Annotated in this window: 121 protein-coding genes and 7 tRNA genes (1 of these 128 running past the window's edge); 67 read left to right on the top strand and 61 right to left on the bottom strand. The window is 54.0% G+C overall.

Going from position 1 to position 113,485, the window contains the following annotated elements:
* The 3 genes in view from HFN16_RS11715 to HFN16_RS11705 are tightly spaced (at most 41 nt apart) and all read left to right on the top strand, a layout consistent with a single transcriptional unit that may run on beyond the window.
* Positions 1-1,354 carry the 3' portion of an efflux RND transporter periplasmic adaptor subunit gene (locus tag HFN16_RS11715; protein ID WP_168890922.1) on the top strand. Its footprint begins 782 nt before the window's first position, so the window shows 1,354 of its 2,136 coding nt (coding positions 783-2,136); its start codon lies off the left edge, out of view; it ends in the stop codon at positions 1,352-1,354.
* Between the two features lie 12 nt (positions 1,355-1,366).
* Positions 1,367-5,284 (top strand): efflux RND transporter permease subunit, encoded by a 3,918-nt coding sequence (locus HFN16_RS11710; RefSeq protein WP_168890921.1) that lies wholly within the window; start codon positions 1,367-1,369, stop codon positions 5,282-5,284.
* A 41-nt stretch (positions 5,285-5,325) separates the two neighbouring features.
* Entirely contained in the window at positions 5,326-5,775 is a 450-nt protein-coding gene (locus HFN16_RS11705; RefSeq protein ID WP_168892348.1) for a hypothetical protein, read from the top strand.
* Positions 5,776-6,708: 933 nt separating this feature from the next.
* Here HFN16_RS11705 and HFN16_RS11700 read toward each other — a convergent pair.
* From HFN16_RS11700 to HFN16_RS11680, 5 genes are all read right to left on the bottom strand, one after another.
* On the bottom strand, positions 6,709-7,434 hold the full coding sequence (locus HFN16_RS11700) for a polymorphic toxin type 44 domain-containing protein (protein WP_168890920.1): 726 nt from the start codon (positions 7,432-7,434) through the stop codon (positions 6,709-6,711).
* A 493-nt stretch (positions 7,435-7,927) separates the two neighbouring features.
* Entirely contained in the window at positions 7,928-8,317 is a 390-nt protein-coding gene (locus HFN16_RS11695; RefSeq protein WP_168890919.1) for a hypothetical protein, read from the bottom strand.
* Positions 8,310-8,903 carry a hypothetical protein gene (locus HFN16_RS11690; protein ID WP_168890918.1) on the bottom strand — a complete coding sequence of 198 codons (594 nt, stop codon included), beginning with the start codon at positions 8,901-8,903 and terminating at the stop codon, positions 8,310-8,312. The genes HFN16_RS11695 and HFN16_RS11690 overlap by 8 nt, the downstream gene beginning before the upstream one ends.
* A gap of 299 nt (positions 8,904-9,202) precedes the next feature.
* A tRNA-Ala gene (locus HFN16_RS11685) sits at positions 9,203-9,278 on the bottom strand.
* Between the two features lie 128 nt (positions 9,279-9,406).
* Positions 9,407-10,477, bottom strand: a complete 1,071-nt coding sequence (locus tag HFN16_RS11680) for a tetratricopeptide repeat protein (RefSeq protein WP_247648321.1) — start codon at positions 10,475-10,477, stop codon at positions 9,407-9,409.
* A 216-nt stretch (positions 10,478-10,693) separates the two neighbouring features.
* Between HFN16_RS11680 and HFN16_RS11675 the strand changes: the two genes are divergently transcribed.
* The 12 genes from HFN16_RS11675 (at position 10,694) to HFN16_RS11620 (ending at position 21,268) form a co-directional block, all read left to right on the top strand.
* Positions 10,694-11,692: an ABC transporter permease gene (locus tag HFN16_RS11675; protein ID WP_168890917.1), complete on the top strand. Its 999-nt coding sequence runs from the start codon at positions 10,694-10,696 to the stop codon at positions 11,690-11,692.
* The gene (locus HFN16_RS11670) at positions 11,689-12,531 is read left to right on the top strand and encodes an ABC transporter permease (RefSeq protein WP_168890916.1); all 843 of its coding nucleotides are present in this window, start codon (positions 11,689-11,691) and stop codon (positions 12,529-12,531) included. The genes HFN16_RS11675 and HFN16_RS11670 overlap by 4 nt, the downstream gene beginning before the upstream one ends.
* On the top strand, positions 12,528-13,022 hold the full coding sequence (locus HFN16_RS11665) for a GNAT family N-acetyltransferase (RefSeq protein ID WP_168890915.1): 495 nt from the start codon (positions 12,528-12,530) through the stop codon (positions 13,020-13,022). Before HFN16_RS11670 ends, HFN16_RS11665 begins: the two co-directional genes overlap by 4 nt.
* A 3-nt stretch (positions 13,023-13,025) precedes the next feature.
* Entirely contained in the window at positions 13,026-14,228 is a 1,203-nt protein-coding gene (locus tag HFN16_RS11660) for an alginate lyase family protein (protein WP_168890914.1), read from the top strand.
* Positions 14,229-14,239: 11 nt separating this feature from the next.
* Positions 14,240-15,856 carry an AAA family ATPase gene (locus HFN16_RS11655; RefSeq protein WP_168890913.1) on the top strand — a complete coding sequence of 539 codons (1,617 nt, stop codon included), beginning with the start codon at positions 14,240-14,242 and terminating at the stop codon, positions 15,854-15,856.
* A gap of 128 nt (positions 15,857-15,984) precedes the next feature.
* The gene (locus tag HFN16_RS11650; RefSeq protein WP_168890912.1) at positions 15,985-16,578 is read left to right on the top strand and encodes a MarC family protein; all 594 of its coding nucleotides are present in this window, start codon (positions 15,985-15,987) and stop codon (positions 16,576-16,578) included.
* Positions 16,579-16,615: 37 nt separating this feature from the next.
* Positions 16,616-17,371 (top strand): transporter substrate-binding domain-containing protein, encoded by a 756-nt coding sequence (locus HFN16_RS11645; RefSeq protein WP_168890911.1) that lies wholly within the window; start codon positions 16,616-16,618, stop codon positions 17,369-17,371.
* Positions 17,372-17,573: 202 nt separating this feature from the next.
* Positions 17,574-18,287: a transporter substrate-binding domain-containing protein gene (locus HFN16_RS11640; protein ID WP_168890910.1), complete on the top strand. Its 714-nt coding sequence runs from the start codon at positions 17,574-17,576 to the stop codon at positions 18,285-18,287.
* 78 nt (positions 18,288-18,365) lie between these two features.
* Positions 18,366-19,142, top strand: a complete 777-nt coding sequence (locus tag HFN16_RS11635; RefSeq protein ID WP_168890909.1) for a transporter substrate-binding domain-containing protein — start codon at positions 18,366-18,368, stop codon at positions 19,140-19,142.
* A 47-nt stretch (positions 19,143-19,189) separates the two neighbouring features.
* Positions 19,190-19,951 (top strand): acyl-ACP thioesterase domain-containing protein, encoded by a 762-nt coding sequence (locus tag HFN16_RS11630; RefSeq protein ID WP_168890908.1) that lies wholly within the window; start codon positions 19,190-19,192, stop codon positions 19,949-19,951.
* 2 nt (positions 19,952-19,953) lie between these two features.
* Positions 19,954-20,379, top strand: coding sequence for a GNAT family N-acetyltransferase (locus tag HFN16_RS11625; protein ID WP_168890907.1), 426 nt, complete (start codon positions 19,954-19,956; stop codon positions 20,377-20,379).
* A gap of 40 nt (positions 20,380-20,419) precedes the next feature.
* Positions 20,420-21,268 carry a transporter substrate-binding domain-containing protein gene (locus HFN16_RS11620; protein ID WP_168890906.1) on the top strand — a complete coding sequence of 283 codons (849 nt, stop codon included), beginning with the start codon at positions 20,420-20,422 and terminating at the stop codon, positions 21,266-21,268.
* On the opposite strand, the gene HFN16_RS11615 is transcribed toward HFN16_RS11620, so the two are convergent.
* The 6 genes from HFN16_RS11615 to HFN16_RS11590 form a co-directional block, all read right to left on the bottom strand.
* Positions 21,265-22,302 (bottom strand): HD domain-containing phosphohydrolase, encoded by a 1,038-nt coding sequence (locus HFN16_RS11615; protein ID WP_168892346.1) that lies wholly within the window; start codon positions 22,300-22,302, stop codon positions 21,265-21,267. The genes HFN16_RS11620 and HFN16_RS11615 overlap by 4 nt on opposite strands.
* A 115-nt stretch (positions 22,303-22,417) precedes the next feature.
* Positions 22,418-23,296 carry a helix-turn-helix domain-containing protein gene (locus HFN16_RS11610; RefSeq protein ID WP_168890905.1) on the bottom strand — a complete coding sequence of 293 codons (879 nt, stop codon included), beginning with the start codon at positions 23,294-23,296 and terminating at the stop codon, positions 22,418-22,420.
* Between the two features lie 22 nt (positions 23,297-23,318).
* Positions 23,319-24,299 carry a tetratricopeptide repeat protein gene (locus HFN16_RS11605; protein ID WP_247648320.1) on the bottom strand — a complete coding sequence of 327 codons (981 nt, stop codon included), beginning with the start codon at positions 24,297-24,299 and terminating at the stop codon, positions 23,319-23,321.
* Between the two features lie 86 nt (positions 24,300-24,385).
* Positions 24,386-25,141, bottom strand: a complete 756-nt coding sequence (locus HFN16_RS11600) for a hypothetical protein (RefSeq protein ID WP_168890904.1) — start codon at positions 25,139-25,141, stop codon at positions 24,386-24,388.
* A complete protein-coding gene (locus HFN16_RS11595; protein ID WP_168890903.1) occupies positions 25,125-25,697 on the bottom strand; it encodes a glycogen-binding domain-containing protein in 573 nt (190 codons plus the stop codon). Before HFN16_RS11595 ends, HFN16_RS11600 begins: the two co-directional genes overlap by 17 nt.
* Complete coding sequence (locus tag HFN16_RS11590; RefSeq protein WP_168890902.1) at positions 25,687-26,247, bottom strand: sigma-70 family RNA polymerase sigma factor; 561 nt, start codon at positions 26,245-26,247, stop codon at positions 25,687-25,689. The genes HFN16_RS11595 and HFN16_RS11590 overlap by 11 nt, the downstream gene beginning before the upstream one ends.
* A gap of 137 nt (positions 26,248-26,384) precedes the next feature.
* Between HFN16_RS11590 and HFN16_RS11585 the strand changes: the two genes are divergently transcribed.
* From HFN16_RS11585 to HFN16_RS11565, 5 genes are read left to right on the top strand one after another with little or no spacing between them, the layout of a single operon-like run.
* Positions 26,385-26,906: a nitroreductase gene (locus HFN16_RS11585; protein WP_168890901.1), complete on the top strand. Its 522-nt coding sequence runs from the start codon at positions 26,385-26,387 to the stop codon at positions 26,904-26,906.
* On the top strand, positions 26,906-27,526 hold the full coding sequence (locus HFN16_RS11580) for an MBL fold metallo-hydrolase (RefSeq protein ID WP_168890900.1): 621 nt from the start codon (positions 26,906-26,908) through the stop codon (positions 27,524-27,526). Before HFN16_RS11585 ends, HFN16_RS11580 begins: the two co-directional genes overlap by 1 nt.
* Positions 27,527-27,572: 46 nt before the next feature.
* The gene (locus HFN16_RS11575; protein WP_168890899.1) at positions 27,573-27,767 is read left to right on the top strand and encodes a hypothetical protein; all 195 of its coding nucleotides are present in this window, start codon (positions 27,573-27,575) and stop codon (positions 27,765-27,767) included.
* 2 nt (positions 27,768-27,769) lie between these two features.
* The gene (locus tag HFN16_RS11570) at positions 27,770-28,372 is read left to right on the top strand and encodes a flavodoxin family protein (protein WP_168890898.1); all 603 of its coding nucleotides are present in this window, start codon (positions 27,770-27,772) and stop codon (positions 28,370-28,372) included.
* A 3-nt stretch (positions 28,373-28,375) separates the two neighbouring features.
* The gene (locus tag HFN16_RS11565) at positions 28,376-29,098 is read left to right on the top strand and encodes a ComF family protein (RefSeq protein WP_168890897.1); all 723 of its coding nucleotides are present in this window, start codon (positions 28,376-28,378) and stop codon (positions 29,096-29,098) included.
* Here the strand turns inward: HFN16_RS11565 and HFN16_RS11560 are convergent, their stop codons facing one another.
* A complete protein-coding gene (locus tag HFN16_RS11560) occupies positions 29,099-29,368 on the bottom strand; it encodes a hypothetical protein (RefSeq protein WP_168890896.1) in 270 nt (89 codons plus the stop codon).
* 284 nt (positions 29,369-29,652) lie between these two features.
* Here HFN16_RS11560 and rplU point away from each other — a divergent pair, with 284 nt between their 5' ends.
* The 3 genes from rplU to obgE all read left to right on the top strand — a co-directional run bounded on the left by rplU (position 29,653) and on the right by obgE (position 31,441).
* On the top strand, positions 29,653-29,964 hold the full coding sequence (rplU, locus tag HFN16_RS11555; RefSeq protein ID WP_168890895.1) for a 50S ribosomal protein L21: 312 nt from the start codon (positions 29,653-29,655) through the stop codon (positions 29,962-29,964).
* Between the two features lie 20 nt (positions 29,965-29,984).
* Positions 29,985-30,254 (top strand): 50S ribosomal protein L27, encoded by a 270-nt coding sequence (rpmA, locus tag HFN16_RS11550; protein WP_168890894.1) that lies wholly within the window; start codon positions 29,985-29,987, stop codon positions 30,252-30,254.
* 107 nt (positions 30,255-30,361) lie between these two features.
* Complete coding sequence (gene obgE / locus HFN16_RS11545) at positions 30,362-31,441, top strand: GTPase ObgE (protein WP_168890893.1); 1,080 nt, start codon at positions 30,362-30,364, stop codon at positions 31,439-31,441.
* Here the strand turns inward: obgE and HFN16_RS11540 are convergent.
* The gene (locus tag HFN16_RS11540; protein ID WP_168890892.1) at positions 31,366-33,219 is read right to left on the bottom strand and encodes a hypothetical protein; all 1,854 of its coding nucleotides are present in this window, start codon (positions 33,217-33,219) and stop codon (positions 31,366-31,368) included. The genes obgE and HFN16_RS11540 overlap by 76 nt on opposite strands.
* Before the next feature lie 182 nt (positions 33,220-33,401).
* Between HFN16_RS11540 and proB the strand changes: the two genes are divergently transcribed.
* The 4 genes from proB to HFN16_RS11520 all read left to right on the top strand — a co-directional run bounded on the left by proB (position 33,402) and on the right by HFN16_RS11520 (position 37,048).
* Positions 33,402-34,562, top strand: a complete 1,161-nt coding sequence (proB, locus tag HFN16_RS11535; RefSeq protein WP_168890891.1) for a glutamate 5-kinase — start codon at positions 33,402-33,404, stop codon at positions 34,560-34,562.
* 12 nt (positions 34,563-34,574) lie between these two features.
* A complete protein-coding gene (locus HFN16_RS11530; protein WP_168890890.1) occupies positions 34,575-35,744 on the top strand; it encodes an MFS transporter in 1,170 nt (389 codons plus the stop codon).
* A 68-nt stretch (positions 35,745-35,812) separates the two neighbouring features.
* The gene (locus HFN16_RS11525) at positions 35,813-35,956 is read left to right on the top strand and encodes a hypothetical protein (RefSeq protein WP_168890889.1); all 144 of its coding nucleotides are present in this window, start codon (positions 35,813-35,815) and stop codon (positions 35,954-35,956) included.
* Positions 35,957-36,268: 312 nt separating this feature from the next.
* Positions 36,269-37,048 (top strand): hypothetical protein, encoded by a 780-nt coding sequence (locus HFN16_RS11520; RefSeq protein WP_247648319.1) that lies wholly within the window; start codon positions 36,269-36,271, stop codon positions 37,046-37,048.
* Here HFN16_RS11520 and HFN16_RS11515 read toward each other — a convergent pair.
* Positions 37,023-37,367 carry a helix-turn-helix transcriptional regulator gene (locus HFN16_RS11515; RefSeq protein WP_168890888.1) on the bottom strand — a complete coding sequence of 115 codons (345 nt, stop codon included), beginning with the start codon at positions 37,365-37,367 and terminating at the stop codon, positions 37,023-37,025. The genes HFN16_RS11520 and HFN16_RS11515 overlap by 26 nt on opposite strands.
* 93 nt (positions 37,368-37,460) lie before the next feature.
* Here HFN16_RS11515 and HFN16_RS11510 point away from each other — a divergent pair, with 93 nt between their 5' ends.
* Positions 37,461-37,670: a hypothetical protein gene (locus HFN16_RS11510; RefSeq protein WP_168890887.1), complete on the top strand. Its 210-nt coding sequence runs from the start codon at positions 37,461-37,463 to the stop codon at positions 37,668-37,670.
* 196 nt (positions 37,671-37,866) lie between these two features.
* A complete protein-coding gene (locus HFN16_RS11505; protein WP_168890886.1) occupies positions 37,867-38,715 on the top strand; it encodes a uridine kinase in 849 nt (282 codons plus the stop codon).
* Between the two features lie 82 nt (positions 38,716-38,797).
* Here the strand turns inward: HFN16_RS11505 and HFN16_RS11500 are convergent, their stop codons facing one another.
* On the bottom strand, positions 38,798-39,991 hold the full coding sequence (locus tag HFN16_RS11500) for a putative sulfate/molybdate transporter (protein WP_168890885.1): 1,194 nt from the start codon (positions 39,989-39,991) through the stop codon (positions 38,798-38,800).
* Between the two features lie 150 nt (positions 39,992-40,141).
* Between HFN16_RS11500 and argB the strand changes: the two genes are divergently transcribed.
* The 3 genes from argB (at position 40,142) to glp (ending at position 42,944) form a co-directional block, all read left to right on the top strand.
* On the top strand, positions 40,142-41,062 hold the full coding sequence (gene argB / locus HFN16_RS11495; RefSeq protein ID WP_168890884.1) for an acetylglutamate kinase: 921 nt from the start codon (positions 40,142-40,144) through the stop codon (positions 41,060-41,062).
* A 1-nt stretch (position 41,063) separates the two neighbouring features.
* Entirely contained in the window at positions 41,064-41,483 is a 420-nt protein-coding gene (locus HFN16_RS11490; RefSeq protein WP_168890883.1) for a bacteriohemerythrin, read from the top strand.
* Positions 41,484-41,702: 219 nt separating this feature from the next.
* The gene (glp, locus tag HFN16_RS11485; protein ID WP_168890882.1) at positions 41,703-42,944 is read left to right on the top strand and encodes a gephyrin-like molybdotransferase Glp; all 1,242 of its coding nucleotides are present in this window, start codon (positions 41,703-41,705) and stop codon (positions 42,942-42,944) included.
* Positions 42,945-42,968: 24 nt separating this feature from the next.
* On the opposite strand, the gene HFN16_RS11480 is transcribed toward glp, so the two are convergent.
* Positions 42,969-43,916, bottom strand: a complete 948-nt coding sequence (locus HFN16_RS11480) for a discoidin domain-containing protein (RefSeq protein WP_168890881.1) — start codon at positions 43,914-43,916, stop codon at positions 42,969-42,971.
* A 133-nt stretch (positions 43,917-44,049) separates the two neighbouring features.
* Here HFN16_RS11480 and HFN16_RS11475 point away from each other — a divergent pair, with 133 nt between their 5' ends.
* The gene (locus HFN16_RS11475; RefSeq protein ID WP_168890880.1) at positions 44,050-44,457 is read left to right on the top strand and encodes a bacteriohemerythrin; all 408 of its coding nucleotides are present in this window, start codon (positions 44,050-44,052) and stop codon (positions 44,455-44,457) included.
* Positions 44,458-44,465: 8 nt separating this feature from the next.
* Here HFN16_RS11475 and HFN16_RS11470 read toward each other — a convergent pair whose 3' ends face one another.
* The 3 genes from HFN16_RS11470 to HFN16_RS11460 form a co-directional block, all read right to left on the bottom strand.
* Complete coding sequence (locus tag HFN16_RS11470) at positions 44,466-45,494, bottom strand: hypothetical protein (protein WP_168890879.1); 1,029 nt, start codon at positions 45,492-45,494, stop codon at positions 44,466-44,468.
* Between the two features lie 279 nt (positions 45,495-45,773).
* A complete protein-coding gene (gene ahcY / locus HFN16_RS11465; protein WP_168890878.1) occupies positions 45,774-47,204 on the bottom strand; it encodes an adenosylhomocysteinase in 1,431 nt (476 codons plus the stop codon).
* Between the two features lie 27 nt (positions 47,205-47,231).
* The gene (locus tag HFN16_RS11460; protein ID WP_168890877.1) at positions 47,232-48,146 is read right to left on the bottom strand and encodes a metalloregulator ArsR/SmtB family transcription factor; all 915 of its coding nucleotides are present in this window, start codon (positions 48,144-48,146) and stop codon (positions 47,232-47,234) included.
* Between the two features lie 157 nt (positions 48,147-48,303).
* On the opposite strand from HFN16_RS11460, the gene HFN16_RS11455 reads away from it, so the two are divergent.
* From HFN16_RS11455 to HFN16_RS11415, 9 genes are all read left to right on the top strand, one after another.
* A complete protein-coding gene (locus tag HFN16_RS11455) occupies positions 48,304-49,224 on the top strand; it encodes a PEGA domain-containing protein (protein WP_168890876.1) in 921 nt (306 codons plus the stop codon).
* Between the two features lie 285 nt (positions 49,225-49,509).
* Positions 49,510-50,397 carry a universal stress protein gene (locus HFN16_RS11450; protein ID WP_168890875.1) on the top strand — a complete coding sequence of 296 codons (888 nt, stop codon included), beginning with the start codon at positions 49,510-49,512 and terminating at the stop codon, positions 50,395-50,397.
* Between the two features lie 97 nt (positions 50,398-50,494).
* Positions 50,495-50,908, top strand: a complete 414-nt coding sequence (locus HFN16_RS11445) for a PEGA domain-containing protein (RefSeq protein ID WP_168890874.1) — start codon at positions 50,495-50,497, stop codon at positions 50,906-50,908.
* 4 nt (positions 50,909-50,912) lie between these two features.
* Positions 50,913-51,404: a DUF721 domain-containing protein gene (locus HFN16_RS11440; protein WP_168890873.1), complete on the top strand. Its 492-nt coding sequence runs from the start codon at positions 50,913-50,915 to the stop codon at positions 51,402-51,404.
* Positions 51,405-51,439: 35 nt separating this feature from the next.
* Positions 51,440-51,790 (top strand): hypothetical protein, encoded by a 351-nt coding sequence (locus tag HFN16_RS11435; protein WP_168890872.1) that lies wholly within the window; start codon positions 51,440-51,442, stop codon positions 51,788-51,790.
* Positions 51,791-51,859: 69 nt separating this feature from the next.
* Positions 51,860-51,934: transfer RNA gene (locus HFN16_RS11430), tRNA-Gln, on the top strand.
* Positions 51,935-51,946: 12 nt separating this feature from the next.
* A tRNA-Glu gene (locus tag HFN16_RS11425) sits at positions 51,947-52,024 on the top strand.
* Between the two features lie 142 nt (positions 52,025-52,166).
* Positions 52,167-52,241 (top strand) — tRNA-Gln (locus HFN16_RS11420).
* Between the two features lie 12 nt (positions 52,242-52,253).
* Positions 52,254-52,331 (top strand) — tRNA-Glu (locus HFN16_RS11415).
* 189 nt (positions 52,332-52,520) lie between these two features.
* Here HFN16_RS11415 and satP read toward each other — a convergent pair.
* A complete protein-coding gene (satP, locus tag HFN16_RS11410; RefSeq protein WP_168890871.1) occupies positions 52,521-53,078 on the bottom strand; it encodes an acetate uptake transporter in 558 nt (185 codons plus the stop codon).
* A gap of 457 nt (positions 53,079-53,535) precedes the next feature.
* Here satP and HFN16_RS11405 point away from each other — a divergent pair.
* Positions 53,536-53,613, top strand: a tRNA-Glu gene (locus tag HFN16_RS11405).
* A gap of 182 nt (positions 53,614-53,795) precedes the next feature.
* A complete protein-coding gene (locus HFN16_RS18905; protein WP_247648318.1) occupies positions 53,796-55,769 on the top strand; it encodes a methyl-accepting chemotaxis protein in 1,974 nt (657 codons plus the stop codon).
* Positions 55,770-55,826: 57 nt separating this feature from the next.
* Here the strand turns inward: HFN16_RS18905 and HFN16_RS11395 are convergent, their stop codons facing one another.
* The 3 genes from HFN16_RS11395 to HFN16_RS11385 form a co-directional block, all read right to left on the bottom strand.
* On the bottom strand, positions 55,827-56,126 hold the full coding sequence (locus HFN16_RS11395; RefSeq protein WP_168890870.1) for a putative quinol monooxygenase: 300 nt from the start codon (positions 56,124-56,126) through the stop codon (positions 55,827-55,829).
* Positions 56,127-56,130: 4 nt separating this feature from the next.
* Positions 56,131-56,817 (bottom strand): hypothetical protein, encoded by a 687-nt coding sequence (locus HFN16_RS11390; protein WP_168890869.1) that lies wholly within the window; start codon positions 56,815-56,817, stop codon positions 56,131-56,133.
* A 260-nt stretch (positions 56,818-57,077) separates the two neighbouring features.
* Positions 57,078-57,365, bottom strand: coding sequence for a hypothetical protein (locus HFN16_RS11385; protein ID WP_168890868.1), 288 nt, complete (start codon positions 57,363-57,365; stop codon positions 57,078-57,080).
* A gap of 359 nt (positions 57,366-57,724) precedes the next feature.
* On the opposite strand from HFN16_RS11385, the gene HFN16_RS11380 reads away from it, so the two are divergent.
* A tRNA-Sec gene (locus HFN16_RS11380) sits at positions 57,725-57,818 on the top strand.
* Positions 57,819-58,137: 319 nt separating this feature from the next.
* Here HFN16_RS11380 and HFN16_RS11375 read toward each other — a convergent pair.
* The 3 genes from HFN16_RS11375 to HFN16_RS11365 all read right to left on the bottom strand — a co-directional run bounded on the left by HFN16_RS11375 (position 58,138) and on the right by HFN16_RS11365 (position 60,094).
* Positions 58,138-59,274 (bottom strand): hypothetical protein, encoded by a 1,137-nt coding sequence (locus HFN16_RS11375; protein WP_168890867.1) that lies wholly within the window; start codon positions 59,272-59,274, stop codon positions 58,138-58,140.
* Between the two features lie 125 nt (positions 59,275-59,399).
* Positions 59,400-59,573 carry a toxin-activating lysine-acyltransferase gene (locus HFN16_RS11370; protein ID WP_168890866.1) on the bottom strand — a complete coding sequence of 58 codons (174 nt, stop codon included), beginning with the start codon at positions 59,571-59,573 and terminating at the stop codon, positions 59,400-59,402.
* A 155-nt stretch (positions 59,574-59,728) separates the two neighbouring features.
* The gene (locus tag HFN16_RS11365; protein ID WP_168890865.1) at positions 59,729-60,094 is read right to left on the bottom strand and encodes a CGGC domain-containing protein; all 366 of its coding nucleotides are present in this window, start codon (positions 60,092-60,094) and stop codon (positions 59,729-59,731) included.
* Positions 60,095-60,494: 400 nt separating this feature from the next.
* On the opposite strand from HFN16_RS11365, the gene HFN16_RS11360 reads away from it, so the two are divergent.
* Positions 60,495-60,716 carry a Nif11-like leader peptide family natural product precursor gene (locus HFN16_RS11360; protein ID WP_168890864.1) on the top strand — a complete coding sequence of 74 codons (222 nt, stop codon included), beginning with the start codon at positions 60,495-60,497 and terminating at the stop codon, positions 60,714-60,716.
* A gap of 266 nt (positions 60,717-60,982) precedes the next feature.
* On the opposite strand, the gene HFN16_RS11355 is transcribed toward HFN16_RS11360, so the two are convergent.
* Positions 60,983-63,313: a cache domain-containing protein gene (locus tag HFN16_RS11355; RefSeq protein WP_168890863.1), complete on the bottom strand. Its 2,331-nt coding sequence runs from the start codon at positions 63,311-63,313 to the stop codon at positions 60,983-60,985.
* 265 nt (positions 63,314-63,578) lie between these two features.
* Between HFN16_RS11355 and HFN16_RS11350 the strand changes: the two genes are divergently transcribed.
* Positions 63,579-64,013, top strand: coding sequence for an HMA2 domain-containing protein (locus HFN16_RS11350; protein ID WP_168890862.1), 435 nt, complete (start codon positions 63,579-63,581; stop codon positions 64,011-64,013).
* 119 nt (positions 64,014-64,132) lie between these two features.
* Here HFN16_RS11350 and HFN16_RS11345 read toward each other — a convergent pair whose 3' ends face one another.
* The 19 genes from HFN16_RS11345 to HFN16_RS11255 form a co-directional block, all read right to left on the bottom strand.
* Entirely contained in the window at positions 64,133-64,579 is a 447-nt protein-coding gene (locus tag HFN16_RS11345) for a hypothetical protein (RefSeq protein WP_168890861.1), read from the bottom strand.
* Between the two features lie 211 nt (positions 64,580-64,790).
* A complete protein-coding gene (locus HFN16_RS11340; RefSeq protein ID WP_168890860.1) occupies positions 64,791-66,929 on the bottom strand; it encodes a heavy metal translocating P-type ATPase in 2,139 nt (712 codons plus the stop codon).
* An 87-nt stretch (positions 66,930-67,016) separates the two neighbouring features.
* The gene (locus HFN16_RS11335; protein ID WP_168890859.1) at positions 67,017-67,520 is read right to left on the bottom strand and encodes a hypothetical protein; all 504 of its coding nucleotides are present in this window, start codon (positions 67,518-67,520) and stop codon (positions 67,017-67,019) included.
* 10 nt (positions 67,521-67,530) lie between these two features.
* Positions 67,531-67,722 (bottom strand): hypothetical protein, encoded by a 192-nt coding sequence (locus HFN16_RS11330; protein ID WP_168890858.1) that lies wholly within the window; start codon positions 67,720-67,722, stop codon positions 67,531-67,533.
* Between the two features lie 82 nt (positions 67,723-67,804).
* Entirely contained in the window at positions 67,805-68,065 is a 261-nt protein-coding gene (locus HFN16_RS11325; protein ID WP_168890857.1) for a hypothetical protein, read from the bottom strand.
* Positions 68,066-68,246: 181 nt separating this feature from the next.
* Entirely contained in the window at positions 68,247-68,555 is a 309-nt protein-coding gene (locus tag HFN16_RS11320; protein WP_168890856.1) for an HMA2 domain-containing protein, read from the bottom strand.
* A 151-nt stretch (positions 68,556-68,706) separates the two neighbouring features.
* On the bottom strand, positions 68,707-69,147 hold the full coding sequence (locus HFN16_RS11315; protein ID WP_168890855.1) for a flavodoxin: 441 nt from the start codon (positions 69,145-69,147) through the stop codon (positions 68,707-68,709).
* A gap of 260 nt (positions 69,148-69,407) precedes the next feature.
* Positions 69,408-69,596 carry a FeoB-associated Cys-rich membrane protein gene (locus HFN16_RS11310; protein WP_168890854.1) on the bottom strand — a complete coding sequence of 63 codons (189 nt, stop codon included), beginning with the start codon at positions 69,594-69,596 and terminating at the stop codon, positions 69,408-69,410.
* Positions 69,597-69,610: 14 nt separating this feature from the next.
* Complete coding sequence (locus HFN16_RS11305; RefSeq protein WP_168890853.1) at positions 69,611-70,513, bottom strand: zinc ABC transporter substrate-binding protein; 903 nt, start codon at positions 70,511-70,513, stop codon at positions 69,611-69,613.
* On the bottom strand, positions 70,510-71,415 hold the full coding sequence (locus HFN16_RS11300) for a metal ABC transporter permease (RefSeq protein ID WP_168890852.1): 906 nt from the start codon (positions 71,413-71,415) through the stop codon (positions 70,510-70,512). Before HFN16_RS11300 ends, HFN16_RS11305 begins: the two co-directional genes overlap by 4 nt.
* A gap of 3 nt (positions 71,416-71,418) precedes the next feature.
* The gene (locus tag HFN16_RS11295; protein ID WP_210772190.1) at positions 71,419-72,150 is read right to left on the bottom strand and encodes a metal ABC transporter ATP-binding protein; all 732 of its coding nucleotides are present in this window, start codon (positions 72,148-72,150) and stop codon (positions 71,419-71,421) included.
* A 1-nt stretch (position 72,151) separates the two neighbouring features.
* Positions 72,152-73,063 (bottom strand): zinc ABC transporter substrate-binding protein, encoded by a 912-nt coding sequence (locus HFN16_RS11290; protein WP_168890851.1) that lies wholly within the window; start codon positions 73,061-73,063, stop codon positions 72,152-72,154.
* Positions 73,060-73,719, bottom strand: coding sequence for a DUF6162 family protein (locus HFN16_RS11285; protein WP_168890850.1), 660 nt, complete (start codon positions 73,717-73,719; stop codon positions 73,060-73,062). Before HFN16_RS11285 ends, HFN16_RS11290 begins: the two co-directional genes overlap by 4 nt.
* A gap of 2 nt (positions 73,720-73,721) precedes the next feature.
* Positions 73,722-74,402, bottom strand: a complete 681-nt coding sequence (locus HFN16_RS11280) for an HD-GYP domain-containing protein (RefSeq protein ID WP_168890849.1) — start codon at positions 74,400-74,402, stop codon at positions 73,722-73,724.
* A gap of 106 nt (positions 74,403-74,508) precedes the next feature.
* Positions 74,509-75,333, bottom strand: a complete 825-nt coding sequence (locus HFN16_RS11275) for a DUF4198 domain-containing protein (protein ID WP_168890848.1) — start codon at positions 75,331-75,333, stop codon at positions 74,509-74,511.
* Positions 75,334-75,425: 92 nt separating this feature from the next.
* Positions 75,426-75,743 (bottom strand): hypothetical protein, encoded by a 318-nt coding sequence (locus tag HFN16_RS11270; protein WP_168890847.1) that lies wholly within the window; start codon positions 75,741-75,743, stop codon positions 75,426-75,428.
* A gap of 13 nt (positions 75,744-75,756) precedes the next feature.
* Positions 75,757-78,261, bottom strand: coding sequence for a ferrous iron transport protein B (gene feoB / locus HFN16_RS11265; RefSeq protein WP_168890846.1), 2,505 nt, complete (start codon positions 78,259-78,261; stop codon positions 75,757-75,759).
* On the bottom strand, positions 78,261-78,482 hold the full coding sequence (locus HFN16_RS11260) for a FeoA family protein (protein WP_168890845.1): 222 nt from the start codon (positions 78,480-78,482) through the stop codon (positions 78,261-78,263). Before HFN16_RS11260 ends, feoB begins: the two co-directional genes overlap by 1 nt.
* Positions 78,483-78,519: 37 nt before the next feature.
* On the bottom strand, positions 78,520-78,744 hold the full coding sequence (locus HFN16_RS11255) for a FeoA family protein (RefSeq protein WP_168890844.1): 225 nt from the start codon (positions 78,742-78,744) through the stop codon (positions 78,520-78,522).
* Between the two features lie 211 nt (positions 78,745-78,955).
* Here HFN16_RS11255 and HFN16_RS11250 point away from each other — a divergent pair, with 211 nt between their 5' ends.
* Together HFN16_RS11250 and HFN16_RS11245 are read left to right on the top strand one after the other, a co-directional pair.
* Positions 78,956-79,417, top strand: coding sequence for a Fur family transcriptional regulator (locus HFN16_RS11250; RefSeq protein ID WP_168890843.1), 462 nt, complete (start codon positions 78,956-78,958; stop codon positions 79,415-79,417).
* Positions 79,418-79,431: 14 nt separating this feature from the next.
* Positions 79,432-79,593: a hypothetical protein gene (locus HFN16_RS11245; RefSeq protein WP_168890842.1), complete on the top strand. Its 162-nt coding sequence runs from the start codon at positions 79,432-79,434 to the stop codon at positions 79,591-79,593.
* 68 nt (positions 79,594-79,661) lie between these two features.
* Here the strand turns inward: HFN16_RS11245 and HFN16_RS11240 are convergent, their stop codons facing one another.
* The 10 genes from HFN16_RS11240 to HFN16_RS11195 all read right to left on the bottom strand — a co-directional run bounded on the left by HFN16_RS11240 (position 79,662) and on the right by HFN16_RS11195 (position 87,607).
* Positions 79,662-80,093, bottom strand: coding sequence for a transcriptional repressor (locus tag HFN16_RS11240; protein ID WP_168890841.1), 432 nt, complete (start codon positions 80,091-80,093; stop codon positions 79,662-79,664).
* A gap of 38 nt (positions 80,094-80,131) precedes the next feature.
* On the bottom strand, positions 80,132-80,593 hold the full coding sequence (locus HFN16_RS11235; protein WP_168890840.1) for a hypothetical protein: 462 nt from the start codon (positions 80,591-80,593) through the stop codon (positions 80,132-80,134).
* Positions 80,594-80,603: 10 nt separating this feature from the next.
* On the bottom strand, positions 80,604-81,911 hold the full coding sequence (locus HFN16_RS11230; RefSeq protein ID WP_168890839.1) for a VWA-like domain-containing protein: 1,308 nt from the start codon (positions 81,909-81,911) through the stop codon (positions 80,604-80,606).
* 6 nt (positions 81,912-81,917) lie between these two features.
* Positions 81,918-82,898: a MoxR family ATPase gene (locus HFN16_RS11225; RefSeq protein ID WP_168890838.1), complete on the bottom strand. Its 981-nt coding sequence runs from the start codon at positions 82,896-82,898 to the stop codon at positions 81,918-81,920.
* A 10-nt stretch (positions 82,899-82,908) separates the two neighbouring features.
* Entirely contained in the window at positions 82,909-83,295 is a 387-nt protein-coding gene (locus HFN16_RS11220) for a DUF1987 domain-containing protein (RefSeq protein WP_168890837.1), read from the bottom strand.
* 8 nt (positions 83,296-83,303) lie between these two features.
* Complete coding sequence (locus tag HFN16_RS11215; protein ID WP_247648317.1) at positions 83,304-83,852, bottom strand: SiaB family protein kinase; 549 nt, start codon at positions 83,850-83,852, stop codon at positions 83,304-83,306.
* Between the two features lie 18 nt (positions 83,853-83,870).
* Positions 83,871-85,046: a SpoIIE family protein phosphatase gene (locus HFN16_RS11210; RefSeq protein WP_168890835.1), complete on the bottom strand. Its 1,176-nt coding sequence runs from the start codon at positions 85,044-85,046 to the stop codon at positions 83,871-83,873.
* Positions 85,043-86,197: a sensor domain-containing diguanylate cyclase gene (locus HFN16_RS11205; RefSeq protein ID WP_168890834.1), complete on the bottom strand. Its 1,155-nt coding sequence runs from the start codon at positions 86,195-86,197 to the stop codon at positions 85,043-85,045. Before HFN16_RS11205 ends, HFN16_RS11210 begins: the two co-directional genes overlap by 4 nt.
* 223 nt (positions 86,198-86,420) lie before the next feature.
* Positions 86,421-86,702, bottom strand: a complete 282-nt coding sequence (locus tag HFN16_RS11200; RefSeq protein ID WP_168890833.1) for a DUF2325 domain-containing protein — start codon at positions 86,700-86,702, stop codon at positions 86,421-86,423.
* A gap of 311 nt (positions 86,703-87,013) precedes the next feature.
* Positions 87,014-87,607: a hypothetical protein gene (locus HFN16_RS11195; protein WP_168890832.1), complete on the bottom strand. Its 594-nt coding sequence runs from the start codon at positions 87,605-87,607 to the stop codon at positions 87,014-87,016.
* 387 nt (positions 87,608-87,994) lie between these two features.
* Here HFN16_RS11195 and HFN16_RS11190 point away from each other — a divergent pair, with 387 nt between their 5' ends.
* Together HFN16_RS11190 and HFN16_RS11185 are read left to right on the top strand one after the other, a co-directional pair.
* Positions 87,995-88,597, top strand: coding sequence for a nucleoside deaminase (locus HFN16_RS11190; protein ID WP_168890831.1), 603 nt, complete (start codon positions 87,995-87,997; stop codon positions 88,595-88,597).
* Between the two features lie 34 nt (positions 88,598-88,631).
* Entirely contained in the window at positions 88,632-89,528 is an 897-nt protein-coding gene (locus HFN16_RS11185; RefSeq protein ID WP_168890830.1) for a DMT family transporter, read from the top strand.
* Here the strand turns inward: HFN16_RS11185 and HFN16_RS11180 are convergent.
* Positions 89,525-89,713 (bottom strand): hypothetical protein, encoded by a 189-nt coding sequence (locus HFN16_RS11180; protein WP_168890829.1) that lies wholly within the window; start codon positions 89,711-89,713, stop codon positions 89,525-89,527. The genes HFN16_RS11185 and HFN16_RS11180 overlap by 4 nt on opposite strands.
* Positions 89,714-89,915: 202 nt before the next feature.
* Here HFN16_RS11180 and HFN16_RS11175 point away from each other — a divergent pair, with 202 nt between their 5' ends.
* From HFN16_RS11175 to HFN16_RS11130, 10 genes are all read left to right on the top strand, one after another.
* Entirely contained in the window at positions 89,916-91,370 is a 1,455-nt protein-coding gene (locus tag HFN16_RS11175; RefSeq protein WP_210772189.1) for an MFS transporter, read from the top strand.
* Between the two features lie 74 nt (positions 91,371-91,444).
* Positions 91,445-93,205 (top strand): diguanylate cyclase, encoded by a 1,761-nt coding sequence (locus HFN16_RS11170; protein ID WP_168890828.1) that lies wholly within the window; start codon positions 91,445-91,447, stop codon positions 93,203-93,205.
* Between the two features lie 91 nt (positions 93,206-93,296).
* Positions 93,297-94,985, top strand: coding sequence for an FAD-dependent oxidoreductase (locus HFN16_RS11165; protein WP_168890827.1), 1,689 nt, complete (start codon positions 93,297-93,299; stop codon positions 94,983-94,985).
* A gap of 131 nt (positions 94,986-95,116) precedes the next feature.
* On the top strand, positions 95,117-97,144 hold the full coding sequence (locus tag HFN16_RS11160; protein WP_168890826.1) for an FG-GAP-like repeat-containing protein: 2,028 nt from the start codon (positions 95,117-95,119) through the stop codon (positions 97,142-97,144).
* A 124-nt stretch (positions 97,145-97,268) separates the two neighbouring features.
* Positions 97,269-99,188, top strand: coding sequence for an FG-GAP-like repeat-containing protein (locus HFN16_RS11155; protein WP_168890825.1), 1,920 nt, complete (start codon positions 97,269-97,271; stop codon positions 99,186-99,188).
* Positions 99,189-99,367: 179 nt separating this feature from the next.
* Entirely contained in the window at positions 99,368-99,961 is a 594-nt protein-coding gene (locus HFN16_RS11150) for a TetR/AcrR family transcriptional regulator (RefSeq protein ID WP_168890824.1), read from the top strand.
* A gap of 48 nt (positions 99,962-100,009) precedes the next feature.
* Entirely contained in the window at positions 100,010-101,011 is a 1,002-nt protein-coding gene (locus HFN16_RS11145) for a TRAP transporter substrate-binding protein (RefSeq protein WP_168890823.1), read from the top strand.
* Positions 101,012-101,115: 104 nt separating this feature from the next.
* Positions 101,116-102,114 (top strand): TRAP transporter substrate-binding protein, encoded by a 999-nt coding sequence (locus tag HFN16_RS11140; protein WP_168890822.1) that lies wholly within the window; start codon positions 101,116-101,118, stop codon positions 102,112-102,114.
* Positions 102,115-102,316: 202 nt separating this feature from the next.
* Complete coding sequence (locus HFN16_RS11135; protein ID WP_247648316.1) at positions 102,317-102,766, top strand: TRAP transporter small permease; 450 nt, start codon at positions 102,317-102,319, stop codon at positions 102,764-102,766.
* A 1-nt stretch (position 102,767) separates the two neighbouring features.
* Complete coding sequence (locus tag HFN16_RS11130) at positions 102,768-104,081, top strand: TRAP transporter large permease (protein WP_168890820.1); 1,314 nt, start codon at positions 102,768-102,770, stop codon at positions 104,079-104,081.
* 80 nt (positions 104,082-104,161) lie between these two features.
* Here HFN16_RS11130 and HFN16_RS11125 read toward each other — a convergent pair whose 3' ends face one another.
* Both HFN16_RS11125 and HFN16_RS11120 read right to left on the bottom strand, forming a co-directional pair.
* Positions 104,162-104,782 carry a LysE family translocator gene (locus HFN16_RS11125; RefSeq protein WP_168890819.1) on the bottom strand — a complete coding sequence of 207 codons (621 nt, stop codon included), beginning with the start codon at positions 104,780-104,782 and terminating at the stop codon, positions 104,162-104,164.
* Positions 104,783-104,803: 21 nt separating this feature from the next.
* Positions 104,804-105,583: an A24 family peptidase gene (locus HFN16_RS11120; protein WP_168890818.1), complete on the bottom strand. Its 780-nt coding sequence runs from the start codon at positions 105,581-105,583 to the stop codon at positions 104,804-104,806.
* A gap of 136 nt (positions 105,584-105,719) precedes the next feature.
* On the opposite strand from HFN16_RS11120, the gene HFN16_RS11115 reads away from it, so the two are divergent.
* Together HFN16_RS11115 and HFN16_RS11110 are read left to right on the top strand one after the other, a co-directional pair.
* Complete coding sequence (locus tag HFN16_RS11115) at positions 105,720-107,009, top strand: phenylacetate--CoA ligase (RefSeq protein ID WP_168890817.1); 1,290 nt, start codon at positions 105,720-105,722, stop codon at positions 107,007-107,009.
* Between the two features lie 235 nt (positions 107,010-107,244).
* The gene (locus HFN16_RS11110; protein ID WP_168890816.1) at positions 107,245-108,786 is read left to right on the top strand and encodes a sialidase family protein; all 1,542 of its coding nucleotides are present in this window, start codon (positions 107,245-107,247) and stop codon (positions 108,784-108,786) included.
* A 3-nt stretch (positions 108,787-108,789) separates the two neighbouring features.
* Here the strand turns inward: HFN16_RS11110 and HFN16_RS11105 are convergent, their stop codons facing one another.
* Positions 108,790-109,635 carry a hypothetical protein gene (locus tag HFN16_RS11105; protein ID WP_247648315.1) on the bottom strand — a complete coding sequence of 282 codons (846 nt, stop codon included), beginning with the start codon at positions 109,633-109,635 and terminating at the stop codon, positions 108,790-108,792.
* A gap of 89 nt (positions 109,636-109,724) precedes the next feature.
* The gene (locus HFN16_RS11100; protein WP_168890815.1) at positions 109,725-110,168 is read right to left on the bottom strand and encodes a hypothetical protein; all 444 of its coding nucleotides are present in this window, start codon (positions 110,166-110,168) and stop codon (positions 109,725-109,727) included.
* A gap of 140 nt (positions 110,169-110,308) precedes the next feature.
* Here HFN16_RS11100 and HFN16_RS11095 point away from each other — a divergent pair, with 140 nt between their 5' ends.
* The 4 genes from HFN16_RS11095 (at position 110,309) to HFN16_RS11080 (ending at position 113,409) form a co-directional block, all read left to right on the top strand.
* Entirely contained in the window at positions 110,309-110,608 is a 300-nt protein-coding gene (locus HFN16_RS11095; RefSeq protein WP_168890814.1) for a hypothetical protein, read from the top strand.
* 231 nt (positions 110,609-110,839) lie between these two features.
* Entirely contained in the window at positions 110,840-111,103 is a 264-nt protein-coding gene (locus HFN16_RS11090; protein ID WP_168890813.1) for an RNA-binding protein, read from the top strand.
* A 94-nt stretch (positions 111,104-111,197) separates the two neighbouring features.
* Positions 111,198-111,416, top strand: a complete 219-nt coding sequence (gene infA, locus HFN16_RS11085; RefSeq protein WP_013513878.1) for a translation initiation factor IF-1 — start codon at positions 111,198-111,200, stop codon at positions 111,414-111,416.
* A 325-nt stretch (positions 111,417-111,741) separates the two neighbouring features.
* A complete protein-coding gene (locus HFN16_RS11080; RefSeq protein ID WP_168890812.1) occupies positions 111,742-113,409 on the top strand; it encodes a DEAD/DEAH box helicase in 1,668 nt (555 codons plus the stop codon).
* The last annotated feature ends 76 nt before the right edge of the window (positions 113,410-113,485 follow it).

Here is a 113,485-nt window from a genome sequence, read left to right as displayed (position 1 = left end):
TGTAAAAACTGGCGCTTCCATTTATTCCATCGCCGACCTCTCATCACTTTGGGTTGTTCTTGAAGCGTATGAATCCGACCTTCCATGGATTGGACTCGGACAGCAGGTCGAATTCCAAACCGAGGCCTACCCGGGCAAAGTTTTCAAAGGAAAGGTCGTCTACATTGACCCACTCGTAAACGAGAAGACCAGAACTGTGCGCGTACGTCTTGAGGTGTCCAACAGAGACGGCAGCCTCAAGCCGGGCATGCTGGTTCGTGCCACGCAGCAAAAGGGCGGCGAAAAAGATAACGACTCGGATTCTCCTCTGGTTATTCCTGCATCAGCCCCGCTGATCACAGGCAAGCGTGCAGTGGTCTATGTCGCCAACCCCGACAAGGACGGCGCATTTGAAGGCCGAGAGGTCGTTCTGGGGCCCAAAGCCGGCAACTACTACATCATCAAAAGCGGGCTTAAGGAAGACGAGTTGGTCGTTACCAAGGGTAACTTCAAGATCGACAGCGCGATCCAGATTGTTGCCAAACCGAGCATGATGAATCCCTCCAGCACTTCTGCTGCTGTAGAGGAGGAACTGCCTGCCCTGTTCGCCTCCAAGCTGAGACTGCTCGCCCAGTCATTTGCCACCCTCTCGGAAGTGGTCAAAACCAATGATCTCAAACAGACACACCTCGCATTTGGAGCGTTCAATAAAGAACTCCGCCTGATTGATGGCGAAGGCCTTGAAGGCAAGCCTGCTCTTCGTTGGAAGGAGTATTCTATGCTTCTCGGCAACGACGCGATACTTGGAGCAGAAGCCCCCGACACCAAACGACTCAATGACATTTTCAAGGAAATGCAGGGCCATTACGCAGATCTGGTAGCTACATTCAAGCTGGATACTGAAACGGCTCATTACAACGCTCCAGAAATATTCAAAAAGCAGCTTGGGTTCGTTTTCGCCGAGTATGAACGACTCGCTGATGCCCTGGCGGCAGACAATGCCGAAGCAGCACGCAAAGCAGCAGCCAAAGTATCTGGGGCACTCCAGTTGGTGAGCAGTGCTGACCTTGATGGCCCCTCTCACAACGTCTGGTCACAGAGTCTCTCAAAAATGAACGACGGCCTGACTGCAATCCGTGAAGCTCAGGACATCGTCGGCGTCCGTACCGGTTTTGAACCGCTCTCGGTCGGCTTGTCAGAGGCAATCCTCAAGTTGGGCGTAGCGACTGAAGGGCCGCTCTATGAAATATTCTGCCCCATGGCCTTCGAATACGATGGCGCGACCTGGCTCCAGCGTAGTGAAGAAGTAAAAAACCCCTACTTCGGTGCGGCCATGATCTCCTGTGGTGAAACCAACCAGCAGCTCAAGAAATAACTGGGTGTCACCATGAAAAACGAGACATGTATAGAAGCCAAGACCTTCACTGACAAAGTCATCCGCTTCTGCCTCGAGCAGAAGCTGGTGGTATTCCTGCTCGTGGCAATGACCTTGTGCTGGGGTCTCGTTGTTGCTCCGTTCGACTGGAAAATCGACGGCCTTCCCCGAGACCCTGTTCCCGTGGACGCCATCCCCGACATCGGTGAGAACCAACAGATTGTTTTCACCCAATGGATGGGACGTTCTCCTCAGGACATGGAAGATCAGGTCACCTATCCGCTTACTGTCTCCCTGCTCGGCATCCCCGGCGTCAAGACAGTCCGTAGCTACTCCATGTTCGGGTTCTCCACCATCTACGTCATCTTCAATGAAGATGTAGAGTTCTACTGGTCCCGATCACGGTTGCTGGAGAAACTGAACAGCCTCCCGCCAGGCACTCTTCCCCAAGGGGTTCAACCCACCTTAGGTCCGGATGCCACAGCGCTTGGACAGGTGTTCTGGTACACCCTTGAAGGGAGAGATGAAGACGGTAATCCGACAGGTGGCTGGGACCTCGACGAGCTTCGTTCCATACAGGACTGGTACGTCCGATACGCTTTGCTCGGCGCGGACGGTGTCAGTGAAACAGCCTCGGTTGGCGGCTTTGTAAAAGAATACCAGATCGACGTGGACCCGGATGCCTTGCGCACAGCCGGAGTTAAACTTGAAGACGTTTTCTCAGCGGTCAAACAATCCAATCTCGATGTCGGCGCCCGGACCATCGAAATCAACAGCGTGGAATACCTTATCCGTGGCATTGGGTTCGTAAAGGAGCTTGGCGACATCGAAGAAGCCGTTGTCAAAGTATCCAACAACGTCCCCATTCGGGTCAAGGACGTGGCCAAGGTCACACTTGGCCCCGCTCTGAGACGAGGTGTTCTCGACAAAGGCGGCGCTGAAGCCGTAGGCGGCGTTGTTGTTGTCAGATATGGCGAAAACCCGCTGCAGGTCATCAAGAACGTCAAAGAAAAGATCGCAGACATATCTCCCGGCTTACCTTCCAAGACATTGGCCGACGGTACGGTCTCGAAAGTAACCATTGTCCCGTTCTACGATCGTTCAGGGCTCATCAACGAAACCTTGGGGACACTCAATACGGCGTTGACGGAAGAGATTCTCATCACGATCATCGTTGTCCTGATAGCAGTGATGCACCTTCGAAGTTCCCTTCTGATCTCATCCCTCCTGCCCATGGCGGTCATGATGGTGTTCATCGGAATGAAGCTCTTCAATGTGGACGCCAATATCGTCGCTTTGTCAGGCATCGCCATCGCAATCGGCACCATGGTCGATATGGGCATCATCATATGCGAAAACATCCTCAAAAAGTTTGAACACGCATCCCTCGACGAATGCCGAATGAAGGTCATCTTCAAAGGCGCATCGGAAGTCGGCAGTGCGATCATGACAGCTGTTGCGACGACCATTGTCAGCTTCCTGCCGGTCTTTGCCATGGAGGGGCCGGAAGGCAAACTCTTCAAGCCACTTGCCTACACCAAGAGTTTCGCGCTCATCGCATCAATCATTGTCGCACTGACGGTTCTCCCCGCAATCGCGCACATCATATACAAGCGCAAGGATCCCAACGCGCCCAAGAGACTCCCGAACCACTTCATCGATTTCATATACATTGCTGCGGGTCTGGCTGTATGTGTTTTCGTTAAATGGTGGGTCGGCATTTTCCTGATTGTTCTTGGCCTGCACCGCATCTTCGGACACCTCATGCCGCCACAGATAGAGGGACTGTTCGGTCACCTTGAGAACTGGGGTGTCATTGCACTGATGACCATTTTCCTTGCCACGCACTGGCTCCCGCTTGGCCCCGAGAAAGGCGATTTGCGAAACATCATCTTCGTCACGGTTCTCATTGGCGGCCTCATGGCATTCTTCCAGTTCTTTCAGCGCCAGTATCCTGCCATGCTCTGCTGGGTTCTCGACCACAAGGCGACGTTTCTCAGCCTGCCTGCAGTCCTTATCCTTTTCGGTGGACTCATCTGGTTTGGTGGTGGCTCCATGACATCATGGCTGCCCGACTCTATCAGGGCCTCCCGCCCTATCGGCGCCTTGATTCACGCCTTCCCCGGTTTGGGCAAGGAATTCATGCCGCCACTGGATGAAGGGTCGTTCCTCTATATGCCAACAACCATGCCCCACGCGTCCATCGGCGAAGTACAGGATGTCTTGTCCAAGCAGGACATGGCCATGCTCAACATTCCCGAAGTGGACAGCGCCGTTGGCAAGCTTGGCCGTGCCGAAACACCGCTTGATCCTGCGCCAGTCTCCATGATTGAGACCGTCATCAATTACAAACCCGAATACCTCATTGATGCAAAGGGGAAACGCTTACGGTTCAAATATGATGAAAACCAGAAGGACTATTTCCGTTCGGCAGAGGGCAACCCACTGCCTGCCAACGACGGGCTCCCATACATCGTTCAGGGCTTTTATGAACGCGATGACAACGGCAAGCTGATTGAAGACTCTGAGGGCAAACCTTTCCGCCAATGGAGAACGCGTCTTGATCCGCAGTTGAATCCGGGCCGAACCGAATGGGCTGGCATCCGTTCCCCAGATGACATCTGGGACGAAATAGCCCTTGCTGCCGAGGTTCCGGGGACCACCTCGGCCCCCAAGCTGCAACCCATTGCAGCCCGTATCGTCATGCTGCAATCCGGCATGCGCGCCCCCATGGGCATCAAAGTCAAAGGACCAGACCTCGCGACCATTGAGCGGTTCGGTCTGCAACTTGAGCAACTCCTCAAGGAAGTCCCCTCCATTCAACCTGCAGCAGTTGTGGCAGACCGCATCGTCGGCAAACCGTATCTTGAAATCGTAATCGACCGGGAAGCCATCGCCCGATATGGCATCAAACTGCAAAAAGTACAGGATGTCATCGAGGTGGCCGTCGGCGGAAAGATGCTGTCGACAAGCATTGAAGGACGAGAACGTTACCCGATGCGGGTCAGATACATGCGTGAGTTGCGCGACAGCATTGAAGCGCTGGAAGACATCCTCGTAGCGGCCCCATCCGGAGAGCAGATCCCGCTGAAACAACTCGCCGACCTTCGCTATGTCCGAGGACCGCAGGTCATCAAGAGTGAGGACACCTTCCTCATCGGCTACGTTCTGTTCGACAAGAAAGCCGGATTTGCAGAGGTGGATGTGGTTGAACACGCCCGCGCATTCATCGACAGCAGAATCGCTTCCGGGGAACTCACTGTGCCCAGCGGAGTCTCCTACGAGTTTGCCGGCAACTACGAAAATCAGGTGCGTGCCCAGAAGAAGCTCGCGATCATTCTGCCGTTGGCGCTCATGGTTATTGTTGTGATTCTCTACCTGCAGTTCAAATCCATGGCTACGACCCTGATGGTCTTTTCAGGAATCATCGTTGCATGGTCTGGCGGCTTCCTGATGATCTGGCTCTATGGACAGGAGTGGTTCCTGAACTTCAGTGTCTTCGGCACTCACATGCGCGACCTGTTCCAGATGCACCAGATCAACCTGAGTGTGGCGATATGGGTCGGTTTCCTTGCCCTGTTCGGCATTGCCTCCGACGACGGCGTCATCATGGCCACCTATCTCGATGAGAGCCGCGATACCCGTGACATGAGCAGCGTGCCAGCCATTCGTCATGCGATTCTCGAAGGCGCCAAACGGCGTATACGCCCGGCTCTCATGACGTCGGCAACCACCATCCTCGCGCTCATCCCGGTACTGACATCAACGGGACGAGGCGCAGACATCATGGTTCCCATGGCTATCCCCTCTTTTGGCGGCATGACCATAGCGATCCTGACCGTATTTGTTGTTCCAACCCTGTACTGCTTCGTTGAAGAATTGAAATTCAAAAAAGCAGCAAAACTCAATTCAGAAAAGCAAACGGCTTAATAAAACAACCCAGTAAACCAATCTCAAAAAGGAGTATTATGATGAAAAAACTTACAAGCATTACCATGGCATTTGCATTGACCCTGCTCGTCTCCAGCTTCGCTTTCGCAATGCAAGGCATGGATCATGGCAACATGAAAGCCGGTGACATGAGTGTCCATGAAAGCATGAAAGTCATGGAAGACAACCTCGCCCTGATGAAAGCGGACGTGGAAACCATGAAAGACCCTGCAAAACGCAAAGCTGCAATGGGAGCCATGAACAAGCACATGAACGACATGCACCACGGCATGGCTGGCGTTGAAGCCCATGCAAAGAAAAACCATGACAAGCACATGGAAGCTTCAATGAAGCAGCTGAACAAGGAAATGATGATCACCATGAAGGGTATGGGCGTCACCAAAAAGGACGCAGACAAAGGCATCCCCATGATGATGGATGGCATTCACAAGATGGAAAACACTATCCAGAAAATGAAAAGCATGAAGTAAGGCTTGTCTCTGATAAGTTATAAAGCAGGGCACTCAATGTGCCCTGCTTTTTTTATTCTATTTACTCTGTGAGACACAGATTCATCACAAAGACTAAGACAAAAGAAAAAGGACCTCAGATATTAATCTGAAGTCCTTAACTTTCTAGTGGTGGAGCTGGAGGGAATTGAACCCATGACATCTTGAATGCCATTCAAGGCGCAGAGCTTGTATCTCTTGAAATCATTAGTTGTTTTTCATGAGTGGATAACAGGTCTTGGCGAAAAGCGGCGATTTTGTGCTGCGGGAGGTTATCCACCAACCTCCTCGCTCTCGGAACAGATTAGCAATGTTCTCTCAAATTATTGGACGGATAAGTATCTGGTTTATGACTTTGCTATGATATTCCTCTTCTCTGGCGGGATATAAACCACACTGTTGTTCCGGTGAAGACCAGTTGCACCAAGCTAAGGTCTCTTGGACCTGAATATCCCGTAGGAGCAATAAAAACGGCTATCAGATTACACGCTGCAATTACTGATAGGACGATTGGTGGCAATATATCTTTGCCACTTGTCTGCTTCTTGTTGCTACGTATGGTTCCATATGTGAACCAGGAAGCAAAAATGACCACGGCGAGTTCTACTATATTCAACCAATGGTGATTAAGTGGTTCCTGGTCTGTGAATGGAAAGCCGACAAGCAATCCCCAAAGCAAGAAAGGCACGAACAGAACAGCGAGTGCTCCTTGAATGCCAAAAAAAAGTAGTAGTATGATTCTAAGAGATTTCATTTTGTTGGCCTTACTTCTCTTTTGTTCCGATAGTGCGAATCAAAAGGAGCGACTTTCTCGGTGTAAAACAAGTCTACCAATATGCACGGCATGATGCCTGACAGACGTTGAATTTTCAATATATTATCAAGGAGACGCAATTCATGCGCCTCCCTTATTATTCATCTCACAGGATAGGCTTGCCCTTTCCTGATTGCACCATTGTCCGCGGGATCATCAAGCCATGTGCTATAAAACTCCGGCTCCCAGGTCCCAGCTCTGAATTGAGCATAGCCGGCAGCGACCTGAGCGAAAGTTGCGTTAAGTTTCATTGCATTAGTGTACAGGCCGTAATGGTAGTTCCCGAAAGCTTGATATCGCTTGTCGATTTGTTTGTAATCGTACTTGCCATCATTCTGAAACTTCTCATAAACCCATTCGCATTTGAGATAAAAAGCCACCGCTTCGGCAGATGTCTTACGAAGAGAATCGGGCAACGAGAAGTCATTGATGACCCTTTTCACCTTTGCTTCCAAAGCAGATATAATTTGATCAGCTTTGTTTCTGCACTCCTTCGCCTTGCGCCGTGCTTCCGCAAGGTTGGCCTCTATGTCCACACCCGGTGGTACGACAATGTCCCGGCTTGCATCGGTTGAAATCGCTTCAAATTGTTCGAGTTCGCATTTACAGTTCGGGTGAATCTGTGCCGGTTTCCTTTCAAACCATACATCCTTCATAGCCTGACACTTCTCACAGGCGTGAGGCTTTGGTTTGAATCGCCAGTATGTCGTTGCCTTCTCAGAGTTGGTGTCATTTGTTCCGCCACTGCCAGCCACTGCGGACATGTGTTTCGGCAGCCCATAGACCAGTTGGTCACCTCCAATGTGTTGAACCCGTTTTCTCGTCATTCAATTTCTCCTTTACCCAGTGGGCTGTTCGTTTATTTGCGAAAAGCCTATCATGGGTTTTTCAGCGAAATTGTCCGGCACAAAGCATTGCAGGCAGAATGCACGCCAAAGTCGGCCAAGTGCGGTGCATGGTCGGTAAGATGCGATGAAATCACCGCATTTTTGTGTTGACAGGATTTTGAAAAGACCACTTTTCTTGAGTTCAAGGGGCCGCCAATCATCATCCCACTATAACCATTGAGATTAGAAAAAACGGATAACCGCAACCTGTTATCCAGATAGTCCCAAAAACAAAAAAAAGGTTATCCAAAACACTGGACAACCTCTTGAAATTTGTGGTGGAGCTGGAGGGAATTGAACCCACGACCTCTTGAATGCCATTCAAGGAGCAAGTTTTGTATCTGTTTAAATTATTGATTAAAATTTTGAGCGGAGAACTTTTTTTTGGCGGAAAGCGGGGATTTTGTGCTGTGGGAGGTTATCCAACACCAAGTTAAGGAAGATAAGACTTCACCTTGTCCGGACAAAGGCTCATGGCTGCATCCAGAGCTTCTTGGGGTTCAAACCGGACAATACTGAACCAATGCCCACCAGGAAACTCACTTTTGGGAACAGTAATAGAGGTGCTCCCCGTTTTCACGACAATTGAGTCATGATTACAGCCTGCAACCAACTCCTTAAGATTGGTCTTTGCCGCATCCACATCAACACAAGCCACAAAGACCATTTTCTTTTCCCCTCCAGAAAGATGCTCAGTCCCTTTGCTGACCACTATCCCCTCGACACTCTCACACGGAAGATAAAGGTCGCATGCAAATGTCTCCACAGCACAAGCGAATACAAACAAGAAGGAAACAGCTAGACAGACTAATTTGTTAATCATCCCAATCCTCATATATAATAGTGTAGTCAACTTGAATGCCATCTGAACCGTGAGCCTGCAACCGAATCGTCCAAGTGACAGGGGCATCCTCATCTGCTTTCAAATTGATAGTATGTGAAGTCCGTGGAGGGCAGGCTAGATTCTCTTTGGACTCACCGTTAACTTCGATCCAAACTCCAGTTGTTAAACCACCCCATATCCCCTTCAGCCGGATATGGACGTGCTTCCCTCCCTTAAACCTGCGCCACTCATGATTAGATAAAGATCCATTAATATACCGCTTTACTTTTCGCAACGGGTGCTTCTTTATCTCACATTTGCAATTGGGATGCGGACGTTCTGGTTCTTCCATAAACTCCTTTCCTGCCATTGCTTGGCATTTTACACATGCTTTAGACTTCGGATGAACCGTCCAGTAATAATCCCCCATGGGATCAGCAGGAGGGTTCTGGTTTGATCGTTCATACTCTGCTTCAGCCTTCTTAAACTTTGTCAAACTCTCTTGGGAGGACACTCCCACCATGTGCTTGGGCATCCCATAAACAAGCTGATCATCCCCGATATGTTTTACTGTTCTCTTTGCCATTTCAATTTCTCCTTTTTGACCGTCTTCGAAACTGGTCATTGATTTGGCAAAACCTACCACGAGTTTTCAGCTAAGGATGAAAACGGGTGAGAATGACATGATAACGAGCGAAAAGGCATAACATTTCCTATTGACAAGATTTCAATACGACCGCTTTACCGAAGTTCAAGCGGTCTTCCGGAACCATCCATGCGCAACCATTGAGGATCGAAAAAGTCGGAGAACCCAAAATGTTATCCAGATAACACCAAAAACAAAAAAGAGGTTATCCAAACCAATGGATAACCTCTTGAAATATATGGTGGAGCTGGAGGGAATTGAACCCACGACCTCTTGAATGCCATTCAAGCGCTCTCCCAACTGAGCTACAGCCCCACGTCGTTGGGTGAAGAGGTGTCTATCTAAGGGGCCGGATGATGTCAACAGGAAAAGTTTGAAAAAAATAGTTTGGCGCAAAAAAAAGACGTTTTTTCCTATTGAGGCAGTGTGTTGCGATTGGTGTGCTAATTATCAAGATCGATGAGAACGCGGCCGGACATATCAGTCTTGGGCGCCTTATCGATGACGTTTTTGCTCTTTTTGGCGATCTGATCACGCAGGGCCTGGGCGTGTTCCATTTTCGGGTCCAACTCAATGCTCTTTTCGGCGTACTTGAGCGCGTTCTCATTGTCCCCGTTGAAACCATAGGCCCGGGCCATATTGTAGTAGAGATTGGGATCGTCCGGAGTCAGTTCTGCGGCCTGATGATAAGCGCGTATGGCTCCTTTGTAATCGCCCTGTTTGCGGAGTTTTACGCCGAGTCGATTGAATGGATTGACCGCATCCGGCTCGTTCTGAAGAATCTCCACGAAAACCTGCTTGGCCTCGTCGAGGCGATCCTGAATGGCGAACACATCACCCGCCTTGGTGAGGTACTCCTGATACTTCTCCATATCGCCTTTACCCTTATGGGCCTCGGCCATACCTTTGTAGGCTTCGGCGTACATCTCATTGATGGCGATGACCTTATTGAAGGCGATGATGGCCTTACCGTACTTCTCTTCGGCCAGATAGCGCATGCCCCGCTCAAAATACTTGGTGGCCGGATTTTCCTCTTCCACCAGTTCTTCAAGGCTTTCCAAGGCTTCGTCAAACTGTCCGGCACTCACCAGCCCCAAGGCATCGGAGAGCATTTCCTGCTCAATTTCATCCGGTGATATACTGGAAGAAGCGGCACGCAGGTGGCGACTCAGCGTATCAATGCTATATGGACGGAGGACGTACCCGCCGCAGCCCACGGCGATGGAATCGAGCACGGCTTCTCGACGACGATCATTAGTGATGATGACTACGGGGACGTTGCGAGAGGAAACTCGTTTGAGGCGATCAATACATTGAATCGCGTCAGTGTCTTCGAGCTTTTCATCCACCAGAGCAAAGTCGATGTCCCGAAGCTGGAACCCGGCTTCTGCCTCGGTCCATGACGGATACACACAAATATCCTTGGCTCCGAGCCCAATCAAACATCGGCGATCCAAGCTGATATTATGAGAATTATTAGAAAAAATACCGTAACGCAAGGAATCCAACATCATCGAAACTCTCCAGAATAATCACTTAGACCGTTGTAATTACCTACGAATAAGGCACATTTCAATACCGTTATTTTTTAATCGGCAAATTCGGGAGATTCTCCCGACTCAACACCTGGACATCATCGAATCAGTCAAGAATTTGTACCCTTCACACATTGATTCGCCCACGGTCATGCTGTAAGAAACGAGGGACGGTTGAAATAACAAGGTTTATCTATGGTCCAAGTATTAAAACGCATATTCATCAAACTCCTGTGGGTGGGCGTGGTGTTTCTCGGCATCACGGTCATCAGTTTCTGGGTCATTCATCTTGCCCCGGGCTCGCCCACAGACCTCCAGACCACCCTCAATCCTGAGGCGGGAATGGAAGCGCGTGCCCAACTGGAAAAACTATACGGACTGGATCAACCGCTGCACGTACAATATGCGAAATGGCTCAACCGCCTTGTGCATTTTGATTTTGGCCAATCCATGTCCGGCGACCACCGCCCTGTCTGGGACAAAATCAAGGAACGACTGCCGCTGACCTTTGGCATGAACGTGGCTTCCATGGTGCTGACGCTGCTCATAGCCGTGCCCGTAGGCGTGGCCGCCGCGTGGTGGCGAGGCGGGGCTTTCGACAAGATCTCCACGATTATCGTGTTCATAGGCTTTGCCATGCCCGGCTTCTGGCTGGCCCTGCTGCTCATGCTCTGGCTCGGCATCAACTGGCCGATTCTGCCCATTTCGGGGCTCACATCAATGGGATATGATTCCATGTCTCCCTTGGGGAAAGCATGGGATTTGGCAAAACACCTGATCCTGCCAATTTTCATCTACACCTCCGGCTCATGGGCTGGCATGTCCCGCTTCATGCGTTCCTCCATGCTTGAAGTGCTCCGCCAGGACTACATCATGACCGCCCGGGCCAAGGGACTGCCCGCACATACGGTGCTGTTCAAACACGCCCTGCGCAATGCGCTCATGCCGGTCATCACCATTCTGGGGCTGTCGGTTCCGTCGCTCATCGGCGGCTCGGTCATCATTGAATCCATTTTTGCCCTGCCCGGACTGGGACAGCTTTTCTATCAGGCTGTCATGTCACGCGACTATCCTCTGATCATGGGCAGTCTGGTGCTCGGCGCGGTGCTCACTCTGGTAGGCAACCTGCTGGCTGACGTGGGTTACGGTCTGGCCGACCCGCGCGTCCGCATCGGACAGGGGAGGGAACGATGAAACGCCGTCCCCTGAAGCGCCCCTCTCCGTTGGCTCGTCATGCCCTGCTTATCATCGGATTGTTCATCGTCGGTTTGATGTCACTGGGTGCGGTATTCGCCCCATGGATTGCGCCCTTCGATCCTAATCTGATCAATGTAGACACCCTGCTCCAGCCGCCGTCTGCAGCGCATCTGCTCGGCACGGACGCACTGGGGCGCGACGTATTTTCCCGCATCCTTTACGGCGGGCGCGTCTCTCTCTGGGTCGGCTTTGTGGCCGTGGGTATTGCCACCGCCATTGGGTTGGTCCTCGGCCTCGTGTCCGGCTACTTCGGCCGCATCGTGGACGAAATCATCATGCGCGGCGTGGACGTGATGCTCTGCTTCCCGTCCTTTTTCCTGATTCTGGCGGTCATCGCCTTTCTGGAGCCGAGCCTGACCAATATTATGATAGTAATCGGCCTGACCGGCTGGATGGGCGTTGCCCGTCTGGTTCGCGCCGAAACCCTGACCATCCGTGAGCGCGACTATGTACTTGCCGCGCGCGGAGCAGGGGCCGGCCCGGTCCGCATCATATTCCGGCATATCCTGCCCAACGCTATTGCGCCGGTGCTTGTCTCCGCCACTTTGGGCGTTGCCGGAGCCATTCTGACTGAATCCTCCCTCTCCTTCCTCGGGCTCGGCGTACAGCCGCCCGACGCTTCCTGGGGCAACATGCTTCTGGAGGGCAAGGAAGTCCTCGGCATAGCATGGTGGCTGTCGGTCTTCCCCGGCATGGCCATTCTGCTGACCGTATTGGGATACAACTTACTTGGCGAGTCCCTGCGAGACTTGCTTGATCCGAGGTTGAAACAATGAGTACCCCGTTCACCCGTCCTGCCACGCAGGATGACGTATATATCATGGAGCAGATCCTGCTCGAAGCCTTCAAGGAAAGCTACGCCAACTTCATGCCGGAGCAGTATGTGCGCGAATGGTATGACGCCAACGAGGCGCAGAAGATCGTGCGCACCGGGCTGGGCCGTGCAGGCATAGCCGAGATCATGGGCCGCATGGTCGGCTTTGTCATGTATCTGGACAACACCATCACCCAACTGTGGGTCGATCCCGACTATCAGGGCAAAGGCGTTGGCCGGGCTCTCGTCGAATGGATCGAGGGAGAGTTCCGCGCCAAGGGTTACGCCACCATCAGCATGTACTGCTACGAGGAAAACAAGGATACGTTGGAGTTCTGCAAAAAGCTCCGTTTCCGCCGCGCTTCCCAGTTCCAATCCAAGGAAGAGGCAGGTGGCCCTGTGACAGTCTACAACATGCTCAAAATGGTTTCGAAGCTCAAAAGCGGACGGTAATCCATGGGTGTTCGCAGCCTTGCCCTGCTCATCGCGCTGCTGGTTCTGACCGGACAGGCGCTCGCCGGAAGGCTGCCGGACACCATCGTGCTCTCGCCCAAAGTGCTGGCCGCGACCAAACAACGCATATTGGAACGCGACCGCGAGCTCATGCCCGCCTACAAGGCGTTCATCGCCGACGCGGACCGCGCGCTCAAGGCCCCGGCCGAGGCTGTCATTCTCAAAGCATCAGCACCGCCGGGCGGCACCATGCACGATTACTGGTCGCTGGCTCCTTACTGGTGGCCCAACAACGAGACCTTGGATGGTCTGCCCTACGTACGCCGCGACGGTCAGCGCAATCCGCAATCGGCCACGGAGAAATACGACCGCGCACGGATGCGTCGTATGTCTTCGGATGCCCTGACCCTCGCCCTCGCCTGGTACATGACAGGCGATGAAGAGTACGCAGGCAAAGCAACCGGCCTGATATGGTCATGGGTTTGTGATTCGGTCACGCGCATGAATCCGTCCTTGAACTATGCCCAGTCCCGCCCCGGAATAGCCGACGGTACGCATTACGGCATTATCGAGACACGCGACCTCATAAAGGTTTGCGAAGCCGCCCGTATTCTCGAACCTTCGCACACATGGTCGAAGGTAGTGACCAAAAAGGTGACTTCATGGTTCACCGACTATTTGAAATGGTTGCAGAAGAGCAGCTTTGGCCGCAAGGAAGGCAACTCCCTGAACAACCATGGGACGTGGTATGATGCGCAAGTGGCGGTGTTTGCCATGTACATCGGCAAAGAGAGCCTTGCCCGCTCCATTGTGACATCGGGAACTCCCATGCGGATACTTTCCCAGATTGAAAGCGACGGCACTATGCCCCGTGAACTGGAGCGTACCCGTTCTCGTCACTACACTTTTTTCAATCTTGAAGCGTTTTTCATACTCGCCGCTATTGCCGAGCATTTTAAAGTGGATATGTGGAAGTGGACCGAGCCCAACGGAGTTTCCATCCGCAAGGCATTTGATCTGGCGGCACCGCATATTGCCAAGGATGCCCCGTGGGAATACGGCAAGACCGGGGTGTATGACCCATTTGCTTTCACAGCCCTTTTCCACCGCGCCGCCATGGTGTATAAGGATGATCGCTACACTGATTTTCTCAAGGCGCTCCCAGCGGACAAACTCAAGCGGGACCGTGCCCAACTCTTTTATTAGGCTGGTATGACATGCTGGAACTGCTCCGTATCAAGAATCTCGCACTCATTGAGGATGTGGAACTGGAATTCTCTTCCGGAATGAACACCCTCACAGGTGAGACCGGTGCGGGTAAATCATTCATCATGCGCGCCGTGGATTTCCTCATGGGCGAACGCATGGAGAAGAAGCTGGTACGCCCCGGTGCTGACAAGGCATCGGTCGAAGCCCTGTTTGTCCTGCCAGAAGGCGAAACCGTGATCCGGCGCGAACTCTCTGCCGAGACCGGCCGCAGCCGCGTGTTCGTCAACGACACGCTCTCTTCCCAGCCCACCATTCGGGACATGGGGTCCAAGCTGGTCATCCACACCAGCCAGCATGGGCAGCAGAAATTACTGTCTCCCAGCTTTCAGGCTGAAGTCCTCGACTCATTCCTGCCGAACCCGAAACTGCTCTTTGAACGCAATGAAGGGCTCGCGGTGCTGAACGACGTGCTTGAGCGCAAGCAACAGCTCATGGACAAGTTCGACGACATTGAGAAGCAGCGCGATTTCCTTGAGTACCAAAAGAAGGAGATCGACAAAGTCGATCCTCTCCCCGGCGAAGAAGACGAGTTGGAAGAGCGCAAAAAGACCCTCAAGGGCCGGGAGCAGGCTGGAGAATGCCTGCAGAATGCACTGGATGTTCTGCACGGCGAAGTAGGCCTCCTGGATGCCATGACACTCCTCACCCGCGAGATGGAGATCATCGCCCGCCTCTTCCCCAACTTCGAGGATGACCGTGAGGCCATCGAAGAGTTGCGCATGATGCTGCACGATCTCGATTCCCGTCTGCGCAAAGGCCCCGACAAGCAGAATGACGATGATGACGGCATGAATCTCGATGACGTGGAGGAGCGTCTTTTCGAGTTGGCGAAGCTCAAGCGCAAGCTTCGCCGCGGCCTGGATGAGATCGTCAATCTCAAGACCGAAATCGACGAAAATCTTTCCTTCCTCGACGCCTGTGCCCTCGACCTCAAGAACCTCAAGAAAGAGGAAGACAAAGCGGCCAAGGCGCTCAGTGCTACGCTCGAAGTTCTCAACAAAGCACGCAAAAAGGCAGCCAAAGAGCTTTCCATTCGCATCGTGGACGAGCTCACGGACCTCGGCTTTTCCGAGCACGTCAAAGTCCACTTCGAATTCGACGCCCGCGAGCTCTATCCCGGGTGTGAAGACATGCGCGGACGACTCATGTGGGTACCTAATCCGGGTCAGCCTGCACAACCTCTTGACAAGATCGCGTCCGGTGGTGAATTGTCCCGCTTCCTGCTCGCCCTGGTAACCATGCGCGGCGATGAAAACACCGATCACGATGCCCTGCCAACGCTCATTTTTGACGAGGTAGACGCCGGAATCGGTGGCATGACCCTCAACTCCGTGGGGGCCAAACTCCGCGCCCTGGCCGACCGTCAGCAGATGCTCCTCATCACCCACTGGCCACAGCTTGCCGGCAAGGCGGATCGTCACTTCCTCATCCAGAAGGATGTCATTGACGACGTCACCTACACTGGCTGCAACCGTCTTGAAGGTGCTGATATCAAGAAGGAGCTTTCACGCATGGCAGGCGGCGGCGCACAAGGCGACGCCATGGCAGAGCAGTTGTTGAAGTAGATGCCTCCGGCACGCTTGCCCACGAGATTTCCTCGCTGGAAGGGCGTCTCCGACGGCTTAAGCCCCTTTAAGCAAGAGGCTTAAGACTCTCATAAACTTTTTTGTTGCGCGCTGCGCGCGGGGTTATCATGACCACGCTGTTCATCTCCCTTTACATAAAACTGTTCTTTCTCCTGACGCCCTTCTTCGTGCTGTCAGTTTTCCTCTCGTTCATCGAAGACATGGACACGCACCAGCAGCGTTCGCTGGCTGTACGCACCACAATTTCGGTGCTGATCATTTCGCTGATCCTGTACTATGCGGGCAATCCCATTTTCGCCACGCTGGGGATCACGCTGGATGGGTTCCGTATTGGCTCGGGCAGCCTGCTCTTCCTGTCTGCCGTATCACTGGTGTCGGGCAAACGGACCAAACCTGAACCGGATAATGATGCAGACGTGGCAGTGGTACCACTGGCCATTCCCATCACTGTGGGACCGGCCACCATCGGTACCTTGCTCATCCTTGGTGCCGAGTTGGGAACCTTCACTCAAAAAAGTCTGGGCGCTGGCGCACTGGTCGCAGCCTGCCTCACCGTGGGCGTCATGCTGTTCCTGGCCCCGGCCATCAAACGACTCATCGGCTCCATGGGACTCTCGGTCCTGACCAAGATTACCGGACTGGTGCTCTCTGCCATGGCCGCACAGATCGTCTTCACCGGCGTGAAGAACTTTCTGGGATAGAGGCACTCAACGGCATAACTGAATCAATGCATCTGACATGAAAAAAACACTTCATATCCTACTTGCGGTATCAATATGTTTTATCACGCTTGCATCCGATTCAAATGCACAGTCTGCCCCCCCGGACAACGTATCAGCACCAGCTCCAAAGTCTCTGAAACTGGGGATGACGAGCAATGATGCGTCTATCGTTTCTCTCAAGGTTCTTGAAGCGGCCTACGCAACTATTGGCATCAAGATCATCCCGGTTCCCCTCCCAGGTTTGAGGGCCTTGGACGAATCCAACCAAGGATTTCTGGATGGTGAGGTCTGTCGAATTCAGGAAATCGAAAAGGACAACCCGAATCTCATTCGCATTCCAGAACCCGTTGACTCATTTACCATCATTGCAGTCACAGTTGATCCGGACACGACCGTAAAAACGCTCGCAGATATCAAACAGCTTAGAATTGGCACGAGAAGTGGCGTCAAATTCGCTGACTCACTTACTGTAAACTGCACCAAGGTCACAGCTCTGCCCGATTGGGACACCCTCTTTGATCTCTTGGTACTTGGGCGATTGGATGTTTTACTGACCACTCTCCACTCCTTGAAGACGCAAACACAACGCTTGAGAAACCAGTATGATTTCAAACACACTGTTTTGCTCGACAAACCGTTATTTCACTATCTTCATAAAAAGAATAAGCACCTGGTCCCAGCCATCTCAAAGCTGCTGAAGGAATCGAATGAAAACGGGAAGGCAGACGCCATCAGGCACCAAACCAAAATAGAGTTGGAACCCCTCAATTAACAGCTAGAGCATCATGATCTGCCATCCACTGTCTTCACAAAGGCAGGCGGAACCTCATCCTCAAATCCCTCCCATAACCAAATCGGACAAAGCGAATAGAACCGTCAACAGGTCCTGGAATACCCCCTTCAAGTAGCCTTTAAAATCGATCGCCTGACAAGATTTGACACCCTTTATACTCTGTCAGTAAGTTAAGGGCGTAATGAAAGTATTGTTATCCGTCATACTCATCCTGCTAGCCGCCGCTCCAGCCTTGGCTAGCCAAAAGCTGGTCTTGACCATGCCACAGGCCGAGCCGAGCTATATTGCGTTTGATTTGCTTAAAGCAGCCTATGCGAAGCTCGACATTGAGTTGGAATCGTGGCGGCTTCCCAGTGGACGCAGTTTGGAGGAATCCAATAGCGGCGCTTCTGACGGAGAAGTAGACCGAATCTTCGAGGTCGGCGATACATACACCAATCTCATCAGGATCCCCCAACCCGTTACTCATGTCGAATATGTGGCCTTCGTCTGCCAGGACGACCTGCTTATTCACGACATCAACTCCATCGGGCAATACCGGGTCGGCATCCTGCGAGGCTTCAAATACGCAGAGAACGCTACGGCTCATATGGACAATGTGTACCGGGCCGAAAGCTGGGACAAGCTGTTCACCCTCCTGTCTGACGGTCGAGTGGATGTCGCCTTTGCGCCGCGTCGGGCGTTACCCATGAAAAGCCGTCCGGGGTGGGAGTGCATCAGAGCCCATGAGCCCCCTTTGGCGCAGGTCCCCCTGTACCACTACCTCAACAAGAAACATACTGATCTCGTCCCCCGAATCACTACGGTACTCAGGGCCATGTTCGCATCCGGCGAGGCCGAGATCGTCTACAAAAAGGCACAGGAAGAACGCCGCCAAAGAGAGTTCAAGCGCTAGTAAACTGGTAACGTTGCAATAAATCCTGACGCAGCATATGATCCGGCTCATTAGTCCACATTCAGACCGGAGACCGCCATGACCAGGATTTCCCGCCGCCACGCCCTGACCCTTCTCACCGCTGCCGCCGGTAGTGCATTGCTGCCGTCCTTCACCTTTGCCTCGGACAAAACCATCATCTGCAACTGGGATAAGACCTTTCCGCCCTATTCCATGGAACGCGACGGCAAGATGACCGGCATCCTTGTGGACTGTATGGATGATATCCTTGGCAAGCGTATGGGCTATACTGTCGAGCATCGTGGCATGGCATGGCCGCAGGCACAGACGTTGGTTCAGGAAGGCAAGGCGGACGTGCTCTGCACCAACCCCACCGACACACGCAAACAGTACATGTATTTCAGCGAAGAACCGGTTGTGGAGAGCCTGCCCTCCATTTTTTGCGCCGTGGACAATCCCCGTATTTCCCAGATCAACGGCATCACCAGCATGCCCCAGTTGAGCGACTTCAGTCAGGTGGACTACGAAGGCAACGGCTGGGCCGCCAAGACATTTCCGCCCTATCTGAAGATTCGCTACGTCAAGGATATGGCCGAAGTGTTCACTCTGATCTCACGCCATGAGGCGGACATCTTTGTGGGCAATGGACTGGCCGCCATGTACGCCATCAAGCAGGCAGGCCTGAAGAACAAGATTCATGCTCGCGAACTCGCCATCGGCGAGCCATCCAGCTTCCATTTCGGAATCCGCCAGGACTTCCCGGATGCCAAGGAACTCATCAGCACCTTTGAGGGAGCATTGGACGAAGCCATGATCGACAACGCCACCCGCAAGATCATCATGCACTACCTGTAAGGAGATCGAGCCTTTACACCTCGGAGCAAGTCCATTAAAGCAGTTGCATGACCAACTATTCCGAACTGGTGTTTGAACAGCGGTATGGCATCCGCTCTTACGAACTCCTCACCGACCAAAGTGTTTTCATCGCTGCCATTTGCAACCAGTTACAGGACATAGCCTCTGCCCATGCAGACAGTCTCGGCTTCGGCTACGCCGACTTGGAGCAGAGCGGCCACTTCTGGGTTCTGGCCCGGCTGCACATCATGACTGACAGGCTGCCTGGATACGGCACTACCCTGTCAATTCACACATGGCCCTCGGCCAATGAGCGCCTGACCGCCATGCGCGATTTTCTCATTCATGACGACAAGGGCCCCATGGGCCGCGCAACCACCTCGTGGGTGACTCTCAACAAGGAAACCCACAGGGCTGATCCGCCAGATACAGTTCTGGACGGCCGTTTTATCCCGGAACGAGACCGTGCACTGACGTTCCCCACCAAGGCCGTACCCCGCCTGAAAGCCGGAGACCACGACGTGTCTCTCACGGCCCGACGCTCAGACATGGACATCAACGACCACGTGAATAACGTCAAATACGTTGAGTTCTGTTTGGAAGCCGTGCCTCAGGACTGGTTCGCCGCCAAACGCTGCATGGGACTGGACATCCAGTTCCGCACCGAATCCCGCGCCGGCGATGAATACGTTGCTGCATGTTCTCAGACCGACGATGACAACGACTATAACACCATGCTCCACTCACTGACCCGGACTTCCGACAACAAGGAAATCGTCCGCATGCGCTCTTGGTGGACAACGAGATAACCATGTCCATTGAACTACGTTTCGATACGGATGGAGTGGATTGGGAAGAGGCATGCCAAATCTTTGAGAAGGCACCTCTGGGAACTCGACAGCCCGATCTGCTGGAACAGACCTTCAAGGGGAGTTCCCTTGTCTGCTTTGCGTGGGACGGCGACAAACTGATCGGCCTCGCCCGTGCCCTGTCAGACGGCACACTTCACTCTGTTATCTATGACCTTTGCATGTTACCGGAATATCAAGGACATCACCTTGGCAAGCGGATGATGGAAGCGATGTTGGAGAGACTCGGAACGGCCAACACGGTCCTCTGGTCCGTACCGGGCAAAGAAGGATTCTACGAGCGTTTCGGGTTCAAACCCATGCTAACGGCCATGGCTCGATTCGAAGACCCCGAGCGTTCGGCGGCTGGCGGATACATTCAACTATAACGCTATTGTGCATCTTCCCACTTAGGGATAATGTGCAATTATGTCTCGCCTTGCCCTATTTTTACATGCGCTATTGTTAGCGTTTGTGCTCTGCACGCCCATTGATGTGATGAGTGCGCCTCCTTCCGATCGCACTATCATCGTTGCCCACAGCAATACCTACCCGCCTTTCTCCTTCCTTGATGAACAAGGCGAGCCCAAAGGATACCTCATTGATATGTGGCGCACCTTTGGCGTGGTCAACAATATCAACATTCAGTTCAAGCTCGTATCGTGGCAGGAGACACTGGAGTTGGTTGAAAGAGGTGAAGCCGATGTCCATGGCGGCCTATTCTTCAACAAGGATCGAGACAAGTTTCTGGATTTCGGCCCTGCCATCATGGAACTCGCCACTGTTATCTATTTGAAAAAAGGAACGTCCTACAAGGACGCGACTCAATATCCCATGGGTGTTGTCAAAGGTGGCTATGCAGAGCACTACATGCAAAACAACCGTCCGGCTCAGCCTCTCATCCTGTTCGCTGCAACCACAGACACGCTAAGAGCAGCATTAGAGGACAAAATCGTGCTGTTCGCCTCTGATCAACCGACAGCTATCTATTATCTGCGAAAGTACGGTATTATGAATGAATTCAGCAGTGTGGAGACTCTGTACACCAACACGCTCAGAATCGCCGTGGGCGAAGGGGAAAAGGAATTACTCACCACCCTGATTGCAGGCTGGAACAACATCGACGAAGCGCGTAAAAAATCCATCTTTACCAAATGGTTCGTCCCGAGTGACACGAAACCGGATTGGTTTCTGCCCGGAAGCCTTGCGCTCGTAGCCGTGATTTGTGTTGCCCTCATCTTCCGCAAGATCGGCATGAAACGACACGGTATAGATTAACTCTCTTCATCCTCTCTATTCGCGGCAGCAACGACCTCCCGCAACTTCCCTCCATCGAGAATCAGAATAGCCAGCAATTTTGCCATGGCCTGATCATACTTCTTGGTGTCATTAGCCAACAGCAGAGCAGCATCCGCGTTGCCTTTGGGGTCATGGTAAGGCCTATGGCTGACCATGGCGGAATAGGAATCGGCCAGTGCCGTTATCTTACCGGCGATGGAGATAGCAGTACCCTTCAGACGCGCAGGATAGCCAGAACCATCCACACGCTCGTGATGTTCCTTCAGGCACTGAACAACGATGGGAGCATTGATTCCCAGCCGCTTGAGCTTGGCCACCCCGGATTCAATATGATTCTCGATGGATTCACGATCCGATCTGACGAGGAACTGCTCCTTCTCCCTGATAAACGGAGGGACATTGACCATACCCATGTCATGCATGATGAGACCGAGCCCGAGGTTGAACAAGTTGTCCTTGTTCATACGACCTCGCGTTACCATGGTGTATAGGGCCAACCCGATAAACATGGTGTTCACGGCATGAACTGCCAAGCCATACTCTTTGTTCAGAGAACGGGTGAGGAATTCCACCCTGCCGGGGTCGGCCCACAAGTATTCACAAAGGATAGATAAATCCTTGAGCATCCCCTTGAGCGAAACCTCAGTAGGCTGCTCAAGAAAGACTTCCATCCGATCACGAAAGGCAAGAAAAAAGATTTCAGCCACTTCCTGCGGCTTGAAGTCCTCTTCCACCAGCAGCAGGCCGAGCTTTTTACTCAAGTGCCGCGCATAGACACGATAGTCATCGCGTAACAAGAACAGCTTACCGTTGTCCGCCATGTCTACTATCTGCGCCCGCTTCTCCTTGCCCATGCGCACTTCGGCTTTGTGAAGCTTCTTCACCTGAGCCAGAGAAGTATCAAAATGATACAAATCCACCGGCGGATGGAACTTCGGAAAGCTCTCCAATATGTTGGGGCTGATCTGCAGATAGACTTCCCCCATTATATCGGTACTGGTGGTGTCAGTCATACTCACATTATAGTCAGGCCAGTCTTGCTTGGGAAGATATCAAGAAAGATTATCACATAAAAAAGGGACCCGCCTCAGCGAGTCCCTCTCTGTTCATTCTTTTTTAAGCAGTCAGCTAGCTCTTACCGTTGCCGCCGCCCTTACCATTTCCACCGCCCTTGCCATTACCACCGGCGTTTCCACCGGAACCGCCCTTGCCGCCGGAATTACCACGGCCGCCGGAAGCGGAGGAACTGCTGGCAGAGTTGGAGCCCTTGGCACCACTCTTGGCACTGGAGGAAGCACGGCTCAAACCAACGGCCTTGCTGCCGGTACCACCAGCCACGCCAGGAGTCTTGGAGACGCCGCTCTTGACGTCGCGAGAGGTGGCCTTGCTGGAAGCAGTAGCAGAGCGTCCAGTCGTCTTACCGGCCTTGCTGGCGGACTTTGCAGAAGCCTTCTCCTGTCCGGCTCCCTTGCTGTTGGTGCTTACAGCATTCTTATTCCTGTGACCAAGACCCAGGGTGCTGGGGTGAACGCCAAGCTCGTGAGCGATCTCGCCCCAACCCATGCCCTGTTCGCGCATGGAGGCAATATCAGCCACGCTCAGGCCCGCAGCTTCGGCGATGGAGGACTCGGCTTCTTCTTCAGTGGCAGTTGCCGCGCCTTCTTCATCTGCAGCTTCGGATACTTCACCGACATCTTCTGCAGCAGCAGCTGCTACAGCTTCTGCCAACGCTTCAGCCTTGGCGGCCTGTGCGGGATTGGAGAAGGAAGGAGCGTCAGCGGTCTCATCACCGGTTTCGCCGTCAGTCTCAGTACCAGCGCCGTCGTCAGTGCCAGCACCGTCATCTGTTCCGGTATCGCCTTCCGCAGTACCGGTGTCAGTTGTTTCCGTACCGGTGGTACCGGTATCATCGGTCTCAGTCTGGGCATATGCCGACGGAGCGGCAAGAGCCACGATCAAGGCCATGCAAACCAGGCCGGTAAGGATCATTTGTAAATACTTTTTCATAACTTCATCCTCTTGTAGGAGCCTATCGGACTACAGTGATAAACGTGACCGAGTCGTCCAAGGTAAAGGTCTTATCCTTTTTCTCGACAATCTCGGCAGTCCCGAACCAACTCAGAGGCAGCCTTTTGGGATCGAATCCGGGGTTTCCTGCGAGGATATAGTCTCTCACAGCCTTGGCCCTGGCCTTGGCGGCAGCAGCATCGCCGTCTTTGTAAGCAACCACGTGCAGTGCAAGTTCCTCTTTTTCCTTCATCATCGCAGAGATGACATGAAGCGATTCCTTGCTTTCCTGCTCCAGATCGTTCGTCCCGGGTTTGAACGCCATCGTTCTCAAGGTGACGTTACGTTTTCCGATTATGAAATTGCGGTATGAAAAGTCTCCCTGCAGATTGAGCCTGAGGGCCGCCCGCATGGCCAAGCTGCCATCCGGGTAGTATTTGAGAAACTTCTTCAGCGCCGCGATTTCCTCTTTGTCTCTCCCCAGCCCTCCCAGGGCTACGGCCCGGTTGTAGAGGGCCTCGGGGTTGTATTTATCCAGCTTGATGACCTTGTCATATTTTTCCAAGGCCTTCTCCCACTGCTTCCCGTCCGTATAGCCATGGCCGAGATACAGGTTGGCGGAGATGTGATCCGGGTCCAGAGCCAACGTTTTTTCGTAGGCTTCCTTCTCCTTGTCGAACTCAAACTTGGCCCAATAACCAACGCCAATCCAGAACTGGTATTCAGCGTTCTGCGGATCAAGTTCTGCCGCCTTTTTCAAGTAAGGCATGGCCTCATCCGGCTTATTCAGGGCCAAATAGTAACGTCCGACGTAGTAGGACGCCGTATGGTCCTGCGGATCCTGTTTCAAACGCTCCTCAAAGACTTTGACGCCGTCTTTGTAGTCACGCTGTTTCAAATAGTACTGCCCCATTACAGAGGAATACATGTTGCCACCGCTCACGCACCCTGCGAGGGCGAAGGCAAGCACCAGTGCCAAAATCAGCACGAATTGTCTTTTCACGAAAGGACTCCCATGGGTTGCTAGCAAAGTCGCTGTCCTTAAAACATATACCGCCCGGCGAGCCGGACGGTCACAAATAAAGAAAACTATTTTTCGAGTCCGGCGCCGCCAAGATTGCGACCGGTAAAGCCAAGGGCGGGAAGTACGTCGGAAACCGGACCACCTTCATCCAAAACCGCGACAGCTGCATCCGTAACAGCCTGATCTTCAATGGAATGCTTACGAGCCTCCAAGATCACCCGGACGAAATATTTCCACTCAGTGGTCAATGAGCCGCTGGCAAATCCACGGTCCAGAATACGACGCGTCAAAGCGTAATCGAACCCGGCTTGTCCCTGTAAGGAGACCATAGTCAATCCTGCTTCAAACAGAGGCCCAGGACGATCCCGGTAGGTCGCGACGAAATCGGAAAAGCTGGAACGAGCTACCCCCTCTGCCACACCGTTGCCCACAATCTCTAGAGCAACGCCGTCAGAAGTTCCTGCGGTAGTCAGCAGCAACTCTCGGGCAAAGCGATAACTGTCCAATTGCTTTTGCAAGGCACGGGCAATGACTGCCGGGGGAACGCGCTTGGCGACACCCTCGGCCAATTTGGTTTCAAGAGGAGTAATGGGAAGCTGGTCCACGCAACAGTTCAGCAACGGTGACAAAACCGATGCCGCAGCGTCAGGCGAAGTGGATGCGCTCAGACTTTCAGCCTGAGACACGGCGGCTTCGGAGACCCCGCAATTGCGGGCGCGAGCAGCCATTTCGTCCAGTTCACCAGCCAGACAAGGCAATGAGATCAGCAGCGTGATGCTGACGCAAAGGGAAAATAGAAAGGGTTTAAATGTGCTGTTCATGGTCCCCATTAACGAAAAGAATGGAATTCTTGTTACCGAAACCGTCATCCCGGGTCATGGCTGCCTGCGGATCAGGCACCAGCCTGTTGCCATCCACCAGGAAAACATACTCATGGTCGCCCGGAGGCAACTTGGCCTCCAGCACCCACTTGCCATTTTTCTGATCATACCACATGGAAGACTCTTCCGTCTTCCAATCATTGAAGGAACCAATGACAGATACCGATGTTGCCTGCTTGCCCGCATCATCCATGACAAAACGAACAGAGGTCAGACGAACGCCGTTCTCAGGGGAAGGCCCTTGCATCTGGTAAAAACCAAACACCAGAAGGACCAACGCGCATGCCAGAGCTGGCGCTGCCTGAAGCGGCGTGAATGTGAACGATCTGGGCTTTGTCAGCCACAGCTTGAAGCGCATCCATGCAGACGGCTTCTTCGGCTGCAGGCCAGACATGACCCGCGCCGAGAAATCGGCCGGGACAGGCCTTTCCGGCATGTTCCTGATCTGTTCCATTATGTTGGCATCCAGCGGATCACCATTATGTCTATGAGGCATCCGACACCTCCCCGAATTCTTCTCGTACTATATCCAGCCCCCGGCTGACACGCATCTTTGCACCACTCACCGTGATGTCCAGCGCCTCGCCTATCTCCTTCATGGAGAGACCGTGTTTGAAACGCAACAGGAGCGCCTCACGGTATTTGGGGGCCATCTGCTGGATAAACTCCAGCATTTTCCCGCCATCGAGACGTTCTTCAACCATTGTCTGCTCATCCCTTACGCCATCGTCTCGATACATGACGGAAGGATTCTCCATATACACGTGAAAATCGCGTCCCCGGCTGCGGAGGTGATCGCGAGCCACGTTCAGCCCTATGGAATAAAGCCAAGGGAAAAAACGCTTTGTCGTATCAAATGTCTCCAACCGGGAATACGCCTTGAAGAAAGTCTCCTGAGCGAGATCGGCGGCGACATTATCATCGTTTACGGTACGGAACATGAGGTTGAACACCGGACCCTGGTACTCGCGCACCAGCTTCTCAAAGCGTTGCATATTTCCCTGCAACACATCCCGGATTATCTCTGTTTCGTATCTTTCGTCCATTCCCTTTCCATTCCCCTTACGGGGCGACTCATCTGCAATAAAGATATACGCCGCTCAAACCTCAAAGGTCACAGATCACTTGCCCGTAGTGCCAGCCTGAGCTAAATACATGGTTCCATTACAAGGAGTATACAATTATGCACCACAACGACAACCCCGTCTTTCAAGCGATGTTCGAACGCCGCTCCATCCGCAAATACACGGACGAGCCGGTATCCAAAGAGGACATCACCGCTATTCTCGAAGCAGGACAATGGGCACCTAGCGGCCTCAATAACCAGCCGTGGCGTTTTTTGGTAGTAAATCAAGACGATCCACGCCATGATAAATTGCAGGACTGCACCAAATACGCCCACATCGTTCGCGCCTCCGCCGCATGCATCTGCGTGATGCTGGAACGCGACGCCATGTACAGCGAAATCAAAGACCATCAGGGCGCCGGAGCCTGCATCCAGAATATGCTTCTGGCGACACACGCCCTGGGACTCGGCGCGGTCTGGCTGGGTGAGATCATCAACGATCAGGCCCGCACCCTCGGCGCACTGGGATTGGACACCGGGAAATACGAACTCCAGGCGGTCATCGCCCTTGGCCATCCCGACCAGAAAGGCAGCTCAAAACGCAAACCTCTTTCCGAACTCCTGTTGGAGGAACTCTAATGGAAATCAAGACTTTTCCCCTCGGCCCACTCCAGACCAATTGTTACGTCCTCGCCGGCAGCGACCAGGCCGTAGCCGTGGACCCGGGCGGTGACCCCGCAGCAGTGCTCAACTACCTGAGCGACAACAACCTGAAGCTCACTCACATCCTGAACACGCACCTGCACTTTGACCACACTTACGGCAACAAAGTACTGTCCGAAGCAACCGGTGCCCCGATCATCTGTAGTGAGGAAGACCTCTACCTGCTGGAAAGCGAACTGGGTGGCGGCGGAACCTTTGGCCTTCCTCCTGTCGAGGAATACACCCCACAGACTATCGCAACCGGCGAGCACTCCTTTGCCGGCTTTGCATGCAATGTATTTCACACGCCGGGCCACTCTTCGGGCAGCTACACCTATTATTTTGCGGAAGCCAAGGCAGCCTTTGTAGGCGACCTGATCTTCTACCGCTCCATCGGACGCACCGACTTCCCCGGCGGCGATCTGGACATGCTCAAGAACTCCGTCAAGCAGCACATCTTCACCCTGCCGCCCGAGACCCTGCTCCTGTCTGGACACGGCCCTGAAACCTCGGTGGGCGATGAAATGAACCACAACCCATTCTTCAGCGAGTTCTAGCATGAGCGAACCCGTCAAAGTCGACATTCGCGACAAGTGTTGAGGCGTGGGACTGGAGGTAGGTTGGTATCTCCGTTTCGCCAAGAGTGACACCATCGAGGCTCTGGTTTCAACCAAGGCCGCAGATCAGGTGCGCCACGAAGAACACATCTTCCCGGACTGGAACTTTGAGTTCGAGGACCGGGAAGATCACGTGGCAGCGCGCATGACGCGCAAAAAGCCGCTTTACGACAAGGAGTAAACATGGACGCCGTCATCTACGCAGGCAGTCATCGCAAGGGAGGCAACTCGGACCGCGTCGCCCACCTGCTCAAGCAGGGCGTGGAAGAAGCTGGCGGCGAAGCCATGATTCTGAACGTACGAGATTTCGATGTGCGCCACTGTCTGGCTTGTGGCTTCTGCGACAAGGCGTCAGACAAGCAAGAACAGGATCGTTGCGTACTGGGCCATAAGGATCAGGCGTGGAAACTCTATGCTCCCTTCTTTACGGCCAAAACCGCCTTCATAGCATCACCCATCTACTTCTATCACTTGCCATCAATGCTCAAGACATGGATCGATCGCGGCCAGCAATTCTGGCGTGCGCGGCTTGACGGCGAACCGTGGGTGGCAGGACTGCCCAAACGCCCGGCCCATGCCCTGCTCGTGGCCGGACAGCCTTCCGGCGACAAACTCTTTGAAGGCTCACGGCTCACGCTCAAGTACTTCGTGCAGAACTTCAATATGGAACTTGCTGAGCTGCTTGTTTTCCGTGGCATCGACCAGAAGGGAGACATGGAACAGAACGTCGAGTTCGAGCAGCGCATCATTGATTACGGCAGACAGGCCTGGACCGAGGTTTCCTAATCCATGTTCCGCCTGCTGCATCGATTGGCCTGCCGGGCCGGATTTGTAGCAGGCCGTTGCCCTGTCTGTTCGCGCCTGACAGACACCTCAACTGACCACCTCTGTCCGGAATGCGCAGATTCACTGGCCCCCCGTTCCGGCGGCTACTGCCCCGGATGCGGCGAGATCTTCGGCGAGGAAGACTCACCTCCCACCCTGTGCAGCGACTGCCGCCACACCCGCGAGCCGTGGGACAACTTCCATTTCCATAATATCTACGCAGGCACGCTGCGAGATCTCATCCTTGGCTACAAATTTCACTCCGGCGTCGGGCACACCCATTTGCTGGCGGAGTTGGCGTATAACTCATTTATAGAAGGTGGCGGCGAAACGCCCGATCTCATCGTCCCGGTTCCACTGCACACCAAACGACTGCTTTGGCGCGGATTCAACCAGAGCGCAGAGCTTTGCCGCAGGCTGTCCAAAAAGATGAACCGCCCCATCGCACACGACGCACTGGTCCGCACCCGCCACACCCAGCCACAAACAAGGCTGGGCATGGTCGAACGACAAACCAACATCAAAGACGCCTTTCGGGCCGACCCTGAAATGATATCGAGAAAATCAGTACTGGTGGTGGACGACGTTTACACCACTGGCGCAACCCTGCGCGAATGTACCATCACCCTCAGGCGCGCCGGAGCCGCTCAGGTGGATGTATTGGTACTGGCAAGGGCCATGCAGTAGCTACTTGGCGTAGTGCACGTCCCAATTGAACATCACCCCGTCAAAGCCGCCGCTGGGCGTGAAGTGATGCTTGAAGCGCAAGGGCATACGCATGTCCTTGCTCACAATGGGAACCGAGTACGTATCGGAGATCGTGACATCACGCGTCAAGGAAAATTCAAGCTGGGCAAAAGAGACCGGAGTGCCCAGAGGGACACCTCTGGGAGTCATTGTCCCGGTCAGAACAAACTCATGATCCGGCATTTCTTCAATTTCGAAGTTGACTATCATGTCATTTCCGACTACTTCACTCCCGCACGGTAGCGACTGACACATGGTAATCAGCCCTCTATGATTAGTATGTTGACTTGAATGTCCGGCGCAACCGTAGGCAGCAAAAAGCGATAAAACAAAAATCGTTAACAAAAAGCGTTGCATGGCGTATCCCCCGTTTGCGCGAATGCATAGCAGAGTTTTTTGTTGCCTGCAAAATAATAAAAAAACACCCCGAGGGGCTTGACTTCCGCACACACTGCGGATAGTTTGCCTCCTCTTACGAACTGGAGGTTTTCACTATGTTTGCTATCATCGAGACCGGCGGGAAGCAGTACCGCGTAGAAGAAGGTCTTGAACTCAAAGTAGATTTGCTTAAGGGCGAAGCCGGCGACAAGCTGAGCATCGATTCCGTTCTCCTGGTGGAAAAGGACGGCGACACCAAAATTGGCGCACCCTACGTGGACGGTGCCAAGGTTGAGTGTGAAGTTCTGGGTCATTCTCGTGGCAAGAAGATTGTGGTCTTCCACAAGCTGCCCAAGAAAGATGCCCGCAAGACGCAGGGTCACCGTCAGGACTATACTTCTATCAAAGTCAAATCCATCACGGCTTAGTCGCCTGAAGGGAGGATACAATGGCTCATAAAAAAGCTGGCGGTAGTTCCAGAAACGGTCGCGATAGTGCCGGTCAAAGGCGTGGCGTTAAGCGCTTCGGTGGTCAGGAAGTCGTAGCAGGCAACATTCTCGTTCGCCAGGTTGGCTCCAGTTTCCACGCAGGCGAAGGCGTCGGCACCGGTAAAGATTACACCCTCTTTGCTCTGCGCGACGGCGTCGTCAAGTTCGAGAAGTACACCCGCAACAAGGTCGCCAAGACCCGCGTGCACGTACTTCCGGCAGAAGCCTAAGCTTCAGCAAGAAAGTAATTTCTCCGGGCAGGGGACGCTTATTAGCGTATCCCCTGCCCGTTTTTGTGCTTTGCTGACTGCGGGTTTTCCCCGCTTGGAGAATAATAATGCGTTTTGTAGATGAAGCGATCATCAAGGTGCGCTCAGGCAAAGGCGGCAATGGCTGCGCCAGCCTCAGACGCGAAGCCAACCTGCCCAAGGGCGGCCCTGACGGCGGTGACGGCGGCAAGGGTGGCGACGTGATCTTCCGTGGCACCAACCGGCTGATGTCCCTTTACGACTTCCGCCTGCAGCGGCATTACCTCGCCAAGAACGGCGAAGGCGGCATGGGCCGTGACCGCTATGGAAAGGCAGCCCCCGATCTCTATGTGGATCTTCCGGTAGGCACGCTCATCTACGAAATCATCGAAGATGAAGACGGCGAATTCGTCGAAGAAAAGCTCATCGCCGACCTCGTTGAAGACGGTACCGAAATCGTCATCTGTGAAGGCGGCAAGGGCGGACGCGGCAACCTGCACTTCAAGACGTCCACCAACCGCACCCCCCGCTACGCCGAACCCGGTTTCCCGAGCGAAGAGAAACGCCTTCGCCTTGAACTGAAGATTCTGGCCGATGTCGGCCTGCTCGGACTGCCCAGTGCAGGCAAGTCCACCTTTATTTCCAAAGTCTCGGCCGCCAAGCCCAAGATCGCAGCGTACCACTTCACCACGCTCGTTCCGAACCTCGGCGTCATCGAAGACGAAAATTACAACCGCATGGTTATTGCTGACATCCCCGGCCTCATCGAAGGCGCCCACGAGGGCAAGGGGCTCGGCATCCAGTTCCTCAAGCACGTAGAACGCACCCGTTTCCTCGTTCACCTGCTGTCCGTGGAAGACCTCGACCGCGAGGATCCGGTGGGCGGCTTTGACATGCTCACCGAGGAACTGCGTCAATACAGCCCGGAACTGGGTGATCGCACTCAGATCAAGACCATCAACAAGATCGACACGCTTTCAGAAGAAGAACTCGCCGACCTCAAGGCCAAAGTGGCCGAGTCCGGCGAGAAGGTTTTCTTCATCTCTGCCCTGACAGGCGAAGGCGTGGACGAACTGCTTGACGAGATGTGGCGTCAACTCGCTCTGCTGGACACCCAGTGCGATGAGGGCGAGAACGAGGATGGAGCTGCCTCACCAGAGGAAATGTAATCCAGACTCACCTGCTGCTTGGCCCTTTTGGACATATCCTCTGCGTTCATTGAACCAAAGGTGTCGTAAAAAGCATCCAACGTCAGCTCGATTTCATTAGACATACCCGCAGCGGCGGCATTGGGAATGGCATCCACCGTTTCCAGGCCGCCGTCGCTCTTTATGGCGGTAGTATCCTTGTCATCGACCATGACAGAGTTGGTGATGAGTTTGTCTGCCGCTCCCATGCGTACCTCAACGGATTCCCGGGCTTCGAAGAACTGGTGAGACGTCACGTCTCCGTTCTCAAACACTTCACGCTCATGGCTGGTCTTGCGTATCACTGAAGGAGCATCATTTTCGGTTAATGCCCGCCCGGTGTGGAATTCGAGTTCCTTTTCCTTGTGATAAAAGTCAGTCTTCCGCGCCTCTTCTCTGTCTTCCTGACGCATCACCAACTCTCCATCCTTGTAGAGCTCATCGGTCCAGTTGATGGAATATGGCTGCTCTGGGCTACCGTTTGCGGCAATGTCTTCCACGGTGCTGTAGTCATTGGAACCCACATGCTTGACTATGGCCTCGGTGAAAAAGTCCGCTTCGGACGCAGCCTCCACGGTATTGGCGGTCATCAAGTCCATGGCGGATTGCGGATTGTCAGGATCCTTACCCAGATACTGCTCCGTGCTCAACCCCATGGTTTCCAGGAATCCAGGCCGGTTATGCAGCCCGGCAGTCGCGGTCTCCTCAAGCGTCATTGAACCGTGGCTCCGCTTGACCAGTTCGCCCTTGCTGTACCAGGACACAGACATGGACTGCTCCTGCTTGCCTCCCTTGGGGCCAGTGCCATCCTGCTGGTCGTCCGAGAACCGGGCCTCGCGAAGCAGATCGCCGTTGGAATCGTAGTCCCGCACTTCCATGATCATGCCGGTGTCGTGCGCCAACTCTTTGGTGCTACGCTCGTCCATGCCAGCCAGTTTACGATTCCAGTCGCGATTGGACGCATGAACGTATTTTCCCTCATGCTCCAGAGTGATATTGCGCGACAGTTTGCCGTTCTCGCCATACTCTTTCACGTTGGCGTAATAGGTGGCCAGATGCTTTTCCGTGGTCAGAATCTTGGAAAGGTCTTCCACATTGCTGCTGACCGAGGCGCTGCCCTGCTCCACCAAGGATTCTACCTTGGCCATCTTTTGGTCCACGGAAGCACCGCCGTTCACGCTGTCCCAAGAGTCCAGCAGCATGTTGTCCTGCATTTCCCCGGTCAATTTGCCGCCGTCGAACCATTTGACCGAACGGCTCATGTTGGCGGACGTCCAACCGTCCTTGCCCTGCAATTCTGTAATGTCTGTATGAATGGACTGAGTGATCTTGCCGGATGCGTCATAAAATTCGGTATCCAGTGACGCCCCGCTTTCCGAGAGTGTCCCGGTGACGGACTTAATCAATTTTCCGTTGCGGTACTCCATGACCTCCAGGTTACCGTCCTTGATGGAGACGGTCTGGACATTGCCGTTCTCAAGGGTGACCTTGCCCTCGCGCCCCCCCATGGCGAGCTTCCATGCAGATACAGGCTCGGACTCGGCGGCCTCGCGTTGCTGGCTGGCTCGGACCATCTCCATATTCTTGGAATCGGCCCGCATTCCTTCGGGAATTCCCTCCAAGAGCTTCATGGCCTTATCACTGATATCCACCACATCGCCCGTATACGGTGCTGTAGCTGAAGAAGACTGAGTGCTTTTGCTCTTCTGTGATGTGGCGTAGACAAAGGTATTCGTGTTGGAATCAATTGGATTGACCATAGTATCTCCGAAAGTGATGAGCTTTGATCGAACCGGGCAGCATTAAATAGGCACTATGTCTATATCGACACAATGTATCGAATCTTTATATATGAACATACTTTCATTTATTTTTCTTTACATGCCGAGAAGCCCAAGTCCTTTCTTGCCACTGCAAGGGGTGTGGGTGTAGGGTGCGCCCCATGACGCGTACCGACATCAATAGAGACAACCTGCTGAATAATGTGCGGCGGATGGTAGTCAAGGTGGGCAGCGCCGTGCTGACCACTGGCGAAGGGCTCGATCCCGAGGCCATCGAACGACTGGCCACCCAGCTTTCCGCACTGAGCGACCGCGGTATTGACGTGGTGCTGGTCTCCTCCGGCGCCGTGGCTGCCGGACGGCAGCGCATCTGCGAGCGCCTCAAGCAGTGTCGAAAAGAATATAAAGACATGGCATCCCGACAGGCGGCTTCGGCCATCGGTCAGGGACGACTCATGCACGACTACGATGAAGCCTTTGCCAAACATGGCAAGGCCACCGCACAAATGCTGCTGACCCGTAGCGGCCTCAAGCAACGCGAACGCTTTTTGAACGCGCGCAACACCATGGAGCGTCTCCTTGAATGGGGCGTCATACCCATTATCAATGAGAATGACACCGTATCCACGCGCGAGTTGGAATTCGGCGACAACGACACCCTCGGCGCCATGTGCCTCGGGCTGATCGGCGCCGACCTGTTCGTGAACCTCACCAGTGCGGATGGCGTGTTCGACAAGAACCCCGAGACCCACCCTGACGCCAAGTCCATTCCGGTCATTGAAGACATTGCCTGCATGGACCTCGAAGCCATGTGCGACGGCAAGACCAACGTGGGCACCGGCGGCATGTACTCCAAGCTACGTGCCGCGCGCCGTGCGGCTCAGCTCGGCGTTCCTACTCTCATTGTCTCCGGCAAGGGAGAGTTTGACCTGATCAAGGCACTGGAAGGCGAAAACGGCGGTTCACTGGTCCTGCCCGAATGCAAGACCGTCTCAAGCAAGAAATTCTGGCTCGCTTACCACGACAATCCGTCCGGCTCCATTCTGGTGGACAAGGGTGCGGCCAATGCCCTTCTGACACAAGGCAAGTCCCTGCTGCCCATCGGCATCAGCGCTGTGGAAGGCCGTTTCGACCGAGACTCCTTGGTCTTCATCCGCACTCAGGATGGTGACGAACTGGGCGTGGGTATGTGCAACTTTTCCTCGGCCGAACTTGAGAAGGTCAAGGGCAAACGCACCGCAGAACTGGCCGCACTGGTTGGTTCCATCGACTTTGACGAGGCTGTTCACCGCGACAACATGCTTCTCGACGCCGCAATCTAACCGGAAGCTGTTTTGCGCAAAATATATCTCGACAGGAATCTTCAGTACGTCTTCGGCATAACGCTGGTGGCGATCCTTGGCGTGTCCAGCATTATCCCGGCCCTGCCGGATATCATGGACGGCCTGCACATGACCCCGGTCGAGATCGGGCTGGTCATTTCCATCTTCACCCTGCCCGGTGTGCTGGTTTCCCCTTTGGTGGGAATTCTGGCCGACCGCATCGGACGCAAGGTGATCCTGGTCCCAGCGCTCTTCATCTTCGGCATCTTCGGCTTTGCCTGCTTCTTTGCTGAAACCATGCAGCAACTGCTTGTCCTGCGTTTCCTGCAAGGCGTAGGGGCCGGTCCATTGGGCGTATTATACGGCACCCTCATCGGCGACCTCTACCAAGGGCGCGAACGAGGACAGGCCATGGGGTACAACGCCAGCGTTCTCTCCATGGGGACGGCAGCCTTTCCGGCGCTGGGCGGCGTCCTCGCCATGCTCGGCTGGAACTGGCCCTTCATACTGCCGCTGCTGGCGATTCCACTTGGCCTGACCATCATGCTCTCCATGGAAACGCCGGAACCAAAACAATCGGGCAGCCTCAAGAAATATTTCCGCGACGCCTTTGCGCGCATGAAGAATCGACAGGTGCTCAGCCTGTTCTGCACCACGCTGCTCACCTTCATCGTGCTGTACGGCCCCATCGTCACCTATCTGCCCATCCTGCTGGACAAGAACTACAATGCCTCTCCCGCATCCATCGGACTGGTCTTTCTGATCGCGTCCGGCTTCACCGGAGTGGCCTCGTTCCAATTGGGCAATCTGGCACACCGTTTTGGAGAGCGCACGCTGCTGATCGCAGCCGGTATTTTCTATTCCCTCTCCATGCTGCTCATGCCGCACGCCCCCGGCCTGTGGCATGTTATTCCGCCTGTCATGTGCTTCGGTCTGGCTCAGGGACTAAATATCCCCACAGTCATGACCATGCTGACCTCCATTGCTCCCATGGAGCAGCGAGGCGCATTCATGGCCGCCAACGGCCTGCTTCTACGGCTGGCACAGACGCTGGCTCCCATGATCATGGGGGGCCTCTACGCACTGTTCGGCATGCATGCAGTCTTCATCGGAGGCCTGCTCTGCTCGCTGGGCCTGCTCTATCTCGCCATCTTCTCCATCAAGAACGTCGAGCACCCCTAATCCACTCTCCCATTTACGCCGATAAGAAGGGCAACTAAGGAAAAACGACCCAGCCAAGGAGAGTTGTCATGACCTTGCGTTCCCATTTGCAGCATCGCCTCAATCCGCTCCATGTGTACTGCCGTCTGCGTACCCTGGGCTTTGCGGACAAGGCTGCACGGGCCGTGACATCCTGCTATGAGCGGATGCTCTATCGCCTCGTGCTCGCATAACTTTTTTTGGGATTTAACCATCCTTCCGCACCATATTCTGCGTGCGCCCCCCTTCACGAACTCAATTTGGGAGTTTTTCCCAAACATTAGGGCAACAAAAGGACGTTCCCCTATTGCGCAATTCTCGATGCTATGGCTTCATATGGACACATTTTCCCGGCATCCAATGTCGGGACTCCCCCCGAAAGGCCTCAATCACCGCCATGAGGCCTTTCTTCTTTTTCAAGCTTCCAAAAATCATCCCACGGTGCCAAGCCTTGAGCAGGCAAATACGTGTTGCCAATATGTCGAACCAAGCATATTTCGTTTGGCATGCGTATATACATTGGATTTGACGATACAGATGACAAGGACGCCCCTATCGGCACAGGCCGATTGGTACGCCAATTCATATACTCCCTGCCCAACACATGCAGGGTACACGGCGTGATTCGCCACCAGCTACCGAGGCTGAGCGATATCCCGTTCACGTCCAACAACAGCTCTGCCTGCGCCATTATCGACGTCGACTCCAACGAAATGCGTTCGTGGCTTACTGAGCGAGCCGTATCCCATCTCATGAGCCACTGCGCACCCGGCAGCGATCCGGGACTGTGTATTGCGGAAGAGTCTGAAATCGACGACGGCTTGATAGAGTTCGGCAAGACCGTGACTGGTGTGCAGGTCACCCAGAAAGACGCGATGTACGCGGCACGAAACATCAGCCTGCAAGGCCTGGGCGGCACCAATGACGGCATCATCGGTGCCACCGCTGCCGTTGGCCTGACAAAATTCGGCTGGTGCGGTCGTTTCATCGAATACGGTAGGCTTCGCGACTTAGGCGAATCCATGCACGTTCGTGACCTCATGGACGCGGGCATTCGTGTGGTCTCTGTGGACCGTGATCCGCTGGTCCCTCTGCTGGGCGATCAGGTCGTCAATGCCGGATGGATCCGCCCATCACTCTGGGCAGGGCACCCGACCTTGCAACTTCGTTTGGTGGAATACGGCATCTGGGAACCCGCCCATTCCAAGCGCAAGAAGCCCAAGCAGGGCAAGGGGCTCGGCAAAGGGATCGACAGAAAGGCTACTGTCCCCTGTACCGCTCAATAAAGGCAGTCAGCGTATCGCGCTGACGCTCCATGTGGATAATCCACGCTTCCAGGATTTCACGCCCTTCAGGGGTGATGGCATAGATTCGTTTGGCCGGGCCATCGCCCTCTGCATCCCATTTTGATTCCACCAGCCCTTCTTCGTCCATTTGGCGAAGATGACGGTAGATCATGCCGGGAGGTGCATCACCGCGCAGGAATCCATACTCTCCGATAGCCTGAATCAGCTGATATCCATAAGAATCCCCGTCACTGAGCGCCATCAGCAGCGAGGGTTGCACGTATCTTTGCGGTTTGGAGCCGCCAACTTTTTTTGACATTTCTGAAAAGTCCTTCTTGACCATATGTTCTTTGAGGATATATATTCATTGTAGACCAATATCCGGTAAGTCACAACAAGCCAGGAGGCAGACATGAAGATTTTTGTTCGTGAAAGAAATCGTGCTGACGAAGGCCAGAAGCTCCCCCGTTACCGCGTTGTCGGTGTTCAGGGTGGCGATATGAAGATTTACGTCAAACGTATCCGCAAGTGCGAACTCGACGAGCTTGCAGCCATCAGTGGCGCCGAGATCGTTTACCTGAAGCGCGACGGTAAGGGTTCTGAAGGCAAGAAGAAGTGCTAGCTCGTACTGCGAGATAAAGAAAAATCAGGATAGGAGTTCGACCTGCGATCTCTTATCCTGATTTTTTTTCCTCAGATTCACACTCCATACACCGTGCCGATTTATAAGGTACTATCTCTCTACTTGTCTTTTGAGTAAGACAAGGTAATATCATATTGAATTGCGACATCATCCTGACATCTACAAGGAGTACAATATGGGTAAGCTGGTCAAAGAACAGGACGAAAAAGGCAGACTCCACATCGACACCCCGCTTATGGGTGAATCTCTGGTGGGCAAGTCTCTGCTGAAACGGACTGAAGCGAACGAATATTTCCGGATGCAGCCGGACGTTAACGTGCTGAAAATTGGTGGCCAGTCCATCATGGACCGCGGCGCCAAGGCGCTGTTCCCCATCCTTGACGAACTGGTCAAGGCTAAGGAAGAGCACAAGATTCTGCTCATGTGCGGCGGCGGCACTCGCGCCCGTCACGTCTACAATATCGGCGTTGACCTCGGCATGCCCACCGGCGTGCTCTCCAAGCTCGGAGACAAGGTCTCTGCCCAGAACGCGGAAATGCTCTCCGTGCTGCTGGCCAAACATGGCGGCGCCATGATCGGTCACGGCGCACATATGGAACAGCTCCACATGTACTGCCAGTTGGGCTACCTACCCATCACTACCGGCATCCCGCCCTACGGCTGGTTCGAACATCCGGCAGAAGTCGGCTCCATCCCGCCGCACCGCACCGACTCCGGCGCCTGCCTGCTTGCTGAAAACATCGGCGCCAAGTCCCTCATCTACCTCAAGGATGAGAAGGGCATGTATGAGAACGATCCCAAGAAGGGCAACCGCGACACCATGAAGTTCTTCGACAAGATCCACGTCGAGGAGCTGATCGAAATGGACCTCGAAGACTTGATTATCGAACGTCCAGTCCTGACCTTCCTCAAGAACGCCAAGACTCTCAAGCAGTTCCAGATCATTGACGTACTCCGTCACCCGGAACATCTCCACGCCGCACTGAACGGCGAACACGTCGGCACCATCATCTACAAAGACTAGCCGACGTTACAGCAAAAGAAACGGCCTGCCCCGCCATCGCGGAGCAGGCCTTTTTTTATTGCCTCAGTCGACCTGTCTGCTTTTACACCACCACATTTCCCTTTCGGAAGATGTGATGCAACACAATCCCCGCCCCAAAAGCCCAGGCGAGGTTGGTTGGCAGCGTGATGCCAAGCATTGCGACGATGAGAAACAGGTCGGTACGCGATTCTACGTCGAGAATTGTCAATGCGAGCTGTGTGCCCGAAAAGAAAAGGAGCACGCCGAGAACGCCCATGGGCAACAGATGAAGTACATTGACCGAGCCGGAACCAAGCAGAAGTGCGAGGAGCAGAAATGCGACACCAATAATGATGTTGGAACCGCAGGTGCGCGCTCCAAAACGGTAATGCGCAGCCAATCCCCCTGCTCCGTGACAGATGGGCATACCACCCACCAGCGCGGCAAAGACATTGGCAAATCCCATGGACAGGCAGAGGTTTCGGTCTGTGACGCGGCGGCTCTCCTCACCAAAATATTCAAAACTCAGATCACGGTTGGCGATGACGGCGTTCCCCATTGTCATGGGTACTTGCGGCAGGACCAATGCCAGCAGCGCAAAGGAGAAATCTGCTCCAGTGGGGATACCGAACGGCATGAACTCTGGAAAATGAAGCCCCGGGGACAGGGTAGCCAACTCGCGCCATGCGCCGAGCGCTGCTCCGGCCAGCGCACCGCAGACAACGACGACCAGCCCGGCAGGATAGCGACGGCTTCCGAGCAGAAACATGGTGACGAGCAGAAATGTCGCGCCAATGACAAGGCTCATTGGAATCGGCCCAATGGACTGGATAGCAAGGAACGGCTCAACACTGCCGCGCATCGCCTGAAATCCACTGGACCCCACCACCATCTGCACGCCCTTGGACAGCAAGAGCACGCCAGTGGTCAACTGAACGCCACGAATGACTGCCTTGGGAACGATCTTGGCAACATGATTCACCAACCCAGTGGTACCAAGCACGAGCAGGAACGCAGCCATAAGCAGGCCTGATGCGGTGATAACTCCCGGTGAAAGTGCTTGAGCGATGGCATAGGCCGACACAACTTTCATGGGCTGTACGGCGATGGGAACACGGTAGTAGAGGCCGCCCACTACGTACAGCAGGCCGATGGACAGGAATAATCCGGTAGGAGAAAGGCCGTTGATCATGATCATGGCAAAAGCCAGCGGCAGCAACGTACCGAGGTCGCCCACAGACCCCGCCCATTCCATTCTGTTAAAACTGATGCGCATATTTCATCCCTGCTGATTTGACAAACTGCGGGGAATGTTACCGATTCATGATAGATGAGACAACACCCAATATTGACACTCTCTCCCCTTTGGAGGAGAATATTGTTCTAAAGTCACGCAAAACGCCCAGTTTTCAGGAGCGCCCTACACATGAGAAAAGAGTCCATCAGCAAACGGGACATGAAGCGGTTCCAGCTTCAGGCCAAGTCCATCATCGAGACTTTGCCTTTTATTACCGAATTTTACGGCAAGACCATTGTCATCAAATACGGCGGCAACGCCATGATCGACGAAGAGCTGAAGCGCGCCTTCGCCCTCAACGTCATCCTCCTCAAGTATATCGGTCTGAATCCGGTCATCGTTCACGGCGGCGGCCCGCAGATCGGCAAGATGCTCAAGGCGCTCAATATCGAGTCCCATTTCCGTCAGGGCTACCGTGTCACCGACGAAGCCACCATGGATGTGGTTGAGATGGTGCTGGTAGGTAAGGTAAACAAGGAAATCGTCAACCTCATCAACCTAAACGGCGGCAACGCTGTCGGGCTGTCAGGCAAGGACGGCATGCTCATCAAGGCCGAGCCCAAAGAGCTTTCCATCGAAAAAAAGAATGCGCCGCCCGAGATCATCGACCTGGGCAAGGTCGGCGAAGTCAAAACCGTCAACACCTCTCTGATTGAATCTCTGGCCGGAGAAGGTTTCATCCCGGTCATCGCACCCGTTGGTGTGGATGACAATGGAGTTACATACAATATCAACGCAGACTCCGTGGCTGGTGCCGTGGCCTCCGCCCTCAACGCCAAACGCCTCTACCTGCTCACCGACGTTCCCGGCCTGCTGGACGCGGACGGCGAACTCATCACCCACCTCGACCACAAGGAAGCATTCGGCTGCATCGACAACGGCGTCATCACAGGCGGCATGATCCCCAAGATCAAATGCTGCATCGAATCCGTGGTGTCTGAAGTCGAAAAGGCCGCCATCATCGACGGCCGAGTGGAAAACTGCATTTTGCTGGAACTCTTCACCAAGTCGGGTATCGGCACCGAGGTAGTTCTCGCAAAGGAGGAGTAGCATGACCCAGATCAACTGGAACGAAGACATGCTGGTAGATCTGCCGACTATCGACGCACAGCACAAAAAGCTGATCGCCATGTGCAACAGTCTTCTGAACGCTATGATCAATGGCATGGGCAACGAAGTTCTGGACACGCTGTTCGACGAACTTCTTGGCTACACTTCATACCATTTCGACGACGAAGAAGCGTTCATGAAACAGATAGGCTATCCCCAGAGAGAAGCACACATGGTTGTGCATGAACGCTTGAAGAACGACGTGCAAATATTCAAGAAGAAGCTGTTGACCGAGGGAGTGGATCCCAGTGACGCACTGGCATTCCTGAACAACTGGATCGTCAAGCACATCCAGAGCATGGACACGGAAATCAGCAACTACGCTCACAGTCACAACAAACTGGAAAACACCGCTTCATGAGCAGTAACCGTTGATGCTTCTCTAGAAACCGGCCTCGATATGATTGATACACAGCAGGAGATGCTCTTTGCCATCTCCTGCCCCTGATCTACATATCGCTACATAAGCACGGTCTCGGGCGCAGGGATGCCCCATGGTGTCAAACCCGCCCCAATAGTCCAATTCTTGCCGATTCAAAACACGCGCTATAGCGTTCGTAAAAAATAGAGAGACCATGCCATGAGCCACGGATTTTTCACCATCATCAGTCGCGCCGAGTTTGAAGCGCTCCTCAAATCCTTCCCGCAACTATCAGCCGAGACGGTTGGCCTGTCCCGCGCCTCTGGCCGAGTGCTGGCCAGCGATCTCATCTCCGCACACGACTGGCCGCTTCAAGACCGCTCATGCATGGACGGCTATGCCGTGAACGCCCGTGACGTATTTGGTTCCACCGAGACCAATCCCGGCTATCTGGAATGCACGTCCACCCTCTCCATTGAAGAGATTCCCGACATCGATCTGCCGCCCGGTGAATGTGCCCGCATCTCTACCGGAGGGCTGCTGCCCGATGGTGCAGACGCGGTTATCATGGTCGAGCATACGCAGGAAATGGGAGACACTACCATTGAGATGCGCAAGAGCGTGGCTCCGGGCGAAAACGTCATGCAACGAGGCGAAGACGCCCGCGAAGGCAAAGTAGCCCTCCCCGCCGGGACCGTTATCCGGCCGCAGGAAGTGGGGCTTTGCGCTGCTTTGGGCTTTGATGAACTGAAATTAATCCGCCGCCCCCGCGTGGGCATTCTTTCGACAGGTGATGAGCTTATTGAAGTTGGCGAGACACCCCGCCCCGGTCAGGTGCGCGACGTGAACTCCCAGACCATCGCCACCCTTGTAAAACAGGCGAGCGCCATCCCTACCCGCTACGGTATCATCAAGGATGATCTTGAATCACTGAAGGCCGCCCTCTCCAAGGCCATAGAAGAAAACGACATAGTGCTGCTGTCCGGCGGCAGTTCCATTGGTGTGCGAGACCTCACAGTCCAGACCGTCGAGGCCATGCCGGACTCTTCCCTGCTCGCTCATGGCGTGGCCCTCAGCCCTGGCAAACCCACCATTCTCGGGCGCGTGGGCGACAAGCCTGTCATGGGACTGCCCGGTCAGGTGACCTCTGCACTGGTGGTCATGCATGTGCTCATTCTGCCACTGCTTCGCCATCTTCAGGGCGATCCAAGAGCATTTGATCCTTCCCGTCGCCCCATGCGCAAGGCGATCCTGGCCCGCAACGTTGCCTCCAAGCCGGGACGCGAGGACTACATCCGCATCCGTCTGGAAGAACGCGATGAAGAACCGCCGCTGGCCCACCCTGTTCTGGGTAAGTCAGGGTTGCTTCGCACCATGATCCAAGCCAACGGACTCGCCGCCATTCCGGCTGACGCAGAGGGCATCTACGCAGACCAATTGATTGATATTTGGATTGTGTAATATCTTGATTTACATGATATTTGATTAGAAAAGATCTTCTTCGCCTTCCAGCTCTACAATCTTCCAACCGTCATCGGTTTTTCTGACAACGTATGTGGAGTCATCTTCAAAAGACCTGTCAACATTTCCCACTTGGACTCGATAGGCTCCAAACACCCTCACCCTGGCATAGCTGCCATCTTGTTCAATTAATTCGAAACCAAGACCTTCTGTGTTAACCTTTGCAGTCCGCAAAATTTTATATGTACCACGTTGTCGCATTATTTCTTGAAACTGCAAAAAGCGTAAGTCATTCCGGTCACGCACATCTTCAGCAAAGAGTTCAGCATAGTTATCCGCCAGTGAGGTCTGGCGCACATAGAATTCCTTGAGCAGGGACGTAATCTCTTCCGGTACTATCGCGTCAGGATCCACCGGAGGCATGGCCTGCTCTGGCTCTGTGTCCACATTGCCGGAGGCTACATCATCGGGGTTGGCCATGAGGGAGAGATAGAGCTTGAGTTCCGAGACAGCGAGCTTGGTCTTGGAAGTCAGGTCGCCTTTGGGAAACACCTCATCCACCACAATTCGCAGGGATTTGGCCGGTCGACCTCCACATTCCACCACCTGTTCTCCCGGCTCATCTCGAAGCCAGAAGCGGATTTCCTTACCGTCCGGATAGACAATCCGACCGGAACGAATACGGCGGTGTTTTTCATATTGCCCCTCGCCCTGATGTCCGTTGAAGATACCGATACGCTGAACACGGGTAGGAATGGCAAAGGAAAGCTCGATCCATTGCCCTGAGCCACCACCGACACCACCACCGACCCACGCCGTTGCGACATCGCCATCCAGCAGGTTCTCGGGCGCATAAGGCAACCCGATGTCAAACTTGAAACTGGAGACCTTGACCTCAACATCAAGAGCACGGGCTGGAACTGCCATCAGGAGCAGGAACGCGAACAAAAAGAATAACCGTCTCATATGCATGGAGGCACCCTATCACAAGTCGTTTCAGTCTGCCTCCCCTTACACATGGACTTTCCCAGACCGACAAAACCATTGGCTATGCACATTTTTTCCCCTATCGTGCAACACAACGAAAACACGCAAGGAATCCGTTATGCCCCTGCTTGAATGGGATAAAAGCTACGCCATTGACGTCAAAGAATTGGACGATGACCACAAGGTTCTCGTAGAGATGCTCAACAAGGCCTTTGATGCATCTGAAGTAGAAGGCAAGACCGAATCATTAACCCTGCTTGTGGCAGAGATGCGGGCCTATGCAGAAATGCACTTTCATAAGGAAGAAGAGCTGATGGCAGCCCTCTCGTATCCTGACAAGGAAGCCCACGCCGGCATGCACAAGATTTTCCGGGATCGTGCTCAAGAATTCGCACAGGCTGGAGAAAACTGGAAGATGTCCGACACCATCGACCTGCTCACTTTTCTTGCAGACTGGCTCAAGGTCCATATCCTTGGCACCGATAGAAAACTCGGCGCATTCCTCAAAAACAAAGGCGTGGAGTAACGCCCCTCTTAGCGCCGCTTGGACTGGGCGCCGTTGATATGCCAACCGTTCTCATCGATGAAAGAGAAGGTCATATCCACAGGAAAATCAAACGCCTTCCCATCCACTGTGTAGCGACATATGCCATGGACACGAAGGATGGCTGAAGCGCCACGTACGATGGGACGATTCAGACTCAGACCACTCGTATCCACCTCTGCAGAACGAAGCCCTTCGTACAATCTCTTCGACCGTATCTCATCTTTGAGTTCAGCGAGCACTCGTTTTTCGCGCTGCTGAATATCGGTAGCGAAGAGAGGGATGAAATCATCATCCATTCGGACCAGTCCCTTGAAATAGCCATGAACCAGATCAACGAAAGCGGGCCACAGTTTCTCATGAACCTTACCCGGTTCAAGATTGTCGCTGGCCGGCACCGAAGCGAGGAGAAAGGTCGCTCCGGGCTTAATGGCCGAGAAGTAGGGATTCTGCTTTGGGTCTTTCGGATTAGCTGACTTTACCGGTGCAGGTGGAGCCTTGGCAGCCCCGATGCTCGACAAGCTAGCAGCAGCCACGTTGGAAGCAGCACCACCGCCATCATCAAAGGCTCGGACTTCAGACACCGCAACCTTGCCGTCACCGGGAAGTTTCACGCCAACCGAGGGAGACACTTCAGTAATAATGATGCTGAATGCGCCCACCGAGACTTGCGGGAATACAATATCCTGTTCCCCGACCTCAGGCTTGAGCTTGAAGGAATAGACAGCCTCGTCCTGCAAGACCAGTACACCTGCGGTAATACAGCGAAAATCATTGAAAAGATTCGCTCCCTGATTGCCGTTGGCAATGCGAATTCTGCTGACAGTACTCACTTGCGGCAACGTGAAGGTAAGCATCTTTCCCGGCCCCACACCCGTACGACCGCCGACCCAAGCGGTTGTAATGTCGTTGTCTGTCAACCGTTCGGGCGCGCCCCAGTGTTTCCAACTGGAAGCCTGCGCCTTGAGGCCTTTGATCTCTTCCGCCTGTGCAGGCAGCACACTCATGACGGCAACCATCAATAGTCCGACAAATAGGGGCAGTCTGAAAACATGATTTCGCATGGCGTTCAAATAACAAAAAAGGGAGCCGTTTGGCTCCCTTTTTTTATTCTCATTTATAGAGGCTGCTCAGAAGGTACCGGGTGCAAGGCGCAAGGGAAATTCGAGATCGACGCGGGGTCTTTCCCACGCGAGAGTTTGAATTTTCCGCAGCGCACTGAGGCGTAAGATCTTGTAAAGCTCGAAGACTCGCTTACAATTCACTTAACGCAGCAGATGGTGCCTTACGGGCTGCCGCTAGTAGCGGTAGTGATCGGGCTTGAAGGGACCTTCAACGTCCACGCCGATGTAGTCTGCCTGCTCTTTGGTGAGCTTCTCCAGGTTGACGCCGAGGCGTGCGAGGTGGAGACGGGCAACTTCTTCGTCCAGCTTCTTGGGCAGGATCATAACCTTGGGATCGTAGTCGTTCTTGGCGAGATCGATCTGAGCCAGAGCCTGGTTGGTGAAGGAGTTGGACATAACGAAGGAGGGGTGACCGGTGGCGCAACCGAGGTTGACCAGACGGCCTTCTGCCAGAACGATGAGGGACTTGCCGGAAGGCAGGGTCCACTTGTCGACCTGAGGCTTGACTTCCTTCTTGATGCACTTGTCGTTTTTCTCGAGGTGAGCCATCTCGATTTCGGAGTCGAAGTGACCGATGTTGCAGAGGATGGCCTCATCTTTCATGGCATCCATGTGAGCGCCGGTGACAACGTGGTAGTTACCGGTGCAGGTGACGAAGATATCGCCGCGGGGAGCAGCGTCATCCATGGTGGTGACTTCGTAACCTTCCATGGCAGCCTGCAGTGCGCAGATGGGATCGATTTCGGTGACGATCACGCGAGCACCGAAGCCGCGCATGGACTGGGCGCAGCCCTTACCAACATCGCCGTAACCGACAACGACAACGACCTTACCAGCGACCATGACGTCGGTGGCGCGCTTGATGCCGTCAGCCAGGGACTCGCGGCAGCCGTACAGGTTGTCGAACTTGGACTTGGTGACGGAGTCATTGACGTTGATAGCGGGGAACAGCAGTTCGCCAGCGCGCTGCATTTCGTACAGGCGGTGCACACCAGTGGTGGTCTCTTCGGACACGCCGCGAATCTTCTTGGAGATTTCGGTCCACTTGGTGGGGTTGGCGGCAACGGAAGCCTCGAGGCGATCCATGATGATCTGGAATTCCAGAACGTCGTGTTCCTTGCCGAGCAGAGAAGTGTCAGCTTCGCACTTCACGCCCTGGTGGATCAGCAGGGTGGCGTCGCCACCGTCATCAACGATCAGGTCCGGACCGGAGCCGTCAGGCCAGGTCAGAGCCTGCTCGGTGCACCACCAGTATTCTTCCAGGGTCTCACCCTTCCAGGCGAAGACCTTGGCCATACCGGAGTCGGCGATGGCAGCGGCAGCGTGGTCCTGAGTGGAGAAAATGTTGCAGGAAGCCCAGCGGATGTCAGCGCCCAGTTCGTACAGGCACTTGATCAGCATGGCGGTCTGGATGGTCATGTGCAGGGAACCCATGACCTTGAGGCCCTTGAGGGGTTTCTCTTCACCGTACTTCTCGATGATGGACATGAGGCCCGGCATTTCGCGCTCGGACAGCTGCATCTCCATGTGGCCCCACTCGGCCAGGGACATGTCGGCGACCTTGTTCTCGCACTTCGGATCGACGGGCATAACGTTCTTGGACATAGGTTCCTCCAAATAAATGGTTATTATCTATTTCTTTTCGGCCTCGTACAAAACGACGACAAGGCCCATATTGACGGAAAATTCAGTGACGGACTTCACATCGAAGCGCGCCTGCTCCAACCAACCTCGCATCTTCTCCTGCGGGATACCGAGACGACGGTCACCATACTCGCTGCGCATCAACTCGTTCTGATGCAGATCAAACTCGGCGATAATAAAGCGACCGCCAACTTTAAGCACACGTCCCACTTCCTTTAGGGCGTCCAGCGGGCTGGCCAAGTGGTGCAGCACCAGCGAGGTAACGGCACAATCAGCCTCCCAGTCGCGCAGCGGCAGATGAGTCAGGTCACCGATACGCAGCGACATGCGGGCATCATCAGAAAAACGCTCTTCAGCCAGCTCCAGCATCTTGGGCGAGTTATCCACACCGATGACAGAGCTGGATATCTTGGACAGCAGTTCCAGCATGTCGCCGGTACCACAGCCGATGTCGGCAGCACAGTCACATTCGGCGGGCAACAGCTTGCCGATCTCTTTACCGAGATTCAACTTGCCCAGCACCTCGGAGGTCATGCGGTCCCAATCAGAAGCAATCTCATCGAAGAACTGGCGGGTGGCGGCGGTACGCTCACGAATGACCTTTTCGGCACGATTGCGATCGCGCTTTAGCTCACTCTCGTCCTCAAGCAGGGAGGCGACACCGTTCAGGAAATCACGGCCCGGTCCTTCATCGCTGGCGCGATAAAAAGCCCACAACCCCTCGCGGCGGACATCCACCAGCCCGGAGTCGGACAAAATCTTGAGATGACGGGAGATGCGGGACTGCCCCATCTCCATAACCTGAACAATCTCGCCTACATTCAACTCATATTCGAGCAGAACATTGACGAGCCTGGCTCTGGTTTCGTCGGCAAGCGCCTTGCAATATTTGATTATTTCCATGAGTTTTGACCTATATCAGGATATCTTGATATACGGGATGTTCGATTTCTAGCTCAAGACCCCATGCCCGTCAAGCCTAAAACGGTAACGCCTTGACGGTTGTTTTACGACCGCCACTTAGTATATAGAGATGCAAATACCTTCGGAGGCTTGATTAATGAAAAAAGAAATTCTGTCCTGCGCCGCAGCTTTGCTCCTTGCTTCTTCTTTGGCGGCATGCAAGGCAGCCACGCAGACCATCCCCGTGTCCACCAATCCCACTGGCGCCGTAGTCTACGCAGATGGCACCGAGACCTGCATCTCGCCCTGCAACGTAGAACTTGAAAAGACGCAGCCACACATTCTGACCTTCAAGAAGGACGGCTACCGACAGGCCGACGTTCAGATTTCCCGCCAATACGATACCGGCGCAGTTGCCCGCGACGCAGTGCAGTCCGCGGTCTCCGTGAAAGACATGGGCGCCACCGATGAAGGTGCGTTTTCCAACGCCCTGCTCAGCACACAGGCCGCCGAAAGCGACGGCAGCGCATACGTGCTCACTCCTGCCTCCGTGGTTGTGGATATGGTCCCCGCCGGCCAGACTGCACGACCAGTGGCCGTTGCGCCCAAACCGATTCAAACTGCTCAGCAAGGCGATGCTCCCATCGTCATCTCCAGCGACCAGCTTGATGCCGCCGACCAGCAGAAGCTGAAGCAGCAGGAAGCACAGGCTCCGGCAGATCAACAGCCCATCGTGATTTCCAGCGACCAGCTTGCCCCGGAAGACCGGAAGGCCGTGGTCCACACCACCCAGCCCGCCACCATGCAGCGCTCCGCTGAAGAGAATCCCGAGAAGGCTCTTGAGGGCCTGCTGGAAGCCGGGGCCGCAGCCGCTCCGACCGTTGGCACTGAGAAGAACTTCGAGACCTCGCATCATGACTCTTCCAGCTTTGACCAGAAGACCGGCACCTACTCCGAGTCCCATTCTTCCACCCATGTTGGCGTTGGTGTTCATGTCAATCCTGCCGAAGCAGGACTGGGTATCCTCCACCTGCTGGAAGACGCGAACAAGAAGAGTGATGGGGAAGCGACTGAGTAGAGCCCCAACCATACTAATTCGACTCATTAAAAGCCCCGGAAAATACCTCCGGGGCTTTTTCATTAGCGTTCAAAGAGCTGATGGACTGCAATCAGTCAGTTATTTTCATTATTTTTCACCGGAATCTGTTGTTTTTTCCGAAAATATCATGTCATATTCTGCAATCGTATTTTTTCAATTATGCTTGCCCTATCCTTATGGAATTGAGATAGTAGCATTGAATGAACACCCCTAGCCGGTGAGGGGCTTAACTGATTAACAAGCCGGCCATGACAAGGAGGCGACATGTTCAAGAAGATTCTTCTGGCTGCTACCCCGCAGATCGATTCCCAGACCGCTCCCAAGGCGGCCTTTGATCTCGCGCGTAGGCACGACGCCGAGCTCATTCTCTTTCACTCCCTGCCCATCACAAAGGACGCATGGTGTCCGCACGACCAGATGTCAGAAGAGGCGCTTGTTCAAAAGACCGCTGAAAAGATAGAGGAATTCTTCGCAGACGATCTCAAGACGCTGCCCAATTACTCCATCCAGGTCCGCACTGGCCCGGCCCATGAGCAGATGCTGAAGCTCATCCATACTCAGGGTATAGACCTCATCGTCATGGGGCACCACACCTCAACCATGGATCGCCCGGACCGCATGTGGGGATCGGTGGACACCACCATCCGCAAGGTCTGCTCCAATGTGTTCTGCCCGGTCATGGTTGTGACTAATGAGATGCCTCCGGTAAACGACATCAAGCGCATCGTCATGGCGACCGACTTCTCTACCCCGTCCGATTCCGCACTCTGCTTTGCCGCGCAGGTGGCGCGTCAGTATGATGCGCATCTGGATATCTTCCACGTACTGGACATCGGCCAGCAATGCCCGAACCCCAAGTACTACATGCAGGACATGGACATCTTCGTGGACAGTGCCAAGGAGAAGATGAAGAGCAAGTACACTCGCGCCATGGACGGCATCAGCCATTCCTTCGAATGTTGGGAAGGCGTTCCCTTTGTCGAGATCCTTAAGCATGCCCGCTGGCAGGAAGCGGATCTGGTCATCATGGCCCAGTACTCCACCAGCCAGGAACTGGCCAAGCCCTTCGTGGGCTCCACGGTTATCCAGGTGGCCCTGTCTCCCGGTTGCCCGGCCCTTATCGTCAACTATCGCGCACGCAACTGCATGTAACTTGACCGGGCGTACGCCCATGCAATAAGACAATCGCACCCCCGGACGGCATTGTCGTCCGGGGGTGTTCCTTCAAGGAATCACAAGGAAGGTTATCATGAGCAAACAAATCGCCACACTATCGGCCATTACTATATGTATACTGCTCCTGACCGGCTGCGGAGTGCCCAAGCAGAAAATTCCGGTCTCCACCAATCCCCTCGGGGCCACGGTTTATGCAGATGGCACGAAAGTCTGCACCACGCCTTGTGCTGTTTCCCTTGATAAACAGAGCGACCACCTGCTGACTATCGTCAAGGATGGCTACAAGCAGGAAGATTTGGAAATCACACGCCAGTTCATGCCGGATGAAGCTATCCGCGACGGCATCATCTCTGGCGTCCTCACAGGCGGTGACCCCAAGGAGATTGGGCAGGAAGTCGCCAAGGAAGTGGATGAGCAGGAACGCTCCGGCGAAGCCTACGAACTCCGCCCCGATATTGTCACCATCACCCTGACCCCCAAGAAGTAGGACAATGGCCCGATATTTTCGCCACTACAGCAACAAGAAGGGACGCACCAATCGCATGGTCAGCGTGCAGCGTTCCCTCCCCACCTTTCTGAACAAGCTCGACACCACAGGTGGCCTTACTTTGGTGCAACTGTGGAATGCGTGGGATGAGCTCATGGGCGAAATGGCTCCTATTGCCAGACCACTTGGGCATCGAGGTCGAAAACTTATTCTGGCAGCAGAAGACCCCATGGTCATGCAGGAGGCGCAGTTCCTGGCCCCCATGATACTGGATACGGTCAACGGATATTTAGGTGAAGAAGTCTTTGACAAAGTCACATTCGAGCTGCTAAACGGCAGAGTTCCTTTGGACGGAGTAATCCGACCGGAGGCTGTGGAGCCTCCGAGGAAACTTAAAAAGCCCAAAGATTTGGGCAAACTAACTCAACTGCTGGACACCGACACACCTCTCGGCAGGTGCTATCGAGCGTACATGCGGATGTTCGAAAACGAATAGATCAATCCGTTCCGGCACATTTTAAGGAGTACACCATGAGTGAAGAAGTAAAAGAGATTTCCTTTGAGGAGCTCGAGCTTACCAAACCCCTTGAGAAGATGACCACCAAGGAGCTCCGTGAGCTCTGCATCGCCAAGCTGCCCATGATCACCGGCGCTTCCGGTAAGGACAAGGACGAGATCGTTGCAGCTATCAAGGAACTCTTCGGCATCGAAGACGAAGTAACCGTTTCCCCGTACAAGCAGCAGATTGCTGAGCTGAAGAAGCAGATTCGTGCTCTTCGCGCTGACAAGGAAAAGGTTGAAGAGCGTGTTGTCCGCGACCGTATCCGCCGCAAAATCAACAAGTTGAAGAAGCGCACCCGCAAGCTGGCTAAAACCGCCTAAAAAAGTTTTAAAAAGCACAAAAAGAGGTTGACTTTCGGCGGGCTACCGCATAAATCTTCCTCTCGCTGCTGGGCTGTCGTTCAATTGGCAGGACGACGGGTTCTGGCTCCGTTAATCAAGGTTCGAGTCCTTGCAGCCCAGCCAAATTTATCCTGCGTCCCCATCGTCTAGTCTGGTCCAGGACGACGGCCTTTCACGCCGTTAACAGGGGTTCAAATCCCCTTGGGGACGCCACAGAAAAGCCAGAGAGGCAGTCGAGAAATCGACTGCCTCTTTTCGTTTGTGCTCTCTTCAGAAGTTTCAAAAATCTCTTTCAAATCTGAGCAAAAAGGGGTTGACTTTCGGCGGGCTACCGCATAAATCTTCCTCTCGCTGCTGGGCTGTCGTTCAATTGGCAGGACGACGGGTTCTGGCTCCGTTAATCAAGGTTCGAGTCCTTGCAGCCCAGCCAAATTTATCCTGCGTCCCCATCGTCTAGTCTGGTCCAGGACGACGGCCTTTCACGCCGTTAACAGGGGTTCAAATCCCCTTGGGGACGCCATAGAAAAGCCAGAGAGGCAGTCGAGAAATCGACTGCCTCTTTTCGTTTGTGCATAGTCCTGATATTACCCCCGACCACCCTCTCAAGCCGCAACCGCGACTCAACAGTCAGACAATCATACAGACACGAAAAAGGCCGCACAGACATGCTGTGCGGCCTTTGAATTGCCAGTGCTATGTGGCGTCGACTTTATTCGCCGATGGGCAGGACGGTGCGACCATACTGCTCATTCAAGACTTCGGCCATGGCGAGATAGATGGCGGACGCGCCGCAAAGAATCCCTTCCCAGCCTGCCAAGGTACCAATCATCTCATTATGGGTGAAATCTTTGATAGCGAGCAGGAAGAACAAAATGGTCAGAGACAAGAAGACGAACTGAAGCACCTTGTTGCCTTTAAGTGTTCCCATGAACATGAACAGGGTAAAGATTCCCCACATCACGAGATAGCAACCCATGTATGCTGCAGGAGTAGCCTCGGCCATGCCAAGCTTCGGCATGACGATCAGGGCGACCAGAGTCAGCCAGAATAGACCGTAGGAAGTGAAGGCAGTGGTGCCGAAGGTGTTACCCTTCTTGAATTCCATGATGCCGGCAATAACCTGTGCGATACCGCCATAGAAAATGCCCATGGCAAGAATCATGGAACTGATGGGGAAAAAGCCAGCGTTGTGGATGTTCAACAGGATGGTGGTCATGCCAAAGCCCATCAGACCGAGCGGGGCGGGGTTGGCAAGTTTGGTTTCCATTACGATTACTCTCCTTAAAAAAATTAACTCCAAAAAAACCAAAACACCCTGGAATCAGGCACCTCATCCCTGAAACAGACGTGTCGACAGCCTAGTACGCATAATGCGTAATGGGCCTTCTAGAGCGGTATTATATGTAATGTCAACGGTCGGGAGCCCAATGGTAACAAGTGATTTTTTTCTCTTTTTACCCGCCAGCTTTCTTACCCGATCCATATTGTCAGGGGCCAAAGCAACCTGCTCATATTCTGCGAGAATTACGACAACTCGCATACGAACTACAGTCCCTTTTCACCCTCGATTCACCAATCCTGACAAGAAAAGTCATAAAAAATGAAAAAACCGTAAGAAAAGACTTGCGCCCCTCCCGGTTTTGTGGGAAATACGCCTCTCCAGACGGGGCAACCCGGCAACAAAAGGCTCCAGACGCCTTGCCGAACCGCCAGTCGCATCATGCGTCCCCATCGTCTAGTCTGGTCCAGGACGACGGCCTTTCACGCCGTTAACAGGGGTTCAAATCCCCTTGGGGACGCCATGTAATGAATAAAGGCAGCTGATTAAATCAGCTGCCTTTTTTCGTCTCTCCCCTATTCTTCATCACACCAGTCAGCCAATGCATCACTTGGGTGACAATTCCATCTATATAATGGCGTTCAGATGTAGCCAGTGGCATGGTTTCCCTAGAGTCCTAAAAAATCATACTCAAGGGGGGAGCGTATGAAAATCCGGTCCAAATTCATTTTGGCCATCATAATTCCCGTCATCATCTCGGTGGCGGTCATCTCATCAATTGTATCCATGCAGATCAGCGATACAGTCACAGATCAGTTCGAAATGTCTTCACAGGAGCAACTGCAACGCGTTGACAGCTACGTCAACCAACTCCTCAAAGGACCTGCCGACATCACCAAGTACATGGCCCTGCTACCGAGCCTCAAAGAGGGACTGGGACAATGGCGTCAGTACCAGAATCTTCCTGAGGGTAAATACAACTTTGAACGCGAAGGCATGAGCGAAAAGGAGCACACAGCATACTTCACGTTCAAGCACCTGCTCGAAAGCCACCCGGAATACGCCTATGTATACGCTGGTCTTGAAGACGGCGGCTATACACAGACCCCTGACGAGCCCATGAGCGCCGGTTATGATCCACGCAAGCGCCCTTGGTACCAACAGGGCATGAACTCCTCCACCGAAACGACGCTGCTGAGTGCCTACATCACCACTGAGGGCGTCCCGAATATCGGCATGGTGACCAAGGTCCGCGACAACAACGGCAAATTCGTAGGTGTTGCCGCAGTCGACATTTCTCTGGGGAAGCTCACCGAAATCGCAGCCAATATCCGCATCGGCAAGACCGGCTACATCATGATCGTACAAGATGACGGTTCTGTCCTCGCCGACCCACTCCATAAGGATTACGTCTTCAAAAAGATGAACGAGTTGCCTGAGGCTTTCCAGACCATCGGCTCCGTTTCCGGCGGACTGGTGGAAGACTTGGATGTAGACGGCACTGACATGTACGCCAGCGTGCTCAACTCCTCTTCCACCGGCTGGAAGTATATCGCTCTTATTGAGCACTCGGAGATCAAGGAGGCTTCAAACGCCGCCATCATGAACACCGTGATCATCGGTGCTGTCATTGCACTCATATTCGGTTTGATCGGTTGGAAGCTCGCCAACACCATGACTGACCCCATTATCCGCAGTGGGGACTTCACCCGCAGCATCTCGGAAGGTGACCTTACTGCCACCATTGCAGCATCCGGCAAGGACGAAGTGGGGCAACTCGCCCGAGATCTCGGCGACATGGGCACCAAGCTCAGAACAGTTGTCAGCGAGGTGCGCACTGCTGTTGATGAAGTGGCATCGGGCTCATCGCAACTTGCCGCCACGGCTGGTTCCCTCGCCCAAGGTGCGACAGAACAGTCCTCCAATGTTGAAGAAGTGGGCGCATCCATGGAACAGATGCTCTCCAACATCAGTCAGAATGCTGAGAACTCCAAGCAGACAGAAGAAATCGCCCTGCGCTCGGCAGCCGATGCAGACAAGGGCGGCAAGGCCGTTGCCCAGACCGTCACGTCAATGAAGGAAATCGCAGAGAAGATCACCATCATTGAGGACATCGCCCGCCAGACCAATCTGCTCGCTCTCAACGCTGCCATTGAGGCTGCACGAGCTGGCGAACACGGCAAGGGGTTCGCGGTCGTTGCTGCAGAAGTCCGCAAGCTGGCCGAACGCTCCGGTGTTGCCGCAGCCGAAATCAGTGAGCTTTCCTCTTCCAGTGTTCAAGTGGCTGAAGAGGCCGGAGAAATGCTCGGCAAGATGGTCCCGGACATCCAGCAGACCGCAGAGCTGATTCAGGCCATTACCGCCGCCAGCAATGAACAGCATGCCGGCGCGCAGGGAGTGAATGAGGCCATTCGCCAACTGGACCAGGTCATTCAACAGATCGCCTCTTCTTCAGAAGAGCTCTCCTCCACTTCTGAAGAACTCTCCAGCCAGGCAGAACTGCTCAAGGATACCGTGTCCTACTTCAACATTGGCGAGGGAGGCTACATGTCCACCCAATCACGGGTGAGGGTACAAAAGCAGGCTCCCAAGCCTATTGCCGCTGCCCCAAAGAGTAGTGCATCCCAAGGAAATGGCGTTGCTCTCGACATGGGGGATGACGACTTCGAAAAATTCTAAACCAACAAAAAAGGCCGCCCTCAAAGGGCGGCCTTTTCATTTGTCATTCTTGCGGAGCTACTCGGCTACATCCACAGCTTCCCACGTATTAACTTCGGCCGGGCCAGCCACCAGATCGGCACTGGCTTCGCGCATGGCGTCCATGTGCGGCGTCTTGCCGTGCGCTGCCAAATGGGCCGGGCTCTCCCAAATCTCATAGAAGAGGAAGACGTTACCGTAGTCAGATTTATGCAGATCGTAGCGGATACACCCCGCTTCCTTGCGCACTTCAGCCACGACGCTGGACAATACTATTTCCAGCTCCTGTTCCATGCCATCCTTGGCGGCGACGGTCGCCGATACATAAGTCAGTCCCATTGTATTATTCCTTATGGTTCGTTTTCATCCGCTTGAGGACCTCTTGAAAGATCAGCGACGATTGCTCGTGTATCTCTTCCGGTCGGCCCCGGTTGGAATTGTTAAAATCATAGTATCTCGACATGTCATAAATGATGAGATCCGGCGCACTTAATTGGGCTTTCTTCTGTGCACTCACCAATGGTTTGGGAAGGACGGAATCTGCCAATCGGACATAGGCAATCACATCACAAGGCATGGCCTCCATCGCAACAGAGGCTGTTTCTAGCACCTCGTCACGGTTGCCATTCCCAACAATGAGACCAACAGTCTCACCGGGAAGCGCTTTCGCCATACGTTGTGCAAAGTCGATCTCATAACCGTAGTTACGTCCAACCGGCCTGAGAGGCTGCCAGCGCCCATCCTCAAACATGAGAATATGCGGCAACCCACGTCGAATCCCCACATCGAGCGTTCGACTATCTCCCGGCCCTTGTCTGCCGAAAAGGCCGTCCAACAAAAACACCTGAATGCTCTTGCCCGGAGCAGGACCATACGGTCCATCCTTGGCCCTTGACATGTCGATAACCTGCAGCGGCGGACTCGTGACCGGACTCGCTCCGATAACGATGTTGTAATCCGTTGTCTGCGCCGAGGCAGAAAAGGCGAACACCAACGTCGCCAGACAAAGCATCATGACCCGCATCAACAATAGAGTCTCCTCGCGCCACCTACATATGACGGCAGGAAATCAGGGGTAACGCCATTGCACAAATATCTGTAGAATTATTCAGAACGATACAATCTTTGAAACAGGATCACGTCGTCCGCACATCTGCATGCGGTAAGAGGGAGGGCTTGCGTAAGCAACACATCCCGCTGGCTAGGTGAACGCACATAGACAGCAACGGAATGCGTTTCGCAAAAACGTCCCCGCAGCCTCCACCGCTGCACATATCCCAGGCGTGAAGACTACTTGCAGAGAGGCCCAGTACCCGGAGCCAGACTGTTCAGATAATTGGCAGCTTCATCAACCTGCCCACCGGACAGACGTGCGCCGTTGTTTACCATTCGCTGAACTGTGGACTTCCACGCTCCGGCATCCTTGACGCCCAGATTAAGGCAAATACGCTTGGAGGAATGACAAGCGGTGCACGCCTGCTTCACAGTGGAACCAATATCCGCGGCCACAGCACTTCCGACCAGGCCAACAGCCAACGTAGCAACAGCTAAAACATACTGAATCTTTCCGGATTTCATTGCGATCTCCCAAGTAATTCAATTCCAGTTCAAAAGGGTAAGTCACTGCCACAATATGGCACGATGCATGAAATTTACGACAGCACACAAAAAAAGTACAGCCTTCCCTACTTCAGGGCAAAACCACACCCAAAACGTTACTACTTGTACCCCCCACAAAAACTTGCTATTTCTGCACTTCGTAAGGCACCTGTCACAGCGCACAGCCTATCTCCTACCCGTATGAAGGGCTGGGTTTGATCGAAAGTGCGCCAACGGCAAGACGCAAGCAAAATACAGGACCGCCGCGTATTCCAATACGCAAGGGTCTGAATTTTGAGCAGCAACGCAGCAGATGGTGTGCTTTCGATCAAATCCACGGAAGCGTTTCGTCACCGGTGTGGCGCTTGGTCTTCAAAACCAATGTACGGCAGTGATGTCGTAGGCAGGTTCGACTCCTGTACGCTTCCGCCACTATTGAATAAATAGCCGTTCAGAAATGGTCGGCTTTTCTTGTTTCTCAAGAGTGTCCCAACACTACTCCCAACACCACGACCTGCCTTCTAGGGGCAAAAAGCTGATGCCAGCGTCGAATCACTCCAACGTGTTGAGCATTTAACTCTATAGGCGAATACGTATAGGAGTCATGCCTAATACGCGTGCAGATAATTACAAACCCTAATGAGTTCTCCCCACGATCGACTTCTGCCCCCCGACTAGCATAGACAAATCCAGATTTACGTGCATAGCTGTTAATGTGATAATCCTTATTGCCCACAAGTTTTAAAACCTATTATTTGGGATCAGAAAATACGGGAAGCGTTAAATACTCAAAGCCATATATATAAAAAATTACATCACTGACTGCTGAGTACACAAATTCATTCTTGACATCACCAAATCGATACACGATATCTCCAATCCTTACAGGAATCTCACCCTCATCAAACTCAGGGCTAAGAAAATACGAGAAATAAGCTTCATCAGGATTGACCGTAGCAATTGGATTTTTATTTAAATCAGTTGCTTGAAAATATGATTCAAGACAACTTGTCGTGCTAGTTGAAACCCATTGATGGTCTTTCATAATAAATGAAACCGGCTTGACATTTTCAGAAGGGCTTTTCAATGAGCACAGATTGTAAAACTGCAAACTATCTGTGTAGTCAAAATATGATATATCGTATCCTTTCAAGACCATGTCCGTCCCTTTAGGGACATATCCTTCATCGTAATAATTTCCCCAAAACAAATCAGGGGTTCTGCCTTTCTCATCATTGTATTTAGGAAGCTGCCCTTTTTTCACCATTGAAAAACTTCCATTTTCATTACGCATAATCGCCGTACCAAGAAGCGCCCTGAACAGCCTGTATTTAACTGGTTGGTCGATACCAAGTCTTGAAAGAGCGTGATGATATGAATTATAGGCGCCATCAGGAGCTACAACATCAAAGTTGGTTAAATCATACTTCACCTCTGAAGAATCGCTAAAATCTTCATTGCCGTAGTATCGATCAAATGAAATACTCATATTTGTGACGAAATCACTCGTATTGGCAGCAATTCCTTTGTCAAAATAATAGATGAATTCCTTTACAACATTTGGTGAATCGAGATCATCAACATAGTAACACCGAGAACCGGTTATCTTGATATCCGTTCCGCGTAGATACCGATCAAAGTCAACAATGAGAGCACTGCAGCCTTCAAGAGGGACAACGACAGTGGTGATGGACAAAGTATTTGGCAAAGGCCCATAGGTTGAGAATCCTACATAGTCATGTTCCCGAACAATTCTTCGTTCAGTATATGTCTTCCCTTTGCTCTCAACAGTAACCACAAGCTCGTGGGCGATAGAGCTTGGGAGCGGCATATGATACCAAGGCGAATACGAGTTAGGCAGAATAAGATGTGATCCATAATGGATCAAAGCTCCCCCCCCCCAAAAGCACCGACAGGATAAAAGCAACAATCAACTGTCTAATTGGCCATTTCCTTTTCACTCTTTCCTCCCTGGAAACCGGGGAGACCTTACTAATTTCCAATCTATTTTTATTAGACATCATCCCCACCTAGCCTCTCCCTCATCAAATCAGCAACGGTAAAAGGCTTAGCGCTTTTAAAAACTTTTGCATTCAATTCTTCCACAACCCTCTCCAGACCGCCAAATGGAACCAGCAAATCCATAAGGATACCTTTCTCGCCGCAATTCCACTCTTCGGGGCGCAAGCGCAGCCCACCTTCTTTATACGCTCAACCATCATATCGTAAAGCACCTGTCACAACGCACTACTATCAGTGTATAAAGAACCACAAACCCCAAAAAAAGAGCGGACACCCCAACCTTCGTTAGGATGTCCGCTTTCACCTTTATTCCTTGATTCTTATCCCCAGATTTTCTCAGGCATATAGGGATGGCTACCCTCAATGACTTCGATGCCAGACTTGACTTTGATCTTGGTAACGAGATCATCGTAATAATGGCAGTGATCCGCCAAACAAGGGCCGATATGGACTTTGGTGGGTTGCTCGTCCAAGGGCATGTTCCACAGTTTCACCTGGGCCAGTCTCGGAACGATGCTCGCGCCAGGACACCCGCCACAATTGAGAATACCCAGGACCTCAGCGTCCATGTCCTTGTAGCGTTCAAAGGCACCCTCTCTCCGGTTGAAAGCGACTAAACAGCGAGAACAGCCGATACACACGTCATCCATGGTATTACGACAGCCAATAATCAATATCTTCTCCATGAGAACCTCCAAATGTGTTTAGTTTCATTCTCTGGAGGATTCGACCTGTGTAGTCAAGATTCATACTTTATTAGGTATGAATATGAATTTCATGAAAATCCCCATGTCGTTTGGAGAAGCGATGCTCGCAGCGTGAGGCTCTCGTACCTTATTGTGGTCAAACAAAATCAATGACAATTCATCGATCCCATCGCGTTGGTAGCACCAAGCTCCAACCAACACATCCCCTTCCACAAGTAATGTCGCGAGGTGGAAGAGAGTCACTTCAACATCTGTAGCCTCTGCTTCACAACTCTCGGCACAGAACTGGCAAGACCCTTACTAATGATGCCAATGTCACCGTTTTCTGTACATAATTGTTAAAAAACCATCATTTACTTTGCCAAAAAGGAGTATGACCATGTCTAAAAAAGAAGTGGAACGTCTGTTGATCGCAGGCGGCGAGAACAAGGATGTTAAGCTGAAGTATAACGCCATCCGCACCAAAGAAGAATTTGTATCTACGGCGAATGAAGAAGGATACGATTTCACCATCGTTGAGTTGGACGATGTGCTCAATGAGTCCGGAGACGACTTCACCACCTTCGGAAATCCGCCAGCACGTTCAATTTGGTGGGCTTAATGCCGATTGCATGTCTGGCCTAGCCCTCACGATGATCGCCCAGCGCTTCGTAGCGCACATAAATCATGAGCGACTATAGGGTTCCAGCCAGAAGCAACAGTGCCCAAGATAGCGAATCTTCCCTGATCATACTGCATTAACTTTTTCCACAATTCGCAGGGGCATACACATCTGCACATTTCCGCCAAAAGCACAAAAGGCCTGTTATGCAGGCCTTTTCTTTGCGCATCGAACCTATGCCCTCATGAACACTCAAACATAGCACATCAAGAAGAAGGAGCCAAAGGAAGGCTGAAATAGAACACACTGCCCTGGCCAACTTCGGATTCACACCAGATGCGACCATTGTGAAGAGCGATGATACTTCGACAAACCGCGAGCCCCAGACCTGCACCTTGTGGCTTGTCCGTATCCACATCACCAAGCTGTGTAAAATGATCAAACACTCGATCAACGGATTCCGGTGGGATACCGGGACCGGAGTCCCTGACGGCAAAAACAATTTCTCCGTCACCTTCGACAGCCGACAGAGCAACGCCACCAGCTGAAGTGAACTTCACGGCATTGTTGAGGAGATGGGTCAGTACTTGCACGATGCGATCATGATCCGCCACGACACTGGGCAGATCTTCCTCAACATCGAACTCCACGGAATACCCTTTGGACTCAGCTGTAGCAGATACGGCCTCCACCACCGGCGCAGCTAAATCGATGGGGCGGGTAGGCTTGATGCACAACAGCACTTCGCCAGCCTTCAGACTGGCAAATTCCATCATGTCATCAACATGCTTTGCCAAGCGCTGACTCTCAATCTCCACAATATCCAAGTTGCCCATTACGCGCTCAAGCGTTTTGACCACGCTGGCCTGTGACCCTGCCGAATTCCGGAACCCCTTCCCCGTTAACTTCTTCTTGATCATTTGGGTAAAGCCCAAAATCGACGTGAGGGGCGTCCGCATTTCATGTGAAACCATGACCAGAAAATCCGACTTGAGTTGGCTGGCGGTCTCAGCGTTTTTCTGAGCCAGAGAGAGGCTTTCCATGAGATCGTGTTGAGCGGTAACATCCTTGACGATGCCCTCTACAAGAACGATCTCTCCGCTACGATCCACCACTGCCCTGACAGACAGTTCGCCCCAAAAAATCGAGCGATCCCGACGCAGCATTTGAATCGACTTTCCAACCACCTTACCCTTCTCGAAGAGTTCGTCGTAGATCGCCTTTCTATCTTCTGAATGGACATAGACTTGGTGTGCAATGTCTGCGACTTCCGCCACCATTTGCTGAGGAGAAGAATAGCCGAATATCTGTGCCATGGCAGGATTGAGATTGGCAAAAGTCCCGTCGGGGTTCACTTGAAACATGCCTTCAACCGCTTGCTCAAATATTTCGCGATACTTCTCCTCTGATTCGGCCAAGCTGGCGCGAGACTCTTCCAGGCTATCCATGAAACGGTTGTAGTAGGTCGCCAACTTGCCAAACTCGCCGCCCAGCTTTTCATCCATGCGTAGAGACAGGTTCCCACGTGAACCGTCACTGAATGCCTTCATCAATATGGGCAACGGCTGAGTAACAACCTTTGATATCCACCACGACATCACAAAAAGCGCTATGATCATAGCGAGAGTTGTCCCGACAATGACATACGCCAATAGATGAAGTGGGCTTTCGACCTCATCCAAATATCCGGTGGAAGCAACGATCCATCCCAACTCGGGAATGGAATCAAAAACCGCAATTTTCTTTCTGTATTCGGTATCCCCCGGGTTGATCCAGTCATAAACCACGGTGCCGCGACCAGTCTCAAGAAGATCCCTGGGGAAAGCATTACCTTGGGGATCAGAAGAGGTCGCGGTGTTTATCCCCTCGAGTGTGGGATGGATGATGAGCTTGCCCGTTTGATCCATGACAAAGGAATAGCCGGTATCTCCGAATTTGTGTTCAAGGACACTGTCTCGAAAATCTTCCAGCTGAACCAATTCACTGAACTCTCGCCGATAGGAGGAGACTGAGATAATCCAGTCCCAAGGCGCGAAATAGGTCATGTACAAAGCCTTGGCCTGCGGCTTGGGGTCTCCGGGGTTGGCCCATTCATACTCAATATAACCGATTTTCTGATTGCGCTGCCTTTTGTTCAAAGGGAACTTGCTGACGTCTGCCCCCTGCATCCCGGGCTTGGGGTGAACCTCCATTATGCCTTTGCTGCTGACACAAAAGATGTATCCGGTCTGCCCGATCGTCTGGCTCAAGAGGACTTCGGCTGCTTGAGATTTTGCCTCCTCTTCACTCAGTATGCCCTTCTCAGACAACGAGTAGAAACGAGCGACTATCTCCAGATTCTTTTCAGCTATTGCCCTAAGATGATTGCGAATTGCCGTCTCCACCGAGGTACGGACAAGATTCAGGATGGAATGCGTGCTGTTAGATAGATGATTCTTGATATCGCGATCGACAGAAGAATGCAGAACCCCAAACAAAACCAAACTGGTTGCGGCGACTACCAGCATGGTGCCTAATGAAGTCCCAAGGAACAGCTTCTGTCTCAAGGGAAGATTTTTTAAAAGACTCTGTTTCTTCATCCCTTCCGCCATCGTCATATTGACTCGACTTCAACTAATAAATCGGAATTCTTACTACAAACGTAGCGCACCCAGTGATTTGTAGCAATGCCATGATAATCAGATGGACGAAAAAAACTAATTAGGAAGTATACAGAGCCTACCTTGCCTCCTGAGTATGACACTGAAATAAAAAGCGGAAGCCTCTGTCCCATTGATAATTGTTCCCGGAGTTTGACAGTTATTCACAATTTAATGCAAAACTAGTGGTAACTATTTCGTCACAAACCAAGGAGAGTCATACATGACCACTGAAGCAGTAATACAGGGACGGATCAGGTTCAGGAATGAGGCTCTGAAGGTTGCCGAATTCGGATACGCCGTACGGGATTCCCTTTTGGAATTGAAGGGTGTTGTCCAGGTTCAGGTCAACAAGCGAATCGGCAGCATTCTCATCCTGTTCGACAAAACCAAGGTATCGACCGAGAGTATCCTCAAAAAGATAGCCGAGGCATTGGGCGTTGACATGAACAAGGTCAAGACGAACGTCAGCAACATGCAGAAGGCCATGACCGGCAAGAAGGCACGGACGTACGTAAAACGAGGCCTCCTTACATCCATCGCCGCCGCACTGGGTGTCGTATACTTTTCTGAAAAATGGCACGTAGTGGCTGGCGTCGCGTTCGTCCACCTGCTCGCCCTGCACTTATACCAAAACAAGCGCACTCTCATGAAGTAATCAAAAGTCCCTTCACGGTCCTGCCGTGAAGGGACTTCATATCTGGACATCGACAATCTCACTTTGAGGCGTCCTGTAAACAGGATCCCAAAGATGCCTTGGGATCTAATTGTGGCAGATTACTTTTCCAAGTCCTGTTCGGGGGAATCAGCTGTTATTGCCTCGGCGATGGATTCGGAAATGAGGTAGACCAAGCCATTAGATTGACCGCCTCCACCATTGCCCCTGCGCCCACGGCCTTGGCCTCCGCCACCACCTCCGGAACCGAGAGCGTCAACGATCATACCAGGCAGCATTCCGCCACCACCACCGCCCTGACCACTGAGCCCGACGATGGACATGGCCGCCAAACCAACGCCACCACCGCCTTGACCGCCGGCAAATGTACTGGCTGCTGCAACACCGCCGAACAAGAGTCCCTGCTTTACGACGCCAGCGATAGCCTCCTGCTTGGAGACATCACCCTGCTTGTATTGAGTCCACATTTGATACCCGGCGATACCGGCACCGACGAGCGCACCTACTCCGGCGGCTGCGAGGGGATTTTTGGGAAGTAGTTTTTTCATGAGAAGACCTCACCTATGGATACTCTTTTAATGAATGATCAGAACATACACCGTATCAACAAGCGCTGCAAAACGCTGAGAACGAAAACCCGGACATTGCAAAAACACAGCACATCCAAAGAATCTTGTATTTCAGACTTTTAAAGTCTATTTTCACAAAAAAAGCGCCCCGCAGTGGAGGCGCTTTTTTTATTAAACTGTTCACGAGCATCTATTGCTCCGGCAACATGGGCCGCATGCTTTGCGCACAAGTCAGAACCGTGCCTGAGTTATGCAGAAAAGCGAGCATTGCGGGGCTGATTAAACCAAACACACCAAGCCCGATAAACAATGTGTTGCTCACCACAATGAACTGGTAGTTACGCTTAATACGACGCATGACCATCTTGGACAGGGACATGGCATCCATGAGGCTGTCGAGGCGCTCACTGGTAAGCATGACGTCGCACGCCTCCTGAGCGATATCCGCACCGTGTTTCATAGAAACACCGACATGAGACCGACTGAGGGCGGCCGAATCATTGATACCATCGCCCACCATGGCCACGGTGTAGCCTTCATCCCGCAATGACTCGACCAGTTCGGTCTTATCCTCGGGAAGCACCTGAGCGTAGAACTCTTCGATATCAAGCTGCTCGGCAACGGAACGCGCAGTCGCTTCTCCATCACCAGTCAGCATGATGATTCGCTCCATACCAATGTTTTCCAGACGACGGATGAATCGATATGCGGAATCGCGAAGCGGGTCTTCCAAAGCGATAACACCAGCAAGCTCGTTGCCCACCGCCATGTACAAAGTAGACAAACCGTTTTCAACACAACGCGCGATCTGTTTGTCGGCTTCACGGAGGTCGATACCTTCGTCTTCGTTCACGAAGTGCCGACTGCCAAGGATCATCCGCTTGCCATCGAGTGTCGTCGATATGCCATGAGCGAGGATGTACTCCACTTCGGCGTGACGCTCATGGTGAATGAGTCCTTCCTCATCGGCCTTGCGAACAACAGCATCGGCAACGGGATGAGGAAAGTGCTCTTCCATACACGCGGCATTGCGAAGAACGAATTCTCGCGTATAGCCATTCACCGGGCAGACATCGACCACTTCCGGCGTGGCCCGGGTCAATGTGCCGGTCTTGTCGAGGACAATGGCATTCACTTTGGACAGTTGCTCGATGTGCTTGCCACCCTTGACCAACGCGCCGCAGTGGGCTGCCTCCAGCATGGCCGAGCGGACGGCCAATGGGGTGGAAATCTTGATGGCGCACGAATAGTCGGCCATGAGCACGGCCGCGGCCTGCATCCAGTTTCTGGTGATGGCGAAAATGACACCTGAAAGAATGAAAGAGAACGGCACGATCTTGTCAGCCATCTTAACGGCCTGTCCATGTATCTCCGCCTTCATGGATTCGGAGTCGGCGATGACATGCGCGATCTTGGCAAATCGCGTCTCGTCGCCCACGCCCTCGGAGAGGATGATGATCTTGCCCTCCTCCACAACGGTTCCGGCATAGACTTCCTTGCCGGGCCCGCGTTTCACCGAGAGCGGCTCTCCCGTCATGGAAGACTGATTGACCATGGCGGTGCCGTCGGCGACGACGCCATCAACCGGGATACGGGCTCCGGAGCGAACGATCACGAGATCGCCCTCCTGAAGCTGATCCTGTGGCACCTGGACCTCGGCACCGCCCTTCATGACCCAAACGGGTTTACCATCACCGGCAAACAACGCTTCAAGGTCATTACGGGATTTCTCGCGGGTCCAATCTTCTAGCGTCTCACTGATGTCGAGCAGGAGATGAATGGTACCGGCAGTATTGAAATCACGCATGGCCAGTGCAGCGCCGATGGCTGCCGCATCCAGAACGGCCACGTTCAGCTTACGCTGGAACAAAGCCCTGACGCCTTCAAATATGAGTGGAGCTACGTTGAACGCTGTCCAATATGGTCGAAGTGACATGGGCATGAGCAGCCGCGTCATATAAAAATTGGCTACTTTTTTGGCGACGATCCAGAATGGATTTTCCATCGCACCCGGTTGCTGCAGCCCACCACTCAGTGCGGGCAAGGTGCAGGCAGCCTCATCACCAGGATCAGCCGTCTTGCACCTCGGCAAGGACGGAAGATCCGGCGTTCCAAAAATGGAATTCATGGTGTCGGCGACGCGCTCCGTCAAATGGGCATCCGCCGCGAACAAGGCCAACCCTCGTCCGGAACGCTTGCTGTATCGGAACTCGGCGTCACCAAACTCTTCCCCTAACCTCTCACTCAGCTGCTCCTGAAGATAGAACACAGCCTGCTCGGATTCGGCTTCAAAACGGATTCGACCCGGTATGCTACGGACAATACTCATTCGCCAACCATGCTTCCATGCTTGTTATTCAATTCGTCCATCCTCACGCACGGCGGGGATGAGATATTACTAACCAGATCCTACCTACTATTTAGAAGCAGCTTTCGGTGCAGCCTTTGTCGCTGCAGGCTTCTTGGGAGCAGCCTTCTTTGTGGCAGCCTTTGTAGCTGTGGCCTTTTTAGCAGCAGTCTTCTTGGGAGCGGCCTTTTGTGCGGCGGGCTTCTTCGTTGCTGACTTCTTGGCGGTAGTCTTCTTGGCGGCGGACTTCTTGGGAGCTGCTTTTTTTGCCGTGGCCTTTTTGGGAGCAGGCTTCGTCTCGGCTGCAGCAGCTGTAGCGGCAGTTGCGGCTGCCGTTGCAGCGGCTGCGGCTGCGGCGACTTTTTCATCGTGAGCATACTTGGCTTCGGCCAGATAATCTTCCACGTCTTCCTTGATGGTCTCTACAGTGCCCAACAATTTCTCGGTCAAGCCATGTCCACCTTGAACAAGACTCTGCAGGAGGTTCTCACCCTTCCCTTCCTTCACCAACGCCATGCCAGCCGCGCCTAGCGCTGCTCCGGCAATCAAATAAGCAATACGATTAACAGCCATGCCTTTATCCTTATGAGCCCTTCGGCTGCGCCATCTGCTCAGCCATTTCACTCATGGTCTTTTCAAAAAATTTCTGCCCCAATTCAGCGGCATCGCCCATGAACTCCTTGAGTTCATCAGGGTGCTTAATGGCCATATAGCCAACAGCTCCCACAGCCGCTCCAGCAGCAATCAACATCAACTTTTCAGTGAGCTCATTCATTTTCCAATACACTCCTTAAGGTAGCTAGGAAAAACCAGACTACCATAGTGTGAAGAACTGTTACAACTTTGAGAATGATTTTCTAACAGCGAACGCTATTCGTAGATGCTCCACGCATAGGAGCACCGAGAGCGGCAACCAGCAGACCCTGGCAAACTACTCTGCCAAGCCCAAGCCCGAGGTAGTTGCAGGCCAATACCCCAGCCAAGGACAAGAGCACGCCGCCAGCCTGGAGGGAAGCTGTCTTGCGACGTTTGGCGGCGTGCCCTTGTTCTACAAGGTTGGTTGATGGCTGATTGGTATGTGAAGTGAGTCGATTCTTAGACTGGCTTTTCCGGGACATGGCTCACCTATCTGCTAAATGGCTAGGACGTTCTGCCGTGGAAGCCATCCATGCCTCAACACCAGCAGTCTCATTCATTTGGTGAACCCAATGTATTGAAAACGATTCTCATAGTCAATCTCAAATTTAGCACCAAAAAAAATCACCCGGTAAAGAGTGATTTTCATGGGAAGTCAAAAGACTATGCGTACAGTAAACCGTGCAGTTCTTCCACGACCTCTGAGGCTCGAGCATCATCGTCTGTGGTGATGAGCTCTTCAAGCAATTCGGGCGGTATCTGTTCGGCATCGTACTCGAGAAGCAAGGTTCTGGAAAACAGATTCAACTGTGTATCGGTCACGGCCGGAGGCATTTCCGGCGGGGACTGGGCCAGCTTCATTGCCTCGGGATCATTCATGATACTCATGGCAAACTTGATGCGGATGCGGCCGGGCAGACTATGTTTGATGGAAAGATATTTTCTTAAACTAGCAATGGTTGCAAAATCCATATTATTCTCCTGAGCCCCCCTTCCTATACGAACCCGTTACGTACTGCAATCTTTCCTTAAGCACCAAAGCGGCACCCCGAAGGATGCCGCTGGCGTCAGACCCGCCTGTTCAAATGACGGGAATACTAAACCGTTGCCCGCTGCAAACGGTCTACATCTTGGTCATGACGGCTTCGGTCCATGACGTGATTTCGTCAGCATCAGGATCACCGTCTATTTTCAGGGAATCGCCCAGCAGGACGGCCCCCAATTGTTCGGACTTCTCTTCAATGACGTCCACGGCGCCGCAGAAATACTCGTAAGCGGAATCCCCGCAGCCGAACACGGCCACTTTTTTATCCTTCAAGCCTGCCTTGTCGAGGTCGTCAAAGACCGGGATAAAGTCATCCTGCAATTCGATCTCATCGTCGCCCCAGGTGGAACAACCGAGGAAGACCGCATCAAATCCTTCGGCCATGCCGTCAATCTTTACTTCAGCGGCACTCTGGATCTTCACGCTATGACCGTTTTTCTCCAGAATCTTTGCGATATCATCGCTCACTGCTTCAGTATTGCCGGTGGTGGAACCATAAACGATCAAAGTCTTGCTCATATCTACCTCACTGGTTGAAGGTTCTTGCAGACGGATGAACCGCTGCGCAGTCCCGCCTATTGGGGCGGGTTACATACAGTGAGGCGACAGAGCACCTCCCAGACTCGACCTCCCAACCTGATAGAGGGCTGCTCCCGGTTTTGATTGAGAGGGAACAACGCAAGTCGATGCCAATGCCAGCTCCGCGCAAACGGCAAAAGCGAGAAGCCAGGCAACACTGAAGACGATGGTATACATATAGGTACGTCGCATAATCTCTCCTATTTTCCGCAAGAGCAGTTTTTATCACTATCAGTGCCGCCGCAGCAGCCACCGGAAGAATTCTTTGGAGCACAACTGCCACCACAACCGCAGCCTGCGCCCTCCTTGCCCTTGATCTGGCCGTATACTTTTCTGAAGACGAAATATCCCGCAGCAGCGATGATGAGAATGGCGATGACTGTATCCATTTCGGACCTCCACATCAGTTATTCAAGGCAGTAACAAGGCGGGAAAGATTTCCCTCATACCAGCCGACCAGCGCCTCCAGAGGATCGGCCTTTTCATCAGGGTTGAAGCGTTCCATTACGACCGGAATCGCTCCTCCCTTTCGAATGGCTTCCGTACCCAGAGCATCCGGCTCCCAGGCACACAGCACCCCTTTCACTTTTTCACGTTTGATTTGCGCGGCGATGCGTTCGACATCAGCATCGCTCCACTTGGATTCCGGAGCCAGCTCGTAAAAAAGGATATCGAGACCGAACTCGTCGGCAATGTACGTGTAGCCGCTGGTGAAGGCTGCCAGATCGACAAATTCAAGATCCACAAACGCTGCTTCATATTTGCTGCGCAACTTGAAGAGCGCAGTCTGCAAGGCTTTCAGATTCGCCTTGATAACCTCGGCGTCAGGAGAAGAAAGACGGCACAGATCGTCCGACACGATGGAAGCCATGCGAGTAAAGTTAGCCGGACTGCGCCAGACAAACGGGGACGACTTGCCGTCTACCTCAACAAGCGGCACCCCCGCACCATACTCGTCGAGCGGCTTTGCCACATCGATGTTCACGATGCGGATGTTTCCGCGGCGCGCCCATTTATAGAGAGGATCAGCAGGCCATGCAGAGGCAACGGTTAGTACAGCGTCGGCCGAGGCAGCGGTCTTGAAAAGCGCCTTCTGGTGTTTCTTCAAATACGCATCCTGCCCACGCATGGAGTAGCCTTTGGGAATGACATTGAGCACCTTGATGGATGTGCCTTTGGCAAGGATTTCTCCCACAGCTTGTGTCACCTCAAGAGACGTCAAAACAGTCACCTTTCTGTCTGTGGCATGGGCAGATGAAACGGCAAAAGCCAAGACAAGGACCAGAAACAATGCACGCTTCATCATGCGGCAGCCTCCTTGAAGGAGCCGGAGAACGCCCGGATCCCGGCGGTAAAAGCAAAGATGCAGGACGCGGCAAGGATAATGGCCCCGCCAGACGGCACCGGAATCTCGAACTGCATAGGCACGATGATGCCAAGGAAGCAGGAAACGGTGGCAAAGATAACACTATAGAAGAAAAATCCACGAATGGAGCGGCTCACATTGCGAGCGGCCGCCGCCGGAATGATAAGCAGAGCCTCTACCAACACCGCGCCGACGATCTTGAGGCAGGCCACGGTGATGACCGTGACCATGAGCACGAACACGTAATCATAGAGCTTGGCGTTCACGCCGCGCACCTGCGCCAGACTCGGGTTGAAGCTCGCCAACAGCATATGATTGTACGTAGGGATACCCACGAGAACACACAGCGTACCGATAATCAGAAGGACATTCATGTCCGTATCATTCACCGTGAGGATGGAGCCAAACAATATGTTGTCCAGCACATGCATATTCACCTTGGCGGTCACATAGAGAAGCACGCATGCCCCCACGGCCAAAGATATGGAGAGGAATACGCCGATGACCGTATCCTGCTTCATGCGGGTCCGGTTACGGGTGTAGTTCATGGTGAGGGCAAACAGGATGCAGAAACCGAACAGCGATGCATAAGGCGCCGTAACAGGCTCGCCAAGCATGACGCCGAGGCCGACACCGGTCAGGGCAGCCTGCCCCACCGCCTGGGAAAAGAAGGCCAATCGTTTGGACACGACCATGGTTCCGATACCGCCCAAGAGCGGCCCGGCCACCAACGCGCACAACAGCGCATTCACCACAAAGGCGTACTGGAAGGATTCAGGCAGATAGCCTGTCTTGCCCATTTCCATGAGGGGCAGCCGGATAAGATCGTACAGATGTTCCATGGGCTACGCGGCCTTCCCGGTTGCCGAAAAGATGTTGAAAATGCGCTCTGGGGTCAGCAGCTCTTTGGGATCACCACTGAACAGGATCTCCCGATTAATGCAGGTAACGCCGTGGGCCATGTCGCGGACCTCGGCCAGATCATGATGAATCATCATGACGGTCGTACCGTTGGACACCAGCTCATTGATGATCTCATGCATGATGACCGCACCGGATTTATCAAGCCCGGTGGCGGGTTCGTCGAGGATCAGCAACTGAGGTTCGGGGATAAGGGCTTGCGCCAACAAGACACGCTGGCGTTCACCGCCGGACAACGCACCAAATGGACGGGCAACCTTCTTGTCCATGCCCACGCGTTCCAGAGCTTCCATGATGGACGAGCGAATGCTGCGCACCATTCCCATGAATGCAGGACGACGGCTCTGACTGATCATGGCGAGAAAATCGCCCACGGTGAGAGGGAGCGTGTCGTCAAAGTCGAGAGACTGCGGCACGTAGCCCATGACCGAGCCTTTGCCCCAGCACATGCGAATATTGCCGGAGTGAGGCATCTGTCCGAGCAGGCACCGGATGAGCGAGGTCTTGCCGCCGCCGTTGGGTCCGATGATGCAATGGATACTCCCCCGCTTCACCGAGAAATTCACGTTGTGGAGGATGGAATTTCCGCCCAGCTTCAGACTGACGTTCTCAAAATGGATGGACGGGCCACCGACGAATCGAGTCAAAGATCGCACCCTAGCCTCCCTGCTTCATGTTCCGGGCGTCCACTAACGCATTGGTCAACGCCTCGAGATTGGCGCGAAGCCCCTTCTCGAAACCGTCTGCGGAATACTCGCCATGGGTCAGGTGGGAAAGATGCCGGATGCGGATACCGGTCTCCTCTTGAATGGTCTCCACGTACTTGTCCGGAAAGGCCATCTCGGTGAAGATCACTTCCACGCCGAGGCGGTTTATCTCGTCAATGGTCTTGGCAAGCTGGCTGGCCGTAGGCTTGAGGCCGTGGCCCGGCTCGATGACAGCCGTTACCTGAAGGCCGAAATCCTGAAAGAGATAGTCATACCCGCCGTGAATAGTGGCGCAACGGAAGTCCATGGACGGCAGATCCGCAATGCGCGCCATATACTCTGATTTCATCTTGCGAAGTTTGTTGGCGTAAGCCCGGGCATTCGTGCGGTATAAACTGGCGTTCTCCGGAAACAGCTCTCCCAGCCCCTTGGCAATGGTGTAGACCTGCCGCACCGAAGCAGTGACCGATACAAAGGTGTGCGGATTGACCACCTTCTTGCCGTCCAGATGGCCGGAAACCGGAATAAGGGAGACATCCTTGTTGGCAAAGATGAGGGGCAGCTTCTCTTTCATGTTTGCCGCCTCCACGGTCTCGAAGGCGAACTCGTCATGCCCGATACCGTTGACCACCATTACATCGAAGCCCATGCACTTCTTGATGTCCTCGGGCTGGGGCCGATAGTTATGCGGGTTGAATCCCTCTCCAATAAGCGGAATAACCTCGGCGGTATCGCCCACGATGGCCGTGACAAAGCTGTAGTAGGGATGCAGGGTCACACCAATGCGTTGTTTCCCATCAGCATGGGCCGCTCCGGTCATCAGGCAGACCGCACACAAGGACAACAGTAAAATCCTGATCATTTGACGAACTCCTCTCTGGTTCGACGGGTCTCGTCATCACCCTTGCGGGCCACCACCTCACGCCATCCCTTGTTGATGAGAGCCTGATCGGTGACCATGGAAGGGATTTCCGCCACGGGGGAGGCATGAATCCAGACTTCATAGGGAGCGTGAGTCGCTCCCCCGGCGTTGCCTTCCTTCTTCACATGGTCATGCAGCATGACCAGCATGAAAGAACCGCTTTTGGTCACATCCAACGGGTGGCCCACGTACATGGCGATATGCTTATCCTGCGTATTGATTATGCTGCGGATCCAAGCCATGGCGCCGTTCTTTTTCCAGGCAGCATCCTGAACAAAGGGAGGGATGAAATCAGCGGCCAACGCATCAACGGAAGGCCATTCTCCTCCTTCGTCCTCATGAAATATATCGATCTCCGGAGCGGCCGAAATCAACCCATTGAAAATGGCGAGTTCCTCAGCCCGCAAGTCCTCAAAGGCGTCAACCTGCCATGTAGGCACTTCCTTGGCCTTGGCTGCAGTATTGCGAAGCACAATGGCCGCACTGCAAATTGCAATGGTCAGCAGGGCCACCATCAGGACCAGCCTGGATTCAGTCCCGGAGCCAGAGGGTTTGACCACCACTTCGCGGGTCATCTGTCGGGGGTTCTTCCCCATGATCATGCCGCGCCCTCCCGCTTGTGCAGCGATCCGAGATAATCCCAGATAATCTCCCGAACGCCGAAGAAGGCATCAACGACCTTGGGATCAAACTGAGTATCGGTGCAGGCTATGAGCTCGTCCAAAGCCTGTTCGTAGCTCATGGCCTTTCGATAGGGCCGATGCTGCAACATGGCGGAAAGACTGTCGGCCACGGCAATTATGCGCGCGCCCAGGGGAATCTCATGCCCTTTCAGGCCGTGGGGGTAGCCTTTCCCATCGAATCTCTCGTGATGGTGCAGAATCATTTTGACGATGCCGTTCTTACCGGAAAAGGGAAGCACGGGTGCCATGATCTGCGCGCCGATCTCGGGATGCCGTTTGATGATGTTGAACTCGGATTTGGTCAACGGGCCGCGCTTTTTGAGGATGGAATCCTGAATGCCGACCTTGCCGATGTCGTGGAGATGCCCGGCCACATGAAGGATGTCGGCCTGCTTGGCTGACAATCCCATCTGCTGGCCGATGGTCTGCGCCATGACGGCGACCTCTTCCGAGTGGTTATAAGTACAATGATCCTTGGCATCGATAATGTGACTCAGGGATTCGGCAAACTGGTGCACGGTCATCTGGACTGCGTCCAGAACCTGAAATTCACAAATGTCGTCAAGTTCGATGGATCGATTTGCCGGATTATTCATCAGACACTACCGCCTTTAAAAATATCTGTTCGGTGCGGCAGGCCGGGAAACCCGCCGCACCTTCTGGGGTTGTTCGCTATGACAGGAATGAAGTTGAAAGGGGGTTCTACTTCATGTCCTCAGCCTTGACCCAGATAACTGCGTCCTGACCAAGTTCCTTGCCCTTGTATTCCTTATCCGGGCCGACACCGAGAGCGGCAAAGCCCCACCAGCCAGCTTTGGGGATGCCGAAGGAGATGTAACCGTTGGCATCGGAGAAGATGGTCTGGGTGACGAGCGCACCGTTGGGGTACTCAACGGAGGACTCTGCGGGCATGGAGTTGGTGTCCAGATTGGGCATGTGGCTCATGTACTCCACTTCCACTTCTGCACCGGCAACGGGCTTGCCTTCGGACAGGACCTGTGCCTTGAAGACGTTACCGGTCCAGAGGCCATAAGGCTTGATCAGGGGAACGATTTCGCAGGGCAGACCAACCGGTTCGTTCCAAAGGGTGGGCATTTCGCCGACGTTGACGACCAGCTTGGTGATCTGCTGCATGTAAACGCCTTCTTCCTTCTCAAAGTAGTAACCGGGCTTCATGACGAAGACATAGTCACCCATGGAACGGACAACCTTTTTGGGAACCTTGGCAGCAAAAGCCGGTGCAGAGGAATGCGGGTTCGTCCAGGTGATCTCTTTCAGCGTGTCTTTCAGATCGGTTTTGACGACCTTGTCGCCTTTGGCCTTCAGGACATAGAACTCCTCGATGCCACCCATATCCATCATATGACCGGCTTCGGCCGGATGGGTGAATGCGATGCGCATGTCGAGTTCCTTACCCTTTTCCATGATCATCTCCGGGGTATAGAAAACCATGAAATGGGCAAAGGCAGAGCCGGTAAATGCCATCACGCACAAGGCGGTCAGGAGGGGAATGAAACGTTTCTTCATCAAATACTCCTCAGATTGAAATTGAATATTGTTCTCAGTATTCCAGTCGTAAAAAGCGCAGGACAACGACCGCTCCCCTGCGCCGGATTTCCTTATTCCACGATGTCAGCACCGTTGACTTCAACGGTATGGCCTTCACCTGCATCAAAGATGACCATGTAGGAACCAGCGGGCTTGTCAAAGGTGTACTCGCTGTCCTCATTCATCTTGGTTTCGATAATGGTTTTGCCGTTACCGTCATTGATGTGCACCTTCACGCCGGAAGCGGAAGAACCATCAGAGAACCCGCCTTCGCAGGTGACGGTGTTATCGCCATTGTCAAAGCAGCTCATCAGCGGGCTGTGGGCAAAAGCCTGTCCGGCAAAAGCCAGCATGGCGGCCAGGGTGAGTACGATCATCAGTTTTTTCATTATACGCTCCTCCTTAAGAGCAATTTTCTTTGCAAGTTATGTTGGTTGCGACAGTAGTCTCTTCTTTTTCCTCTGGTGTAGGGATCATGGCCATGATCAGGGTCGCGGCCACGCACAGGCCGTAGAAGGCCCACATGGTCTGGAAGCCTGTCAGACCGAGCACAGTCCCCCCGGTAAAGACCAGACTGGCCACAAACAGGCCCAGTAACGTCTGGTAGCCGATGGAGAACAACATCCACTTGGTGGAGTTGGACTGATGGCGGACCATGATGGATGTCGGGACGCACGGCGGATACAGCGCCATGAAGAGCATCAGCGCAAGGGCGTGCAGCGAGGTGAAACCGGTCTCCCCTGCCTTCATGGAATCCTGCACGGTCTGTTCGCCATCGATACCGTAGATGGAGCCCAGAGTGGCCGCGGAGTTCTCCTTGGCGGCAAAGGCGGACAAGAGCGCGATGTTGATGCGCCAGTTGAAACCGGCCCACTGGGTCACAGGTTCGAGGGCGCGCCCCATGGTGCCGAGGAAGCTGGTCTCGAAACGCTCGGCGCGGGCTTCGCGTCTGACCTGCTTACGCACCTTGATGACCTTTTTGAGGGACCTGTTCAGCTTCTTGCCGTCCTTGCCCACACGTTTGACCACCGCATAGTAGGTCGGGTTATCGGCCTCGAACTTCGCGTTGATGGCCGCGGATTTCTCCTTGTCCGTCACGCCCTGCTTGGCTCGTTTCAGAGACTCGCCAAACAAAATCATCGGGAGGACATCGCCTTGGGAGATCTCCCCCTTGTAGCCGGACTTGTTCACATCCTTCATGAAGCTCTTGACCGCAGCACTCTGCATCTCGGCGTAATGTGCCTGACGACTCTCCGGAAGACCGGGGTAATTGATGAGCACGAACACGACCACGGCAACGGCTGCGACCACGGTCACGATCTTCTTCAGGAAAAGCCAGATACGCTCTCCAGCACGACGAACAGTGCCGCCCATGGTGGGGATGTGGTACGGCGGCATCTCCATGATGAAGGGAGCGCTCGGCTGCTTCTTGAGTACGGTCAGCGATAGCAGCTTGGCCACAGGCAAAGCCATGAACAGTGTCACAGTGGCGATGAAAAACATGGCAAATCCGCCCACATCGGCAAAGTACGCGCCAATGAGAATCAGATAGAGCGGCACCTTGGCCAGGCAGTTCATCATCGGAACGATCATTATAGTAGCCAGACGGGCCCGTTCATCGGGAATCGCTTTGGTGGCCATGACGCCGGGGATGGCGCAACCGCCCACGTATACACCACCAAGAATCATGGGCAGCGTGGACTGGCCATGCAGCCCGAAGCGACGGAAGAGCCGGTCCAGAATAAAGGCCATGCGTGGCATGTAGCCGCTGTCCTCTAGGATGGCGATGAGGCTGAACAGCAGGAAGAAGATGGGCAGGTAGTTGAGAATCGCCGTGGTGGATTTGACCACCCACAGACCAAGGGCCCTCAAAAGCGGATCGTCCACGAATCCTGCGGCAGGCAGCACCTCAGCCGCAAAGTTCTCTATTGCCCCCCAAATGGGCCACGCCTGCAACGCCAGCCAGTTTCCAAAGACGATGGCCACCTGATACAGCACCATGAGGATTGCGATGAGGATGACAGGACCAAGGAAACGGTTGCAGACATACTTGTCAGCACGATCTGACAGAGAGCGTTTCCTGGTTTCCGGCAGAGTCACAGTCTGACGCGCAATCTTGGCGCACAGCCCATGTCTCGTGAAAGCAATATGCCGTTCCACTGCATTGCCAGCATCCTGCTGAAAACGCTCTCGGCAAGATGCATTCAGGGCAAGCACCTTCTCCGCATCAGGATGGGTGCGCCGAAGCAACTCTGCCGCTTCAATGTCGTTTTCCAGCAGCTTGATGGCAAACCAGCGAACCGGATACTGCACGGTGAGGACGGGATCCTGTCTGAGGAGGTCCTCCAACTCGGCGATGAACGGTTCCATCTTGCCGTAGTCGATCTTGAAGCTGTCACCCGGCCATCTGTTGGCAAGGCGCTTCACAGCCTCTTTGAGTGCTTCCTTGCCCTCCCCTTTTTTGGCCTTTGTAGGCACAACCGGGATGCCGAGGACTTCCTCAAGCTTATCAATGTCGATCTTCTGACCGCGACGTTCCACCACATCCATCATGTTCAGATTAAGGATGGTAGGGACTTCCATTTCCATGAGCTGGAGGGTCAGGTAGAGGTTGCGTTTGAGGTTGGAACCGTCGGCAACGTCGACGACGACCGACGGGTTGTCACCCAACAGAAAATCACGCGCCACCCTCTCCTCAAGAGAGTACGAGGTAAGGCTGTAGGTACCGGGCAAATCGACCAGTTCAACGCGGGTGTCGTCGATATTGAACGCACCGGTCTTCTTTTCAACCGTGACGCCCGGGTAGTTGGCGACATGCTGCCGCGCACCGGTCAGCAGATTGAAGACAGTCGATTTGCCGCAGTTGGGCTGCCCGGCAAGGGCAACCAGCAGATTTTTGGCACCCATTAGAATTCCACCTCAATGTGCCTTGCCTCAGTATGACGGATAGAGACATGGTATCCATCAAGATGCACTTCCACCGGGTCCACGAGCGGCGCATTACGCACGATCTCGATTTCGGCCCCGGGATAAAATCCGAGATCCATCAACCGCTGTCCAAGCGCGCCATCGGCAGTGATATCCGACATGACGCAGGCGGTTCCTGGTTTTAATTCGTCTAATCTCATGGGTTCCCCCTCAGTTATACAGATGAGATGCAACCACTCAGGCCACGATCACTTTCTCAGCGATTCCCCGTTCAACCATCACCCTGCTCTCACCAATGGAGACAAGCATGGGGCCGTTGGTGTTGCTGAGCACGTCAACCTCGACACCGGGAATGATTCCAAGAGACTCGAGACGCGTACGCGCCTTGGTTCCGGCATCAACGGCAAGGACAAGGACGCTGTCTCCGGTCTCGACTGTTTTGAGTGTTTTCTGCGATGTCATTTCAAATTCCTTTTCTGCAACTTCCAGTTGCAATTGATAATGAATTTCGATATCAGTGATATGCCTTGAGGGTCACATGGTCAACGAAAACACGGAATTGAACATGAATCTCAAGAACACACTCTAATTGACACAATCAGCCCCCTTAATTGAGAACGAAAGTCAACTTCAAACAATTCAAGCCATAAACCGACGCAAAAAAGATCGAAAAATGCAGGAATCACTCAAATCGTTCAAACAATACCTGACGCTCAACAACCTCAAGCTGACACAGCAACGACTGTTGATATTCAAGGTTTTCATGAGCGAAGAAGACAAGATGAGCCCGGAAGAACTGCTGGGCAACGTTCAGGGCGTGGACGAAACCATCAGCCGGTCAACGGTGTATCGAACCGTAAAACATTTGCACAACGCAGGGATCGCACGCTGCATCCACCAGAATGACGGCGTAACCTACTACGAACCCATGGGTGATCAGTCCTGCCAGATGATCTGTGAGCGCTGCGGAAAGTCCACCCCCATCAAAAACCCCTACTTCGAGTGCCTCCAACATGAGACCGCACGACAGCAGGGATTCACTCTCTTTCGATACCAGAACATCATCTACGGTCTGTGCTGCGAATGCAGCGGCAATATCTGTTCGGCACCAACCAATTTTCAACGAGACAACTAACCAAGGAGCAAAACATGACATTCAGACGAGGCATCAACAGCAAACACAAGCCCAAGGATTTTCTGAAACGCGGCCTGAAATCCATGTTCCCGAATTATGAGGACGATACCAGAGAAGAGACCCGTACTCCTCCGGTGGATACGGAAAGGAACAGAAATCGCGACACGGAACGCTAACGCAAACAGGAACGCCCCGGCAGAGATCACTACCGGGGCGTTCCTGTATATGATACTTGAATCCAGATTTATTCAGCGCAATCCGAGCAAACACCATAGAGATACATGCGATGTCGAGTGAGCTTGAAATCATACTCCTCCGCCACTTCTTCCTGACGCTTCTCAATGGCCTCGTCAAACACCTCGATCTTCTTGTTGCACCGTACGCAAATCAGATGATCGTGGTGGGAATGTCCATAGTCGTGCTCATACAGCGCAGTCCCATCAAGACCGTCGATGGTGTCCGCCAATCCCGACTCCACCAGGAGCTTCAAGGTACGATAGATCGTGGCCTGTCCCACATCAGGCACTTTATTCTTCACCAATTCACAGAGGCTTTCAGCCGTAAAATGCCCCTCGGTTTCCAAAAAGGTTTCAACGATGACCTTACGTTGCGGGGTCATGGCAAAACCATTGTCCCGCATATACTCAATGAATACGGATTGTGCAGACTTGTTCATAACAGGTAACGAAACTCACTCTCATTTTCAATTTGTAATCAAAACCCGACCGCGGATAAAAAACGTGCCGAGGCCACACCGCAAACGATGTGTTCCTTGGTGTCTTTAGTCAGCTCCAGATGCTCCACCAACTCAAGTGGAGCGCTGTCGTGCGCACCTTTCAAGGTCAACTCGAAATGAGTCCGAAGCCGTTCAAAGGCAGCCTTCACATCTACGAACTCATTGGACGGTTCGCGCCAGGAGAGGATCAGCTTGTCCTCAACCTTTCGTTTCTTGTGTGACGGCGTCATCAAGCGGTACCAATCCATTGGAGCACCACCCCGTTCATCTTCGCCGGGATAGCAATAGGAGCGCCAGGAGGACGGCGGCTTGGCGATGGCTGTGTCGATGACAACCTGTGGCACTGCCAGATCCACCTCAAACTGCTCGAGCTCGATTTCATACGTAAGCACCGGGCGATGGTTGCCTCGTTTCTTGAGTACTTCCCAATGTATTTTCATGATTGCCTCCTTATCGGATTTCCATGATGTCACCGAATGGCGGCACTTTGCCGCCCTGCCCAACCTGCGCCCAGAGCACCGGGTATTCCGGTTCCTGCTCGGGATAATTCAGGCATTCCAGATCGGAAAGATAGACCAGACAAGCCGGGTCCACGCCTTCCTGCTCCACCCATGAGAACACAGGGCGAAAATCGGTGCCGCCCCCGCCCTCTGGAGACAGTTCCAGCGGCAGATCGCACCGCCCGAACGTATCCGCACCTTTGACTTCGCTGTCGCAGTACACCACATGGATGGTGGTATCGAAGGCTTCCAAAATACCGGAGACCTCGGCTGCAAACTGGTTCATCTCAGGCTCTGTCACACTGCCGGAGGTGTCGATGGCCAACACTAACTCCGGCAGTTTCTGGTGTGACAAGGACGGGAGGATCACGTCCATGGTTAAAAATCGCTTGTTGGGCGGGGACCAACTATAGTCGTCACGAGCACGGTCACTGATGTAGCGCGAAAGCAACTCCTGCCAGTCCAGCTTCGGGTTAAGCACCTCGCCAATGAGCCGCTCCAGATTACCGGGCAGGTCACCGATCTCTCGGGCATTCTGCGCGGCCTGCGCCAGCGCCAGCTCCCACATCTCGTCAGTACCGGATTCATCCGAGGCCCCGCCTTCGGTCTGTTGATCACCGTCACGCACCTCACCGCTGCCGCCGGGGTCGCCGCTCTGTTCGCTGCCGACATCGCCGGGATCATCCCCTGCGCTGCCGTCCTCGACCTGACCATCGCCGCCAGTCTCCCCTGCTCCGGTTTGCGAACCGTCGCCAAGGTCATTCCCTTCGCCCGCCTTTCCTTCAGCTCCGTCCCAGTCGACTTCGCCGTCGGAGTCACCTTCGCCATCAGAAAGCGAAGGTTTCATTTCCTCTCCGTGACGGGAGTGAAGTTCGGCATAAATCTCGTCAGCGGTCAGGCCGTGAAAGGCGGGATCGTCGAGATACTTGGGCGGCAGCTCGATACCCGCATCCAGCAGAATCCAGTTGATGGCGTGGTCGCAGGCCATGTTCCACAGCTTGTGGTCACGCCCCTTGCGGCGGATGTGATGCTGACAGGCCGGGTGCATGACCGTATGAGCCATCAATCCCTGCACCTGTTCGTCCCGCAATCCGGCGACATAGGTGGGGTTGTAGGCGAGCGTCCGGCCATCGGTCCAAGCAGTGGCACAATGGGGATCCTCCTTCGGCTCCATCCTCAAGGAAAGAGAGCCGAAGAACGGATGCTCCAAAAGCAGGCGGGTCCGTGCCTTGATCAGTTTCTTTCGGGCCGCGTCCATAAGCACCTACAGGAGCACGTCCGCGTTGGCGGCGGTCCAATGCGAAAAGGCCGGGGTTTCGACGACGCCTCGATGGTTTTTCACGGCATCTCGTACTAAGAGGACGCCAAACTCAGAGGGTAGTCTCGATGCGTACGTGACTATATTCTCCGCCGTTTCCTCCCCGGCTCTTTTCGCCAGGGCCTCGCACAACGCGTACAAGGTCGCGGGTTCCTCGGGTATTGATGCAGTAGAAGGTTGGTTGATGACAGCATCTGGATCGGGCAATTGCCTGAACATCCGAGAGAACCCGGCAAACTCCGCCGCCACGCCAGGACCGACCGTCCCCTTTAACAGACTCAGTTCTACTTCCGGGTCCGGGGTCGAGGCCAGTATACGAGCGGCGAACTCCCATGATCTTGGCGAAGGGAACGCCTTCTCATTCTTTTTGGGGTCAAAGTCATGCAACAGCTTGGGGCGGAACCGGATGAACGCGAGCACTTCCTCGCAGAGTCCGGCGTCTTCAGCCCACTCCAGCCATGTGTCGACTTCGACGGAAAAATCAAGATGTACGAAACGATTGGCCAATGCAGACGGCATGCGGTGGGTCACGGCGCGATCCGTTTCCCGGTTACCGGCAGCCACCACGGTCCACCCGTCAGGAAGGACATACTCTCCCACCCGGCGGTCCAGCACCAATTGGTAGCAGGCGGCTTGCACCAAGGGCGGTGCGGCGTTGAGTTCATCAAGGAACAGGACGCCCTCCCCATCCGAGGGGAGAAATGATGGCGGGCACCAGTGGGCCACGTCCTCTTTCACGGACGGCAGGCCTCGGAGATCCACCGGGTCCAGCAGCACGGCACGAATGTCCGTTAGTTGGAGCCCCATTTCGTCAGCCACTTGCGCCACCACCTGGCTCTTTCCCACTCCCGGCGCGCCCCAGATGAATACGGGTTGTTGCAAAGAAACGAGGGTCCTGAGGGACGATTTGATTTGTTTTGCATTCACTTATAGCCCCCTAGTCCGTGAATTCCACGAGATTGAATTTGATACGTTCCACGTCTTCCATGAACTCTTCGCCGCACTCCATGGCCGACTCGTTTTCCTCGTGGTAACGCCAGTTGACCACGATATTCTTGCCGAGCTCGGCCTGATCATCGAGCATCTCGAAAAAGTCCATGAAGGTCTTGGAAGAAGAAGAATTGAAGTAGACGATCTCCATGTCGATCTCCACAGGCGAACCGTTGATGGAAGAAAAGTAGCTCTTCAGCCAGTCAAACATGGGGCTGTAGAAGGCCCAGCAATTTTCGGGATAGGATTCGCCCTTGATTTCAAAGGATTTGGAATCGGGGTCAAAGTTGATATACGGCGACGAGGTGGTCGCCTGAACGCTATATTTGGTCATGGTTCCTCCTACTGGGTCACCACTTTCATGGAAAAAAACGAAGTGCCGCCGCCCATCGGTACAATATCGTAGGCAAGGGGCTGAGCAGCCTTGCGGGCCATCTCGACAAATCCGAGCCCTGCCCCCTTGTGCGTGGCGCAATCCGGAGCTTTGCGGCGCTCCTTGTAGTATGCCTTGAGTTCATCACGATTCATGCTCTGCAACAGGTCAATCTGCTCGGCCAGCCCGCCGCTGTCTTCAGCCAGGATCCTGTTTCCGCAGGCAACGAAGAAGCGTCCGTCCTCCTCACGGCCTACGACTACCTGGCCGTGGGCCATCTCACCCTGAAACTTCGGGCTGTCCATGTGACGCTCGGAGGAGTAGCGGACGATGTTCTGCATCTGCTCCACCAAGACGGCAAAGACCCGCTGTACCGACCCCATCTTGGCCTCTTCGGCGCGCATTTTCGTTCGCATCAATTCGGCAATGGATTCCACCACCGGTTGCGATACCGGGCCGTTGAAGTAAAGAATCACACCTTCCCTCTGCATTTCATCGTAATATTTGAACAAACTCATTTTCATTTCTCGCATTCCTTACAATTCAAACCCAATGACAGTCACATCATCCCGACGCTTCTGCTGGCCTTGGAATTCCTTGAACTCCTGCATCAGCTGTGCGCCCTGTTCTTCGATGGGACCACCACGGTGTTCCTCAATAAATTTCACGAAACGCTTTCTCCCGAACGGGAAATCCCGCTGACCGCCAACCTGATCCACGATTCCGTCGGAAATGAGGTAGACCCTGTCTCCCTGTGCCATTTCCACCGGGACATCAGTGAAGTCGAACTCGCGCTCGGACCGAACATAGCCGAGCCCGCACCGGTCGCCCTTGAGACGCCTGGCACCGTCAGTACCCACCACATAGAGCGGCGAATTGGCCCCGGCGAAAACAAGACTTCTCCTGTCCGAAGACACATGGCACAGCGCGCAATCCATACCGTCGTCCGACTGGGAGTCTCTATTGTTCTGGCCAAGAGCGTCTTTGATCAAACGATTCATACGGCCAAGAACTTTGGCGGGACTGGTGGTTCCGTCTGCCGTGGCCTTGTCGAGCAACGATGTCACGATGAGCGTCATGAACGCGCCCGGAACACCATGTCCGGTGCAGTCGATGACCCCCACGAAAAACCCGCTCTCCGTTGCCTTGAGCCAGTAGGCGTCACCGCCAACAGCGTCCCGCTGCTCCCAGAGGAGAAAATGGTTGGGGATATAATCGTAAAGATCGACCTTCTTGGGCAGAAACGAGGTCTGGATGAGCCGGGCGTAATCGAGGCTTTCACCGATATGCCGCTGCGCCGTGGCCAGGTCGGCCATGGCCGTCTGCAACTTGAGCTCGCGGGTAGCGATGGTGTGTCCCATCCAGTGCATATTCCGCTTCAAGGTCAGAAAATCGTAGCCTTCACCACCTACGGGCGGCAGATCAACCTGCGAATAATTGCCTTCTTTGAGAAGACGGCACTGGTCATTGAGTTCCTTGATCGGACGCAGCGCAACAATATGGCTCATCCATTTGGAAAATGGCACCAGCAGAATGATCGATGCCACGATCAAACCGATCAGAAAATTCGTTGCCGTTCCGACTCCCCGGGACTGGAGGAGGATGAATGCGACGAGTGGGAAGACCACGATGCAGATAAACAGCATGAGGGTCATTTTCCGCTCCACACTCCAGTTGAGCATGGCGTGGCCCATATTGGTCAGGACGTTCATCGACCGCCTCCGGAAATGCTGAGCAACTGCTTGGGGCACCCTTTCAAGTCGCAGGCTTGCGGCTTTCGCTGATAGACCTCAACCCGGTCGCGCCCCTTCTTTTTGGCGGCGTACAAGGCGATGTCGGCAAACTTGAGGATGGAATCCAAGTCATCACCCCGCTGCAGGGAGGCCATGCCGATACTCACCGTCAGCGGCACCTTGAGGTCGTTGCACTCAACGATGTTCCTGCGGACTGCTTCGGCAATGCGCTCGGAAACCACAGCCGCCTCTTCCTGATTGGCATCCGGCAGCAACACGACGAACTCCTCTCCGCCGTGTCGGCCCACGACATCCACCTCGCGCACCGAAGTACGGAGCGTCTTGGCGAGGGAGATCAACGCCTGATCCCCAACATCGTGACCGTAGGTGTCATTGACTGCCTTGAAATAATCCACGTCGACAATCAATAGCGACAGCGGAGCGCCGCTGCGGAGACAACGGGCCACTTCCCTGTTTGCCAGTTCCATGAAGTAACCGCGATTCCACAAGCTGGTCAGGCTGTCGGTGCGGGCCAAACGGCACATCTCTTCCAGCATTTGCTTGCGCTCGGTTACGTCGGCCAAAACACCGACCACGCCGGTGCATGTCTGATCCTCCTCATCATGCAACACGCTGGCGCTGATTTCGGCCCAGAGGGTCACCTCACCGGGACCGCACGCCTTGACTTCATGACGATGGACGCCTTCTGAGCCAAGCAATTCCTGATAGCGCTCATAGTCTGAGTGAGAGCAAAACAGCTCTTTGATATTCTGAACCGTAGCCATGAATGCCTCACCGTCCGTAAAACCAAACATGACTGCCATGGCCGGGTTGACCTCGACAAAGGTTCCATCCGGAGCGCACCGGTAGATCCCTTCGTTCACGTTCTCAAACACGCCACGATACTTGGATTCACTGGCGGCAATCTCACGATTCAAATCGTTGAGCGCCTGTTGAATCCGATCGCCCATGGTCACCATGCGACGACTCTGACGAAGGAGCCGGGCATAGCCTTTGACCAATGCCCGAAACGCCTTATCGGAGTGCGCATCCATACCCACCGAGTTGGCCAGGGCTTCCTGGGCCAACTCAAGGGTATCTGCTTCTTTCTGGAAAACTTCTGAAACCATTTCCGAACTCAAAAGCGAACTCGCTTTCGTTTAGATTAAGAGACCATATGCATGATGATCACGATATTGATGGCAACCATCAGCAACGTAGCTCCGCAAGCCACTGACACCATCCGACGCATTTCCCGGCGAACTCTTCGTTCGATCGTATTGAGAAGCCGGGACACTGATTTGGACGCTTCGGTCCTCGGTTGAATCTGGATCATTCTCTCTCCCCCACCCATTAAGCGGCTGCGTGGTGCAGGCAGGATTCCAGCAACAGAGCACCGCACGAATGACGCATATAGACCGGCACGCTATTGACCGAAGCCACGGAGAGCACCCGTCTTCGAACGGCATGAGGCACCTGATCAGTCATCATGACCACCACATCCGAGGTGGATACGAAATCATTGAGGTCATCCTCTTTCCCAGTCAGGCACTTCAGTTGATGATTTTTCATGTCTTCACCCAGCTCGCACGACTCCATCAGCCACTGCAGATCACCCACTAACGCTGCGCACATAACAACCTCTCTTTTGGTGAAATTGAAAATCGTTTTCATCGCATAATGATGGATCAACCAATTTGTCAACTTAATTTCTCTTTATTCTCAGCCATCCATCAATACATAGATCATGCTGAATCAGAAGCAGAGGCAAATACAACTTAAGTGGTAGAATTATCGCGACTTAATTCAAAAAACTGTTTTTGATTCTTTCAAATAAACTTCCCACAGAGATCTGAAAGAAAGCAACCACAGATACACCAAACAAACAGAAAGCCTCCCGCCGGATAACCAGCGGGAGGCCTTCAATACTTTCGCGTAATGTTGTTCTACGCCTTGATTCGTCTGCGAATGCCGACAAGGCCGATCAAACCGGACCCAAGTAGCAAGGCGGCACCGGGAATCGGAGTCGGGCTCACAGAAACGGCGTTGATATCGAAGCCGTCGCCGGCTACGCCACCTTGGCTTACAGTGATATCCTCAACCATCAGGTACTTAAAGACACCTTTGACATCGAATGTAAGAGCACCCGCTTCATCAATATCCTGATTGAACAGTACTTCTGGAATCGGATCCCAGTTTACTTTGTCAGTACTGACGTAAACGGCCGCGTATTCATCGTAATTATTGGGCCTTCCCCAAGTGGTTTCGTAGATGGAAACCTTTCCGGTGAAGGAACTATCACCAAAGGAAAAGATGGCTTTACCGCCGAGCCCCAAGCTCAGGAAATCGATATCACTGTATGCTGGGTTATAAGCAGCATCACTGAAACTGCCCAACGCATTTTCAATATTGGCACGGGAAGAAGTGGCAGAAAGGTTGGTACCCATTGTCCACTCCACATTATCCGCAAACATGGCAAAAGCGTTCGATCCAAATATTAACACGGAGACGCAGGTCAGAAGCAAAATGCGAAATTTCATGTATGTTGCTCGTTGGTAATTCGTTAATCGGCCCTTCATCATGCAATCATGAACTCAAGACTAAGCAACCACCATGCCTAGACTGTAATTACAATTAGTTATGAAGAGAGAAAAGAAGCACTCTCAACAAATCCACCTTTTCTGGACACGACGTCAATACAACTCGGCACGACACCCACGCAAAACCACAAAAAGACAGCAGGTTATCTACACCACAACAAATCTGATCAAACCGGAAACAAACAGAAGACCTGTATCCCAACGCCCCGTCTACATGGATATTTTCTGGGCTTCTTCCCTCTACTCACTCGAGCCCACAATTCTTACATTTTTCCATTGACCCTCGTCGTGGGGAAGCGCATGTTTTGTCGCACGGAGGCGATACTCATGACACAATTCACCCGCGACAATCTTTCCATCTCTCTGAGCATGCCCGAATGGGCGGAACAGGCACTGAAAGATCTGCCGACACATCTGGAAACACCTGAAGAACGCATGGCTGCGGTCATCGAATTCTCTCGTCAGAATTTTCTGAACAAAACTGGTGGTCCATTTGCGGCAGGTGTTTTCGAGCGCGACTCCGGGCGGCTCGTCACCATCGGCGTGAACCGTGTCATGCACTACAATTGCTCGTCAGCCCACGCTGAAATCATGGCCCTGTCCATGGCGCAGAAGATGCTCAATGTATACGATCTGGGCGGCGAAGGATTGCCCGCCCATGAGCTGGTGGTGAACTGGCGCCCCTGCGCCATGTGCTTTGGTGCGGTGCTGTGGTCCGGCGTACGTTCGCTGGTCATTGCAGGCGATGGCCCCGAGTTGGAGCAGATCACCGGATTCGACGAGGGTCCAGTGGCCGAAGATTGGCGTGGAGAGTTGGCCCGGCGCGGCATCAGCCTGACCGAGGATGTGCTGCGCGACAAAGCCATCGCAGCATACAAGGAATTCGCGGCGTCCCAGAATTTCGTCTACAACGCCCGTCTCGGCGACTAACCCTCACAGGGTATTACCCCATACGAAGGACACCATGGGCAAAGGAATCGCCTATTCCATCATTTCAGCCATCTGCCTCGGTTCGCTAGCCATCTTTGCCAAGACCGGCCTATCCATGGGAATGGCGCCGATGCAGATCGTCCAATACCGTTTTTCCTTTGGCGCGATCATACTCTTCAGCTGGTTTGCGCTGACGAACCGGGACATGTTGCGCATATCCCGCAAGGCGCTGCTCAAGGCTGCTGTGCTGGGCATGTGCATATACCCGCTCCAGTCCTGGCTATTCATCAAGGCCCTGCAACACATGCCGGCCTCCACCACCTCACTGATCTACTACCTGTATCCACTCATGACCACGCTGCTGGCCGTGGTCTTTACCGGCCTCAAACCAGGGCGGACATTGTATCTTTCATTACTACTGATATTGGGAGGATGCGGGCTGGTCTTCTACAACGCCTTTGCCCGGTCAGTGGATATACGAGGAATCTGGTATGCCTTGGCATGCATGACAACTTTCTCGGTCTACCTGACAGTCGTACAACGATTCACCCGCAACGACGAAGCCAAACGGATTTCCCTGTGGGTTGTCTTCTTCATGGCTGTCGTCTGCAGTTGCATTTCATCACCGCTGACTATTCTGGACCAACCATTAAAGGGCTGGCTCATTGCACTGGGCTTGGGGATACTCCCGACGGCCCTGGCCATCAGCCTTCTCTATCGCGCGATTGAAGTGATCGGCAGCACGTACGCGGCCATGTTTTCCACTATCGAACCCGTGACCACGGTACTCCTGGCCGCCCTACTGCTGAACGAATCGGTGGATGCCATTCAGGTCTGCGGCATGGCTTTGATTATCGCAGGAATCATCTTCCCGAACCTGCGCCTTATCCGCCCTAAAAGGCTTCTTGTCCCAGAAGAATCCCGCGCCTAAGCGACACGGGAATTGCGAGCCTTCTCACTCGTTTTAAAGGTGGCCTGACAGCGCTTGCAGTAGCAGCGCCCTTCAAGGGTGGATAGGCATTCGGGGTCTTCAATCAGGGAAAAGCATACAGAACAATGACGCTCCTCGTTGATCTGGTTGCTGGGTGCATACTGTTTATCTATCTGGGCTTCCATATCGCGAACTCCTGTTAAGATCGGTTTGGGTGCAATCCACACTGCCGAACCTTTACTCCTTCCAGCGACTCACCGTGTTACAGGAAAGTGACACTTTACAGTTTTCATCATTCCTTGACCGTTCTGCCATTCTGAGAGAGATAGTTAATTATCTACCCTTACGTTTCTTACTCATGAATGACTTGCGGGGGACCAAGAGGACATGACGACAAAGCGGAAAACAGTACAGGAATACATCGACGAGACCCCGTACTGGCAGGACGGCACCCCTGCCCCGGCAACGCCAATGACCGGCATGCAGTGGCGTATCTGCACACTGGCCTCGGCAGGCAAGCTCTTCGAAGGCCTTGTCGTCTTCATGACCGGTGTTGCCCTGCCCCTCATCGTTCAGGAATTTGGCCTGACTCCCATGGAAAAAGGCGCGGTGAGCGCCATGCCACTGATCGGCATCCTCATCGGCGCAACAGCACTGGGCGGTTTGGCCGATCACCTTGGCCGCAAGTTCATGTTCATTCTGGAGATGGTTCTGTTCGCCCTGTGTCTGGTCCTGCTAGTCGCCAGCACCAGCTACGCCTTCCTGCTGGCGGCCCTGTTCGGCGTAGGCCTCTCACTGGGCTGCGACTACCCGACCGCACACATGGTTATCTCGGAATCCATACCCAGCGCCAACCGGGGCAAGCTGGTTTTGGGAGCATTCGGATTTCAGGCCATAGGTGCATTGTGCGGCACGGGCATCGGCTATATCATCTTGGCGAACAACGCCGACCTGTCTGCCTGGCGATGGATGTACGCCACCGCTGTTATCCCTGCCATCCTCGTTGTCCTTGCACGCTTTTCCATCACAGATTCTGCACCGTGGCTCGCCTCCAAGGGGCGCGTCAGGGAAGCGGAGATAGAGGTTGAGCGACTGCTGCGTCGGGAACCTCCCTACCCGCCGAAAGTCAAACTCGAAGAGACATGCGCGAAGGACAATGGCTGTGAAAAATCAGGCGTTCTTTCCCTCTTCTCACGCAAATATCGAAGAGCAACCATCCTTGCTGCGGTCCCATGGTTCCTGCAGGACCTCGGCACCTATGGCATTGGCATATTCACACCCACAATTCTGGCCTCGGTCATTGGAGCGCAATCGGAACACGCCCATAACGTGGCCTCCCTTATCCATAACGACATGCTGGCTGCCGAGGGGGCAGCCTTCATCGATATCCTCCTGCTGGTGGGTATCATGGGTGCCGTGCTCATGGCTGATCGACTGGGGCGCATCAAGCTCCAGATCATTGGTTTCATCGGGTGCGCCGCCGGGTTGCTCCTTGCTTCCTTCTCCCTTGAGCACACTGGACCATCCAGCACCTTTTTCCTCTTCTCAGGGTTCATGCTGTTCAGTTTCATGACCAACCTCGGTCCCAACGCCATGACCTATCTCATTGCGGGCGAGGTCTTCCCCACCCACATTCGAGGACTCGGCTCCGGCATCGCAGCTTCCATTGCCAAGATCGGCGCGGCCACCACCGCCTTTTTATTCCCGGTACTCCTGGCCGATTTGGGAACCCAGACAATCCTCTACATATTGGTGGGAACCTCTCTGATCGGCGCGGCCATCACCTGGCTATTCCGCATTGAAACCACCGGTGTGAACCTCGATACCATCCAGTACGATTGATTCATTATAATTGACCCTGTTGCCGCAACAAGCGAGAGGACATAAAGAGAGAAGTCCCCGGAGGGCACCGTCCCATGAGCAACGGCAAAGAAGAACACATCTGCAAACACTTCGTCAGTGAGCGCACAGCGGAACTGGAGGAGGCATACAATCGCCTTGCCGACCTCAACAGCAAGCTTATCAAACGCGACCTGGAACGAGAGGAAGCACAGGAGGCCCTGCGTCAAAGCGAGGCCCGTTTTCGTGCGCTGTTCGAGAACAACCATGCCGTAATGCTCGTCATTGAGCCCAAGACCGGGAACATCGTGGATGCCAACGCCGCGGCCATGTCGTATTACGGATACTCGGCTAAATCTCTTCTGGAGATGAATATCCAACAAATCAATACGATGTCCCCGGAAGAAGTGAAGGCAGAAATGCGCTGTGCCGAGAAAGAAAAGCGCGACCACTTCGAGTTTTGCCATCGCCTTGCCAACGGAGAGATACGCAACGTCGAGGTGTTCAGCGGTCCCGTTAAGGTGGATGGCAGGACAATACTCTACTCCATCATTCACGACATCACCGACCGCAAGCTGGCCGAGGATACCCTGCAACGCTATGAACGTATCATCGAATCCTCACCCGACCTTATTTCACTGGTGGATCGAAACTACCACTACCGCATGGTCAACAATGCATACCTGAACATGTTCGGGAAGGATCGGGAAGAAATCGAAGGGCGCTACATGCCGGAAGTAATTGGTCATGAATTCTTCGTAAACCGGGTTAAACCGGCCCTCGACAAGGCCTTTCAGGGGGAAACTCTACGACGGGAAAACCTGCTTGAGATTCCGGGGCTACCACCACAGTATCTCTCAGCTACCTATCACCCTGTAGAGGATAAAAACGGCTCCACCAACTATGTGGCAACCAATGAGCGCAACATCACCGATCAAAAGCGCAACCAACAGGCTCTCAAGCGGTTTGCCGACCGTCTTTCCCTCGCCACCGATGCAGGCAAGATCGGCATCTGGGAGTGGGATGTCGAGTCAGGCCGACTTCTCTGGGACGACATGATGCTGGAAATATACGACGTAACCAGAGAACAGCTAAACGGCACATTTGAGGAATGGACGAGCCGCGTCCACCCAGACGACAGAGACGAAACCGAAAGGCGACTCGAGGATGCGTTGGAACACGGCAAGCCTTTCGAATACGACTTCCGCATCATCTGGCCGGATGGTCAGATACGCCACATCAAGGCTGCCGCGCTACTGAGAACAGAAGACGGTGGTCACAGGTTTATGACTGGCGTGAACTGGGATGAAACGCCCACTCGCCAATTGGAAGACGATCTGCGCCGCATGGCCACCACTGACCCGCTCACAGGGGCCAACAACCGCCGCAGTTTCATGGACCGGGCAGGAGCTGAGATCGCCCGTTCCCATCGTTACGGCTCTCCCGTGACCATGCTCACGCTGGACATAGATAACTTCAAGGATATCAACGACACATACGGCCACCCCGCAGGTGACGAAGTGCTCAAGGCCCTTGTACGGACATCCCTCGACACCCTGCGCATCACCGACGTATTTGCACGAATGGGCGGGGAAGAGTTCTCTGCCATCCTGCCTGAGACCGATATGGAAGCAGCCAAGCTCTCTGCGGAACGACTGCGTGAGACCCTCGCCTCCACCGAGGTGCAGGTGGACGATCAGATTATTTCCTACACCGTCAGCATCGGAATTTCCCAGATACAAGATGACAATGACACGCTCTCAGAGCTCATGCGTCGCACAGACACAGCTCTGTACCGAGCCAAAGATCTCGGTCGCAACCGAGTGGAAATTGCTTAATATCCATATCTTAGTCTTGACGACTTTTCTCACTTCGCATAGCTTCCTTTATTGGTAAGAATTCCTAATTCGACATCAAGCGAGGATTGATATGACTCCACTGTTCGCCAAAGACCAAGAAAATGACTGGTTCCTGCCCGAAGACGTTCGCAAGCAACTTACCACCACCTTCAAGGATCTGAAGAACCCGGTGACACTGGAGGTATTTACCAAACCCGGCGTCAACGACGAATTTTCCAAATACATGGTCAGTTTCTGTACGGATCTGGCACGTCTGACTGACAAGATCGTTGTAAAGGGCTTTGAGATTCCCTCAGCCCGGGCCGACGAGCTGGGCGTTACCGCCTCCCCCACCCTGTGCATCAACCCGGACGACTACCATATCCGGTTCCTTGGTGCGCCGCTGGGCGAAGAAGGCAAAGCGTTCATCACGTCCATCATGCTGGTGTCGCTCGGCATGCACGGTCTGTCTGACATGTCCGTGCCCATCCTCGACACCTTGGAAGAAGAGCGACTGGCCCAAGTCTTTGTCAGTCCCACCTGCCCATACTGCCCGGGGCAGACCATGCACGCCATCAAATGCGCCATTGCCAAACCCGGTCTGGTCAAGGCCGAGTGCATTGAAATGAACGAGAACCCGGAATTGACCGATTTCTACGGCGTCGGTTCAGTGCCGCACACCATATTCAATGACAAGAAACACGATGCCCTCGGCCTCATGCCCGAGGAACGCTTCGTGGTGGAACTGGTTTACCTCAAGGACGCCGAGGAACTGCTGGCCGAAGGCAGTCTGCCCGGCATGGAAGGCAAGAAGACGCCCTCCCAATACGGCACCATTGATCCCGGCGAAGTGGACCTCGTCATCATCGGCGCAGGTCCTGCTGGACTGACAGCGGGCATCTATGCAGTGCGCGCAGGCCTCAAGGCCGTTGTCCTCGAGAAGAACATCGTGGGCGGTCAGGTGGCCCTCACCCCGGTGGTCGAAAACTATCCCGGCTTCGCCACGGTCCCTGGCAAGCAGCTCATGGACATCATGAGCGAACACGCCCGCGAGTATGTCCCTGTTCATGAGGGCGAAGGCGTTGACTCCATAGAAATGGGTGATCTTGAAGCAGGCGAACTCATCACGGTAAATACCAACCGTGGTACATACAACACCAAGGCTATCGTCCTGACCACAGGGGCGGCCTACCGTCAGCTCGGCGCTCCGGGCGAAACCCGATATTTCGGGCGCGGTATCAACTACTGCGCTTCCTGCGACGGCTACCTCTACAAAGGCAAGTCCGTGGCCATCATCGGCGGCGGCAATACTGCCCTGACCGATGCCCTGCACCTCAAGAATCTGGGCGTGTCCGTGACCATCATTCACCGCCGCGACGAGTTCCGCGCGCAGAAGCCGCTGCAGGATTCCGTTGAACACGAACAGATTCCCATTCTGTGGAATACCGTGGTCGAGGAGATTCAGGGCGATGAACGCCGTGTGAACAATCTGCGCCTCCGTAACGTCAAAGACGGCTCCATGACGGATCTGCCGGTAGATGGAGCATTTGTCGCAATCGGTCAGGTAGCGGCGACTGACCTCGCCAAACAGCTGGGGGTCGCCATCAAGGAAGACGGATTCGTGGAGGTGGACACCACCATGCGAACCAACGTTCCCCGCGTCTATGCAGCCGGTGATCTCACTGGAGGATTGCAGCAGATCGTCACCGCCATTGGCGAGGGATCCATTGCCGCCATGTCCGCCTTTGAAGATATCAGCCATCCTTATTGGAAGGAGTAACTCCGCTCCAAGACCTTCTATATCAAGAGACTGTACCAGTTCTCCAATTCCTTTGACTATTGGGACAACCCATGGTTATAGTGCCCGGCAGTGTCAAACCTTGAGGAAGATCATCTGATATAGGGAAACCGATGGCGGACAAATTTTTACCAGAAAATATCACCGTTTCCGAATCTGTAGATCGCGCGGAACACCATGACGAAGCCATGGGGCAACCGTTGTTTGTTTCGCCGACGGTCAGTGAGAATCAACCCGTCACCTTTGAAGACAAGGACGGAGACGGCGACCTCGATATTCGGGTAACCCCAACACACGGTCCTTCATATTGGGTCGAAAACACATTTGGTGTCGATGCGCACGGCGTATTTACCAACTCAGTGTTCAAGCACATCCTCCCCACGGCCATGGGCGTGGGAGACATCGATGGCGACGGTACAAACGATGTGGTTATCGGCCACCGTTCCGGCGCAAAGTACTTTCTCAACAATGGCGACTGGGCCATGCACACCGTGGGCGCGATCATGTCCAGCCCCAGCACAATCGTGGTGGCCGATGTCAATGAGGACGGCGACGCCGACATCCTGATTCAGGATGAACGCGGCCTGACCCTCTACCAGAACGTGGATGGCAGTTTCGGCGCCATCACCATGTCATGGCCCGACCTCGACTCCGTCCCCTCCATTGGCGTGGGCAATCTGGATCTGACCAACGCGTCCATGGAAATCATGACCATCAACCGCGACACGGGAAAACTCGGCGTCATCTCCCACACAGGAGAATCATGGACCGCTGTCAACTGGCTCAGTTCGATCACCGGCAACACCGTGACCGTAAACGATCTGAATCAGGATGGCGTCAATGACATCCAGATTCTTGATCAGGACGGCAATCAGGTGGTCCTCAGTGGTTCGGACAGCGGCAGCTTTGTCATCCAGAACCAAGGCACCACGGTAATGGATGACGGCAACGAGACCAAAACGTATTCCCTCTTCGGCGATACTTCCCTGATTCCGAGCACCAGCGTTCCCGAATCTTCGTCCTCGGTTTCCGAAGCCGCTGCCAAAGCCGCCACCGACGACACCACCTCGAAAACCGACGTAGATTCCTCAGACGATTCGTACGACTCGGACAACACAAGTCCTGAGACAGCAGATACTCATTCGGCAACTGATGAAAAGGCTGATACAGCCGCAGACGCCGAAGCCGCCGAGGAAGCTCCGCAAGAGGATATGCCTGCAGCAGACGACGAGTACGAAGCTGAGATGGATGATTATACTCCGGCCCAGAAAGGCATGATTCCTTCGCCAATGTTTGACCGCGGACCAGACCACACCGTTCATGAATTAATGACGGCGGATTCACTCCACTTTGATGCAGAACAGATTGAAGAAGAACGTCCAGATGTCCCTTCTAATGCGTTTTTCTTCACCACCTCAGACTGGTCTGACGACATCAACGCCCGTTTCTTTAATTTCGACATCTCCCTGAAGACTCTTGGAGGTGATGATTATGTGGTCACGGGCAATGGCGATGATTTCATTTTATCAGGCACCGGCAGTGATCTTGTCTATGCAGGTGGCGGTAATGACACCGTGGCTGGTGGACGCAGCCGAGACATCCTTTTCGGCGAAAATGGTGATGACTCCATCTATGGCGACAAAGGTGACGACGTCCTTTACGGTGGCAATGGAGACGACTACGCTTCTGGAGGGAATGGCTGCGATATTCTTTTCGGCAATAGCGGCAACGACACCCTCTCCGGCAATGACGGAATCGACTATCTGTTCGGCGGAGAAGGAAACGACGTCATTTACGGCGGAGATGGGGCAGACACCCTCATGGGCAACGAAGGGCACGACACCTTCTATTATTCTGCAGTCAGCACTGATGTAGACTATATCGCCGACTTCTCCATAGATGACTGCTTTGCTTTTGCCTTTGGCGAAGACGCCTCATTGGTCATTACGGATGAAGAATACACCGGCTCCATTGAAGGTGTTGAAGGCGAGGTGTTTGTCTGGGAAGACAGCGGGTTTGCTTCCGGCATTCTCCACTACGACGAGGACGCCTCCACCACCGGCAATGAATGGGTCATCGCCGAAGTCGAGACAACGGAAGAAGACGGTGTAATTACGCCGGACGCCTTTATCATCGTTTAGCCGCAAGGGCTACGAGACAAATATTAAGAATTGTAAAACCTACCTCAGGTCCGTTGAACTTCCTTGAGTCCGGCTTTATGGTGTTTACATAAGACTAACACCAGAACCGCCAAGGCAAGTAACTATGTCTCAGGAGTTGTTGTTCAGTAATCTGGACACCACTGTCGCACAAAAGAGCGCCACGGATTCCCCGTTTGGCCCGCAAAACTCCATTCCTGAAATCTCCGCAGAGGAGAACAGGTCGGAATCATCGGTCACGTTCGAAGACATGGACAATGACGGTGATCTGGATATCGTTGTCAGCCCCAACAATGGGCAGGCGGATTACTGGCTACGCAACGACCTTGGTCAGAGTGCTGAAAAAGCCTTCACCTCCAGCGTATTCAAAGGCATCACTCCAACCACTGTGGCTTTTGGCGACCTGGACAACGACGGCAATCAGGACATGGTCATCGGCCATACGTATGGCGCAAAGATCTTCCACAACAACGCCGAGGGGGAGATCAAAACCGTCTCCACCCTGCTCGACACCCCCCGCACCATATTTCTTGAGGATGTGAATCAGGACGGTCAGACCGACATCGTGATCCGCGACAGCCGCTCACTGGTCGTCATCCAAGGCGCGCTCGGCACCTTCGGCACCACGGTCATGGCATGGCCCAACCTCGGCGACAGCGCCCTGCTCGCCATCGGCAACTTCGATCTGACCAACGCCACTCTCGAGATCATCACGCTGGACGCCAACACCGGCTACATCGGCATGGTCACCAGTCAAGACCACTCCTGGCAGGCGCTCCAGACCATTAGCGAAGTGTCCGTCTCCACCTTCATCATCGCAGACCTGAATTTCGACGGCTACGACGACATCTACATGGAAGATGAGAACGGCAATATCGTCTGGCTGGAAGGCGACGGCACCGGCAACCTTGTCTACCACGACAGCGACAGCTTCATGGTGGCCGACACCGGCGACGACTACATCATCGAGTACACCGATTCCGATGATGCCATCATCATCTCCGAAGGCTCCGACGAAGACCTGGTGGATGACGTCTCCGACGATGCGCTGGTGGACGACGCTCTGATCGCTGATGTGGAGTACATCGAGTTGACGCTGGAAGAGATCGAATCCACGCTGGACGAACTGGGCTTCACCTCGGATGTCACCAACGCCGACCCCATGGAAGTATCCGACACCCCGCCCCCGGAAGATGAGACACTCGACTACTCTGATTCCGATGAAGGTGTTCACGTGGAGCTGCCGCACCATCCCCCACCCAGTCCGTTTGGTCCAGATCCGGAAATGATCGATCACCTTATCGGCTCGGACTTTGCTGACGAACTGCATGGCAACGAAATGGCCAACGAACTTTTCGGCCGCGATGGCAGTGACAAGCTCTTTGGCGAAGATGGCCACGACAAGCTCTTCGGTGGCAACGGCATGGACTTGCTCTTCGGTGGCAACGGCAATGACTTCTTGGCTGGACAGGAAGGCAACGACCTGCTCTTTGGCGACAACGGTAACGACACACTGTTCGGCGGTCATGGCAGGGACATCCTCTTCGGGCACCTCGGCAACGACATTCTCCACGGCGGAGAAGGCGACGATTTTCTCTCCGGCGGCGACGGTGATGATTTTCTCTACGGCGGCATGGGGCGCGACAGTCTGGTTGGCGACCAGGGCCGTGATATCTTCCATTTCAAATCTGCAATGGAAGGCGGCGACGAGATTCGCGGCTTTGAGAAAGATGGAGACCTGCTGACCTTTGAATTCGGTTCCCGCATCTTGCATGGCGTGAAAGGTCCATACAGTGGCGTCCTTGCCGACACCGAAGGCGAGGCCTTCGTGGTGGAGCGCACTGGCCAGTTCACCTGCAAGCTATACTACGACGCAGACACATCCGTGGCTGGCGATGAACAACTTCTGGCCGACATCGAATTCATCCACCCCCACGAGGACCCCAACGCACCAGATGCCTCCTTGGACTTCGCTGGTGACGACGACGGTCCCACTTTGGACATAGACGACATCGCCATCGTCTAGCCCTCGCGGCACACTCTCTTCCCTCTAATTTCCTTCCTCTTGCTTGACACTCCAATACCCGCGTGCTAGCGGTTGCTTTCACAAAATGACTATCGGTCACTTTTTGACTAGGAGTCATTTTGTGTCCAAGAGTCACTTTGTGACTGTTTATCGAAAGCAACCGCTCAAGGGCACATAACATGGCGAAACGACAACAGGAAAAATCACTTCAAACCATGAACGAATTGATGGCGTCCGCCGTTCATCTCTTCGGTTCACAGGGGTTTGCCCAAACATCCGTGGCTGAAATCACGGATCACGCAGGTTACGCCAAGGGCAGCTTTTACCGCCACTGGAACAGTAAGGATGAGCTCTTTCTCGCCATCGTACGCTCCAAGCTGAAAGGCTACCGCTCCACCCGAGATGGCAGGATGGCCAAGGCCGCCAATCTCGAAGAGACCATGAACGTGATCTGGGACTTTCTCGCCACCATCGTGGAAGACAAGAACTGGTCCTCCATCCTGCTGGAGTTCACGGTCTACTCCGCCTCCAACGAAGGTCTCCGCCAGCACATGAACCAGTCGGTATACCGCCTCTCCAATGAGGTCTTTGCCGACATGGTGCGTGAACATGTTGAGACCGACTATCCGCCCGAAAAGATTGGCGCGCTCAATACCGCGCTGTTCGAGGGCTACCTCATACACGCGGCCCTCGGCACCGAGATCCTCTCCTTTGAGGATGTCAGGGAAAACGCCATAGCCATGGCGCTTAAAAACGGCACAAAACAGGGATAAACCGGCAGGATGAGACTGCCGCAACCATATCACTCCAGGGGATTACCCATGAAAAAGATCACCGCTCTCATCGTCACACTCCTCGTTCTCACCGGCATGACCTCCATGGCCTTTGCCGAAACCGTGACCCTCAGCTACTCCAACTTTTTCCCGCCCACCCACATTCAGTCCAAGCTGGCTGACGAGTGGTGCAAAGAAGTCGAGGCCCGCACAGGCGGCAAGGTGAAAATCAATTACTACCCCGGCGGCACCCTGACCAAGGCCAAACAGACCTACGACGGCGTGACCGAAGGCATCTCCGACATCGGCATGTCCGCACTGGCCTACTCCCGTGGCCGTTTCCCGGTCATGGCTGCCGTGGACCTGCCCATGGGCTACACCTCTGGCGCACAGGCAACCATGGTCGCCAACGCCGTATTCGATGAATTCAAGCCGCGTGAACTGCGCGACGTACACCCCTTGTTCTTCCACGCCCACGGTCCGGGCCTGCTCTTCACCACTGAAAAGCCCGTCACCACTCTGGAAGAACTCAAGGGACAGAAAATCCGCGCCACCGGCAACTCTGCCAAGCTGGTCAAGGCTCTGGGCGGCACTCCGGTGGCTCAGTCCATGTCCACCTGTTACCAGTCCCTGCAAAAGGGCGTTGTTGACGGCTCCATGCACCCGGTCGAATCCAACAAGGGTTGGAAACTGGCCGAGGTCGTCAAGTTCGGCACCGAGTCCTTCCCGGTTGCCTACACCACCACCTTCTTCGTGGTCATGAACAAGGACAAGTGGAACGAACTGGACGCCGACACCCAGAAGATCATCACCCAGCTCAACAAGGAATTTGCCGTGAAACACGGTCAGGCATGGGATGAATCCGATGCCGCAGGCAAGGCGTTCTTCATGGAAAAGGGCGGCAAGTTTGTCTCCCTGTCCCAGGACGAAGCGGCCCGCTGGGTCGAAGCAGCTCTGCCGGTCATGGAAGACTACAAAAAGGAAGTAGCCAAGAAGAAGGTCGACGGCGGCAAAGTCGTGGACTTCATTCTGGACACCATGACCCAGTAAGTGAACATACCGCCCGCGTGCATCGAGCACGCGGGCGGGTTCAACATACAAGGGGGGAGTAAGAGAGGCTCCTCCTCGGACAATTTTGCCCTCTGGAGAGAGAGATGAGAAAATTTCTGGCAACTTTCATTGCATTGGCGGTGCTCTGCGCGGCATTGCCCACACTGGCCCAAGCTGAAGTCAAGCTGACCTACTCCAATTTCTTCCCCCCCGCGAACCATCAGTCCCAACTGGCCGAACAGTGGTGCAAGGAAGTTGAAAAGCGTACAGGCGGCAAGGTGGTGGTCGAATACTACCCCGGCGGCACCCTGACTAAAGCCAAACAGTGCTATGACGGTGTTGTTGAAGGCATGTCCGACGTCGGCATGTCCTGCCTCGCATACTCCCGTGGCCGCTTCCCGGTCATGGCCGCAGTCGACCTTCCCCTCGGCTACAAGAGCGCTGCTCAGGCAACCACGGCCGCCAATGCCGTATACGAAAAGTTCCAGCCCAAGGAACTCTCCGACACCGAAGTAATGTATTTCAACGGCCACGGTCCCGGCCTGCTCTTTACCGTGGACAAATCCATCGCCACCCTCGACGACTTGAAAGGCGAGAAAATCCGCGCCACCGGCAACTCCGCCAAGCTGGTCAAAGCACTGGGCGGCACCCCGGTTGCCAAACCCATGCCTGAAAACTACCAGCTCCTGCAAAAGGGCGTGGTGGACGGCTCCATGCACCCGATCGAGTCCAACAAGTCTTTCAAGCTCGGTGAAGTTTGCAAGTTCGGCACCGACTCCTTTGACGTGGCCTACACCACTGTCTTCTTCGTCGTCATGAACAAGGACAAGTGGGATTCCATCGATCCCGAGTCCCAGAAGATCATCAGTGAAATCAACAAGGAATGGGCCGCCAAGCACGCTGCTGCCTGGGATGCTGCCGATGCAGCCGGTCGCCAGTTCTTTCTTGATCAGGGCGGCCAGATCGTTCAGCTGACTGCTGAAGAGTCCGCCAAGTGGGTGACCGCAGCCCAGCCGGTTCTGAATGACTACGTAGACGAAGCCAACAAGAAGGGCCTCGACGGCAAAGCCATTCTGGAATTCACCCAATCCACCTTGAAATAGAACACCCCTACCTTTTGCGGGGCGGGCTAGCGTGGCCCGCCCTGCCTTATTTTCTCAGGGAACAGCCTAACTCAACTTTCAACCCCGCGAAGCGCATAAAACTATGAAGCCATCGGCGAGGGGTCGCCGGAGGCACCGCAAAGCGGACGTACAAGGGAAAACAATGGAGAGACAGTCAGTGCTCAACCGCATGGAGGGGTTCATGCGAAAAATCGCCGCCATATGCCTGATGGGCATGGCCCTGGTCACCGGGGCAGACGTGTTCATGCGCGGCGTGTTCAATACGCCTATATTCGGCTCTGAGGAGATCGTAGGCATCCTCGGCATTGTAGTGGTTGGCTTCGCCCTGCCTTACACCCACTACCAGAAGAGTCACATCGGCGTGGAAATTTTGGTGCGCAAGTTATCCAAGCGCACGAGACGGGCACTGAAACTGCTGACCGACTCGGCCACCCTGTTTCTGGTGGGCATAATCACATGGCGCATGTTCCTGTATGCCCAGTCCCAGGCTGAATCCGGCGAAGTCTCCATGAACCTCGAACTGCCCGAGTACATGGTCATTTACATCCTTGCGATCGGTTTCCTGGCCTACACGGCCTGCCTTGTGTCGGACATCATCAAATTCTTCAACGACAAAGGAAGCGAGGCATAACATGGACCCGACTATGGCCGGAATCATCGGCATCGTAATCATGGTGTTCCTGTTCATGACCCGCATGCCTGTTGCGTTCGTCATGATGCTGGTAGGGTTTGTCGGCTTCTCGCTGCTCACCTCGTGGAAAGGCGGCCTGAACCTGATGAGCCGCAATATTTACGACGCGTTCGCATCCTACGAACTGTCCACCATCCCCTTGTTCATTCTGATGGGCCAGATCGCCTTTAACAGCGGCATCTCGAAACGGCTCTACAACACGGCGTACCATTTCCTCGGCAATGTCCGTGGCGGCCTTGCCATGGCAACGGTCTCTGCCTGCACCGCCTTTGGCGCGGTCTGCGGCTCCAGCCCGGCCACGGCAGCCACCATGTCCACCGTGGGTATCCCGGAGATGAAGCGCTACGGCTACGCCAACTCACTGGCCGCAGCCTCTGTTGCCTCCGGTGGTGGGCTGGGCATGATTATGCCTCCGTCCGTTGTCCTGATCATTTACGGCGTGCTCACCGAGCAATCCATCGGCGCGCTGTTCGTATCCGGCATCCTGCCCGCCGTGCTGCTGACCGTACTGTTCGTTGTCGGCATTTACCTTCAGTGCAAGGTTAACCCGGCCCTCGGCCCCAAAGGTGAGTCCTTCACCTGGCCTGAGAAGCTCAAATCCCTTGCCAACCTGATCGACACCCTGATCATTTTCGGCTTGGTCATTGGTGGCCTTTTCAAAGGCTGGTTCACCCCCACCGAGGCTGCGTCCATTGGTGTGCTCGGCGTACTGGCACTCGCCATCATCAAGCGCCAACTATCGTGGCAGGCGTTTGTCAATTCGCTCTACGAGACCCTGCGCACCTCCTGTATGGTGCTGGTGCTGATCGCGGGCGCGGTAGTGTTCGGCAAATTCCTCGCCGTGACACGCATTCCGTTCGACATAGCCCAGTGGGTATCCGCATTCGACATGCCGCCCTTTGCCATCATGGCAGCCATCATCGCCATCTACTTCATTGGTGGCTGCTTCATGGACTCCCTTGCCCTGATCATGCTGACCATCCCGGTCTTTTTCCCGGTGGTCACCAACATGGGCTACGACCCCATCTGGTTCGGCATCATCATCGTGCTGGTCACCGAAATGGGCGTCATCACCCCACCAGTGGGCATCAACGTCTACGTGGTCTACGGCATGTGCCAAAAGATCGCGCCAGACGTGACGCTGGAGGAAGTCTTCAAGGGCATCGTCCCGTTCATGCTGTCCATCATCGTCGGTATCGCCCTGCTGTTCTGGTTCCCCCAGATCATCCTGTTCTTGCCGGGATTGATGTATTAACTCCGGCACTGGTTGAGAGAGAAAAGAAAAGGCCGTCCCAATTGGGGCGGCCTTATTTCTTTCGTATGCTTACTAAAAATTTACTCATCACAAACCAACGCTACACCGAATCCGACAAAGGCGGCTCCGGTCAGCTTGTTGAAATAGCCCATGGCTTTCCGACTCGACAACATGGGCGATACCATTGAGGCCAGCAAGGCGTAGCTGGACAGGACGATGGTCGACACACCTTCAATGGTCAGGATCAGGGTGAGAAATTGGGGGACATACGCCCTTGAGGGATCAATAAACTGGGGAAACAGGGCTGTGAAAAAGGCGATAGCCTTGGGATTGCTGAGGCCCACACCGAAGCCCTCTTTGAAGAGAGCAAGAAAGCTGCGACGTTCTTGCTTTGCAACGACACTCTGCCCCACTGCTACGGCCGGGGCGCGCCAGGCCATAATTCCCAGATACACCAGATAGAGGCAGCCCAGAATCTTCATGGCAGAGAAAAGCATGGCCGAAGACATGAGCACCGCGCCCAGTCCAGCGGCGGAGATGGTTGCCAGAATAACCATGGCGGAAAAATTGCCGAGGATATTCGCTATGGTAGACCGGTAGCCGTACTTGAGGCTGTTTTTGATAGTCAGGATGACAGCCGGGCCGGGGATGGCGGTGATGGAAAAAGCCAGCACCAGATAGAGGGCGTAATCATTAATCATGATTTCAAATCTCTTGGCCCGCTACATTCCCAGCCATTTCCGCAGTTCCTCGCCGTACAGCACATACAGCAGACAGCCGAGGCTCAGAAACGGACCGAAGGGAATTCGCATCTTCCCCTCCTGCATACCGGGACGAAAGACGAAAAACGCGAAGCCCACCACAGAAGTCAGGGAAGCGATGAGAATGGTAAGCGGCAACCCTTTGAAGCCCACCATGGCGCCGATCATCAGCATCAATTTCACATCACCGGTACCGAGACCTTCATCGCGGCGCACGAGACGATACGCCTGTTGCAGTACCCAGAAAAATGTGCCGCCCACGGCTGCGCCGAGAAGTCCGTTCTTCCAGCCGGGCAGATCCAACACGAACAGAGCTGCCACGGCCAGAGCCGCCCCACCGAGGGTAACCCGGTTGGGCAGGAGCATGGTCTCGAAGTCAATGAAACTGCCGACAATGAGGATGATGCCGAGCACCAGATACACGCCCCACTCCGGGGACAGGCCGAATTGATGAGCAACAGCCAGCGACCATGCCATGCATGAGAGTTCCACCAGCATGTATTGCGGTCCGATGCGCTCATCGCAATGGCGGCAACGCCCGCGAAGCAACAGATAGCTAAGGACCGGAACCGTATCTCGCCACGCCAGCGGCTTGCTGCACGCCGGGCAGGCCGAACCCCACGGCTTGAGGATGGGCTTCTCATCGATCCACCGTTGAATGAAAATAGTGGCCAGACCGCCCAGTTCCAGACCGGCTACGGCTGCCATGAGGTAGAAAATCCAGGTGGGTATCATCTCCATGAAAGACCCTTCACACTTGAAGATTTACGGCTTTTGCTGCATGAATAGGCGCGTAGGCCCCTCTCCGTGTCAGAGCTACCGGATTTGACGCAGCGAGACAAGGGGAGGACCGCTGATTTCACACAAGGAGAGAGAGATGAGCCACCGTTTTATTCCTGACCTGACAGAAGGACAGATCGCCGACAAACAATTGGCGGGCCTCAAGTGGACCGCCCGGCACGTATATGACAACAGCCCCTTCTACCGTTCCCGCATGATGGCACAGGACGTGGCTCCCGAGGACATTCGCACCCTCGATGACATCCAGAAGCTTCCCTTTACTACTGCCGACGACCTCAAGGACGGCTACCCCATGCCGCTCCTGTCCGTGCCCGAGAGCGACGTGGTTCGCATCCACGGTTCCAGCGGCACCACGGGCAAGCGCAAAATTTTAGCCTACACCCAAAACGACATCGACACATGGAAGGACATGTTCGCCCGCTGCTACGAGCTGGCAGGGCTGACCGTCGATGATCGCGTTCAGATCTGCGTTGGCTACGGTCTCTGGACCGCTGGTGCAGGATTCCAGCTGGGCTGCGAGCGTTTCGGCGCCATGGCATTGCCCGTAGGCCCCGGTCTGCTGGAGATTCAGCTTCAGATGCTCACCGACCTCAAATCCACCTGTCTCTGTTCCACCGCCTCCATGGCGCTGCTCATGGGTGAAGAGGTGCAGAAGCAGGGGCTGGCCGACAAGATCGCCCTCAAGCGCGCCATTTTCGGCGCCGAGACTCATACGCCCAAGATGCGCCGCCAGTTCGAGGAAGCCCTCGGTCTGGAGCACAGTTTCGACATCATCGGCATGACCGAGCTCTACGGCCCCGGCACCGGCCTTGAGTGCGAGGCTCACGACGGCATTCACTTCTGGTCTGATATTTACATTCTCGAAATCCTTGATCCCAAGACGCTCAAGCCCGTAGCGCCCGGCGAAGTCGGCGAAATGGTCGTGACCACGCTCAGCAAGGAAGCCTCTCCGCTGGTCCGTTACCGCACCCGCGATCTGACCCGTCTGATCCCCGGCGAATGTGCCTGTGGCGTAAAAATGCCGCGCATCGACAAGATCATGGGCCGTTCCGACGACATGTTCATTTTCCGCGGCGTGAACATTTATCCCGGCCAAATCGGTTCCGTGCTCGAAGGGTTCCCGGATCTTTCCGCCGAGTATCAGATTTCTCTCAATCGCCGCGACGGGCTCGATCACATGTCTGTCAGTGTCGAGTGCACGCCCGGAGCATCCCACGAGGAGTGCACCAATCTCACCAACGCTGTTGCAAACGAGATCAGAAAGCACATTCTCGTACGCAGTGAAGTCAAGATTCTCGGCCCCGGTGAGTTGCCGCGCAGTTTCGCCAAGACCAAACGAGTACACGACGAACGCGCCGACGACTAAGGCAATAGAGGATGCCGCTTCGCGGCGATGTCAGGTGATTTCGCCTCCGGCGGCCAAAGGGCTATAACCCTTTGGAATCCCATTCTGCGGCTTTGCCGCAAAGAGTTGTCCGCGCCAAAGGCGCATAAGCGGGATGCAAGGGCGCGAGTCCTTGCCCGCCGGAGGCGAAGTCATCTGACAATGGAGCCGAAGGCGACTTCCCTACCTGATTTCAATTCTCCAATAGGGAGCAGCCATGCCTTCCATCAGTAACGTTGCGGACCGCCATATTGTTATTGATAAGCGTGACGACCAGTACATCTGCTTTCCGGATGTCGTCCGCGCCGATGACGGCCGCTTGGTCGTGGCCTACAATGAGGCGGATAAGCACGTCACACCAGGCAGACGCACCCTGCTTGTACGGCAAAGCTTCGACAATGGTCGAACTTGGGATGATATCGTTCGTCTGGGTGATGACTGGAGCCACTGCCCGCGCCTGATCAAACTGACGAACGGCGACCTGCTCCTTTCTGACAGCTACCGACGCTTTCATATCAGCCGGGACAGCGGCGACACATGGGAGGTCATGCAGGCCAATGGGCTGGAGCATGACATGATCGATCGCGTCACGGATCTGGGCGAGGACGTGTTCCTCACCACGGGGCATCTGCACCGCGGCACGGCGGAGCAACCGGCCATTCGACAAGCTCCCACCGAACAAATGGCCTACCGCTCAGACAACGGCGGCAAAGACTGGCTAGCTCTCGGCGCCATTGGTCGCGAACGCAATCTGGTGCTGTGTGAAGCCTCCATGACTCGCTTGGCCGATGGACGCATAGCCGCGCTGATGCGGGAAAACAGCTTTGTGTATGAGCCCATGTATCTCTGCCTGAGCGAAGACGAGGGCGACACATGGTCCGACCCCATCCCGACTCCGCTCATAGGACACCGTCCGACCATGGGACTTGTTCCCGATGGACGATTGCTCGTCACCTATCGCAACGTTGGCCCGGATATGGGTACCAGCGCATGGCTCGGCACGCTGGATAAACTCTGCTCCGGCTTCAAGGTTCATGGACGTCACGCAGATCCTGCCAATCCTGTCTTGACCAAAGACGGACTGCGCGTCAGCAACACCAGCGGTGATTGCAGCGTAGTGCGCTACGTGCTGCGCCCCATGACCGATCCCCGCTCGGCCAAGGCGGTGTTGGAAGCCGAAGTGCGCGTGGATGAAGCCGATGCAAACGCCTGCGCCCTGCGACTGGGTGTTTGGTGGCGCATCACCCCGAACAGCATCGAACCGGACGTGGATGATGCACAACCTATCCCAATCGAGCAGGGACAATTTCACACCATTCGGCTGGAATACGCAGCAGGCCGTGTCACTTTGAATGTTGATGGCGATGAACGGGCTTCCATCGTGGTGGACGACGACCATGCCGATACACGCCCGATTCTGTTCGGTGCGCCCTATCCTTTCGAGGACAATGCCGTGGATTGCACTTGGCGACGGGTCAGCCTTTCCATTGAGGAGCCACGCCTGCAACGGCGATACGATTGGAAATGGACGCCGGAAATGGGACTGCCCGATCAGTGGGTGCTGGACAATATCCTTGAGTTGCGCAATGCCCGGTATACCTCACCGCCGGACTTCGGATACTCCGGCTGGACCATGCTGGATGACGAGAACGTCTTCTGCACCTACCACCACATTGATGGGGACGACGAAGAGTACGACCCGCTATTCACGTCACATGTGGCAGGCTCCTTCTTCTCGCTGGATGATTTCGGAAAATAGAGACTAGAATTCGAGCTTGATTCGCTTGGATTCTGGCGCGTCATTTCTGCTGCGCTTTTTCAGACCCCGAGCAATGGCTGCGCGGCCTTCCTGCTCTTTGCGACGCATCTCTTTTTCAAAGGCGATATCCTTGTCCACGGAACGAAGGAACAATTGCGCCTCATTCATCTTCGGATTGATATCAATGGCACGCCTGAGATGCTTTCGACATTCCTTGATCAGGTCCTTGGAATAGAAGGCCCGGGCGATGTTGAAGTGCAGATTCTCGTCTTCATCGTTCACTTCAAGCGCCTTGGAATAGAAGCGGATGGCGTCGTCGTAGAGCTCTTTCTTGCGAAGGTTGATGCCGAACTCGTTGAACTTGTGGCGCTGCTCTTCACGGAACACCTCATCGATGTTCATGAGCTTGTCGAGCACACTGCGCAGTTTGGTGAACTGCTGCTGCTCGGCATAGACCTCACTCAGGCCCATATTGCTGTCCACGTTATCGTCCTGAAGAAGAACGGCATCGCAGAACTCCTGCTCAGCTCGCTCCAGTTGCCCCATGTTGAAATAACGACGCCCCATACGCACTTTCTTACGCAAGTTATCCAGACAGGGCATGGTATTTTCCTGATAGTAGGCGAGCTCCGGAGTGTAGTACTGGAGAAAGTCTTCGTGTGAGACAAGGCGGGATACGCCCGAGGGAACATGATGGGCGTTGAGTGGACGCACTTCAAACATGTCATCGCTGCGCTTGCGCACAAACCAGAAGGTGCCGTGGCGATAGCGCGACCCGCGCTCGCCCACCTTGTATTCATATTTGGTGCTGTGGGAGTAGACTCCCATGACTTCGTATTCTTCGCTCACCCTATGTCCCCCAACGGATTTGCCGTGGGAGCCACCCTATACGTTCGCCCAATGATTTTCAAGAAACGAAAATTGGACAGAGGCGAATGTCACGATTTCTGTGAAATACGATAGATTAACGTATATTGACGCAGATTGTTGCCGGTCCCCATATCGAACCAACTGTCACAAGTGAGTTCCTCGAGCATGTCATAAGCTATGAACAATCCCATGGCTTCGAAGCTGGTGCGGCGGATTTTCAACTCAGGGTTCGCACACAAGGCCCGGTCCCATTCGCCGGCCGGGCCGCAGTGTTCCATGATGACCTTCACCTCGCCATCGCCACGATACATCTCGATACGAATCTCCTTCCACACCTCCACTGAACGGATATTCGTCGCAAGATAGCTGAATACCCCCTCTATGCAGACCTGAAGACGCAGGGAGTCCTGCTCCGAGATATCCGCAGATTGGCAATAGGCATTCACGCCGCTGTTGACGATGGCTACGTCCAGCTTTCGAGGCGGCACCTGCCAGGTGATGATCTTTCTCATGAGTTTATCTCGGCAAATCAGAAGGTTTAGGACGATTTCTGTTTATCTCAAATCATTGGGCCCTGCAATGAAACTGCTCTCCTTGGCCTGCGACCTGTTATGGTGCATACTTTTGCCAGTATCAAACAAGCGAGGATTCCATGGAACGAACCGAAATTGAACGCATCTTTGAATCTTTTTTTGAAAAGTACAAAAAAACTGAAGGAGACCGCACATCATGGTCCGCAGTCTGGACTCACATGACGGATAAGGGTGTCCTTGACCTGAACATGACCAAGTGTCCACGCGGCACAACCTTCAAAATATTCAAGGATAAAAAAAAGATAGCACAAGTCATTGGCTGGGACGCCTATTTCGAAACCATGGAAAAATTTCAGGCGGAACACCCCGGCCTGTATGACCCAGACCAGATTTTTTCCGATATTGAGTTCTCTTTATAGGAACTTATCTCGATTTTTTGAAATTTTTCTCTTGACTCTCTTCTATAGGATTTGTAAGGGCCTTTAATATGTTAAAAGGTATCGTTCACGGGAACGGTCCCAAACATCTGACTGTTGGTGGGCAAATAGTAGTTTGGTTCGAGGCTTTTGCATCTAATCTCATCTCTTTGTTTCACCGGGCGAGAAATCGCCGACTACTCATTTTCTTAACTGTTTTGGAGATTTGAAGTAATGGCCAAGAACATCTATGTGGGCAACCTGCCCTGGAGTTCCACGGAAGAGGACGTACGCGCAGCATTCGAATCCTACGGCGAAGTTTACTCCGTCAAGCTTATCAATGACCGCGAGACTGGTCGTCCCCGTGGCTTCGGCTTCGTGGAAATGGAAGACAACGGCGCCCTGGAAGCGATTGAAAACCTGAACGGCTCCGATTTCGGCGGTCGCAACATCAAGGTCAACGAAGCCCGTCCCCGCCCTGAGCGGCCGCGCTGGTAAACCTTGACGACACTCGCCAAGTAAGGCACTTTGAGCCCGCCCTTTCCAGAGGGCGGGCTTTTCCAGTCGTATACATAAAGAGGATTTTTAATTTATGGCAAAAGAAGAAGGTATCACTGTACAGGGCACCGTTGAAGAAGCGCTGCCCAACGCCATGTTCCGCGTGGAACTCGAAAATGGCCACTCCGTACTCGCTCATATTTCCGGCAAGATGCGCAAGTTCCGTATCCGCGTCATGCCCGGCGACACTGTCACCGTCGAACTGTCTCCGTACGATCTGACTCGCGGTCGCATCACCTTCCGTCCTCGCTAGAGCTCGGAATGACGGCTTGAGATAGCGGCGCAACCGCTGTTTTGCCGGGAACAAATCCATCGAATACATGGCATGCCATCTGAGGATGAATTTGTTCCCATAGCCTTATGGCTGCACCATTCTCCCAAGCCTTCATAGCGGAAGAAGAGGGGAAAGCCTTAATTGCGGCTTTTCCCTTTTTCATTGACTGCTCGGTTCAAACACACTAGCTCCTTCCTTCCCCAAGATCGTTATAAATATTCCGCACTCATGTGCGGACGCTACGGTTTGTGCTATTGTCCACGGGCTGGACGAGCATCAACACATTATTACAAAGAGATTTTTCATGACCACTTTCCAGGAACTCGGCCTGTCCGAGGAAACACTGGCAGCCCTCGAATCCAAAGGATTCACCGCCCCTACTCCCATTCAGGAGCTGACCATTCCAAAGCTCATGGGCGGCAACATCGACATCGTGGGCCAGGCCCAGACCGGCACCGGCAAGACCGCTGCTTTTGGCCTGCCCATCATCGAGTGCCTTGAGGAACAAGGAGGCCGTGTTCAGGCCCTGATCCTTGCTCCTACCCGCGAACTCGCCATTCAGGTGGCTGACGAGATCAACTCCCTCAAAGGCAGAAAGCGCATTCGCGTCCTGCCCGTTTACGGCGGTCAGGCCATCCACATGCAGATCAAGGCCCTCAAGCGCGGCGTTGACGTCGTAGTAGGCACCCCGGGCCGCATCATGGACCACATGGAGCGCGGCACCCTGCGTCTGGACCGCCTCGATTTCTTCGTCCTCGATGAAGCGGACGAGATGTGCAACATGGGCTTTGTGGACGATGTCCGCGAAATTCTGTCCTCGGCAAACACCGACCGCCGCACCCTCATGTTCTCCGCCACCATGCCTCGCGAAGTCATGCGCATCGCCAAAGAGTTCATGGGCGACTACCAGACCGTCAAGGTGAAGACCGAAAAACACGACTCTCCGCTCATCCGTCACATTTTCCACGAGATGGCAGACTCTGACCGCTTTGAAGCATTGTGCCGCGTCATTGATGCCCAGCCCGAATTTTACGGCCTGGTCTTCACCCGCACTCGCGCCGATGCCGACAGAGTGGCCGAGCGCCTCAACGAGCGAGGCTACCCGGCAGAGCCCATTCACGGCGACCTGTCCCAGCCCCGCCGCGAAGACATCCTGAACCGCTTCAAGAAGCGTCGCGCCACCATTCTTGTGGCAACAGACGTTGCTGCCCGCGGCATCGACGTTTCTGACCTGACCCACGTGGTAAACTTTGCCCTGCCGCAGGATCCGGCCACCTTCGTGCACCGCACCGGCCGAACCGGTCGCGCAGGCAAGGAAGGCACCGCCATCACCCTGATCGCACCCGGCGAGTTCCGTCGTCTGATGTACATCACCAAGTCTTCGGGCATCGAGATCACCAAGGAAAAGCTGCCTCGTATTCAGGACGTTATCTACTCCAAGAAGACTCGCCTCACTTCCCGCCTTGAAAGCCTGATGGAAGAAGAGACTCACGACGCCTACAAGACCATGGCTCGTGACCTCATCGAGGAGAAAGATCCGGTAGAAGTCATCGGCGCCCTGCTCAAGCACACCTTCGGTGATGAGCTTGTGGAGTCCAGCTACCGAGAGATCGACGCTGTCTCCCAGCAAACACGCGGTCGCGCGGACCTCGTCTGCGCCCTTGGTCGCTCCCACGGCATGCACCCCAAGGCATTTGTGGAATTCGTATCCCAGTCTGCCAATATCAAGGCATGGTCCATCCAGCATGTGCGCGTAATGACCAACAAGACCGTCTTCACCGTGCCTGCCGCTGAAGCAGAGCGTGTCATCGATCGCGTCAAATCCCGTGACGGGAAGTCACTTGTGACCCGCGATCAGTTCAAGAAGAAGCCGCCCTATCGCCGCGATTTCAAGAAATCCGGTGGCCCCCGCTACGGCAAGCCCGGCGGAAAGCGTCCCTTCAAAAAGAACTTCAAGCCCAGAAACGACTAGGCTTACATAAAAGAATGCAAAGCGGCGTACATCCAAAGATGTGCGCCGCTTTTTTTTTGTAATGATTTGACGCAGG

Origin of the sequence: Pseudodesulfovibrio sp. zrk46, assembly GCF_012516435.1 — a bacterium.
GTDB lineage: Bacteria > Desulfobacterota > Desulfovibrionia > Desulfovibrionales > Desulfovibrionaceae > Pseudodesulfovibrio.
The sequence above is the reverse complement of the archived record's forward strand: the minus strand, read 5'-3'. Positions and strand labels throughout refer to the sequence as shown.

Bases quoted from the DNA above. Each gene is read 5' to 3' on its own strand.
- HFN16_RS11280 (WP_168890849.1), bottom strand. From the start codon at position 74,402: ATGAATAATCCGGCAAATCGATCCATCGAACTTGACGACATTTGTGAA.
- HFN16_RS11205 (WP_168890834.1), bottom strand. From the start codon at position 86,197: ATGGTTTCAGAAGTTTTCCAGAAAGAAGCAGATACCCTTGAGTTGGCC.
- HFN16_RS11520 (WP_247648319.1), top strand. From the start codon at position 36,269: ATGCGTATATACATTGGATTTGACGATACAGATGACAAGGACGCCCCT.
- HFN16_RS11480 (WP_168890881.1), bottom strand. From the start codon at position 43,916: ATGCATATGAGACGGTTATTCTTTTTGTTCGCGTTCCTGCTCCTGATG.
- HFN16_RS11150 (WP_168890824.1), top strand. From the start codon at position 99,368: ATGGCGAAACGACAACAGGAAAAATCACTTCAAACCATGAACGAATTG.
- HFN16_RS11580 (WP_168890900.1), top strand. From the start codon at position 26,906: ATGGAAATCAAGACTTTTCCCCTCGGCCCACTCCAGACCAATTGTTAC.
- HFN16_RS11230 (WP_168890839.1), bottom strand. From the start codon at position 81,911: ATGGACGCGGCCCGAAAGAAACTGATCAAGGCACGGACCCGCCTGCTT.
- HFN16_RS11565 (WP_168890897.1), top strand. From the start codon at position 28,376: ATGTTCCGCCTGCTGCATCGATTGGCCTGCCGGGCCGGATTTGTAGCA.
- HFN16_RS11335 (WP_168890859.1), bottom strand. From the start codon at position 67,520: ATGGCTGTTAATCGTATTGCTTATTTGATTGCCGGAGCAGCGCTAGGC.
- HFN16_RS11395 (WP_168890870.1), bottom strand. From the start codon at position 56,126: ATGGGACTGACTTATGTATCGGCGACCGTCGCCGCCAAGGATGGCATG.
- ahcY (WP_168890878.1), bottom strand. From the start codon at position 47,204: ATGTCCAAGAACGTTATGCCCGTCGATCCGAAGTGCGAGAACAAGGTC.
- HFN16_RS11700 (WP_168890920.1), bottom strand. From the start codon at position 7,434: ATGACGAGAAAACGGGTTCAACACATTGGAGGTGACCAACTGGTCTAT.
- HFN16_RS11125 (WP_168890819.1), bottom strand. From the start codon at position 104,782: ATGATTAATGATTACGCCCTCTATCTGGTGCTGGCTTTTTCCATCACC.
- HFN16_RS11245 (WP_168890842.1), top strand. From the start codon at position 79,432: ATGACATTCAGACGAGGCATCAACAGCAAACACAAGCCCAAGGATTTT.
- HFN16_RS11255 (WP_168890844.1), bottom strand. From the start codon at position 78,744: ATGACATCGCAGAAAACACTCAAAACAGTCGAGACCGGAGACAGCGTC.
- HFN16_RS11195 (WP_168890832.1), bottom strand. From the start codon at position 87,607: ATGAAATTTCGCATTTTGCTTCTGACCTGCGTCTCCGTGTTAATATTT.
- HFN16_RS11325 (WP_168890857.1), bottom strand. From the start codon at position 68,065: ATGTCCCGGAAAAGCCAGTCTAAGAATCGACTCACTTCACATACCAAT.
- HFN16_RS11540 (WP_168890892.1), bottom strand. From the start codon at position 33,219: ATGGTCAATCCAATTGATTCCAACACGAATACCTTTGTCTACGCCACA.
- HFN16_RS11675 (WP_168890917.1), top strand. From the start codon at position 10,694: ATGGTCCAAGTATTAAAACGCATATTCATCAAACTCCTGTGGGTGGGC.
- HFN16_RS11640 (WP_168890910.1), top strand. From the start codon at position 17,574: ATGAAAGTATTGTTATCCGTCATACTCATCCTGCTAGCCGCCGCTCCA.
- HFN16_RS11305 (WP_168890853.1), bottom strand. From the start codon at position 70,513: ATGATGAAGCGTGCATTGTTTCTGGTCCTTGTCTTGGCTTTTGCCGTT.
- HFN16_RS11210 (WP_168890835.1), bottom strand. From the start codon at position 85,046: ATGAACGTCCTGACCAATATGGGCCACGCCATGCTCAACTGGAGTGTG.
- HFN16_RS11315 (WP_168890855.1), bottom strand. From the start codon at position 69,147: ATGAGCAAGACTTTGATCGTTTATGGTTCCACCACCGGCAATACTGAA.
- HFN16_RS11435 (WP_168890872.1), top strand. From the start codon at position 51,440: ATGAGTGAAGAAGTAAAAGAGATTTCCTTTGAGGAGCTCGAGCTTACC.
- HFN16_RS11680 (WP_247648321.1), bottom strand. From the start codon at position 10,477: ATGATGTTGGATTCCTTGCGTTACGGTATTTTTTCTAATAATTCTCAT.
- obgE (WP_168890893.1), top strand. From the start codon at position 30,362: ATGCGTTTTGTAGATGAAGCGATCATCAAGGTGCGCTCAGGCAAAGGC.
- HFN16_RS11310 (WP_168890854.1), bottom strand. From the start codon at position 69,596: ATGGATACAGTCATCGCCATTCTCATCATCGCTGCTGCGGGATATTTC.
- HFN16_RS11235 (WP_168890840.1), bottom strand. From the start codon at position 80,593: ATGAAAATACATTGGGAAGTACTCAAGAAACGAGGCAACCATCGCCCG.
- HFN16_RS11355 (WP_168890863.1), bottom strand. From the start codon at position 63,313: ATGACGATGGCGGAAGGGATGAAGAAACAGAGTCTTTTAAAAAATCTT.
- HFN16_RS11100 (WP_168890815.1), bottom strand. From the start codon at position 110,168: ATGAGAAAGATCATCACCTGGCAGGTGCCGCCTCGAAAGCTGGACGTA.
- HFN16_RS11270 (WP_168890847.1), bottom strand. From the start codon at position 75,743: ATGAAAAAACTGATGATCGTACTCACCCTGGCCGCCATGCTGGCTTTT.
- HFN16_RS11470 (WP_168890879.1), bottom strand. From the start codon at position 45,494: ATGGTTGCCGTCATGAGTGTGCTGCCTGCACAGGCGGAAGAGATCAAA.
- HFN16_RS11655 (WP_168890913.1), top strand. From the start codon at position 14,240: ATGCTGGAACTGCTCCGTATCAAGAATCTCGCACTCATTGAGGATGTG.
- HFN16_RS11345 (WP_168890861.1), bottom strand. From the start codon at position 64,579: ATGAAAAAACTACTTCCCAAAAATCCCCTCGCAGCCGCCGGAGTAGGT.
- HFN16_RS11320 (WP_168890856.1), bottom strand. From the start codon at position 68,555: ATGGATTTTGCAACCATTGCTAGTTTAAGAAAATATCTTTCCATCAAA.
- HFN16_RS11615 (WP_168892346.1), bottom strand. From the start codon at position 22,302: ATGACTGACACCACCAGTACCGATATAATGGGGGAAGTCTATCTGCAG.
- HFN16_RS11665 (WP_168890915.1), top strand. From the start codon at position 12,528: ATGAGTACCCCGTTCACCCGTCCTGCCACGCAGGATGACGTATATATC.
- HFN16_RS11165 (WP_168890827.1), top strand. From the start codon at position 93,297: ATGACTCCACTGTTCGCCAAAGACCAAGAAAATGACTGGTTCCTGCCC.
- HFN16_RS11135 (WP_247648316.1), top strand. From the start codon at position 102,317: ATGCGAAAAATCGCCGCCATATGCCTGATGGGCATGGCCCTGGTCACC.
- HFN16_RS11710 (WP_168890921.1), top strand. From the start codon at position 1,367: ATGAAAAACGAGACATGTATAGAAGCCAAGACCTTCACTGACAAAGTC.
- HFN16_RS11330 (WP_168890858.1), bottom strand. From the start codon at position 67,722: ATGAATGAGCTCACTGAAAAGTTGATGTTGATTGCTGCTGGAGCGGCT.
- HFN16_RS11460 (WP_168890877.1), bottom strand. From the start codon at position 48,146: ATGGAAATAATCAAATATTGCAAGGCGCTTGCCGACGAAACCAGAGCC.
- HFN16_RS11450 (WP_168890875.1), top strand. From the start codon at position 49,510: ATGTTCAAGAAGATTCTTCTGGCTGCTACCCCGCAGATCGATTCCCAG.
- HFN16_RS11645 (WP_168890911.1), top strand. From the start codon at position 16,616: ATGAAAAAAACACTTCATATCCTACTTGCGGTATCAATATGTTTTATC.
- HFN16_RS11340 (WP_168890860.1), bottom strand. From the start codon at position 66,929: ATGAGTATTGTCCGTAGCATACCGGGTCGAATCCGTTTTGAAGCCGAA.
- HFN16_RS11180 (WP_168890829.1), bottom strand. From the start codon at position 89,713: ATGGAAGCCCAGATAGATAAACAGTATGCACCCAGCAACCAGATCAAC.
- feoB (WP_168890846.1), bottom strand. From the start codon at position 78,261: ATGGGTGCCAAAAATCTGCTGGTTGCCCTTGCCGGGCAGCCCAACTGC.
- infA (WP_013513878.1), top strand. From the start codon at position 111,198: ATGGCAAAAGAAGAAGGTATCACTGTACAGGGCACCGTTGAAGAAGCG.
- HFN16_RS11600 (WP_168890904.1), bottom strand. From the start codon at position 25,141: ATGAACAGCACATTTAAACCCTTTCTATTTTCCCTTTGCGTCAGCATC.
- HFN16_RS11300 (WP_168890852.1), bottom strand. From the start codon at position 71,415: ATGGAACATCTGTACGATCTTATCCGGCTGCCCCTCATGGAAATGGGC.
- HFN16_RS11350 (WP_168890862.1), top strand. From the start codon at position 63,579: ATGACCACTGAAGCAGTAATACAGGGACGGATCAGGTTCAGGAATGAG.
- HFN16_RS11630 (WP_168890908.1), top strand. From the start codon at position 19,190: ATGACCAACTATTCCGAACTGGTGTTTGAACAGCGGTATGGCATCCGC.
- HFN16_RS11250 (WP_168890843.1), top strand. From the start codon at position 78,956: ATGCAGGAATCACTCAAATCGTTCAAACAATACCTGACGCTCAACAAC.
- HFN16_RS11170 (WP_168890828.1), top strand. From the start codon at position 91,445: ATGAGCAACGGCAAAGAAGAACACATCTGCAAACACTTCGTCAGTGAG.
- HFN16_RS11385 (WP_168890868.1), bottom strand. From the start codon at position 57,365: ATGAAATCCGGAAAGATTCAGTATGTTTTAGCTGTTGCTACGTTGGCT.
- HFN16_RS11155 (WP_168890825.1), top strand. From the start codon at position 97,269: ATGTCTCAGGAGTTGTTGTTCAGTAATCTGGACACCACTGTCGCACAA.
- HFN16_RS11285 (WP_168890850.1), bottom strand. From the start codon at position 73,719: ATGGGGAAGAACCCCCGACAGATGACCCGCGAAGTGGTGGTCAAACCC.
- glp (WP_168890882.1), top strand. From the start codon at position 41,703: ATGAGCCACGGATTTTTCACCATCATCAGTCGCGCCGAGTTTGAAGCG.
- HFN16_RS11455 (WP_168890876.1), top strand. From the start codon at position 48,304: ATGAAAAAAGAAATTCTGTCCTGCGCCGCAGCTTTGCTCCTTGCTTCT.
- HFN16_RS11590 (WP_168890902.1), bottom strand. From the start codon at position 26,247: ATGGACGAAAGATACGAAACAGAGATAATCCGGGATGTGTTGCAGGGA.
- HFN16_RS11360 (WP_168890864.1), top strand. From the start codon at position 60,495: ATGTCTAAAAAAGAAGTGGAACGTCTGTTGATCGCAGGCGGCGAGAAC.
- HFN16_RS18905 (WP_247648318.1), top strand. From the start codon at position 53,796: ATGAAAATCCGGTCCAAATTCATTTTGGCCATCATAATTCCCGTCATC.
- HFN16_RS11240 (WP_168890841.1), bottom strand. From the start codon at position 80,093: ATGAACAAGTCTGCACAATCCGTATTCATTGAGTATATGCGGGACAAT.
- HFN16_RS11515 (WP_168890888.1), bottom strand. From the start codon at position 37,367: ATGTCAAAAAAAGTTGGCGGCTCCAAACCGCAAAGATACGTGCAACCC.
- HFN16_RS11500 (WP_168890885.1), bottom strand. From the start codon at position 39,991: ATGCGCATCAGTTTTAACAGAATGGAATGGGCGGGGTCTGTGGGCGAC.
- HFN16_RS11560 (WP_168890896.1), bottom strand. From the start codon at position 29,368: ATGATAGTCAACTTCGAAATTGAAGAAATGCCGGATCATGAGTTTGTT.
- HFN16_RS11650 (WP_168890912.1), top strand. From the start codon at position 15,985: ATGACCACGCTGTTCATCTCCCTTTACATAAAACTGTTCTTTCTCCTG.
- HFN16_RS11095 (WP_168890814.1), top strand. From the start codon at position 110,309: ATGGAACGAACCGAAATTGAACGCATCTTTGAATCTTTTTTTGAAAAG.
- HFN16_RS11585 (WP_168890901.1), top strand. From the start codon at position 26,385: ATGCACCACAACGACAACCCCGTCTTTCAAGCGATGTTCGAACGCCGC.
- HFN16_RS11275 (WP_168890848.1), bottom strand. From the start codon at position 75,333: ATGAAGAAACGTTTCATTCCCCTCCTGACCGCCTTGTGCGTGATGGCA.
- HFN16_RS11365 (WP_168890865.1), bottom strand. From the start codon at position 60,094: ATGGAGAAGATATTGATTATTGGCTGTCGTAATACCATGGATGACGTG.
- HFN16_RS11160 (WP_168890826.1), top strand. From the start codon at position 95,117: ATGGCGGACAAATTTTTACCAGAAAATATCACCGTTTCCGAATCTGTA.
- HFN16_RS11670 (WP_168890916.1), top strand. From the start codon at position 11,689: ATGAAACGCCGTCCCCTGAAGCGCCCCTCTCCGTTGGCTCGTCATGCC.
- HFN16_RS11595 (WP_168890903.1), bottom strand. From the start codon at position 25,697: ATGCCTCATAGACATAATGGTGATCCGCTGGATGCCAACATAATGGAA.
- HFN16_RS11185 (WP_168890830.1), top strand. From the start codon at position 88,632: ATGGGCAAAGGAATCGCCTATTCCATCATTTCAGCCATCTGCCTCGGT.
- HFN16_RS11215 (WP_247648317.1), bottom strand. From the start codon at position 83,852: ATGAGTTTGTTCAAATATTACGATGAAATGCAGAGGGAAGGTGTGATT.
- HFN16_RS11490 (WP_168890883.1), top strand. From the start codon at position 41,064: ATGACCCAGATCAACTGGAACGAAGACATGCTGGTAGATCTGCCGACT.
- HFN16_RS11705 (WP_168892348.1), top strand. From the start codon at position 5,326: ATGAAAAAACTTACAAGCATTACCATGGCATTTGCATTGACCCTGCTC.
- HFN16_RS11145 (WP_168890823.1), top strand. From the start codon at position 100,010: ATGAAAAAGATCACCGCTCTCATCGTCACACTCCTCGTTCTCACCGGC.
- HFN16_RS11570 (WP_168890898.1), top strand. From the start codon at position 27,770: ATGGACGCCGTCATCTACGCAGGCAGTCATCGCAAGGGAGGCAACTCG.
- HFN16_RS11190 (WP_168890831.1), top strand. From the start codon at position 87,995: ATGACACAATTCACCCGCGACAATCTTTCCATCTCTCTGAGCATGCCC.
- HFN16_RS11200 (WP_168890833.1), bottom strand. From the start codon at position 86,702: ATGTGCGCAGCGTTAGTGGGTGATCTGCAGTGGCTGATGGAGTCGTGC.
- HFN16_RS11625 (WP_168890907.1), top strand. From the start codon at position 19,954: ATGTCCATTGAACTACGTTTCGATACGGATGGAGTGGATTGGGAAGAG.
- HFN16_RS11140 (WP_168890822.1), top strand. From the start codon at position 101,116: ATGAGAAAATTTCTGGCAACTTTCATTGCATTGGCGGTGCTCTGCGCG.
- HFN16_RS11260 (WP_168890845.1), bottom strand. From the start codon at position 78,482: ATGAGATTAGACGAATTAAAACCAGGAACCGCCTGCGTCATGTCGGAT.
- HFN16_RS11115 (WP_168890817.1), top strand. From the start codon at position 105,720: ATGAGCCACCGTTTTATTCCTGACCTGACAGAAGGACAGATCGCCGAC.
- HFN16_RS11635 (WP_168890909.1), top strand. From the start codon at position 18,366: ATGACCAGGATTTCCCGCCGCCACGCCCTGACCCTTCTCACCGCTGCC.
- HFN16_RS11620 (WP_168890906.1), top strand. From the start codon at position 20,420: ATGTCTCGCCTTGCCCTATTTTTACATGCGCTATTGTTAGCGTTTGTG.
- satP (WP_168890871.1), bottom strand. From the start codon at position 53,078: ATGGAAACCAAACTTGCCAACCCCGCCCCGCTCGGTCTGATGGGCTTT.
- HFN16_RS11110 (WP_168890816.1), top strand. From the start codon at position 107,245: ATGCCTTCCATCAGTAACGTTGCGGACCGCCATATTGTTATTGATAAG.
- HFN16_RS11660 (WP_168890914.1), top strand. From the start codon at position 13,026: ATGGGTGTTCGCAGCCTTGCCCTGCTCATCGCGCTGCTGGTTCTGACC.
- HFN16_RS11090 (WP_168890813.1), top strand. From the start codon at position 110,840: ATGGCCAAGAACATCTATGTGGGCAACCTGCCCTGGAGTTCCACGGAA.
- HFN16_RS11220 (WP_168890837.1), bottom strand. From the start codon at position 83,295: ATGACCAAATATAGCGTTCAGGCGACCACCTCGTCGCCGTATATCAAC.
- rpmA (WP_168890894.1), top strand. From the start codon at position 29,985: ATGGCTCATAAAAAAGCTGGCGGTAGTTCCAGAAACGGTCGCGATAGT.
- HFN16_RS11445 (WP_168890874.1), top strand. From the start codon at position 50,495: ATGAGCAAACAAATCGCCACACTATCGGCCATTACTATATGTATACTG.
- proB (WP_168890891.1), top strand. From the start codon at position 33,402: ATGACGCGTACCGACATCAATAGAGACAACCTGCTGAATAATGTGCGG.
- HFN16_RS11175 (WP_210772189.1), top strand. From the start codon at position 89,916: ATGACGACAAAGCGGAAAACAGTACAGGAATACATCGACGAGACCCCG.
- rplU (WP_168890895.1), top strand. From the start codon at position 29,653: ATGTTTGCTATCATCGAGACCGGCGGGAAGCAGTACCGCGTAGAAGAA.
- HFN16_RS11290 (WP_168890851.1), bottom strand. From the start codon at position 73,063: ATGATCAGGATTTTACTGTTGTCCTTGTGTGCGGTCTGCCTGATGACC.
- HFN16_RS11440 (WP_168890873.1), top strand. From the start codon at position 50,913: ATGGCCCGATATTTTCGCCACTACAGCAACAAGAAGGGACGCACCAAT.
- HFN16_RS11080 (WP_168890812.1), top strand. From the start codon at position 111,742: ATGACCACTTTCCAGGAACTCGGCCTGTCCGAGGAAACACTGGCAGCC.
- HFN16_RS11120 (WP_168890818.1), bottom strand. From the start codon at position 105,583: ATGGAGATGATACCCACCTGGATTTTCTACCTCATGGCAGCCGTAGCC.
- HFN16_RS11610 (WP_168890905.1), bottom strand. From the start codon at position 23,296: ATGAAAAAGTATTTACAAATGATCCTTACCGGCCTGGTTTGCATGGCC.
- HFN16_RS11695 (WP_168890919.1), bottom strand. From the start codon at position 8,317: ATGATTAACAAATTAGTCTGTCTAGCTGTTTCCTTCTTGTTTGTATTC.
- argB (WP_168890884.1), top strand. From the start codon at position 40,142: ATGAGAAAAGAGTCCATCAGCAAACGGGACATGAAGCGGTTCCAGCTT.
- HFN16_RS11690 (WP_168890918.1), bottom strand. From the start codon at position 8,903: ATGGCAAAGAGAACAGTAAAACATATCGGGGATGATCAGCTTGTTTAT.
- HFN16_RS11525 (WP_168890889.1), top strand. From the start codon at position 35,813: ATGACCTTGCGTTCCCATTTGCAGCATCGCCTCAATCCGCTCCATGTG.
- HFN16_RS11510 (WP_168890887.1), top strand. From the start codon at position 37,461: ATGAAGATTTTTGTTCGTGAAAGAAATCGTGCTGACGAAGGCCAGAAG.
- HFN16_RS11505 (WP_168890886.1), top strand. From the start codon at position 37,867: ATGGGTAAGCTGGTCAAAGAACAGGACGAAAAAGGCAGACTCCACATC.
- HFN16_RS11475 (WP_168890880.1), top strand. From the start codon at position 44,050: ATGCCCCTGCTTGAATGGGATAAAAGCTACGCCATTGACGTCAAAGAA.
- HFN16_RS11130 (WP_168890820.1), top strand. From the start codon at position 102,768: ATGGACCCGACTATGGCCGGAATCATCGGCATCGTAATCATGGTGTTC.